At 53.9% G+C, this 91763-nt stretch carries 80 protein-coding genes, 2 tRNA genes and 1 pseudogene; 40 read left to right on the top strand and 43 right to left on the bottom strand.

Annotated features, from left to right (window positions below):
- Both ACFE7X_RS11315 and ACFE7X_RS11310 read left to right on the top strand, forming a co-directional pair.
- A pseudogene (locus ACFE7X_RS11315) lies at positions 1 to 281 on the top strand (TldD/PmbA family protein); the annotation flags it as partial.
- A gap of 158 nt (positions 282 to 439) precedes the next feature.
- On the top strand, positions 440 to 1765 hold the full coding sequence (locus tag ACFE7X_RS11310; RefSeq protein WP_375435772.1) for a TldD/PmbA family protein: 1326 nt from the start codon (positions 440 to 442) through the stop codon (positions 1763 to 1765).
- A 74-nt stretch (positions 1766 to 1839) separates the two neighbouring features.
- Here the strand turns inward: ACFE7X_RS11310 and ACFE7X_RS11305 are convergent, their stop codons facing one another.
- Together ACFE7X_RS11305 and ACFE7X_RS11300 are read right to left on the bottom strand one after the other, a co-directional pair.
- Positions 1840 to 2502 carry a porin family protein gene (locus tag ACFE7X_RS11305; RefSeq protein WP_375435771.1) on the bottom strand — a complete coding sequence of 221 codons (663 nt, stop codon included), beginning with the start codon at positions 2500 to 2502 and terminating at the stop codon, positions 1840 to 1842.
- A 79-nt stretch (positions 2503 to 2581) separates the two neighbouring features.
- Entirely contained in the window at positions 2582 to 3199 is a 618-nt protein-coding gene (locus ACFE7X_RS11300) for a porin family protein (protein WP_375435770.1), read from the bottom strand.
- A gap of 225 nt (positions 3200 to 3424) precedes the next feature.
- On the opposite strand from ACFE7X_RS11300, the gene ACFE7X_RS11295 reads away from it, so the two are divergent.
- Entirely contained in the window at positions 3425 to 4048 is a 624-nt protein-coding gene (locus tag ACFE7X_RS11295; RefSeq protein WP_375435769.1) for a DUF4159 domain-containing protein, read from the top strand.
- A gap of 178 nt (positions 4049 to 4226) precedes the next feature.
- On the opposite strand, the gene ACFE7X_RS11290 is transcribed toward ACFE7X_RS11295, so the two are convergent.
- Together ACFE7X_RS11290 and eat are read right to left on the bottom strand one after the other, a co-directional pair.
- Positions 4227 to 5615, bottom strand: a complete 1389-nt coding sequence (locus tag ACFE7X_RS11290; protein ID WP_375435768.1) for an ethanolamine ammonia-lyase subunit EutB — start codon at positions 5613 to 5615, stop codon at positions 4227 to 4229.
- 142 nt (positions 5616 to 5757) lie between these two features.
- Entirely contained in the window at positions 5758 to 7086 is a 1329-nt protein-coding gene (gene eat / locus ACFE7X_RS11285; RefSeq protein WP_375435767.1) for an ethanolamine permease, read from the bottom strand.
- A 429-nt stretch (positions 7087 to 7515) separates the two neighbouring features.
- On the opposite strand from eat, the gene ACFE7X_RS11280 reads away from it, so the two are divergent.
- Positions 7516 to 7977, top strand: a complete 462-nt coding sequence (locus tag ACFE7X_RS11280; protein WP_375435766.1) for a cold-shock protein — start codon at positions 7516 to 7518, stop codon at positions 7975 to 7977.
- A 174-nt stretch (positions 7978 to 8151) separates the two neighbouring features.
- On the opposite strand, the gene ACFE7X_RS11275 is transcribed toward ACFE7X_RS11280, so the two are convergent.
- Positions 8152 to 9282, bottom strand: a complete 1131-nt coding sequence (locus ACFE7X_RS11275; RefSeq protein WP_375435765.1) for a putative sensor domain DACNV-containing protein — start codon at positions 9280 to 9282, stop codon at positions 8152 to 8154.
- A 293-nt stretch (positions 9283 to 9575) separates the two neighbouring features.
- Between ACFE7X_RS11275 and ACFE7X_RS11270 the strand changes: the two genes are divergently transcribed.
- The gene (locus ACFE7X_RS11270; protein ID WP_375435764.1) at positions 9576 to 10430 is read left to right on the top strand and encodes a DUF5694 domain-containing protein; all 855 of its coding nucleotides are present in this window, start codon (positions 9576 to 9578) and stop codon (positions 10428 to 10430) included.
- A 127-nt stretch (positions 10431 to 10557) separates the two neighbouring features.
- On the opposite strand, the gene ACFE7X_RS11265 is transcribed toward ACFE7X_RS11270, so the two are convergent.
- From ACFE7X_RS11265 to ACFE7X_RS11250, 4 genes are all read right to left on the bottom strand, one after another.
- Positions 10558 to 10631 (bottom strand) — tRNA-Asp (locus tag ACFE7X_RS11265).
- Between the two features lie 291 nt (positions 10632 to 10922).
- A complete protein-coding gene (locus ACFE7X_RS11260) occupies positions 10923 to 11258 on the bottom strand; it encodes a hypothetical protein (protein ID WP_375435763.1) in 336 nt (111 codons plus the stop codon).
- 280 nt (positions 11259 to 11538) lie between these two features.
- A complete protein-coding gene (locus tag ACFE7X_RS11255; protein ID WP_375435762.1) occupies positions 11539 to 11976 on the bottom strand; it encodes a hypothetical protein in 438 nt (145 codons plus the stop codon).
- A 114-nt stretch (positions 11977 to 12090) separates the two neighbouring features.
- The gene (locus ACFE7X_RS11250; RefSeq protein ID WP_375435761.1) at positions 12091 to 12633 is read right to left on the bottom strand and encodes a DUF1697 domain-containing protein; all 543 of its coding nucleotides are present in this window, start codon (positions 12631 to 12633) and stop codon (positions 12091 to 12093) included.
- A gap of 49 nt (positions 12634 to 12682) precedes the next feature.
- Here ACFE7X_RS11250 and ACFE7X_RS11245 point away from each other — a divergent pair, with 49 nt between their 5' ends.
- Complete coding sequence (locus ACFE7X_RS11245) at positions 12683 to 12841, top strand: hypothetical protein (protein WP_375435760.1); 159 nt, start codon at positions 12683 to 12685, stop codon at positions 12839 to 12841.
- Positions 12842 to 13179: 338 nt separating this feature from the next.
- On the top strand, positions 13180 to 13722 hold the full coding sequence (locus ACFE7X_RS11240) for a hypothetical protein (protein ID WP_375435759.1): 543 nt from the start codon (positions 13180 to 13182) through the stop codon (positions 13720 to 13722).
- Positions 13723 to 13838: 116 nt separating this feature from the next.
- Here the strand turns inward: ACFE7X_RS11240 and lpdA are convergent, their stop codons facing one another.
- Positions 13839 to 15245 (bottom strand): dihydrolipoyl dehydrogenase, encoded by a 1407-nt coding sequence (gene lpdA / locus ACFE7X_RS11235; RefSeq protein WP_375435758.1) that lies wholly within the window; start codon positions 15243 to 15245, stop codon positions 13839 to 13841.
- 178 nt (positions 15246 to 15423) lie between these two features.
- Positions 15424 to 17079, bottom strand: coding sequence for a M1 family metallopeptidase (locus ACFE7X_RS11230; RefSeq protein WP_375435757.1), 1656 nt, complete (start codon positions 17077 to 17079; stop codon positions 15424 to 15426).
- 152 nt (positions 17080 to 17231) lie between these two features.
- Between ACFE7X_RS11230 and ACFE7X_RS11225 the strand changes: the two genes are divergently transcribed.
- From ACFE7X_RS11225 to ACFE7X_RS11215, 3 genes are all read left to right on the top strand, one after another.
- Complete coding sequence (locus ACFE7X_RS11225) at positions 17232 to 18152, top strand: EamA family transporter (RefSeq protein WP_375435756.1); 921 nt, start codon at positions 17232 to 17234, stop codon at positions 18150 to 18152.
- A gap of 89 nt (positions 18153 to 18241) precedes the next feature.
- Positions 18242 to 20920, top strand: coding sequence for a glycogen debranching protein (locus tag ACFE7X_RS11220; RefSeq protein WP_375435755.1), 2679 nt, complete (start codon positions 18242 to 18244; stop codon positions 20918 to 20920).
- 164 nt (positions 20921 to 21084) lie between these two features.
- Positions 21085 to 21474 (top strand): group III truncated hemoglobin, encoded by a 390-nt coding sequence (locus ACFE7X_RS11215; RefSeq protein ID WP_375435754.1) that lies wholly within the window; start codon positions 21085 to 21087, stop codon positions 21472 to 21474.
- 165 nt (positions 21475 to 21639) lie between these two features.
- Here ACFE7X_RS11215 and odhB read toward each other — a convergent pair whose 3' ends face one another.
- The 3 genes from odhB to ACFE7X_RS11200 all read right to left on the bottom strand — a co-directional run bounded on the left by odhB (position 21640) and on the right by ACFE7X_RS11200 (position 27761).
- A complete protein-coding gene (gene odhB, locus ACFE7X_RS11210; protein WP_375435753.1) occupies positions 21640 to 23370 on the bottom strand; it encodes a 2-oxoglutarate dehydrogenase complex dihydrolipoyllysine-residue succinyltransferase in 1731 nt (576 codons plus the stop codon).
- 107 nt (positions 23371 to 23477) lie between these two features.
- Entirely contained in the window at positions 23478 to 26324 is a 2847-nt protein-coding gene (locus tag ACFE7X_RS11205) for a 2-oxoglutarate dehydrogenase E1 component (protein WP_375435752.1), read from the bottom strand.
- A 267-nt stretch (positions 26325 to 26591) separates the two neighbouring features.
- The gene (locus ACFE7X_RS11200) at positions 26592 to 27761 is read right to left on the bottom strand and encodes an SMP-30/gluconolactonase/LRE family protein (protein ID WP_375435751.1); all 1170 of its coding nucleotides are present in this window, start codon (positions 27759 to 27761) and stop codon (positions 26592 to 26594) included.
- Positions 27762 to 28244: 483 nt separating this feature from the next.
- On the opposite strand from ACFE7X_RS11200, the gene ACFE7X_RS11195 reads away from it, so the two are divergent.
- A complete protein-coding gene (locus tag ACFE7X_RS11195) occupies positions 28245 to 28766 on the top strand; it encodes a hypothetical protein (protein ID WP_375435750.1) in 522 nt (173 codons plus the stop codon).
- Here the strand turns inward: ACFE7X_RS11195 and ACFE7X_RS11190 are convergent.
- Complete coding sequence (locus ACFE7X_RS11190; RefSeq protein ID WP_375435749.1) at positions 28763 to 29806, bottom strand: hypothetical protein; 1044 nt, start codon at positions 29804 to 29806, stop codon at positions 28763 to 28765. The genes ACFE7X_RS11195 and ACFE7X_RS11190 overlap by 4 nt on opposite strands.
- A 184-nt stretch (positions 29807 to 29990) precedes the next feature.
- On the bottom strand, positions 29991 to 30392 hold the full coding sequence (locus tag ACFE7X_RS11185) for a hypothetical protein (protein WP_375435748.1): 402 nt from the start codon (positions 30390 to 30392) through the stop codon (positions 29991 to 29993).
- A gap of 312 nt (positions 30393 to 30704) precedes the next feature.
- Between ACFE7X_RS11185 and ACFE7X_RS11180 the strand changes: the two genes are divergently transcribed.
- Positions 30705 to 31100, top strand: a complete 396-nt coding sequence (locus tag ACFE7X_RS11180) for a hypothetical protein (RefSeq protein ID WP_375435747.1) — start codon at positions 30705 to 30707, stop codon at positions 31098 to 31100.
- Positions 31101 to 31213: 113 nt separating this feature from the next.
- Here ACFE7X_RS11180 and ACFE7X_RS11175 read toward each other — a convergent pair whose 3' ends face one another.
- On the bottom strand, positions 31214 to 32767 hold the full coding sequence (locus ACFE7X_RS11175) for a hypothetical protein (RefSeq protein WP_375435746.1): 1554 nt from the start codon (positions 32765 to 32767) through the stop codon (positions 31214 to 31216).
- Between the two features lie 266 nt (positions 32768 to 33033).
- Here ACFE7X_RS11175 and ACFE7X_RS11170 point away from each other — a divergent pair, with 266 nt between their 5' ends.
- The 3 genes from ACFE7X_RS11170 to ACFE7X_RS11160 all read left to right on the top strand — a co-directional run bounded on the left by ACFE7X_RS11170 (position 33034) and on the right by ACFE7X_RS11160 (position 34933).
- The gene (locus ACFE7X_RS11170) at positions 33034 to 33252 is read left to right on the top strand and encodes a CsbD family protein (protein ID WP_375435745.1); all 219 of its coding nucleotides are present in this window, start codon (positions 33034 to 33036) and stop codon (positions 33250 to 33252) included.
- Positions 33253 to 33451: 199 nt separating this feature from the next.
- Positions 33452 to 34048, top strand: a complete 597-nt coding sequence (locus tag ACFE7X_RS11165; protein ID WP_375435744.1) for a DNA-binding protein — start codon at positions 33452 to 33454, stop codon at positions 34046 to 34048.
- A gap of 54 nt (positions 34049 to 34102) precedes the next feature.
- Positions 34103 to 34933 (top strand): DUF1206 domain-containing protein, encoded by an 831-nt coding sequence (locus ACFE7X_RS11160; protein WP_375435743.1) that lies wholly within the window; start codon positions 34103 to 34105, stop codon positions 34931 to 34933.
- Between the two features lie 123 nt (positions 34934 to 35056).
- Here ACFE7X_RS11160 and ACFE7X_RS11155 read toward each other — a convergent pair whose 3' ends face one another.
- On the bottom strand, positions 35057 to 36280 hold the full coding sequence (locus tag ACFE7X_RS11155) for an NAD(P)-dependent oxidoreductase (protein WP_375435742.1): 1224 nt from the start codon (positions 36278 to 36280) through the stop codon (positions 35057 to 35059).
- 251 nt (positions 36281 to 36531) lie between these two features.
- On the opposite strand from ACFE7X_RS11155, the gene ACFE7X_RS11150 reads away from it, so the two are divergent.
- Both ACFE7X_RS11150 and gcvP read left to right on the top strand, forming a co-directional pair.
- Positions 36532 to 38736 (top strand): T9SS type A sorting domain-containing protein, encoded by a 2205-nt coding sequence (locus ACFE7X_RS11150; RefSeq protein ID WP_375435741.1) that lies wholly within the window; start codon positions 36532 to 36534, stop codon positions 38734 to 38736.
- 184 nt (positions 38737 to 38920) lie between these two features.
- Complete coding sequence (gene gcvP / locus ACFE7X_RS11145; protein ID WP_375435740.1) at positions 38921 to 41845, top strand: aminomethyl-transferring glycine dehydrogenase; 2925 nt, start codon at positions 38921 to 38923, stop codon at positions 41843 to 41845.
- Positions 41846 to 41946: 101 nt separating this feature from the next.
- Here the strand turns inward: gcvP and ACFE7X_RS11140 are convergent, their stop codons facing one another.
- Positions 41947 to 42243, bottom strand: coding sequence for a hypothetical protein (locus ACFE7X_RS11140; RefSeq protein ID WP_375435739.1), 297 nt, complete (start codon positions 42241 to 42243; stop codon positions 41947 to 41949).
- Positions 42244 to 42456: 213 nt separating this feature from the next.
- Here ACFE7X_RS11140 and ACFE7X_RS11135 point away from each other — a divergent pair, with 213 nt between their 5' ends.
- Both ACFE7X_RS11135 and ACFE7X_RS11130 read left to right on the top strand, forming a co-directional pair.
- Entirely contained in the window at positions 42457 to 43056 is a 600-nt protein-coding gene (locus ACFE7X_RS11135) for a DUF4136 domain-containing protein (protein ID WP_375435738.1), read from the top strand.
- 75 nt (positions 43057 to 43131) lie between these two features.
- Entirely contained in the window at positions 43132 to 43782 is a 651-nt protein-coding gene (locus ACFE7X_RS11130; protein ID WP_375435737.1) for a hypothetical protein, read from the top strand.
- A 189-nt stretch (positions 43783 to 43971) separates the two neighbouring features.
- Here the strand turns inward: ACFE7X_RS11130 and lipA are convergent, their stop codons facing one another.
- Together lipA and ACFE7X_RS11120 are read right to left on the bottom strand one after the other, a co-directional pair.
- The gene (lipA, locus tag ACFE7X_RS11125) at positions 43972 to 44829 is read right to left on the bottom strand and encodes a lipoyl synthase (RefSeq protein WP_375435775.1); all 858 of its coding nucleotides are present in this window, start codon (positions 44827 to 44829) and stop codon (positions 43972 to 43974) included.
- 245 nt (positions 44830 to 45074) lie between these two features.
- Positions 45075 to 45860: a hypothetical protein gene (locus tag ACFE7X_RS11120; protein WP_375435736.1), complete on the bottom strand. Its 786-nt coding sequence runs from the start codon at positions 45858 to 45860 to the stop codon at positions 45075 to 45077.
- 120 nt (positions 45861 to 45980) lie between these two features.
- Here ACFE7X_RS11120 and ACFE7X_RS11115 point away from each other — a divergent pair, with 120 nt between their 5' ends.
- Positions 45981 to 46388 (top strand): OsmC family protein, encoded by a 408-nt coding sequence (locus tag ACFE7X_RS11115; RefSeq protein WP_375435735.1) that lies wholly within the window; start codon positions 45981 to 45983, stop codon positions 46386 to 46388.
- A gap of 116 nt (positions 46389 to 46504) precedes the next feature.
- Here ACFE7X_RS11115 and ytxJ read toward each other — a convergent pair whose 3' ends face one another.
- The 4 genes from ytxJ to ACFE7X_RS11095 all read right to left on the bottom strand — a co-directional run bounded on the left by ytxJ (position 46505) and on the right by ACFE7X_RS11095 (position 49782).
- The gene (ytxJ, locus tag ACFE7X_RS11110) at positions 46505 to 46846 is read right to left on the bottom strand and encodes a bacillithiol system redox-active protein YtxJ (RefSeq protein WP_375435734.1); all 342 of its coding nucleotides are present in this window, start codon (positions 46844 to 46846) and stop codon (positions 46505 to 46507) included.
- A gap of 14 nt (positions 46847 to 46860) precedes the next feature.
- Positions 46861 to 47169, bottom strand: coding sequence for a hypothetical protein (locus tag ACFE7X_RS11105; RefSeq protein WP_375435733.1), 309 nt, complete (start codon positions 47167 to 47169; stop codon positions 46861 to 46863).
- 268 nt (positions 47170 to 47437) lie between these two features.
- A complete protein-coding gene (locus ACFE7X_RS11100; protein WP_375435732.1) occupies positions 47438 to 47743 on the bottom strand; it encodes a hypothetical protein in 306 nt (101 codons plus the stop codon).
- Positions 47744 to 47802: 59 nt separating this feature from the next.
- Positions 47803 to 49782 carry a thiamine pyrophosphate-dependent enzyme gene (locus tag ACFE7X_RS11095; protein ID WP_375435731.1) on the bottom strand — a complete coding sequence of 660 codons (1980 nt, stop codon included), beginning with the start codon at positions 49780 to 49782 and terminating at the stop codon, positions 47803 to 47805.
- A 792-nt stretch (positions 49783 to 50574) separates the two neighbouring features.
- Here ACFE7X_RS11095 and ACFE7X_RS11090 point away from each other — a divergent pair.
- Positions 50575 to 52023 carry a hypothetical protein gene (locus tag ACFE7X_RS11090; RefSeq protein WP_375435730.1) on the top strand — a complete coding sequence of 483 codons (1449 nt, stop codon included), beginning with the start codon at positions 50575 to 50577 and terminating at the stop codon, positions 52021 to 52023.
- Positions 52024 to 52155: 132 nt separating this feature from the next.
- The gene (locus ACFE7X_RS11085) at positions 52156 to 53442 is read left to right on the top strand and encodes a M16 family metallopeptidase (RefSeq protein ID WP_375435729.1); all 1287 of its coding nucleotides are present in this window, start codon (positions 52156 to 52158) and stop codon (positions 53440 to 53442) included.
- A gap of 123 nt (positions 53443 to 53565) precedes the next feature.
- On the opposite strand, the gene ACFE7X_RS11080 is transcribed toward ACFE7X_RS11085, so the two are convergent.
- The 3 genes from ACFE7X_RS11080 to ACFE7X_RS11070 all read right to left on the bottom strand — a co-directional run bounded on the left by ACFE7X_RS11080 (position 53566) and on the right by ACFE7X_RS11070 (position 55495).
- Positions 53566 to 54210, bottom strand: a complete 645-nt coding sequence (locus ACFE7X_RS11080) for a hypothetical protein (protein WP_375435728.1) — start codon at positions 54208 to 54210, stop codon at positions 53566 to 53568.
- Positions 54211 to 54547: 337 nt separating this feature from the next.
- Positions 54548 to 54931 (bottom strand): hypothetical protein, encoded by a 384-nt coding sequence (locus ACFE7X_RS11075; protein ID WP_375435727.1) that lies wholly within the window; start codon positions 54929 to 54931, stop codon positions 54548 to 54550.
- Between the two features lie 66 nt (positions 54932 to 54997).
- Positions 54998 to 55495, bottom strand: a complete 498-nt coding sequence (locus ACFE7X_RS11070) for a hypothetical protein (RefSeq protein ID WP_375435726.1) — start codon at positions 55493 to 55495, stop codon at positions 54998 to 55000.
- A 245-nt stretch (positions 55496 to 55740) separates the two neighbouring features.
- Between ACFE7X_RS11070 and pheS the strand changes: the two genes are divergently transcribed.
- The 3 genes from pheS (at position 55741) to ACFE7X_RS11055 (ending at position 57458) form a co-directional block, all read left to right on the top strand.
- Positions 55741 to 56778, top strand: coding sequence for a phenylalanine--tRNA ligase subunit alpha (gene pheS, locus ACFE7X_RS11065; protein ID WP_375435725.1), 1038 nt, complete (start codon positions 55741 to 55743; stop codon positions 56776 to 56778).
- A 54-nt stretch (positions 56779 to 56832) separates the two neighbouring features.
- A complete protein-coding gene (locus ACFE7X_RS11060; RefSeq protein WP_375435724.1) occupies positions 56833 to 57285 on the top strand; it encodes a hypothetical protein in 453 nt (150 codons plus the stop codon).
- A 96-nt stretch (positions 57286 to 57381) separates the two neighbouring features.
- Positions 57382 to 57458, top strand: a tRNA-Asn gene (locus tag ACFE7X_RS11055).
- Between the two features lie 582 nt (positions 57459 to 58040).
- Here ACFE7X_RS11055 and opgC read toward each other — a convergent pair.
- From opgC to ACFE7X_RS11040, 3 genes are all read right to left on the bottom strand, one after another.
- Positions 58041 to 59153, bottom strand: coding sequence for an OpgC domain-containing protein (opgC, locus tag ACFE7X_RS11050; protein WP_375435723.1), 1113 nt, complete (start codon positions 59151 to 59153; stop codon positions 58041 to 58043).
- Between the two features lie 754 nt (positions 59154 to 59907).
- Positions 59908 to 61371 carry a hypothetical protein gene (locus tag ACFE7X_RS11045; protein WP_375435722.1) on the bottom strand — a complete coding sequence of 488 codons (1464 nt, stop codon included), beginning with the start codon at positions 61369 to 61371 and terminating at the stop codon, positions 59908 to 59910.
- Between the two features lie 418 nt (positions 61372 to 61789).
- Positions 61790 to 63481, bottom strand: coding sequence for an alpha-N-arabinofuranosidase (locus tag ACFE7X_RS11040; RefSeq protein ID WP_375435721.1), 1692 nt, complete (start codon positions 63479 to 63481; stop codon positions 61790 to 61792).
- An 817-nt stretch (positions 63482 to 64298) separates the two neighbouring features.
- On the opposite strand from ACFE7X_RS11040, the gene ACFE7X_RS11035 reads away from it, so the two are divergent.
- From ACFE7X_RS11035 to ACFE7X_RS11025, 3 genes are all read left to right on the top strand, one after another.
- Positions 64299 to 64664, top strand: coding sequence for a hypothetical protein (locus tag ACFE7X_RS11035; protein ID WP_375435720.1), 366 nt, complete (start codon positions 64299 to 64301; stop codon positions 64662 to 64664).
- A gap of 600 nt (positions 64665 to 65264) precedes the next feature.
- Positions 65265 to 66533, top strand: coding sequence for a cation:proton antiporter (locus ACFE7X_RS11030; protein WP_375435719.1), 1269 nt, complete (start codon positions 65265 to 65267; stop codon positions 66531 to 66533).
- 209 nt (positions 66534 to 66742) lie between these two features.
- A complete protein-coding gene (locus ACFE7X_RS11025; RefSeq protein WP_375435718.1) occupies positions 66743 to 66916 on the top strand; it encodes a hypothetical protein in 174 nt (57 codons plus the stop codon).
- 81 nt (positions 66917 to 66997) lie between these two features.
- Here the strand turns inward: ACFE7X_RS11025 and ACFE7X_RS11020 are convergent, their stop codons facing one another.
- The 6 genes from ACFE7X_RS11020 to ACFE7X_RS10995 all read right to left on the bottom strand — a co-directional run bounded on the left by ACFE7X_RS11020 (position 66998) and on the right by ACFE7X_RS10995 (position 73895).
- The gene (locus tag ACFE7X_RS11020) at positions 66998 to 69406 is read right to left on the bottom strand and encodes a T9SS type A sorting domain-containing protein (protein WP_375435717.1); all 2409 of its coding nucleotides are present in this window, start codon (positions 69404 to 69406) and stop codon (positions 66998 to 67000) included.
- 261 nt (positions 69407 to 69667) lie between these two features.
- The gene (locus ACFE7X_RS11015; protein ID WP_375435716.1) at positions 69668 to 70336 is read right to left on the bottom strand and encodes a sterol desaturase family protein; all 669 of its coding nucleotides are present in this window, start codon (positions 70334 to 70336) and stop codon (positions 69668 to 69670) included.
- 70 nt (positions 70337 to 70406) lie between these two features.
- Positions 70407 to 70928: a shikimate kinase gene (locus ACFE7X_RS11010; protein ID WP_375435715.1), complete on the bottom strand. Its 522-nt coding sequence runs from the start codon at positions 70926 to 70928 to the stop codon at positions 70407 to 70409.
- Between the two features lie 118 nt (positions 70929 to 71046).
- Positions 71047 to 72102 carry an ABC transporter permease gene (locus ACFE7X_RS11005; protein ID WP_375435714.1) on the bottom strand — a complete coding sequence of 352 codons (1056 nt, stop codon included), beginning with the start codon at positions 72100 to 72102 and terminating at the stop codon, positions 71047 to 71049.
- An 8-nt stretch (positions 72103 to 72110) separates the two neighbouring features.
- Positions 72111 to 73211, bottom strand: coding sequence for a BT_3928 family protein (locus ACFE7X_RS11000; RefSeq protein WP_375435713.1), 1101 nt, complete (start codon positions 73209 to 73211; stop codon positions 72111 to 72113).
- 162 nt (positions 73212 to 73373) lie between these two features.
- Entirely contained in the window at positions 73374 to 73895 is a 522-nt protein-coding gene (locus ACFE7X_RS10995; protein WP_375435774.1) for a DUF1599 domain-containing protein, read from the bottom strand.
- Between the two features lie 198 nt (positions 73896 to 74093).
- Between ACFE7X_RS10995 and folP the strand changes: the two genes are divergently transcribed.
- The 3 genes from folP to ACFE7X_RS10980 all read left to right on the top strand — a co-directional run bounded on the left by folP (position 74094) and on the right by ACFE7X_RS10980 (position 77883).
- Positions 74094 to 74975, top strand: a complete 882-nt coding sequence (gene folP, locus ACFE7X_RS10990) for a dihydropteroate synthase (protein ID WP_375435712.1) — start codon at positions 74094 to 74096, stop codon at positions 74973 to 74975.
- Entirely contained in the window at positions 74972 to 75814 is an 843-nt protein-coding gene (gene cdaA, locus ACFE7X_RS10985) for a diadenylate cyclase CdaA (RefSeq protein ID WP_375435711.1), read from the top strand. The genes folP and cdaA overlap by 4 nt, the downstream gene beginning before the upstream one ends.
- A 572-nt stretch (positions 75815 to 76386) precedes the next feature.
- Complete coding sequence (locus ACFE7X_RS10980) at positions 76387 to 77883, top strand: patatin-like phospholipase family protein (RefSeq protein WP_375435710.1); 1497 nt, start codon at positions 76387 to 76389, stop codon at positions 77881 to 77883.
- 113 nt (positions 77884 to 77996) lie between these two features.
- Here the strand turns inward: ACFE7X_RS10980 and kbl are convergent, their stop codons facing one another.
- A complete protein-coding gene (gene kbl, locus ACFE7X_RS10975) occupies positions 77997 to 79244 on the bottom strand; it encodes a glycine C-acetyltransferase (RefSeq protein WP_375435709.1) in 1248 nt (415 codons plus the stop codon).
- Positions 79245 to 79369: 125 nt separating this feature from the next.
- The gene (locus tag ACFE7X_RS10970) at positions 79370 to 80488 is read right to left on the bottom strand and encodes a patatin-like phospholipase family protein (protein ID WP_375435708.1); all 1119 of its coding nucleotides are present in this window, start codon (positions 80486 to 80488) and stop codon (positions 79370 to 79372) included.
- 293 nt (positions 80489 to 80781) lie between these two features.
- On the opposite strand from ACFE7X_RS10970, the gene ACFE7X_RS10965 reads away from it, so the two are divergent.
- The 3 genes from ACFE7X_RS10965 (at position 80782) to ACFE7X_RS10955 (ending at position 83139) form a co-directional block, all read left to right on the top strand.
- A complete protein-coding gene (locus ACFE7X_RS10965; protein ID WP_375435707.1) occupies positions 80782 to 81771 on the top strand; it encodes an NAD-dependent epimerase/dehydratase family protein in 990 nt (329 codons plus the stop codon).
- 4 nt (positions 81772 to 81775) lie between these two features.
- Positions 81776 to 82270, top strand: a complete 495-nt coding sequence (locus ACFE7X_RS10960; protein ID WP_375435706.1) for a hypothetical protein — start codon at positions 81776 to 81778, stop codon at positions 82268 to 82270.
- A 140-nt stretch (positions 82271 to 82410) separates the two neighbouring features.
- Positions 82411 to 83139, top strand: a complete 729-nt coding sequence (locus ACFE7X_RS10955; RefSeq protein ID WP_375435705.1) for a DUF3891 family protein — start codon at positions 82411 to 82413, stop codon at positions 83137 to 83139.
- Between the two features lie 82 nt (positions 83140 to 83221).
- Here ACFE7X_RS10955 and ACFE7X_RS10950 read toward each other — a convergent pair whose 3' ends face one another.
- Positions 83222 to 84070, bottom strand: coding sequence for a hypothetical protein (locus tag ACFE7X_RS10950; RefSeq protein ID WP_375435704.1), 849 nt, complete (start codon positions 84068 to 84070; stop codon positions 83222 to 83224).
- 146 nt (positions 84071 to 84216) lie between these two features.
- On the opposite strand from ACFE7X_RS10950, the gene ACFE7X_RS10945 reads away from it, so the two are divergent.
- Positions 84217 to 85185 carry a YihY/virulence factor BrkB family protein gene (locus ACFE7X_RS10945; RefSeq protein WP_375435703.1) on the top strand — a complete coding sequence of 323 codons (969 nt, stop codon included), beginning with the start codon at positions 84217 to 84219 and terminating at the stop codon, positions 85183 to 85185.
- 204 nt (positions 85186 to 85389) lie between these two features.
- Positions 85390 to 86613: a hypothetical protein gene (locus ACFE7X_RS10940; protein WP_375435702.1), complete on the top strand. Its 1224-nt coding sequence runs from the start codon at positions 85390 to 85392 to the stop codon at positions 86611 to 86613.
- A gap of 73 nt (positions 86614 to 86686) precedes the next feature.
- Here the strand turns inward: ACFE7X_RS10940 and rlmN are convergent, their stop codons facing one another.
- The 3 genes from rlmN to ACFE7X_RS10925 are packed head-to-tail and all read right to left on the bottom strand — an operon-like array spanning position 86687 to position 88776.
- Positions 86687 to 87754: a 23S rRNA (adenine(2503)-C(2))-methyltransferase RlmN gene (gene rlmN, locus ACFE7X_RS10935; RefSeq protein WP_375435773.1), complete on the bottom strand. Its 1068-nt coding sequence runs from the start codon at positions 87752 to 87754 to the stop codon at positions 86687 to 86689.
- A gap of 56 nt (positions 87755 to 87810) precedes the next feature.
- On the bottom strand, positions 87811 to 88296 hold the full coding sequence (locus ACFE7X_RS10930; protein ID WP_375435701.1) for a hypothetical protein: 486 nt from the start codon (positions 88294 to 88296) through the stop codon (positions 87811 to 87813).
- A 54-nt stretch (positions 88297 to 88350) separates the two neighbouring features.
- Positions 88351 to 88776 carry a thioesterase family protein gene (locus ACFE7X_RS10925; protein ID WP_375435700.1) on the bottom strand — a complete coding sequence of 142 codons (426 nt, stop codon included), beginning with the start codon at positions 88774 to 88776 and terminating at the stop codon, positions 88351 to 88353.
- A 138-nt stretch (positions 88777 to 88914) separates the two neighbouring features.
- Between ACFE7X_RS10925 and mnmD the strand changes: the two genes are divergently transcribed.
- The 4 genes from mnmD to ACFE7X_RS10905 all read left to right on the top strand — a co-directional run.
- Positions 88915 to 89601 carry a tRNA (5-methylaminomethyl-2-thiouridine)(34)-methyltransferase MnmD gene (gene mnmD, locus ACFE7X_RS10920; protein ID WP_375435699.1) on the top strand — a complete coding sequence of 229 codons (687 nt, stop codon included), beginning with the start codon at positions 88915 to 88917 and terminating at the stop codon, positions 89599 to 89601.
- A gap of 89 nt (positions 89602 to 89690) precedes the next feature.
- Positions 89691 to 90173 carry a hypothetical protein gene (locus tag ACFE7X_RS10915; RefSeq protein WP_375435698.1) on the top strand — a complete coding sequence of 161 codons (483 nt, stop codon included), beginning with the start codon at positions 89691 to 89693 and terminating at the stop codon, positions 90171 to 90173.
- A gap of 155 nt (positions 90174 to 90328) precedes the next feature.
- The gene (locus ACFE7X_RS10910) at positions 90329 to 91543 is read left to right on the top strand and encodes a DUF2157 domain-containing protein (protein WP_375435697.1); all 1215 of its coding nucleotides are present in this window, start codon (positions 90329 to 90331) and stop codon (positions 91541 to 91543) included.
- 3 nt (positions 91544 to 91546) lie between these two features.
- The coding region (locus ACFE7X_RS10905) for a hypothetical protein (RefSeq protein WP_375435696.1) at positions 91547 to 91763 on the top strand (217 nt) is incomplete at its 3' end.

Genomic DNA, 91763 nt, shown 5'->3' with positions numbered 1-91763 from the left:
TCGATCAGCAGCGCTACAACTTTCAGTTCGGCGGGCAGGTGTTCTACGCCATCGACAAAGGCAAGATTACGGGCATGCTCGAAGACGTGGCCTACCAAGCCAACACGCAAGAGTTTTGGAACTCGTGCGCCGGCTCCTGCGACCAGTCCGACTATCGGCTCATGGGTACTTTCTTCGACGGCAAAGGTCAGCCGGAGCAGATTTCCGCCGTGAGCCACGGCTCGGCTACCACCCGCTTCAATGGCGTCAACGTCATCAACACAGCACGGAAAATCGGCTAGTTGCCTATCTAGGCTGTCATTTTGAGCGGAGCGAGGAATCTGGAATAGCTGATCAATGGGTTTAACCAGATTCCTTCTGCGTCGGAATGACAGGCAAGAGCAGCTTACTCCGCATCAACTAGCAACAAGCCAGCAATACATAATCAGCACATCACCTCATGGCAATACTTTCCCAAAACGAAGCGCAGGCCATCCTCAAGAAGGTTTTGAGCTTCAGCACGGCTGATGAGTGCGCGGGCCAGCTCAATGGCCGCACCACCGGCAACATTCGCTACGCCCGCAACAACGTGAGTACCGCCGGCTCGTCCGACAACGTGAGCTTGGCGGTGGAAGCGCGGTTCGGCAAACGCTCGGGCGTGGCCACCTGCAACCAGTTCGACGATGCCACCCTGCGCCGCTGCGTGCAGCGGGCCGAAGAAATTGCCAAACTGGCGCCCGAGGACCCCGAATACATGCCCATGCTCGGGCCGCAGCAGTTCCTCACGCCCGTTACCTACACTGCTGCCACGGCCGGCATCACCGCCGACTTCCGCGCCCAGGTGGCCGCCGACAGCATTGCTCTGTGCGAAGCCCGCAAGCTCACGGCGGCTGGCTACCTCGAAGACGGTCCGAACTTCGTGGCCATCCGCAACAACAAAGGCTTGGAAGGCTACCAGCAGTTCACGCAACTGAATTATTCGGTAACCGTGCGCACCGCCGACGGTACTGGCTCGGGCTACGCCGTGGCCGACTACACCGACGTAGCTAAGTTCAACGCCAAGACGCTTACCAGCATTGCCGCCACCAAAGCCGCCGGCTCGGTAGCGGCCAAGGCCATCGAGCCCGGCAAGTACACCGTTATTTTGGAGCCCGCCGCCCTCGTTTCCGACGAAGGCGTTCTGAACCGCCTGATGTACGCCCTCGATGCCCGCGAAGCCGACGAAGGCCGCAGCTTCCTCAGCAAAAAAGGTGGCGGCAACAAGCTCGGCGAAAAGCTCTTCGACCCGCGCATTACCATCTATTCCGATCCGCTCAACGCCACGGCTCCCGGCCGCGTGTTCGACGGCGACGGACTGCCCGTGAAGCGCATGACCTGGGTGGAGAAAGGCGTGATGAAGAACCTCTACTATTCCCGTTATTGGGCCGAGAAAAGCAAGAAGCCAGCTACGGCTTTCCCGAGTGGCTGGATTATGGAAGGCGGCACCCAAAGCGTCGATGACCTTGTCAAAGGCACGGCAAAAGGCATCCTCGTTACGCGCCTCTGGTACATCCGCGACGTCGATCCGCAGACGCTCCTCGTCACCGGCCTCACCCGCGACGGAACGTTCTATATCGAGAACGGCAAGATCAAACACCCCATCAAAAACATGCGCTTCAACGAAAGCCCAGTCATCATGCTCAACAACATCGAGGCCATGGGCAAACCGGTGCGACTGGGCGGCAACATGGTCCCGCCCTTGAAGATTCGGGATTTCACGTTCACCAGCTTATCGGATGCGGTGTAGCGGAAGTTGACGAGCAGCAAAAAGCCCTGTCTGGTTTGCAGACAGGGCTTTTTGTTGCTCGTTAATAGCAAACTCTACTTACCTCCGAAAACGTAGCCTAGCGAAAATTCTAGCACCCGGTTATGCAGGCCACCGAAACCATAGGCTTCGCGCGCCGCCTTTTCTTGTTCGTTGTTGTTGATATCGGTAAGGCCATAGTTCAGACGAGCAGCTACAAGCAGGCCGTTCTTTAGATCTGCGCCAAGCCCGCCACACAAGCCGATGTCTCCTTTATAGTCTTCCTTGACATCTAAGTTTTCGGTTTTGAAGCCGCTCCCGTTGGAACCAGAGGAATATCCTACTTGGCCATCCTGCCGGGCTGCCAGCAACAAGCCAAATTGTGGCCCTAGCTGAATATTAAAAACGTCGCCCAAGTAGATCTTCACCAGGATGGGAAGATTCAAGTAAGAAAGCTTGGTTTTGTTTTCGAGCGTTATACCTCCCCCGACCGGAATTTTATTGTCGGAGCCCTGCTGCGAGTACACTAGTTCGGGTTGAATGGCAATATGCTTGGAAGGCCGCAACCGCAGCACTCCTCCTATATGTATTCCCGGTTTGAAATTTGCTCCCTGATTGACGGTGCCATCGAGAACGGCCAAGCTCAACCCTGTTTTCACCCCAACTTGAACGCCCGTTTGCGCCCAACCAGTTGCCGCACAGCCCAACAAAACACCTAGTAATAGAATAGTTTTTTTCATGAATGATAGAAGAGAAAAAGAAATGCCGTGCAAGCAAATAAATCGCAACAGCAGTCCCAAAACTCCTCTGTATCATCCACTATTTACCAAATTTAATACCCACAAAGGCTTGAATAACACGGTTTTTCAGGCGTGGGTCGTTGGCGCCGTTCAGGTCGTCTACGTCGTTGATGTTGTTGATACCAGCCGTGTAGCGGGCGCCGATGATGACGCTCCCAAGTTCGAGGCCGGCGCCGGCAGCCAGGGCAAAATCGTTCTTTTTGTAGTTGTTGTCGGCGGTGCGGTCGACGGGGCCGTAGCCATCGGCTGCGCTGATGCGGAGCGTACCGTTTTCGCGGGCACCCAGCAACACGCCGAATTGTGGGCCGGCTTCGGCGTACACGGGGCCTACTTTCACATGGGCCAGCACCGGAATGTTGAGGTAGTGCAGCTTGGAATCGTAGTTGGCAACGGCTGATTTGAACTGTGAGCCTTGCAGGGAGTACAGCACTTCGGGTTGGATAGACAACGGGCCTACTATGGGCAGCCGCAGGAAGGCGCCGACGTGGTAGGTGGTTTTATAGTCGGTGTCCATGTTGATGTTTTGGCCGTCGAGCACGGCGTTGTTGACGCCAGCTTTGATACCAAATTGAGCTTGAGTTTGGCTGGCACCAGCCAACAGCAAGAAAAGTAGGGCAAGAATTCGCAGAGGTTTCATGGTAGGGAAGCAAGATTAGTTATACATAAAACCAGTAAACGCAAATTCATTGCCAGACCCATATGCTGGCGGCAACAAGTTTTCAACTTGAGTGTCAGACTCATGCGTTTCACGGCTTTTTTACGGCCAGCAATTCACTTTCTCCTCTTCAAGCCACCTACCTCATTTATTTTTGTCTGTTATTGGCTACGGCTAGTAGTCCTGTCCTCCACCTTATCGCCTTGCATGCCTGTTCCTTTCACTTTCGTGCGTCTGCAATACCGCTCCGGCGACTGGGATGGCGTAGACGAGCGGATGCCGACCAACCTGCTACACTCGCTGATTCAGTACACCAAAATACCCGTCAACCAGAAAGAGCAAGTGGTGGCGCTGGACTCGCCGGAGTTGTTTCGGCACCCCTTCTGCTACCTATCGGGGCATCGCCTGGTGCAGTTTTCGGCGCAGGAAAAGACGAACTTCACGCAGTACGTGCGCAACGGCGGTTTCGTATTCGTTGATGACTGCAACCATGACATCGACGGCCTGTTTGCCCGCTCGTTCGAGGAGCAGATGCGGCAGTGCTTTGGCGCTGGTGCCCTGAAGAAAATTCCCAAGACCCACGTCATCTACTCTCAGTTTTTCAAGTTCCCCGACGGCCCACCACCCACCTCCTTCGAACTCAATGGCTGGGGCGACGACCTGGTGCACGACTACTCGAAAGGCATCGAAATCAATGGCCGCCTCGGCGTGCTCTACTCCAACAAAGACTACGGCTGCGAGTGGGACTACGACTTCCGCAACAAGCGCTTCCTAGCCGAAGACAACACCAAATTTGGCGTCAACATCTTGCTATACGCACTGACGGCATAGCATGTCAACCCGTGGACCGATGTAGAGACGCCATACTTGGCGTCTCGTCGTTGAACGGCCGAAACTGCACCTAGCTAAACAACCTCAGCCACGACGGGACGCCAAGTGTGGCGTCTCTACATCGGTCGCGCACAAGAATTTATTGGCAATTAGTGTAGTTTCTGGACTGCTGTACATATTACCGAAATGCCTGGGGCAGCTTCTCTAGTAGTAACGGTTGCAGCGGCGCAGGCAACAGCTTGCCTTGCGCATCGAATACGCCGAGTTGTTGCAGCCATGCCTCAAACTCCGGGGCGGGGCGCAAACCGAGCACGCTTCGGAGGTAGATGGCATCGTGGAAGGACGTGGACTGGTAGTTGAGCATAATATCATCGGCGCCGGGCACGCCCATGATGAAATTGCAGCCGGCCACGCCGAGCAGCGTGAGCAGGGTGTCCATGTCGTCCTGGTCGGCTTCGGCGTGGTTGGTGTAGCAGATGTCCATGCCCATGGGGAGACCCAGGAGCTTGCCGCAGAAATGGTCTTCCAGCGCCGCCCGGATGATTTGCTTACCGTCGTAGAGGTATTCGGGACCGATAAAACCGACTACGGAATTAACTAACAGCGGCCGGAAACGGCGGGCTACGGCGTAGGCGCGGGCTTCGCAGGTTTGCTGGTCGAGGCCGTGGTGCGCGTTGGCGCTGAGGGCGCTGCCCTGGCCGGTTTCAAAGTACATAACGTGCTGGCCCACCGTGCCCCGGTTCAAACTGAGCGTGGCTTGCCAAGCTTCATCGAGCAGGGCCAAGTTGATACCGAAGCTGGCATTGGCCGCCTCAGTACCGGCAACACTCTGAAACGTCAGGTCTACCGGGGCTTGCTGCCGCACCAGTTCCAGCGTAGTTGTGATGTGGCAAAGCACGCAGGACTGCGTAGGAATGGCATATTGCTGCCGAATGGCGTCGAGCATTTCCAGCAGATTACGGACTGCGGCGGGGCTATCGGTGGCGGGGTTAATGCCGATAACGGCGTCGCCGCTGCCGTAGAGCAAGCCGTCGAGCAGGCTGGCGGCAATGCCGCGGGCGTCGTCGGTGGGGTGGTTGGGCTGAAGGCGAGTAGCTAAGTGGCCGCGCAAGCCCAGCGTGTTGCGGAACTGCGTTATCACTTCGCACTTGCGGGCTACGGCAATCAACTCCTGGTTGCGCATCAGCTTGCTAACGGCGGCTACCATTTCGGGCGTCAGACCGGGGGCGAGTTGCTGGAGCGTACGCGTATCGGTGGTATCGGTCAGCAGCCAGTCGCGCAGCTGCCCCACCGTGAAGTGGCTGACGGGTGCAAACGCGGCGGCATCGTGCGTGTCGATGATCAGGCGCGTTACTTCGTCCTGCTCGTAAGGAATAAGCACCTCGTGGAGAAAATTGCGTAAAGGCACATCAGCCAGCGTAAGCTGAGCGGCTACTCGCTCCTCGTAGGTATCGGCCGCTACCCCCGCCAGCCCGTCGCCCGACCGGAGCGGCGAGGCCCTGGCCAGGAGCGTCTTCAGGTCGGCGAACTGATAAACCCGATTGCGGATGGTGTGGTGGTAAGCCATAAGGAGCAGAGCCTAATAACTGCAAATTGTAAAAACGACTAGAACGTCATACTGCGCTTGCGCAGCATCTCACTAGTCCGATAATTACTTTTCCGGCATCACAGCATGCAGGATGCTTCACAAGCGCAGCATAACGTTCTATCTAACTGCTCTCTTGTGTTGATACTATCGCACTAGGCTTCGCAAAACCTAGCCCTACATAGAGACCTAGTAACAACGCTAAGCCTGCGAAGAATATCAAGCTTAGCAGCCAATTATAATACACAATAGCTCCCAAGCTCACCATCGATAAGATGGTGGCAATCAAAGGAAACCAGGGATAAAACGGGGTAACAAACGGCCGAACTAAATTCGGCTCTTTCCGCCGCAGCACAAACAGGCTAAGCAAACTCGTTAGGTACATCAGCACTGCCCCCAATACCGACAGGATGATGAGCTTGTCGGTGGTACCCGTCAGCAGCGAAACGCACCCCACTACCCCACCGGCCACCAAAGCCCAATGCGGCGTTTGGAACTGCGGGTTGACGCGGGCCAAAAAGCTCGGTAGGTAGCCGCTGCGCGCCAGCGCAAATACTTGCCGTGAATACCCGATGATGGTGCCGTGAAACGAGGCCACTAAGCCAAACAAACCGATGCTAGCAAACACCTTGGTCCAGGGGCTTCCTTTGCCCAGCGCATAGCTCAAGGCTTCGGGCAGTGGGTAGTCGATGCCACTGAGCCGGTGCCAATTGGTGACCCCGCCGGTCAGCACCATCACGCCCAGGGCCAGGAAAACCAGCGTGACCAGCCCGTAGGTGTAGCCAATCGGAATAGTGCGCTGAGGGTCCTGCACTTCTTCGGCTACCATCGCTACGCCCTCGATGGCCAAGTAAAACCAGATGGCAAAGGGCAAGGCCGCAAATACCCCCGCCGCCCCAAACGGCAGGGGGTCGGCGAGAAAGTTGCTGGCCTTGAAATGCGGCGCTACCAGGCCCATAAACAGCAATAGCTCGGCCACGGCCAGCAAAGTCACCACCAACGAAAACAGCGCCGACTCTTTGATACCCAGCAGATTGATACCGATAAACAGCACGTAGCTACCCAGCGCCGTTGCCAGCACGGGCACGCTCGGATACAGGAAATGCACGTAGCTACCCAGGGCAAAGGCAATGGCGGGCGGCGCAAACAGAAACTCCACCAGCGTCGCATAGCCTGCCACAAACCCTCCCACTGGTCCCAAGGCACGGTGCGCGTACGCAAACGGTCCGCCAGCCTGCGGAATGGCCGTCGTCAGTTCGGTGAAACTGAAAATGAACGTGACGTAGAGCACCGTAATCAGGAGGGTGGCTATCAGAAACCCAACCGTACCCGACACGGCCCAGCCGTAGTTCCAGCCGAAGTATTCACCGGAAATAACCAGTCCCACCGCAATAGCCCACAGGTGCAACGGCTTCAACACTTTCTTTAAGGCAGGCGGCGGAGCATCGTTCATACAGTAGGCTAAGTGAAAAGCTAAACCCTTAACATAGCGCTAATTGCGCGAAATCATTTGTTTCTGCCAGCTTGCGAGCTGTTTCCATCGGATTCGTACTGCGACAACAGAATCGCCTGCTCGAAACCGACAATAACAGGTACCAGGGCGCTTCCGAAAACGGCTAGCAAATGGCCGCTCTGTGCGCTAAAGAATGTAAAAGCTCGCTCACTGATGGCAGGCAGTAACTTGAACATCAAGGTGGTAGTGTCGATGGCGTTAGCCAAGGCACAGGCCAGGCACTGGAGGCTGCCTCTCTTCTTGGTTTTCAGGTGGTGCACTTCTTATTGGCACTGAACTTTAGCCCATCCTTGACTGTAATACTCTATACTATATTCCAAATGCTTAACTTTATCAGTGAAAGCACTCAGACCAAACAACTAAACACACATGGGGAAATCCCAAGCAAGCTTCGGCAAGAAGGAGAACGAGAAAAAGCGCCAGAAGAAAAAGATGGACAAGGAGGAGCGCAAAGAAGAGCGCCAGGCTACTGCCAAGAAAGGGCAGAACCTGGACGAGATGCTCGCCTATGTAGACGAAAATGGCAACATCTCAACCACTCCCCCCGATCCGACCAAGAAAAAGGAAATCAAGGTCGAAGATGTCCGCATCGGGGCACTAAAGCAGGAAGACCAGGAGCAGGACGATCCGATCCGCAAGGGTACGGTTACGTTCTTCAACGACTCCAAGGGCTACGGCTTCATCAAAGACCAGCAAACGCAGGAAAGCGTTTTTGTGCATGCCAACAGTCTTGGGGGCATTACGATAAAGGAAAACGACAAAGTAACTTTCGAAGTGGAAATGGGCCAGAAAGGTCCTAGCGCTGTCGGGGTGAAAAAGGCAACCGAGTAAATCGGGGCACCAACAAAAAGCGGCGACAACTCTTCGGAGCTGCCGCCGCTTTGCATTTGTACTCGTCAGTATAAACGCCGCCGTGCGTCCGCTCAGCAGAAGGGCCTGCAGGCAATTTCCCTTCTCTACTTGATCTGGATGAGGCAGCGCGCAAAATTTGCTGCGCAGGTAAGGCTACAACAGCAGCACGTCGATGCGGTGGGCGTGCACCATTTCAAGCGTAGTGGACCAGGCAAACACCGTGAAGTAGCCGTCTTGGGAAGCGACAAGTGCCAGCGCATCGCGCTGGTCGTACACGAACTGGGCAGCGGCCAAGTGGCGGGTACCGCCGTTTTGGGCCGGGTGCAGATACCGAGCTACACTATCAACTACGGGCTCCGTTATGACCATTTTATCGACAGGCACGCTGGTTTCGGCGCGGGCCACTTTCACCCCGAAGGCCAACAAGTGATAATCGCGGGTGATGACGGTGGCGCCATCCACAGCCGTAAAGCCGCCCACAATCCCGATGGCGCGTTGAATATCCTCGCGCCACTTCCACTTGGCCTGCTCCTGCTGCCGCCCCTCCGCAATACCCATGTAGGCGGGTAGCACAGGGTAGGTAATAGGCTTCACTATAGACTCCTGCCACTGCGTGGAATTGGGTGGCACCACCAGCACCAAGCCACCCCGGCCGTGGGCCCGCATTGCGGTTGCCAGCTCGCCCAGCACGTTGTCGGTTTCGCCGGCGGTGGTAGGCAGGCTGCGGCCCGGCAAAAAAGCCTGTAGCGCCGGGCAGTCGTCCATGGCGGCGCTTTCCCCATCAACGAGTTGGAGCTGGTCGCCGCGCAGGATAGCCACGTTCACGAACTTCCCGAAACCATCGGCACGGCGATGCTTTACCACGAGCAGGCCGGGCTCTATTACTTCTATTACCAAGCACAGCGGTGGAATACCAGTGGCGGTGCCCCATACATAAAGGCCTTGCTCATCGTGCCACACCCCCAAATGAATACCGGGTAGCTCTACAGCAGGCGCCAGCTTAAGCAGGTTGTACGGGATAAGGCGGCGCTTACTAAACACCACTGGCTGCGTGGCTTGCTCCGGCTCGAGCAGTGCCAGCGAAATCTTAGGTGGGTGCCCCTCTTCACGGCGCAAACTCGCCCAGAAGGCGGCATCAATCATTACTTCCACTAGGTGCACCGACGGTGGCGAGGCCAACAGGCTGGTATTGTGCGCGGTGGCCGCTTCGTGGTGGCGGGCAAAGTGGGTTTCAATCATGGGAGCGACTACACGGGCCGCCAGGTAGGTTGGTTCAGAAAGCATAACCGGCAAGTACGGAGCTTTTGCGGTTGGATGCTACTTCTTTGTACCCGCGTGGATCGGTGGGTGCTACTGCCACAACGCAGTGCTTCATTGCTGCACTGCGTCCGGTTGCCACAGTATGCGCCGCTTTACTTTACACGGGCAACGGTAGTAAGCTAGATGGTATCATGCGTAGGGAAGTAGGCCGTACCGCTGCTTTGGTGTAGCTTCCGGCGCCTGGCCCGCCTGTCGTTGCCCGCACTAGGCTAGCAGTTTACATCCGCATTCTTGCTTAATTCTCCACCACTTCCCACATGAAAAAAGTTTTTCTCGTTCTACTGTTCTTGTATTCCGCCACAGCAAGCTTTGCCCAAACCAAACAAGCCGAGCTGCTATTGATTGGCACCTTCCACTTTCATAATCCGGGGGCAGACTTGGCGAAAATCAAAACCTTCGACGTACTGACGCCAAAAGTGCAGAGCGAGCTGGAAACCATCACCAACAAGATCAACCAGTTTGCGCCCGACAAAATATTCGTAGAGTGGGCCTGGGACGACCAAACCGGCCTCGATGAGCTCTACACGCAGTACCTCAGTGGCAAGTACGAGGAATACGTCATGGTCAAGTACACAAATCCGAAAGGGAGAGACTTTTATCTGAAAAACGAAATTATTCAGCTAGGCTTCAGGGCAGGCAAAAAAGCTAAGCTGACCAAGATTTACGCCCTCGACTACAACAAAACGGCTTTCCCCTACGACAGCGTGATGAAGGCAATGAAGGAAGCTCACCAAGAAGCGTTGATTAAGGGCATAGAAGGCAATTTGAAAGCGCTGGAAACCAACCTAAACAGGAAAATAGAAACCTACACCCTAACCCAACTCCTGCTCGACCTCAACACCAAGGAAGATCTTGCTTCCAATAAAGCCTTCTATATCGATAGATTGAACAGAGCCGGAACTACCAGCAATTTCGCCGGACCGTATCTGGTGTCGGAATGGTATCGGCGCAACCTGTACATGTATTCGCTGGTGCAGAAAACGGTAGAGCCCTCCGATGACAAGGTGATGGTGCTGGCCGGCTCCGGTCATGCCGCTATGATGAAAGAGTTCATCGAGCTAGATAACCGATTCAGGGTGCAAGAGCTGAAAAACGTCTTGAAAAGCAAATAGCTAGGATTGCGAAGCTCGTACGGCTAACAAAGTAACCCCAACCAATCTGCCGGTGATGCCATAAAAAAGCCCCTTAGTTTGTGCTAAGGGGCTTTTTAAGCTTTCAAGCAATTTCTTGCTTTTGAAGCGGTCCGGACGGGACTCGAACCCGCGACCTCCGCCGTGACAGGGCGGCATTCTAACCGACTGAACTACCGAACCAGTTGCTCGAGCGGAGCACAAGTGCTTTTCGCTAAAGTGCTGCAAAGGTAAGGGGGATTTTGATACTCACAAGAAAAACAGCTCCTGCAAGGCAGAAAAGCTTCTTTTACCTCTTGACGACCAAGCCATACGCCTGGCATCTACTTTCATTGTGCTAACTAGCAAGGCATTATAAACGTATGGTGCAGGGCCCTCGCCGGGAAAGGTACAGGCTGTGCCAAGCAACTGCCCGCCAAACTCACGATAATCAACACTAGCGGCAGACACCGAAGCTGCTACTAGTTTTGCGCGTTAATCTGGAATGTGCTTGCTCTTTTTGCTCCGGTGTGAAGCTTTTCTTGGCGCAGGCACTTGAGGCTCCTCCTCATCCGTGAGCTTGGCCAGCGTAGCCTCGGCTGCTGTAGCATCGGGGGAGGCGTCGGTTGCGGGACCTGCGGCGGCTTGCTTTTTCGCCAAATACGTGAGCCCAGCCGCCAGCAGGGCCACCCCGCCTACTACTTTTTGACCCGTGCTCAGCTTGGTAAGTTGCTTGGTGACTTTGCGAAATTTCTTGAGCGATACTGCCGCTTCATCAAGCAAGTCGTTCGACTGATTGCCTTTCTTTGAGTGCTTCTTGTCCTTAGCCATGATAGTGTAGAGAAACATGAAAAAATAGGTCTGCTCCAAGAGCAATGCCTTTCAACACCTTTGCCCCTGCGGGTTCGTTATTCGCAAGCTTTGCCGTTAAGGTTTCCTTTTCCACATACTGCTTTTTTATCGTTGCTGCGCGACTCAGGTATTACACTTGAGCTTATTAGCAACATATATATGCTCCACTTGCGGCAAATTCAAGCGCAAATGAAGTGGACTTTCGCTGCTCCACTTCCCCAAGGGCTTGCGGCAGAACTCAAGCTTCCTTGGTCACTGCTCATTGGGTAAAGCAGTCTGTCTGGTGGCTTTGATTCCGGTTTATCCACATCCGTAGCGCAACACCAAGCACCACCAACCCCCAGGCTCCAATACAAGTCAGGGCCCCAATCAATAAGCTAGTTAGCTCCCCAAACTCATACCTCATCTGGCGGGTACGCATAAAATGCAATGCAATAGCCAAAAAGTATAATGACCAGTATTGTATGTAGATATAAAAGGTAACGGACAGCGTGAAAAGCGTTGCTACCGTAGTTTTCTTCTTGAACAACACTGCCGATAGCATCATAAAGCAGGCATAAAGTCCGGCGCCAATCAGTATTCCTCCTATCCCTCCTTGCAATAAGAATACCGCCTTCACCTCCTTCTCGCCAGCCTGTGCAAGCACCGGCCAAAAGAGGCAACTACCGGTTACGATACCTCCGAGCAGATTTTTCATTCGCTATCTGTGAGTAAAGACCCAAGACCATATCTAAATGATATTGAAGCTTTTACGTTAGTAAGGCGCGATTATTCTATGCAGATTGCTCTACGCTCGATGGCGTTGGGCAAATCAAGATTTCTTGGCAGCTTCTAGGATTTTGGCGGCTGTATGGAAGAAACGGGTGGTGGTCTGGCGGCCGAGTGTCTTGTCTAAGAAGGTCATAGAAGCTGGCGGCCGGCCTTCTATGATGTACCACACCACAAAGGCTTCCTGGTCGGTGAGGGAAACAATTTCCATATCTGCTTTGGGCGAAAACAGTGGCAATTCTAGCCCAACCGGCGCGGGCTCAGCCAGAAACATCACACACAGCCGCATATCATTGGTGACGGCTAGGTGACCAAAGGGATTGAGGGTCAGCAGTTGTTCTAATTCCGCTACACTGCGCAGAAACACCGATACGCGGTATCCTAACGTCTGCTGCAAGTGCTGCTCGATCCGGGCGGTGAGTTGGGCGCGGTTTTGCTCTTCAGTTTCGAAAAACACATTGCCACTCTGAATGTAGGTGCGCACATTGCTCAAGCCCAACTCTGTGAAAAGACGGCGCAATACGTCCATCGTTACGCGGTGGCCACCCACGTTGATACCACGCAGGAAGGCAATATAGGTCGTCATGCAAAAGCAGCTTGGAAGGTGAAGGTTCTGACAGCCAAGCTACGAAACCATGACTCACGTTCGCATTATCCTGTGCGGAGTGCGCGACTACATCAACCCGCGCTACCTCGCGCGCAAGCACACCTTCTCCCTGTATACCATCGAGGGCGACATGGAGGACCCAAGCAAGCTACTGGAAGACGAAAGCATCACCATCCAAGGTCAGTAGTACCAAGTGCTGAAGGATAGATTTAAGCTAGTACAGAAGACGCAGGGTTGCTTTAATCATTATTGCCGTGCGCTGCTAGACTAACCCATCCGTTTTCTATTAGCTCTGAGAACCTGTCAGTTCAGCATCAGTACTAGCAAAAGAAATAATGTAAACTCAGTGCTAATACTGATGCAATAATTCCATATTAAAAATAATATTGCATATCGCTCCTACACTCTCACAAGAATTGTTAATACACAGGCAAGCTTGACAATTAATACAATCATTAATTCCTCACCTTACTTTTAAATCAAATTACCTATTACAAAGCTATATAAGTCACAATAACAGAAATCATGTGCAACTTTAACACACCCGAAGAGTTTGACAAGCGTCAATTATTTTCAGAAGAATTACGCTTTGTATATGATAAACATTTAGATCTATTTAATGTAAGACGAGAACATGAATGGAGGGTTTTTTTTGGCATGATAACGCTAATCGGACTTTCCAGTGCCGCTTTACTCAACTACTATGTCGTTTTAACTACTTTCCAGAAGGCTCTATGGTCAGCAGGCTTGACCGTATTGTTCATTGTCCACGGTCTCTATCAGTCGGGGATACAGCGTCGTAACAGAATAGACCGTATAGTAATGGATGAGGTTACTAGGCATATATGTTCCTTAATGAACTTGGATAAAACTTGCTATTTAAGGTTAGCCGTAGATGCTAATGCAGAAGGTGATTCAGTTCAATCAGGAACAGCAATACCGGGTCCCTGGTATAGTTCCCGATACATATGGGCATTTGTTCTACAAAATGTTACAGTGTTAATTATTTGTATTTTCTCCCTTTTAGTTGCTTGGGATGGAATAAAAAATCAAACACCTATAAAGTAATCTACGGTAGTTAGCACTAACTATCCGCAATAATTAAGATAAAACTATTAGCCATATAAAAGCGGCTGAAGATATTAATCTTCAGCCGCTTTACGCTTATGCCTTTAGGCGCGCTATTACATATGAATTGCGCGGTTCTCGGTGGCAGCTAGGCAGGCTTCCTTCATAGCTTCGGCGTAGGTGGGGTGGGCGTGGCTCATGCGAGCTACATCCTCGGCGGAGGCGCGGAATTCCATGGCCGTTACGGCTTCGGCAATGAGGTCGGCGATGCGCGGACCGATCATGTGCACACCCAGGATTTCGTCGGTTTCCTTGTCGGCCAGCACTTTCACGAAACCGTCGAGGTCCATGGAGGCGCGGGCGCGGCCGGAGGCCCGGAAGGGGAAGTTGCCGGTTTTGTAGGCCTTGCCTTGCTCTTTTAGCTGCTCTTCGGTGTAGCCCACGCCAGCCACTTCGGGCCAGGTGTACACCACGCCAGGAATGAGCAGGTAGTTGATGTGCGGCTTCTGACCCACAATGGTTTCGGCCACATATACGCCTTCTTCCTCGGCCTTGTGGGCCAGCATAGCGCCCCGAATCACGTCGCCGATGGCGTAGATGCCGGGCACGTTGGTTTGCAGGTGTTCATCGACCTTGATGCGACCCCGCTCTTCCATGGCCACGCCGGCCACTTCTAGGTTCAGGCCCGCGGTGTAGGGCACGCGGCCCACAGCCACCAGGCAGTAGTCGCCTTCAAATTTCACTTCCTCGCCTTTGGGGTTGGTAGCGGTTACGGTCACGGCGTCGCCCTCGCGGGTAGCGCCGGTTACTTTATGACTCAGAAAAAACTCGATGCCGATTTTACCCAGGATGCGCTTCAACTCTTTGCCAAGGGCGCGATCCATGGTCGGAATCAGCGAATCCATGAATTCGATGACGCTCACTTTGGCGCCGAGACGAGCATAGACCGACGCCATTTCCAGCCCGATTACGCCGCCGCCAATCACCATCATGTGCTTGGGCACTTCCCGGATGTTCAGGGCCTCGGTGCTGGTGATGATGCGCTGCTTGTCCTGCTGAATGAAGGGCAGCACGGTGGGCTTGGAGCCAGTGGCAATGATGACGTTTTTGGTTTCGATTTGCTGCTCCTCACCGCCCGCCGTAGGCTGAATCTTGAGGTGATTTTTATCGACAAACGAACCGACGCCCTTCAAAACGTCGATCTTATTTTTCTTCATCAGGAACGCAATACCGTCAACATTAGCCTTCACGACGCCGTTTTTGCGGTCTATCATCTGGTTCATGTTCACCTGCAAGTCGCTCAGCTCGATGCCATGCTCCTTGAAGGTGGAGTGGGCATTGTGGTAGTGCTCGGTTGAGTCGAGGAGAGCTTTGCTGGGAATGCAGCCCACATTCAGGCAAGTGCCGCCTAGCGTGTCGTATTTCTCGATGAGGGCCGTTTTGAGGCCAAGCTGGGCGCAGCGGATAGCCGCTACATAACCGCCGGGCCCGGAGCCGATAACGGTAACGTCGTATTGGTTCATACTCAGAAGGTGAGTTCGGTGGAAATCAACGGCCACGAAGGTACGAACGGCAAGGTTGTGAACTTGCGAAATTGTGAGATAGGCGTTTCTGAGTCAGTGGAGCGTCTAAAACCAGCTTTTAACGTCTTAAACGAGCTTGCGAATTCGCCTCTCTTAATGGACTACGTCTGCCGAAACGCTACTCCACTAACACGCCGACGAAGTAGTTGAACGTATCTACCTCGATATTTTCCTTGGTCAAGCCTGGCACGTCTATGACTTGAAAGCTGGTAGTAGGCGCAATAAAGCGGTACTCGCCGCCTTTGGTACGTACGCGAACCGGCATATCGAAACCAGGCACGTCGGCTATCCAACGGGCCAGCACTTTGCCATCCTCGAACCGCAGTTCCAGGGTTGGCACGCCCGGATGGCGCAGGTATTGGTCGAAGATGCGGGTTAGGTCGCGGCCGCTTTGCCGGTTGATATACCCAACTATTTGCTCGGTAGTGACGGTTTGGTGGTAGAAGGTTTGGGAGAGGCCGCGCAGAATCTGCCGCCACTTGGCGTCGTCGTTGATAACCGTGCGAACCATGTTGAGCAGGTTGCTGCCCTTGTCGTACATGTCGCCGGAGCCTTCCTTGTTCACGTTGTAGGGCCCGATGATGGGGCCGTCGTTGCGGGTGTTGCGCCGCTGGCCGTGGATGTACTCCTGGCCCGCCTGCTTGCCGAACTGGCCTTCCACAAACAACGCTTCCGAGTAGGTGGTGAAACTCTCGTGCACCCACATATCGGCAATGTCCCGGGAAGTGATGTTGTTGCCAAACCACTCGTGGCCGCTTTCGTGGATGATGATGAAGTCCCACTTCAAGCCCCAGCCGCTATTCGAGCGGTCCTTGCCCAGGTAGCCGTTCAGGTACTTGTTGCCGTAGGCTACGGCGCTCTGGTGCTCCATGCCCAGGTGCGGAGCATCGACCAGCTTGTAGCCATCTTCGTAGAAGGGGTACGGACCAAACCAAGACTCCATACTCTTCAGCATGGGCTTCACATTGGCCGCGAACTGCTTTTTAGCCTTCTCCAAATTTTCGGGAAGCACCCAGTAGTCCAAAGTCAGCTTGCCTTTCTCCCCGCCGTAGGTGTCGCTGAAGTGGGTGTAGTCGCCCACGTTGAGGGCCACGTCGTAGTTGTTGATGGGGTTGCCAACAAACCAGTCGAAACGGGTGTAGCCGTCCTTTAGCGCGGTGGTTTTGCGCAAGCGGCCGTTTGACACGTCTTTCAGGCCCTTCGGCACCGAAACACTGATTTGCATGCTATCCACTTCGTCGGCTTGGTGGTCTTTGGTGGGCCACCAGATGCTGGCGCCCACTCCCTGGCAGGCCGTAGCTACCCAGGGCTTGCCTTTGGCGTCCTGGGTGAAAACCAAGCCCCCGTCCCAGGGCGCGTGTTGGGCCACGGTGGGCTGGCCGGAGTAGTACACCGTAAACTCGCCGCGGCTCCCCTTGCGAACAGGCGCCGGAAACGTCAGAAACACCGCATTAGCTTCGCGGGTGTACGGCACCGTTTGGCCCTGGCACTCCACCTTTTCCACGGTTAGGTTGCTAAATAAATCGAACTGGAGGCGGGTGAAGTCCTGGGTGGCCGTGAAGCGAAACAGGTTGGACCCGCGGATGGATTTGCGCGCCACGTCCAGCTTTACATCGAGGTGGTAGTAGTTGATATCGTAGCAAGTGCGCAGCGGCGTGAGAGCTCCGCGCAAGGAGTCGGCGCGGGTGAAGGCGGCCTTGGGCTGCATAAGTTGGGCCGATGTGAAATGGGCTAGGCCCATCAGGCCGGCCAGAAGAAAGTGGAAGTAGCGCACAAGCAAACAGCTGGGGTGTAAAGTAAAGAACGGTATTGCAAGCAAAACGCTGCGTCGCGGCTATCAGGCAGCTACAGCGCCGGCTGTTTCCGCACGATTCAGGTGGTAGAAGCCCCGGTAGGCGGTAAGTTTGCGTGTCTACTCCTTAGTCTATGAATTCCACTTCCGCACCTTCCCGTGCTTCGGTGCTGCTGGCTTTTGCGGCCGTGTACCTCATCTGGGGCTCCACTTACCTAGGTATCCGATTCGCTATCGACTCTATTCCGCCGTTGCTGATGGCGGGCACCCGTTACGCGCTGGCGGGGGCTTTGCTCTACGGGTTTATGCGCTGGCGCGGCGAGCCTGCCCCTACTCTAAATGGCTGGTGGAAGGCCCTCGTTATTGGCATCTGCCTGCTCGGGTTCGGCAACGGTGGCGTAACGCTCGGCGAGCAGTACATTCCCTCGGGGCTGGCGGCGCTGCTAGTAGCTACGGTGCCCATGTTTCTGGCGCTGCTAGGCTGGTGGAGCGGCACCGCGGCGCGGCCCACATGGTGGGTAGCGGTAGGCTTAGCGTGCGGACTAGGGGGCGTGTACTTGCTGGCCCGCACACCCGGCGCCAGCCACGTGGCCCTGCCAGGGCATGAGACGCTGGGCATCAGTCTGGTGCTGATAGCCGCTTTTTTGTGGGCTATTGGCTCGCTGTACTCGAAAAAAAATCAGCCGAGTTCCTCGCCTTTTCTGTCGGGCGGTATGCAAATGCTGTGCGGCGGCTTGCTGATGCTCGCGGTTGGGCTTTTGCGCGGGGAGGCCACGGGCTTCGAGCTGGCGCAAGTCACGCCGAAGTCGTGGTTGGCGTATGGGTACTTGGTTTCCGTTGGGTCGATTGTGGCTTTCACGGCTTACATCTGGCTGCTGCGGGTGGTGGAGCCAGCGCTGGCAGGCACGTACGCCTTTGTGAATCCGGTGGTAGCGGTGTTGCTGGGGTGGGCCTTTGCCGGCGAAGCACTGAACCCCCAAATGCTACTTGGCGCTGCCTTGATTGTGGTGGCCGTGGCGCTGGTGGTGCTTGGCGGCCGAAAAGCCAAGGTCTAGCCTTAAACGAAACTGTCCCTTGACGTACGTGCCTCTCTTGTTTTCCGCCCGTTTTCAACTTACGCCTGGCCTGCTAGGCGCTTATTATCATGGCGAAATCACCCTCCCCTCCTTCCGCATCAACTAAGCTACCAACGTCGGCCCCCGTGTGGCAGTCGGCCGCTTACACGCTTTATCGGGACTGTTTGGTACAGGGCCAGTACACGGCGCGGGCTTTGTCGCGCACCGAGTTGACGTCTGATTACCAGAGCCCGATTAACAAGTTTCAGAGCCCGCAGGTGATTTTCAAGTTCAGCTTGAACGGCGAGGACAACGAAATGCCGCCGGGCCAGGACCATTTGTTTGTGGTGGTGCCCAACGCCGACGGCGCTTTACTTGAGACGCCCCTTCTTGTGTTTGGGCAGCCGTACAAGAATGAAACGGCCGTACCCCACGATACTTACCTCACCTCTGCTACATACCTAAAAATCAGGCTGGACATGCGGCCGGTGCTGGCGGCCTTCAATAGTCAAGGTTTCTACACCTTATATAATGGGCAAAGACTTTATAAGGACGATTTCAAACAGGTATTTGTAGCGGGCAATACGCCGCCACTGAGCTGGAACTTCAGTACCCTTATCGACACGCCGCAACTGGAGCTACATGACCCCGACGGCAACGGAATCTTCGAAACCACTGTGCAATTATTTGCAGCTGCCAACACGAAAACCACCGTTGCTCAGTGGAAGCAAAACCTCGACGTATCCGGATTTCCGCAGTACACTTCCGACTATCCGTTGCTTGATGCTCTTTACAACCTAGCCTTGGAAGAAGCCAAGCGCGCCGTAGAGCCCGACGGCACGTTCCGCACCGGCCAGGAGTGGGCCGGCGTCTGGACCCGCGACATCAGCTACAGCATCATTCTGGCCCAGGCAGCACTGCAACCCGAAGTAGCCAAAACCAGCTTACTGCGCAAGGTTACCGCGCAGGGTCGCATCATTCAAGACACCGGTACTGGCGGCGCCTATCCCTGCTCCACCGACCGAGTTATCTGGGCCACGGCCGCCTGGGAAATCTACCTGACCACCGGTGACGAACACTGGCTGAAGCAGGTGTATCCCCTTGTCAAGCAGTCGGTGGAAGACGATCAGTGGAATGCCTACAACCCCGCAACGGGCCTCGTGCGCGGCGAATCTTCGTTTCTGGATTGGCGCGAGCAGACTTACCCGAAGTGGATGCAGCCCGCCGACATCTACCAGTCGGAAAGCTTAGGCACCAACGCTGTTCATTTTCAAGCGAATATAGTGCTAGCGCTGATGGCTGAAAAGCTGGGTGATACCGAGGCCGCTATCCGACATCGGGCGCAGGCAGAAACTATCAAAGCAGGCATCAACCAAAACCTGTGGCTGCCCGAGAAAGGCTACTATGGGCAGTACCACTACGGCCGCACCTACCCTGTACTGTCGCCACGAGCTGAAGCTTTGGGGGAAGCGCTGACGGTGCTGTTCGGAATAGCCGATACAGAGCGCAACCAATCAGTGGTGGCTTGCACGCCGGTGATGGAGTACGGCATACCGTGCATTTACCCCCAGATTGCGGGGGTTCCGCCGTACCATAATAACGCGGTGTGGCCTTTTGTGCAGAGCTATTGGGGCTTGGCCGCGGCCAAAGCGGGCAACGAAACCGCGTTTCTGGAAAGCATAGCCGCCGTGGCCCGGCCTGCGGCGTTGTTTCAAACCAACAAGGAAAACTTCGTGGCCAGCAACGGAGACTTTGCCGGTACGCAAGTGAACAGCAACGTGATGCTGTGGAGTATTTCGGGGGCGCTAGGGCTGGTCTACAAAGGCTTGTTTGGCATGGATTTTCAAGCGGATGGTGTAGCGTTCCGGCCGTTTGTACCGCAGGCGCTGCAAGGCCAACGGCGCCTGACGGGCTTCCACTACCGGCAAGCAACGCTGGATATCGAGTTGCAAGGCTTTGGCAACGTGGTCCGCACTATCATGCTCGATGGCCACCCGCTACCCAATGCCACCGTACCTGCTAGCCTCACGGGCCAGCACACCGTTTCCATAGTGTTAAACTGCGAAGTGCCGCCGGTTGCTGGTCAAAACAAGGTTGCTTGCCACGCTTCACCCCTGACGCCGGTCGTAACCTATGCCGCTGGCCGCTTGGTTTGGGATGCGGTGGAAGGCGCCCACGTGTATCAGGTGCTGCGCAATGGGCAGGTGGCAGGCCGCACCACCGAAATTAGTTTTCCGATTCCCACTCCTGCTGTTTACACCGAGTACCAAGTACTAGCGGTAGATGCGCAAGGCTTCGAGAGTTTTGCCAGTGAGCCTCTGCCTATAGCACCAGATGAAATCCGGTACACCTTTAAGCTTGAAGCAAGCAATCTAAACTCAAACAAGACCTCCTATGGCTATTCAGATGACGGGTTCGTGGAAACCAGTACCACCATGAATCAGAGTGTAGTAGCCCGTGTGACGGTGCCTGCTACCGACCTGTACGCCGTGGATTTTCGCTATGCCAATGGTAACGGCCCCGTTAGTACCAGTAACAAATGCGCCATCCGCACACTGCGCAATGGTCCTCAATTCCTCGGTACTATAGTGCTACCGCAACGCGGAGACAACGAGTGGGCGGATTGGGGCTTCACTAATTCAATTTTGGTACACTTGGCGCAGGGCACGCATTCACTATTCCTCAGCTTAGAATCAGCCAACGAAAACATGAACTGCGAAGTGAATGGAGCACTGTTGGATTATATAAGGCTAACTAAAATAAACTAAGAGTAGTCACTAATTTTTTAATATATCAATAAGCTGATGCATTTAAACGAAAATAAGGCGTATCTAATTGGATTGTAAAATTTCAATAAAATATATTAGCGAAATCACAGCAACCTGCGTAAATTCGCTACGTATCTGGTATCCCAATTTATCCTTACCTGCCCATGAAGCACTCTGCTACTTTACACGACATTCAGACGGAAGGCGATATTAAAACGCTCGTGGATACGCTATGCTTTAAAGCCACCAACGATACGCTGCTTGGTGCTAGCTTCGGAGCCGCAGCGCGTATTCATTGGCCGCATTATCTTACCACCCAATATCATTACTGGAGCAGCACGCTACTTGGAAAAGGCCAGTCGGGCGGCGAGCCGCTGCCTGAGCAGGTGGTGCTACCGCGCAGTGGTGCCCACGTCGAGCACTGGCTGCAACTGTTTTCCACCACTGTAGAAGAACATTTTGCTGGCACCAAAGCAGAAGAAGCAAAGCAGGTAGCCCGCCAAATGGCCACTCGTTTAGGCATCCTCCGCTCACGAGAGCTACCAGTCGATTAGCTGGATTGCTAATCAGCTAGCTAGTTATAATGTATATATTCAGCACAGTACTGGCTGACAACGAATAACACAGTTTCCACAAAGTCCTTCCCTTCCAACTTCCTACCAACAGAAAGGCTCCTTGCGCTATGCAAGGAGCCTTTTTTGTGTTCTTGAAGCAGCAACCTAAACGCCCAGTAGCAGGCGGGTTGGGTCTTCGAGTAATTCTTTCACGCGCACCAAGAACGATACCGACTCGCGCCCGTCGATAATGCGGTGGTCGTAGCTCAAAGCCAAGTACATCATCGGACGAATCACCACTTGGCCGTTTTCCGCCACGGGACGCTGCACGATGTTGTGCATGCCCAGGATAGCCGATTGAGGAGCATTAATGATGGGTGTGCTCATCATCGAGCCGAACACCCCACCATTCGTGATGGTGAAAGTTCCTCCCGTCATTTGCTCGATGGTTAGCTTGTTGTCACGAGCCAGCGTAGCAAGACGTACCACCTCCTTCTCGATACCCTCAAAGGACAGTTCTTCCGCGTTGCGAATAATTGGCACCACCAACCCTTTCGGGGCTGATACGGCAATGCTGATGTCGCAGAAGTCGTTGAACACGATGTCGGTGCCATCAATCTGCGCATTCACAGAAGGCCACTCCTTCAGAGCCACGCACACAGCCTTGGTGAAAAATGACATAAAGCCTAAGCCCACGCCGTTTTTCTCCTTGAACTTGTCTTTGAACTTGGTACGCAAGTCCATGATGGGCTGCATGTTCACCTCGTTGAACGTGGTGAGCATAGCCGTTTCGTTTTTTACCGATACCAAGCGGCGGGCCACCGTTTTGCGTAGGTTGCTCATCCGCTCGCGGCGCTGGTTGCGGTTGCCGGAGGCCGGCTGAGTTGCTGCTACTGGCTTGGCAGCAGGAGCAGAACTGGAAGCTACTGGAGCAGCAATTGGGGCCGGAGCGGCCGGACGAGCCTGTGCATTTTGCGCATCCTCTTTGGTGATGCGGCCATCGCGCCCCGTACCTTGCACGTCAGTGGCATTGATGCCTTTCTCGCCAAGGATTTTGCCAGCCGCCGGCGAAGGCGTGCCCGTGGCGTAGCTTGTAGTGGAAGCCGAAGTAGCTGGGGCCGCCGGAGCAGCCTGTGTAGCAACTGGGGCCGGCGCAGGAGTTGCCGCTGGGGCACCACTGCCGCCCTCAATGCGGGCAATAGTAGCCCCGATACCAATTGTTTCGCCTTCTTTGGCGGCATGGCGCAAAGTGCCGGTGCCTTCCGCTGGCAACTCAAATGTGGCTTTGTCTGATTCTAGCTCGGCAATTATTTCGTCGCGTTGCACTTGGGCTCCGTCTTCTTTCAGCCACTTAGCCACAGTTACCTCCGTAATCGATTCGCCTACGGCCGGAATCTTCATTTCCACTGTGGCGCTACTGCTACTCGCAGTTGGAGCCGAGGCAGTTGCAGCAACTGGCGCAGCACTCGGAGCTGAAGTCACTGTTGGCGTATCCGCCGAGCCCGACTGCGAGCCGCCGTAGCCGCTTTGGTTGCTGGCCGCCGGGTTTTCCTCGCCTTGGCTTACCGGGTCAGCTGAAGGCTGGGGTGGAGCTGCCGGGGCTGCTTGTGCGGTTGAAGGGGCCGGAGCCGCAGACGCTGCTGCGCCGTTGGATGCTGCACCATCCCCGCCAATATCCGCAATAACGGTTCCTATGCCAATGGTTTCTCCTTCCGCCACGCGGATTTTGAGAATACCATCCGTTTCAGCAGGTAGCTCAAACGTGGCTTTGTCGGACTCTAGCTCGGCAATGACTTCATCGCGCTTCACTGAGTCACCGTCCTGCTTCAGCCATTTGGCAATAGTTACTTCGGTGATGGACTCGCCGACAGCGGGGATTTTGATTTCCAGACCCATGAGTGGGATATTGAGAGTTTCGGTGGGTACGTTACGCGGATACTACCACCCGCATTTTCTGAACAACTTTTGTTTCTCTGGCGCGACGGCCAACTAGTTAACTTCTACTAGTCCGCCTTCTTGGCGATGGCCACTGCTTCCTTGATAGTTGAGTCGGCTACGGCTTCCCGAGGCTTATCGAAGGCACGCGCAACCAGTTCTTTCTGCTCTTTGATATGCACTTTGTTGTAACCTGTAGCTGGTGAGGCCGAGGGTTTACGCGCAATAACATCTTCCAACTCGCGGCGCATAAAGCGCAGCAGGTAGTTCCAGTAGCCCATGTTTTCAGGCTCTTCCTGTACCCAATACACCTTGGCCTTCGGATACTTCACCAATTCAGCATCCAGTTGCTTTTTCGGGAACGGATGCAACTGCTCCATCCGCACAATAGCCACGTCCGTACGCCCTGTGTTGTGTTGCTCCTCTAGCAAGTCGAAGTATACTTTGCCGGAGCACAGCAGCACCCGCTTCACTTTCTTCGCATCGGCAAACGTGTCGCCGAGCACTTCGCGGAAGCCGCCGCTCGTAAACTCCTCTATCGGCGATACGCACAGCGGATGGCGCAGCATAGACTTCGGCGACATTACTACCAGCGGCTTGCGGAATTCCCAAGTCAACTGACGACGCAACGCGTGGAAGAAGTTGGCCGGCGTGGTCATGTTTGCCACAACGATGTTGTTCTCGGCAGCCAGTTGCAAGAACCGCTCAGGGCGGGCATTGGAGTGCTCGGGGCCTTGGCCTTCGTAGCCGTGGGGCAACAACATTACCACCCCGTTCATACGTTGCCACTTACTTTCCGACGACACAATGAACTGGTCAATCATGGTTTGCGCACCGTTGGCAAAATCCCCAAACTGCGCTTCCCACACCACCAAGGCCGTGGGGTTGGCCATAGCATAGCCAAACTCGAAGCCCAACACGCCGTACTCGCTCAGCAGTGAGTTATAGATATTTAGCTTCTCCTGGCCCTCCCCAATGTGATTGAGCGAGTTGTAAGGCGCCGACGTTTCGGCGTCGTGCAGCACGGCGTGGCGGTGCGAAAACGTACCCCGCTGCACATCCTGGCCGCTCACCCGCACAATATGCTTTTCGGTTAGCAACGAACCATACGCCAGCAATTCGCCCGCGGCCCAGTTCAATATTCGCGTATCGAAGAACATCTTCTTGCGCTCTTCAATTAGCTTTTCGATCTGCTTCAAAGGCCGAAAACCTTCGGGCAGCGTCGTGAGAGCCTTGCCCACCTTTGCCACTACTTCTTCGCTTATCCCCGTTTCCGGCGACTTATCAAAATCCTCGGTCTTACTGCGGCGCAAACTGCGCCACTCGTTTTCAAGGGATTGATAGTTGTAGGGCAGCGGCTTCTGCTTCACCAGATCCAAGCGGGCCTGTAGCGTGTCGCGGAATTCCTTGTCCATTTGAGCAGCCAACTCCGCGTCCACGTCGCCGCGCTGCACGAGCGTGGTATTGTACACCTCGCGCGGATTCTGGTGCTTGCTGATGATGTTATACAGCGTGGGCTGCGTAAACTTGGGCTCGTCCGATTCATTATGACCATGGCGGCGGTAACACACCATATCAATAAAGATATCGGCGTGGAACTGCTGCCGGTACTCGGTGGCTAGGCGCACTGCGAACACCACGGCCTCCGGGTCGTCGCCGTTAACGTGCAGCACTGGCGCGTCAATGATTTTAGCCAGATCAGTGCTGTAAATCGACGAACGAGCGTCCTCGAAATCAGTGGTAAAACCTACTTGGTTGTTGATAACGAAGTGGATAGTACCGCCCGTTTTGTAGCCTTCCAACTGCGACATCTGCGTCACTTCGAAGCCGATGCCCTGACCGGCCAACGCGGCGTCGCCGTGGATGAGGATGGGCAGCATCTTATCGTAGTCGTTGCCGTAGCCGTGGTCGAGCTTGGCGCGCACAAACCCTTCCACCACCGGGTTCACAGCTTCGAGGTGCGAAGGGTTAGGAGCCAGCTTAAGATTGACGGTACGGCCGGCGGCATCTACCTGGCTGCTATAGCCCATGTGGTACTTCACGTCGCCGTCACCCATGGTAAGGTCCGGTACGGCAGTGCCCTCAAATTCCGAGAAAATCTGCTCGTACGTCTTGCCCATGATGTTGGCCAGCACGTTCAGGCGGCCACGGTGGGCCATCCCAATCACCACTTCCTCCACCCCAAGCTCAGCGCCCCGCTGAATGATGGCATCGAGAGCCGGAATCGTGGTTTCGCCGCCTTCCAGCGAGAAACGCTTCTGCCCCAAAAACTTGGTGTGCAAGAAGTTTTCGAATACCACCGCCTCGTTCAGCTTGCTTAGAATGCGCTTTTTGTACTCGGTGCTCGGGTTGAAGCTCAACGAATCCTTCTCTACTTTTTCCCGAAACCAGTCGAGCACCTGCGGGTCGCGGATGTACATGTACTCGAAGCCAATGGTGCCCGTGTACACCTTATCTAGCGCCGCTACAATGTCGCGCAGCTTGGTGTTTGTTCCCAGGCCCAGCACTTCGCCGTTTTTGAAAACTGTATCCAAATCTGCCTCGCTCAGCCCGAAATCGGTTAGGTCGAGGCGAGCTTTACGGTCCTTGCGCTTACGCACCGGATTGGTATCGGCACGCAAGTGGCCACGGCTCCGATAGGCATGAATCAAGTTGCGTACTTGCGTTTCCTTGTCCGCCGATACGGTATCAACCGACCGAATCTGCTCGGTACCGTTGGTGGAAGCAGGTTGCGTAAGTACCCCTTCGCCTACGGCCTGTGGCACGTCGCCATCGGGATATTGCTGCGAAAAATCAAAGCCCTCAAAAAACTTCCGCCAGCCAAAGTCAACCGCTTCCGGGTCCTTCTTGTACGTCTGGTAGAGTTGGTCGATGTAGTCGCCGTGGGCGTTGGCGATATAAGAATATGCGTCCATGCGGTGGGAGCTGTTGGGTCGGGAGTAAAGATAACAAGTCTGGCAGTGAGGTAAAAACCTGTATTCGGGTACACGAATTTCCCTCTTTATCAACCCCTTACTTTCAGAGTAGACTTGCTGGCTCAACAAAAAAGCAAACCAATCTATTCAAAATAAAATAGAAAGCTCTCCCCTGAACGCGGGAAAGAGCTTTCTGTTACCAATAAACATTGCAAAGGTTTACTACTAAGCTCAGCCTTTACGTTAGGTAAGAGCGTGTATCTCTGGCTATTGCGCCATTCTCATTTTGAATATGTGATACGGCTGATCCTGTCGGCCGATTCCTTTGTTCCAAGTTGCGGTTTTGTGAATTGCAGAGTTGGTAATGTATAGCATCCCATTGGGCCCAAAGGCGAAGGTATCGGGCCATTCGAGACGGGGATCTTGTACCACCGGCTCGATTTTGCCGGCGGGCGTGCGGCGCACTATCGAGTGATTCTCGAAAGCCGTCATGTAGAGGTTGTTTTGTGCATCAATCTCCATCCCATCGCAAGCGGGCACTTTACCTAAGTCCTCTATTTGCTGACCGAGTTGGGCATCAGTTAATGTGGCATTGCGTAGCGCTTCGGTCTTGATGCGGTACAGTTTGTAACTGGTTAGCGGCTTCCAATAGAGATACTGAAAGTCTTGACTCAAGGCAATACCATCGGCGTTGAAGCGCGCTTTCTTGCCCGTAGGGTCTATCATCTCATGACCATCTGCTTTAATGTTCAGCGTGGTGTCGCCCAGCATGGAAGGGTGCTTCTCCAGCAGTTTGCGGGCCTTACTGGATTTCAAATCCACCACTACCAAGGCTCCAATACCCGACTCGGTGATGTAGGCGTAATTGTGCTCCGTATCAACCCGAACGTCGTTGAGGTAGGATTTACGAGCCGCTACACTTTCTGAGAAGCTGATATTCCGAGTTACCTTGTTGGTCTTCGGATCAATTTCAACCAGCTTCGGGCCCCCAACCACAGTGCCTTTTATATTGGGTGAAGCCGGGTCGAGCACCCATAGCATGCCGGTTTTGTCGGCGTACACGCTCTGCGGACAAATCCAGTGCTTCTGCGGCTCGTTGCGCACAGTTTCATTCCAGGTGCACCAGTTAGCATCTGAATAGGGCTTTACGGAACCATTTGCCCCTATCTCAGCAACCGGATTAATTGGGTTGTTGTCCCAACGCGGAAAATCCCCAAACACTCGCCCATCAGGCAACACGGCAACCCCCACAATCTGCGGCTCCCGAAACGCCGCTACTATCTGCAACGGTGAATTGGCTGGCGCTTGCGGCGCAGTTGCAACAGTGGAATCGGCAGAGATAGTAGCACCAACTTCATTGGCGGTGCTGGAGGGAGATGAACAACTGCTTGCCACTACCAAAGCAAGTAGACTGGCCGGCAAAATAGCTGGTCTCAAAGAAGAAATATTGAGAAGGCAAGGCATGAATTTATGCATGAAAAATTTGGAATAATTGGATGTTGCAGGTTGTCTTACGGCTCAGGTTGAGGTGACTGCCGCTACCGTCCTTTTAGGCCCATAGTTTGGTTGATAACCAATCTTCGGGGGCTACTACTTTACTGCTGCGCCCCGTAAAAGTTGGGTGCGCAACGCACTATTTGGCAGGCTGCGCCGCAACTGGTTGCCAGTTCGTCATGATAATTCTCGTATCTTTGGCGCCTCTTATCATATATACTATCGTTAAGTCCTATATATTATCGTTTTCGTCTGATTTTCACCCCTATTTCTTGCTTAACATGCTTGTTTCGGTCTTTTGGCTGTTGACATAAAAAACCAGGGCAACCTTTTCTATTTGAAAAGGGTTATGCCCGTCCCTGAAGCCGAGTCGGGCCGGCTGTCTACCCTCTCCAGACTAAGTGAGAGTACACGAACCCAAACGCCATGTCCATTGCGTTATTCCTTTTAACCTTCCTCTTTCCTCCCCGCACTATTTCGTCCCCCGCGCTAGCTCTGCCCTCCACTGTAGCTAGCCTCAGCCCCCGTTCGGTGGCCGTTGCGGTACCCATACCGCCAATCAAAAAGCTTCCCAAAACGTTGTCGTACACGGTTACGGCAACTACTTACTGGCCCGAGCCGGGCCAGACCGATAGTGATCCGATGGAAACCGCTGATGGGTCCATCATCCCAACTCGCCATTCGAGCCGCACGCGCTGGCTGGCTGTTTCTCGCGACTTACTCAGGGACGGCGGCGGCCCCTTCCGCTATGGCGAGAAAGTACGGGTTCGTGGCATCTCCACCGCTCTCGACGGTGACTACATAATTCATGACACGATGAACCGCCGCCACCGCCGCAGTGTGGATGTGCTGGTGAACGAACGGGAATGCAAATCGGGCCTCGAAGGCCGTTGGAGCAAAATCAAGCTTAGCAAGCTTACTCCCAAACCGATATGGCAGGCTAGCTAGCCGCCATTTACTTTCTGCTTATTGTTTTCTGTTTCCTCGGGATAGTGCGTCAGGTGCCGAGGTTCCCCATCTGCTTGGTAGAGAAGAGAAAGCGGCTGTTCGGGGTCCCGCATAATTTCTGCGAGTGGAATATTCCACCGCTTCCACATTTCCAGCAACGATTGTCCGTACGCTGCATTTTCCCACGGATTGAAAATGTCGCCCGTGATGTCGTCAATAAGGGTGTCCATTTCGATGTGCATAGCATCGGGCCGACGGCTACGCGGGAAGTAGTCGGGCACCACATTTAAAATGTAAGCAGCGTAGTAGACACGGGCCTTAAATTCAGCCACTTGCACTGGATGCAAGGACCGGCTGGCGTCCTGATACACGCGGCGCATAGCTTGCCCGATAATGCCGTTATCGACGAGGCAAGCGGTTATAACTGCGCTGTCGAGCTTGATGCTGAAGGTGAGGGTGCTCAGGTCGTCGTCGTACTCGAAGGGCATATCGTCCTGAGTGGAATCAACTTCGAGCACAAACAAGGAAGCCGGCGTGAAATCCTCGAACTCGACGGGTACGCGCAAGGCCTGGAAGCACTGAAAAAACGCTTGGAACCGGCGTAGCATCCGCGCGTTTTCGGCCAGCGGATATTGGGGTACCGCCAGTGGGTCCAGTTCGTTGAGTAGCTCCGTTACCAATACCCCGTAGAACATTTTGCCCAGCCACAGGTACAGGGTCTTGTCGTCTAGGCTTTTCAGCGCTTGAACGCCCTGGCTAGTAGCGCCTTCCACTTGTGCCTCCAGGGGCTCAACGTGTTGTGTACGGCAGCGCGGGCAGCAAGGAATGTGCAAATCCTGGTAGGCTACGATGCTAAGGTCGAGCAGCTTGATCTGCCGGCTATGCAAACCGTAGCGCGCCATCAGCCAATCGGCGAAGACGGGCACGAAGTCGGCGGGCGTAGTAGGCGTGCCACACAGGAAACACTGCTCCGGCCCGAAACGCATGCCGTCGAACGGGTCGTAGAAAGTGAAATCGTCGAGAGCAGAAGAATCAGGCATAAGCAGGCAGCCCTGGATAAGGGTCCGCAAAGGTAACCTGCTAAGTAAGTAGAGTGAAAGCCCAACGAGGCTTATTCTGGAGGTGCATTGTTCCACAGAACACGTAGCAAGCCTCTAAAACAACGTAAAACGAAAGCGCCCCGGCCTGACTGGCCGGGGCGCTTTCCTTGTGAAGCAACTTAGCTTAGCGCGAGAGCGAAGACCCCATCTTGATAAGTACTTTGCTTAGATGGCCGAGTGGAGCTGAATAGTCGGCATTGGGGTCGTCGGCTACTTTGGCCGTTTCGGCACCTAGCGTGGCTATAGTTTCCGCTAAATCGTGGGTTTCAGTGTCGGAAGCTGTTAACTGCTCGCGCAACGTAGCAAGCTCCTGGATGATTTTGGCCAAACCGGGCCGTTCGGAGGCTTGCAGCACCGCTTCCCACCGCTCTATTTCGGCCAGGCCGTGTTGGTCACGCTGATCGGGTACCCCAGCGTTGAGCAGGTTGAGAGTGTCTTCGAGCAAAGCAGTACTCTGCTGGTCGGTAACGTCGAGCGGCACATTGGGTGTAGCGGGCGTTTGGGGAGTGGAAGCAGTGGAGTCCATGATGATGTAAGTCAGTGAGCGGGAGAGCTTGCTTTCCTATACTTACTCGCGTCGGGAAAAGTTGAGTTAACTGCTATTATGTAGTAGCAGCGGCTTGTGTAGCCGGTGAGTAGCAAACCGAACTGTATAGCGGGCATCTGCTTGCACCGCTGGAGCTCGCAGCCTGCTTGAGAGAAGAATTAACAGGAACGATGCTGGCAACATTTTTCGAACGCCAGCTCTGCTAAAATGCTCTAATACTGTTGGGTTACTTTTCGAGAAGGGGATGATTAAAGGACGAGTTTCCAACCATCTTTTACTTTCTCCACACTCATGAAAATGTCCCTTAAATTTTTGTTTGTAGCTGCTACCATTGCCTTCGCTGCCACCTCTTGCACCGAAACCGGTAAAGAGAATGCCGAAGCTGCCGCCAACAATACTGAAGCCGCCGCCGAAAATGCCGGTGATGCCGCGTCGGCTGAAGCGAATAACGCCGCTAACGCCACCGAAAATGCAGTGGACAAGGCCGCGGCCAGCACCGAAGCTGCCGCCGAGAATGCAGGCGCGGCCATTGAAAACGCAGGTGAAAAAGCCGGTCAGAAAATAGAGGCAGGTGCCGACAAAGCTGCTGCCGAAACCAATGCCGCCGCCGAAAAAGCTGACGCTAAACTCGACAAAGCCGCCGCCGACGCTAAAGCCGATATCAACAAGGCTGCGCGCGAAGAATAGAATAACCTTAAAATTACAAGGAAGCCGCCCGGCGGAATCTGGCTAGTGCCCGATTTGGCCGGGCGGCTTTTCTGTTTTACTAGTTTAGTTGTTTGTAGTCGGTTACAGCAGCGCTATTTCCTTGCGTCTGCTTCCGCTGGAACATCGGCTAGCTCTAACAGCACCTCGTAGTAAGGTCGGCGCGTTATGCGGGCTTGTAGCCAGGCATAAAAACTGAGCGCCTGCAAATCTTCGCGCTGCAAGGGCAATGACTGCGGCATTTGCGCTACCTGACGGGCAAACTCAGGGAGCTGCATAGCCTCCGGATTGTCGATTATTTCACGCACTAGGCTTAAGTAGCCAAGCACGTAGGCGTACGGGCCGCCATCCTCGACGCCGCTCCGCTCCCGCAACAGCCGCTCGATGGACCGCAGCCGGTTCAGAGCCAAGTCGGGGTTGCCCAGTTCAAATTGAGCCAGCATTTCCCCGATGTTCTTGTTGATCAGCCATTCCAAACCCATTTCCTGCTCGCACCAATGATCGGAGCGGCCAATGTTGATGAGAGCTTGATTGGTTTTGGCGAATTTGCCTTCGGCGAAATAATGGAAAGCCAGCCCCAGACGAACCGTAAGCTGGTCGCGGGGCGAAAGAGTATGGGCAGACGAGTGTAAGGCGCACTCTAGCAATTGAATACTCTCCGCGTTGCGGCGCAGAAAAGCGTAGTTGGCGGCCAGCAGAAACGTGTAGCGCGGCAGCCACTCGGCCCGGTAGCTCGCACCGTCTTCCTCGGTTAGCGCCCCGCGTAGCAATGCCAAATACCGCACCGACTCCTCGAAGCGCCGCACTCGGTAGAGGGCGTGCGCAATCATGTACAGCAACCCCACTTGGTAGTAGCGGTGCGCGGGCTGGAAGCCGTGCCGCTTTTCCATGAGGTGGTAGCAGCGCAGCACAAACGGCGTAAACGAAGCAAAGTCACGGCGCACCAGCATGGCGTTGCGGGCAATGGACATTAGACGATAAAGCACGGCCGGGCGGCGCGCAAACGCTTCCTGCAAATCGTATTCGCGTAATACGTCCTGCAAGATTCCATCAAAGGCCTCGCCGGCCCGGCCTTTCACGCGGGCCTGGCGCAAGCGTTGCCGGATCAGGCTGTCGGCAATGCCAGCGCGTTCTTCTTCATCGGCGGCTTTCTTGTTGAGATGCCGGCAGCGAATAATTTCTTCTAGTGGATCAGCAAATTCACTGTTGGCATGGGCAATTTGCAGGTTGTATACGGTGTTGAGCAATTCATATTGCTCGTTGAGGCGGGCTAGCTTTTCGGCTTTACGCAATGTGGCCCAAGCCAAGCGCGGTACCCCCGCCTCGAATAGGTACTGCGCCAAGGTGAGCGAACCGCGAACCGAAGAGGCCGCCGTGGGGTCGTGCTGGCGCTGGCGCAGCAGAAGGTAGTCGGTGAGGTGGCGCAGCAGACGCTTGCGCAAGGCGTAGTAGGCCGTGGCGTTGGGCTCGTCGGGGTAGAGCCGAGCCAGCAGTTGAGGCGTGGTATATTCTTTGGGATGGAGCAGCAGTTCGTAGAGGCGCAAGTCCATTCGGCCTTTTTGTTTGCGTTTCTGGCGCTGAATAAACTGGGCGAAATCCTTGCGGTCCTCGGGCGAGAAAGTGGCCAGGGTAGTACGCAAATCATCCATATATATAGGTGAAATAAGGTGGGATAGAGTAAGGCACTAACTAATTGAAAATCGCAGGGTAAGGTCAAGAAAATAGCAACCTAAAGAAACCAGGTTGCGCGCAAAACTCAAGCTGCCAGCCGCGACTAAACCGAGGTTATTTTGGTGTAGTAAGGTTGGTATATGCCCCATGGGCAGGAATTAAACCTGAAATAATGTTCAGTTTTTTTGGTCGAGCTTGTAACTGGACCGTATACCTTTACGTCTTCCACCCTTACCCACCTACCATGGACGCTAACAACAACGGCATCGACGACAGCACCGAGTTGCGTACGCGCGGCAATTGGAACGAAATCAAGGGCCAGGCCAAACAGAAATGGGGCGGCCTCACCGACGACGACCTCACGTATGAAGAAGGCAAGCAGGATGAATGGTTCGGGAGCCTACAACATAAGACAGGTGAAGCTGTTGATGACATCAAGGCTTGGTTTAAACGTACTTTCTAAGTGCCAAACATGCTTTCAATGTTTGGATCAGATGCCTCGGACAGCAATGTCTGAGGCATTTGCTTTACAACAGCAGGCTTGTATTCAGAGATATGGATTACTATTTTCTGAAGAGCAGCTTACATAATTTTTCATATATGTATTATAAATATTGTTATCTGACTAACTTTACTAAACTCGCTTTTAGTGTCCCGACTTTATGAGCATTAATCCAGAGGAATTACGTACCCTGGGTGATCCGGCTCTACTACGGCAGCCGAAAACTGCTTTTTTCTGCTCACGTCAATATCCGGAAGCCATCGAACGGCCCACCTACATGTGGGCCCTTGAGCAGCGCTATGATCATACGTGCGTGTTGTCGGGCTTTCATTCCAAACTGGAGCAGGCCGTTTTTCGGTATTTGCTGCAAGGCCCCCAACAGCCTATTATCTACGCGCTAGGACGCGGTATTCAGCCCAATTTGCGTTTTGAATACGGAGCCGAGATAGCAGCAGGCCGCTTGCTTTTCCTTACTCCTTTCGAAAGCACGTTGCGCACCATCACCGACGAGACGGCCGAAATCCGTAATCTGCTAGTAGCTGACTTGGCTGACCAGTTTTTCGTGCCATATATGACGGTCGATGGCAATATCGACCGGCTGTTGGCTCACCCCGTAGCGCAGGGCAAACCCATTCTCACCCTCGACCTCCCCGTGAATTTGCCTTTACTGCAACGGGGCGCGACCATCTACCGGCCAATGGGCGCGCTAGGTCGGTGCGGCGGACTGCCTACTCAGCCGCGTCCACCTCTTGCTTAATCTTAACAGCAACGTTCTGCGTACGGATGGTACCTACCATCCTAACTCCGCACTATGTCTGTCGCTAACACTCTTTCCTCTGCTGTTCCTTCTTCCCCTTCCGCAGGCATTCGGACGCTCGCACGCTTCGGCTTTGCGGCCAAAGGCGTGGTGTATTTGCTGATGGGCATCTTGGCACTGCTGGCGGCCACCGGCCAACGCGGCGGCCAAACCGCCGACAAAGAACAAGCAGTCCAGACGTTGCAGGATGTGCCAGGCGGTCCAGTAATACTCGGCTTTATTGCGTTTGGGTTGCTCGGCTATATTGTCTGGCGCTTTGTGCAGGCGGTCCGCGATACAGAAAATAAAGGTTCGGGGGCCAAAGGAATTGGCCGGCGGCTAGGCTACGTGGGCAGCGGACTACTCTACGCCAGCTTGGCTTGGTTTGCCGCGCAGCTAGCTTGGAGCGGCAGCGCCAAGGCTGGCGGTAATAGCCAGCAAACGCTTACTGCCAAAGTGCTTGGCTGGCCCGGTGGCGACTGGATAATTATAGTGGTGGGGTTAGCCATTATCGGCGCTGGCATCTACCAGCTTGTTAATGCTTACTCTGGCAAGTTTCATAAGCACGTAAACGCCAGCGACTTGCCCGCCAATCAGCAGAGCATTGTGTACCGCACGGGCCAGGTTGGGTACACCGCGCGGGGCATTGTCATGGCTATTATCGGGTACTTCTTTGTGCAGGCCGGCCAACAGTCCCGCGCCTCGGCAACTGGCACCACCGAGGAAGCTTTTGACTTGCTGGCTACTATGGGGCCGGCCGTACTGGGCATTGTGGCGCTAGGCCTTATGGCTTACGGCCTCTACATGTTGGTGCAAGCCCGCTACCCTGTGTTGCGCGGCGTGTAGATAAGCTCATCGAAAAAGTAGTTGAAGTTGTCTGCGCGTTGAAATGTAGCCGCAGCCTTACAACTCAACTCGGCAGCATAAAGCTTGCCTACAGCAAGCGAAGGGCGCTGCTCCACACTACGTCTATTGCTGGGCTACATAGTCGCTTAAGTATTGGTAACGCGGCAGCAGTTGGCCGTTGCGCGCAATGGTTGCCCGCTCCACTACTTCGTCTTGGCCGGACTCGCCTAGCAAGTGGGGCAGTACGTTGTCGATGAGTTGGCGGCTGAAGTCACGGCTGGCGTTGCGCGGCAGTTCGCAGGGCAGGTTATCAACGGCCATAATGGTGATGTTGGCCGGGTTGGAATAGGCGGGTTCCAGTTCGCCAGTGCGGCAATTGTAGTCGAAGGCCGGCTCCGAAATGGTCGTGCTGCGTTTGGTGGTGGGTACCGAGCCGTTCACGTCGCAGGTAACGTCGGCAATGGTGTTGATGCGGAAGTCGGTGCGTTGTGTGTCTTGCTCCGTGAACAGTTGGGGGGCGGCCGGGTGCCAATAGGCGCAGGCAATTAGCAGGTCGGTAACCGGCAGGAAGGTGCCGAAGGTGGATTCGTACTCGTGCGGATTGCGGTGAAAGTCGGGCGTATCCCAGATGCGGCCGTCGCGGCGGCGGTTGTAGTCGGAGCTACGCAGTTGCGTGTATACCGGCTCGTTGAAGTCGAGGTACAGGTAATCGTAGACGCTCACCCGTTTCAGGCCCATCAAATCCAGAACTTCCAGCGCGCCCTGCGCTACTCGCCCCGAACCCGTCACCACTATTTTGATGGGCGGCAGCCGTTTCACCTTGAAAAATTCTTCCTGCATATCCTCCATATCAACGCACTGATACGCTGGCTTGAGAGCATATAGGTTGTGCTTGCGGCCGTAGGTTAGCAGTCCGTTGTAGGCGCCCACAATACCGGCCCAGCGGCCAAACGCCACAATACGCTCGCCTCCCTCCTGATTGGTCATCAACTCATAGTCGATCAGGGTGATGTTGTGCTTGAGTATCGCTCGCAGCAGTTCTCGGTTAGCGGGCTGCTTTTTTACCGTATGTGAAAAAAACAAGTAGGTTTTGTTGGGAATTAGCTGATTTACGGGCACCTCTTTTACGCCCATCAGAATGTCGCAGCCTGCTACATCGGCCCGTACTTCCAGGCCCAGGTCACGGTACTCCTGGTCAGCGAAGCACCGGTGTGGACTTTCCTGCACAATTATGCGCAAACCAGGGTAGTGCGCTTCCGCTTCCACGCATTTCTTGGGTGTGAGGGGCACCCGCTTGTCAGGTGGGGTTTTGCCTTCGCAGATCAGGCCGATGGTTATGGAACTCATATGCTTTACTTGGGTGGGAATCCAACTCAAATCTATTGGTTTTCGCCGGGCTGCTGCCGGGCTCCACCAGTCCGGCAGGGTTGTATGTGCTGCTAAGCTTTAGGCGCTGCCAGCAACTATGGGCAATAGCGCCACCTTGACGTACATGATTATGGTATAGCCCCTTAGCCAGTAGAGCACAGGATGGTTGCAGCACCAGCGCTTGTTTACTTGATAGCACTGAAGTCCCATCCATCCTTCCCCCTACCCCTATGAATCAAACGGTTTACTTACCCCCCATTTCCAAACCAAAGCCCCGCACTCAGCTGCGCCGAATGTTTGCTCTTGCCGGCAGATTTGCCCTTTTGCTTGTTTTGTTGGTGAGTACCGGAGTAGCGCAGGCCCAGCGGCGCATGGAGAAACTTAACCGGAGTGTCGTGGCCATCCGCACTTCTCCCAACACGGTGTATGTAGGATGGCGCCTGTTCGGTACCGATCCGGCCACCATTGCCTTCAACGTGTACCGCGGCACCACCAAAATCAACGCCACTCCTATTACGGGTGCTACCAACCTCATCGACGACACCGATGCCACCGCTACCTACACCGTACGGCCGGTACTGAACGGGGTAGAGCAGGCCGCCTCCGCAGCCGCTAATGTGTGGCAGCAACTTTATCAGCGCATCCCGATTCAGTTGCCCGCCGGGGGCACCACGCCCGACGGCGTGGCATACACGTACTCGGCCAACGACTGTAGTGTGGGCGATGTGGACGGCGACGGCGAGTATGAAATCATTTTGAAGTGGGACCCTTCCAACGCCAAAGACAACTCGCAATCTGGCTACACGGGCAACGTGTACCTAGATGCGTACAAGCTCAACGGCACCCGGTTGTGGCGCATCGACTTGGGCCGCAACATCCGGGCTGGGGCGCACTACACGCAGCTGATGGTGTACGACCTCGATAGTGATGGCAAAGCGGAAGTGGCCTGCAAAACTGCCGACGGTACCATCGACGGCCGTGGCGTTGTCATTGGAGATGCCAACGCCGACTATCGTAACACCGCCGGCTACGTTCTCACCGGCCCGGAGTTCCTAACTGTTTTCAACGGCCGGACCGGTGCCGCCATGGCTACTACGCCTTACTTGCCCGCGCGCGGTGCGGTTACTTCGTGGGGTGACAACTATGGCAACCGCGTAGACCGTTTTGTCTCGACGGTAGCTTATCTAGACGGCGTACGGCCGAGCCTGATTATGGGTCGTGGTTATTACACCCGTTTGGTGCGCGTGGCCTGGGACTGGCGCAACGGCCAACTCACGCAACGCTGGATTTTCGATAGCGACACGCCCGGCAACGGTGCCTATGCCGGCCAGGGCAACCACCAGCTCACCGTGGGCGATGTGGATGGCAATGGCCGCGACGAAGTAGTGAACGGACCTAGCGCCATCCGCGACAACGGCACTGGGCTATATGTGAATGGCCTCGGCCACGGCGACGCGCTGCACATGAGCGACATGAACCCCGACCGGCCCGGCCAGGAAGTATGGCAGCCCCATGAAACTCCGTCTCAATATGGTGTCTATGGCCTCGAATGCCGCGATGCCCTCACCGGCCAGCCCCTGTGGGGCGTACCCGCCACCGGCGACATCGGCCGCGGATTGGCCGCCGATGTAGACCCCAACCACCGCGGCTACGAAATGTGGGGTTCCACTGGCGGGTTGTACACCTGCACGGGCGTACAGATTGGTACCGCCAAGCCTACTATCAATTTTGCGGTATGGTGGGACGGGGACTTGTCGCGCGAGTTGCTGGATGCGGGGTATAATGCGACTACCAACGTTGCCACGGTGCGACTGGAAAAATGGGTTCCGACTACCAACAGCCTGACTCGGCTGCTCACGCCAAGCACCGTCGCCGACGGTGACGCGCAAACCAGCAACGGCACCAAAGCCAACCCGGGCCTAACGGCCGACATCCTCGGCGACTGGCGAGAGGAAATCCTGCTACGGGCCCGCGACAACCAAAGCCTGCTGCTCTACTCGACCGCTACGCCTACCACCGAGCGCATTTACACGCTCATGCACGACTCGCAGTATCGGCTGGCCGTAGCGCACGAAAACTCGGCCTACAACCAGCCGCCGCATACCAGCTACTATTTGGGCACGGGCATGGCCCCGGCGCCTACACCCAACATTGTGTTGGCCGACAGCACCAACAACGGCCCGTTGGGCACTCGCACGGGTAGCCTCAACCGGATTGGGGTGGACGTGTACCCGAACCCAACCACCAGCGCCATCCACATTAAAACAGCCGGACAATTCACTTACCTGATCTACAACTCGGCAGGACAAGTAGTAGAGCAAGGTGAGCGGCGCGACGACCTCACTGGTGGTCTCCACCTGAAACCAGGCCTGTACCTAGTGCGCATACGCACCGCCGACGGACAGCAAACTACGGTGAAGGTGCTCAAACAGTGAGGCCTTCCCTAATACCAATTAGGTAAATGAGCTTGGGGCGGCAGCACGAAACAACATTCGTGCTGCCGCCCTAAACTTTTAAGGGGTTGATGGATTTAGGAAGCAAGCAATTCAGGTTACTTTTTTCAAGTTACCTTTGTTGGGGTCTGTCCTGATACCTTCTTCCTACTACTCAATACTCTATATGTTGCTCCAACCCAAGGCCGCCGACGTATTCATTGACCGTCATAACGGACCTGATTCCGCTGCCGTGGCTGACATGCTGCGCACCATTGGTGTCGATTCGCTTGACCAGCTCATCGATGAAACTGTGCCGGCCGCCATTCGCCTGAAGCAGCCGCTAAACTTACCCGCGGCCCTTACGGAGCGAGCTTTTTTGGCGAAGTTCAAAGGCATTGCCAGCCAGAACCGGCTCTTCAAGAACTACATCGGTTTGGGCTACCACGACACGCAGTTGCCGCCCGTTATTCAACGCAACATTCTAGAAAATCCGGGTTGGTACACGGCCTACACGCCTTACCAAGCCGAAATTGCGCAGGGCCGGCTCGAAGCTCTCATCAATTATCAGACAATGGTGATTGACTTGACAGGCCTCGAAATTGCCAACGCCAGCTTGCTCGACGAAGGCACCGCCGCCGCCGAGACGCTGCACATGTTCCACTCGCTGAGCAAGAAGAAGAACGCTACCCGTTACTTCGTCTCGGAGCAAGTGCTGCCCCAAACCATTGACGTACTGCGCACCCGCGCTACGCCGCTCGGCATCGAGCTGGTAGTAGGCGACCACCGCACGGCCGACCTTACCGATGAGAGTCTGTTCGGCGCCATTCTGCAATACCCCGCCGCCGACGGCGCGGTGTATGACTACACCGATTTTATCTCCAAGGCCCACGACAGTAACCTGTTCGTGACCGTGGCCACCGACTTGTTATCCCTCACACTCCTCACGCCTCCCGGCGAGATGGGTGCCGATGCTTGCGTGGGTAACTCGCAGCGCTTTGGCGTACCTATGGGCTACGGCGGGCCGCATGCCGGTTTCCTGTCCACCAAAGACCAATTTAAGCGCGTCATTCCCGGCCGCATTATCGGTCAGAGCATCGACTCGGCTGGCAACAAGGCCTACCGCATGGCGCTGCAAACCCGGGAGCAGCACATCCGCCGCGAAAAGGCCACCAGCAACATTTGCACTGCGCAAGTGCTGCTGTCGGTGCTGGCCGGTATGTACGCCGTATACCACGGGCCGCAGCGCATCAAGCAGTTTGCCACCAACGTGCACGCCCTGACGCAAGTACTGGAGCAAGAACTGAAAGCCTTAGGCCTCGACCAGCGCAACGAGTTCTACTTCGACACACTCGACATCAAGCTGGAAAGCCAGGAATTACAAGCTGCCATCCGGAAAGAAGCCGAAGCAACGGGCATCAACTTCCGCTACTTCGAGGAGCACGGCACGCCGCGCGTAGGCATCTCGCTGCACCAGAACACTGAGATAGAGGACGTAGCCGATATTGTGGCCGTGTTTGCCAAGGTGCTCGGTAAGGAAGTGAAGCGAGTAGCGCTGCCCACCGAAATTTCGGTAAACTGGCCCGATGCCCTGTTGCGTACCAGCCAATACCTAACGCATTCGGTCTTCAACACGCACCACTCCGAGCACGAGATGCTGCGCTACATGAAGCACCTCGAAAACAAAGATTTAAGTTTGGCGCACTCCATGATTCCGCTGGGCTCGTGCACTATGAAGCTGAACGCCACCGCCGAAATGATTCCGGTAACCTGGCCGGAAATCGGGGGCTTGCACCCATTCGCCCCGCGCGAGCAAGCGCAGGGTTACACCCAGATCTTCCAGGACCTGGAATTGTGGCTGTGCGAAGTAACTGGCTTCGCGGCCGTGAGCTTACAGCCTAACTCCGGTGCGCAAGGTGAATACGCTGGCCTGCTGGCCATCAAAGGCTACCACGATGCCCGCGGCGACCAACACCGCAACATTGCTCTGATTCCGGCTTCGGCCCACGGCACCAACCCCGCTTCAGCCGTTATGGCCGGCATGCAGGTAGTGGTGGTAAAGAGCAGTGAGGCTGGTGAAATTGACGTGGAGGACCTGAAAGCCAAAGCCGCGCAATATGCCGACAAGTTGAGCTGCCTGATGGTGACGTACCCTAGCACGCACGGTGTGTACGAGGAAACCATCATCGACATCTGCGAGACAATTCACCAGCACGGCGGCCGCGTGTACATGGACGGCGCCAACATGAACGCCCAGGTGGGCCTCACGTCCCCCGCTACCATCGGGGCCGATGTGTGCCACCTGAATCTGCACAAAACGTTCTGTATCCCGCACGGCGGCGGCGGACCCGGCGTCGGCCCGATCGGTGTAGTTGCCGACTTGGCTCCCTATTTGCCTGGTCACGTGGTAGTGGATGCCGATGGCCGCACGACAGGCGCGGTATCATCGGCGCCGTGGGGTTCGGCCAGCATTCTGCCTATCTCGTACGCCTACATCAGCATGATGGGCGGCGAAGGCCTCACGGAAGCTACTCGCGTGGCTATCCTGAATGCCAACTACATCAAGGCCAAGCTGGAAGGGCATTACCCGGTGCTGTACACCGGCACTAACGGCCGTTGCGCTCACGAAATGATTCTGGATTGCCGGCAGTTCAAAAAAGCCGGCATCGAGGTAGAAGACATTGCCAAGCGCCTAATGGACTATGGTTTCCACGCCCCTACCGTTTCGTTCCCAGTGGCGGGCACGCTAATGGTAGAGCCCACGGAGTCGGAAAGCAAGGAGGAGCTGGACCGCTTCATCGAAGCCATGATTTCTATCCGCAAGGAAATAGCCGAGGTAGAAGCGGGCCGCGCCGATGCCAAAGACAACTTGCTCAAGCACGCCCCCCACACGGCGGCCGTCGTCCTCACGGAAGAGTGGACCCGTCCTTATAGCCGCGAGCAGGCCGTGTACCCTACCGACTACGTGCGCGCCGCCAAGTTTTGGCCCAGCGTTTCGCGTATCGACTCTGCTTATGGCGACCGAAACCTCATCTGTTCTTGCACCTCGGTGGAAGAATATGCCGACGCCGAAGAAAAGCTGGTTGAAACCGACAAAGGTCCTTCGTACTAACTAGCACGTTGTGTTTTACTTGAAAAAGGCCTGGAACTACAGTTCCAGGCCTTTTTCTATGCGTTTCTACGTCCGGGCTCAAGCAATAAGCCACCAACCAATTACCGTTGTGGGAAGCAAGTGCGGTACATGTACCCGTTGAGCGTTTTGCCATCCTTTGTCACGCGAGCTTTCACAAAGTAGACATCAACTGTGTCCGTTACCTGCACCTCGGAGCCGGGAGTAAGGTTGGCCAACTGGGCTGATTCTTTGGTCATGCCATCGTAGAGCACACAATCAACGATTGTGCTATGCGCCACGGGGGTTTTGTTGGTGTTGGTACTGCTGGTGTTTTCTTTAGCTGCTGTGCAGGCAGCAAAACCCAGTAAACTGAGAAAAAGGAGCAGAGTTCGGTTCATCGTTGAGTTTTAAGGTCGGGGAAGGTAATTAGATTCTTAAATAAGAAGATAATTTTCCTGGAATAATTTTAATAGATTTCCCCTGCTATATCTGGTATTGGGGAACATTGGCTCCCTCGAAAACGTTGAAGTAACAAGCAACGGAAAGTGTAAAACAAGCCTTGTAAAGCCGTTTTCGAGTCGTTGTTGTTTCTTTCATACTGATCTATATCCATGAACTCCATCACCCGCTTATTTGCCCGTCCAGCCGCTTTCATGGCTATCGGTTTTTCGCTGCTACTGGGTGTTTCCGGTTGCGCTACCTCTTCCCGAGTTGGTGTTACCTCTGATTTCGACCACTCGGTTAATTTCCGTAATTACAAAACCTGGTCTTGGTATCCCCAGCAAACCGTTGATGCTGAAGGTGGCCCCGCCAAAGGCTATGAGTCGTTTCTGGACCAGCGCCTGCAAGCTGCCGTGGAGCGCGAGTTGGCCGCCAAAGGCTTGACTCGGGTCGACAAAGATGCCGACCTGTTTGTTGCCTACAGCGCCAAAGTGGAAGATAAGCAGCAAGTTTCGCCTTACTACAACGGCCTCGGCTACCCATATTATGGCTACGGCTTGTATAACCGCGGTCTTTATTCGCCTGTGACCCAGTACAAAGCTGGTACGGTCATTATCGACTTGGTAGATGCTCGTCGCAAAGAGTTGGCATGGCGCGGTTCCGGCCAAGCACAGGTCGACAACCAAAGCATTTCGGAAGAGGAAGTGCACCGCATCGTCAACGGCATTCTAGGCACCTACCCACCCAACGACGCCAACGCTCGTCGCTAACAAGCAACCTTACTGACAACCTTTTATAGGTAAAAAGCCTCTTAGTTTTAAGAGGCTTTTTTTGTATCTTATGCTATGACTTCTTCCGCTCAAACTCGTTGGTCAGCTGCCGTATTGCTCTTGCTTGCCGGCTTAGGGCTTGTAAGCTGCACCACCGTAGCGGAGGGAGTGTATGGAATGCGTCGTACGGACATAGTCGATTTTCCGCAGCTGCAAGCGTACGCGCAAGATTACGGTGTAGGCGTAACACCCGGCAAAAGCTTCGTGCTGGACATCAGTTACTTTGAATTCCTGAAACGCCAGCCGTTGCGAATGCAGGATGTAGCCAAGAACCACGCGCAGCCGTTGCAACTGCTTTACTATAATCGTGCTGGCCAGCTGGTATCGTACTACGTAAATTGCTATGCCGGCGGCTTCCCCAACCTAGATTGGAACCACGACCGGCAACTGGAGGTGTTCCCCCCCGTTACCCAGGCCCCACCCGACAGTTTGCTTTCCTTTGCGGAGCTAGCGCCTTTCCTGCGCACCATAGATGGTAGCCGCGTGCAGGCGATGCAGTCATTTGCCGACTACACGGTAGTGGTATTTTGGAGCCACCGAATGGGTCGGCAGAGCCGCCGTCTGCTGGCCGCGGCGCAACAAAATCTGCAATTAGCTCCCACCACACAGAAAGCCTATATCCTGTACGTCAACAACGACGCCTACTTGAGGCATATTGGCCTCTAGCGCAGCCCGATGGCGATGCTCAAACATTGGGGCTGTAGTAGTAGCCGTGTAGCAGCCAAAGATTAGTATGGTTAAGTATCGGTTGCTGACCCAGTATACCTGCTCCTCTTGCAAAAAAGGAGCAGTTGGAAGCAACTAGTCCTTGAAGCGTCATGAGGGGACTGATTGCGTGAGTCCCGTCTTGCTTTTCTAAATCGGCACGTTTACGTGGCGTTCGGCGTGGTAGCTGCTGCGCACCAAAGGGCCGCTTTCCACATACTTAAGGCCCCGGGCTAGACCTTCCTCGCGGTAATGCGCAAACAAATCAGGATGGATAAATTCGGCTACTTCCAGGTGGCGCTTGGTCGGCTGTAGATACTGGCCCAACGTCAGAATGTCGAGGCCATAAGCCACCAAATCATCCATAGCGCGATACATCTCGTCTTTGGTTTCACCCAAGCCCAGCATAATGCCCGACTTGGTGCGCTTGCCAGCGTCTTTGGTACGCCGAATCTGTTCCAAGCTCCGGTCGTACTTGGCCTGCGGACGAACCAGGCGGTATAGGCTGCCCACCGTTTCGATGTTGTGCGATACCACTTCCTGTCCGCCGGCAATCATCAGCTCCAATGCTTCCCAATTCGCCTTCACGTCCGGAATCAAGGTTTCGATAGTGGTTTCGGGCGACAATTGTTTGATGCGCACTACAGTTTCGTGCCAGATGCTGGCCCCACGGTCTTTTAATTCGTCGCGGTTGACGCTGGTGATAACGGCATGCTTCACGCCCATCAGCTGGATGGCTTCGGCTACCCGGCGGGGCTCATCGGTATCGTATTCGGTAGGGCGGCCGGTGGCTACGGCGCAAAACGAGCAAGAGCGGGTGCATACATTGCCCAAGATCATGAATGTTGCAGTGCCAGCACCCCAGCACTCGCCCATATTGGGGCAATTTCCACTTTCGCAGATAGTATGGAGCTTGTGCTCGTCCACCAAACGGCGCACGGCGGCGTACTCGGGGCCTACGGGCAGCTTCACGCGCAGCCAGTCGGGCTTGCGCGGCTTAGCGGGCATTGGCACTTGGGGTTGCACTATGGGCAAGGTTAACAGCAAATCATCCATGTAGCAAAGGTAACTGGTCTGGCAGTTAGTAGGAAGCGGTAAATACTAAGTAGTAGGTGCGAAGGAGCCGTAGTTGACAAGCAGTGTCATGTACCAACAAATAAAAGAGACTTTGTTTGGGTCTAGCTTTCGCCAACCCAACAAAGTCTCCTAGAAAAAAGGCTTGCCACCTACCAGCAACCAATTACGGTTGAAAATTAGCTTCTCGACCCCAAATAAACGGTGAGGTACACCGACGGGTAGAAGCGGTTGTTGATTTTGCTGTCAGGCACGTCGCGGGAGCGCAGGATTACGGGCCGCTTGCCGTACACCTCCAACAATACGCCCGTCTCTATGCCAGCTACCGCGTCGCGGTAGCGGCCATACTCGAAGCTAAGCGCACCGCGCCAGTGCGCTCCGATGTACGGCTTGGTTTCGTTGGCGCCCGTAAAGAGCGGAGCCCGGTCACGGATCAACGATTGATCGTTGTGAATGTATGGATCGTACTGCTGAGCGAGTATCTTTTCTCCGCCAGTGGGTCGCCCGTTTATGTCTCGTTCCGTGTAGTCGTAGTTGATGTAGTAAGGCATCAGCAGGCCGATAGACGGACCAGCCGACATCAGTGCATTCACTTGTACGCCTGATTCGGCAGCTTTGCGGAAAATAACCCGTTGCGCCCCTACTGAGGGACGCAAAACAAGGAAGTAATTGGCTTTATCGAGCACGAAGGAACTGCCGTTGAAACTTGCCACCCGCCGCTCTTTGCGGTGTTTGATTTCCACGGCTTCGATGCTCCAAAAGCGTGACCAGTTTTCGGTGAGTACCCGGGTCGAACGCACCGAAACGCCGCCAATCAAGCCGCCTCTCGTATTGAAGTTGACACCATATACAAACTCTTTCCGGTAGGAAGGATCATCATTAGGCGAGGCTGAAGCGCTTTGCGCCTGGGCTGCGGAACCCGTGAAAATAGTCAGCAGGCCAGCTAGTGAGAGTAGACGTCGCAAGGGAAACGGAGAAGATAGGGTGAGCGAAGGAACGGAACAGCTGGAGAGCACAGAAGCTACCCTATCGAAAGTACGTAAATTTGCTGGCATCATCTTGTTTACTAGCTTACTTCCTTGAATATGAACACTGCCACCGCCCGCTATGCCGGCCATTTGCGCACCGAAGCCACACATACTGCCTCCGGCAACACTATTCTCACCGACGCGCCCGTCGATAATCATGGACGAGGCGAGGCCTTTTCGCCCACCGACCTGGTTAGTGCAGCCTTAGGGAGCTGCATGATGACCATCATGGGCATTGTGGCCGAACGCCTCACTTTGGACCTGACAGGAGTTACCTACAACGTCACCAAGCACATGGCAGCGGACCCACGTCGTATCCGGCAGATTGACGTGCAGTTTTATCTGCCCGCCAGCCTTGGTGCAAAAGAGCGAACCATGCTGGAAAACGCGGCCCGCACCTGCCCAGTGGCCCTCAGTCTCAACCCAGAAATCCGGCAAGAGGTTCAGTTCGAATACGCAGGATAAGTAAATGAGTTCGAGAACAGTAGCCCGCCTTCAAGCAGATACACTGCCCTAGCAGAATGTTTGCTTGAAGGCGGGCTACTGCGGCTGCAAAAAGGCTTTATCAGCTAGCCGATTAGTTAGCCGACCATGCTTTTCACTTCGCTTAGCCGGATGCCCATATGCGAAGCATTGTAGTGGCACTCGCCGTCTTTGATGAGCAGTAGCTGGGGCGACTCGTGCTGCACACCAAACTGCTTTGCTATTTCGGCGGAAATGGGACGGAAGCGCAGCAAATCGAGGTAATAGAATTTGGTGTCATCAAGACCTGCCTCGGCCCACTGGCGCTCCAGCTTGCCTTTGGCAGCGGCGCTAATCGAGCAGGAGGTGCTGTGCTTGAAGATGAGGACGGGCTGCTCGTGCGATTCGCGCACAATGTCTTGCAGTTGCTCAGCTTGCGTAAGGGGTTGCCAAGGTATCATAAGGAAGAAGAGATTTAGTTGTTGGTCTTTGCCTTCTTACGCAGACGCAGACTAACAGTACTAGGTTCACTTACGCGGGCCGTTCCTGTCTTGTCGAACTTATACTTCTGCCGGCCGTCATTGGGCTTTGCCTGCCGCCCCCCATCGCCGCGCTTGAGCGATGTTTTGTCTACGGCCAAATGCGAGTCTTTGTAGGGCGCTGGGTACTTGCGTGCGTCGCGCAACGCATGGCGGTTGGCAACCCGGTGGTTGGACTCAGTGATTTGAGCAGAGGCGTTGAAACCAATCAGCGACAAAACCACAATTAAAGCAAAAACTCGCATAGAAGTAGAGAAAAAGGATAAGGGTAAACAGAACCTAACGAGTTTATTTGCGCGCAAAGACCTGTAAGAAGCAGGTGACGCCACCTGGTATAAACGCAGTGGCAGCTTAGCCAACATTTATTTTTTAATAAGCTATTCGAGCAGGACGGTTGTCATTCCGACTGGAAGGAGAAATCCGGGTTAGCTTGCTTACTGGCTTAACTCAGATTCCTCCTGCGTCGGAATGACAAGCGCCTGTTGGCTTAGCTTATGTCTTGCTATTTATCACTCAAAAAGGCAGCACGAACCCAAGAAACTTGCGCTGACCAACCTTGTGGGCAAGTCGGCGGCGCTCATACTTTGGTTTCTTAAGCAGTCCGTTTTTATCGTAGCTGTTTTTCTGTGGTTTCACTTCCACCGGCTCTGCACTTACATCACTGCCATCAGCGTTTTGGTCGGCGGATTTCTTGGCGGATTTCTTGACTTTCGGCTGCGGTGGGCCCTTGGGGCTAGGCAGCGCATAGCGGTGACTCTGGCAGGCTGCCAAAAGCAGTAACCCGCTCAGCATGAACACAAACAAATTTCTTAGCTTCATAACACACTTTATTTCTAATAACCAGCCCTAATAGTAACATCCTGACTACCCGAAATTATCTAATAATTCAACAACTTCTCTACTGCCTCGCGCAAACGCTGCTGCGGGAGGAACTGCTTTTCCAGATTCGGCGAGAAAGGAACAGCTGTATCCAGCGACGCGACGCGCTGAACTGGAGCATCGAGATACTGGAAGCAATGCTCGGCTATCCAGGCACCAAGCTCGCCACCAAGGCCGCCGGTTAGGGTGTCTTCGTGCAGGAGCAGTACCCGGCCGTTCTTCTTAACCGTTTGGCGTACGGCGTCTTCGTCCCAAGGCAGCAGGGTGCGCAGGTCCAGAATGTCGGCGTCCAGGTTGATTTCCTTGGCTAGCGCCAAGGCCCAGTGCACGCCCGCGCCATACGTGATAATGCTGAGCGTATCGCCTTCGCGCACCAAGGCAGCTTTACCGATGGGCGTGGTATAGTAGGCATCGGGCACAGGACCAGAGATGCTGCGGTAGAGCATCTTGTGCTCGAAGTACATCACCGGGTTGGGGTCTTCAATAGCGGCGCAGAGCAGGCCTTTGGCGTCGTGCGGGTTACTCGGGTATACCACCTTTAAACCCGGGGTGTGCGTAAACCACGCTTCGTTGCTTTGCGAGTGAAACGGGCCCGCCGCCGTGCCAGCTCCGGTGGGCATGCGTACCACCACGTCGGCGTTCTGGCCCCAGCGGTAGTGACTTTTGGCGAGGTTGTTTACAATCTGATTGAAGCCGCAGGTCACGAAATCGGCGAACTGCATTTCCACCATCACTTTCTTGCCTTTTACGCTCAAGCCCAAGCCAGCTCCCACAACCGCTGACTCGCAGAGTGGCGTATTGCGTACCCGGGCTTTGCCGAACTGCGCTACAAAGCCCTCGGTGATTTTGAACACGCCACCGTAGTCGGCAATGTCTTGGCCCATAAGTACCAGTTCGGGGTATTTTTCCATGCTCTGCCGCAGGCCATCCGAAATGGCATCTACGTAGCGTTTTTCGGTGGCCAGGGCATCAGCGGCGGGGCTTTGGCTAGGGGCCTGAAAGGCGCGGTACATATCTCCAACTTCTTCGCTTTCATTGGCCGTGGGTAGGGGCACTTCATCGGCTACGCGCAAGCCTTCTTCTATTTCGCGCTTGATGGTGTGGCGATACCGCAGCCGGGCTTCTTCATCGAGGATGTTTTCGGCGAGTAGCCACTTCTCGTAGTTCTCGACCGGGTCTTTCTGCGCCCACTCCTCGAATAGCTCCTGCGGCACGTACTTGGTGCCGCTGGCTTCTTCGTGCCCGCGCATCCGAAACGTGAGAGCCTCCAGGAGCACCGGCCGCGGATTGCGGCGCATATCGTCGGCTAGTCGATGCACCGTGTCGTAAACTTCCAGCACATTGTTGCCATCAATTTGCAGAGTCTCCATGCCGTAGGCCGGGCCTTTATCCACGAAGTAGTTGAAGCGAAACTGCTCCCGGCTCGGCGTGCTGAGGCCATAGCCGTTGTTTTCGATGATGAAAATAACGGGCAGTTGCCACACGGCAGCCACGTTCAGGGCTTCGTGGAAGTCGCCTTCACTGGCGCCCCCGTCGCCGCTATACGTCACGGTTACTTTCTGACGCCGGTCCAGCACATCGGCCAGCGCAATGCCATCGGCCACGGCCAACTGAGGCCCCAGGTGCGAAATCATGCCCACGATATGGTGCTCATTGGAGCCGAAGTGGAAGCTTCGGTCGCGGCCCTTGGTGAAGCCGGTGGTTTTGCCCTGCCACTGCGCAAACAGCCGGTCGAGGGGCACGTTGCGGCCCGTAAACACGCCTAAGTTGCGGTGCAGTGGCAGAATGTACTCGTCGGGCTGGAGGGCCAGCGTGCTGCCTACTGATATGGCTTCCTGACCGATACCCGAAAACCACTTGCTCACTTTGCCCTGCCGGAGCAGAATCAACATTTTCTCTTCTATCAGGCGCGGCTTGAGCAGGTGCTGATAGAGATGCAGAAGTGTGTCGTTGGAATAGTCCTTACGGTCGAAATGCATAGGGCGGGGCGGATGGGCTATGTGTCGGGGCCAAAAGTAACGGATTGGGTCGTAGGGAGAATAAATCATACCGTTCGATCCGACAGGCAGCAGCGAGGGTGGAAATAGAAATCAGTATCTTCAGAGGAACTACCGCTAGTTACATCATATGGCCAGACTTCTACTTATTTGCCTGTTGCTACCTAGCCCTCGTGTCATGCGGGTATCAGTGAAGCTGGCTGTTGCGCCTAGCTTAGGTCTTCGACCCCAACGTGAGCAATGGAACCACGTTTCAAGGGTTGGTCACTGCTCTGGTTTGCACTCACTGGCGCGGGTGTGACTAGTAGGCGTGCGGAACGATTTCAGGGGCCGAAAAGAATGCTATAATACGGTTGATCCACCTATTCAGGGAGTAGTAGCATAGTTGCAAAGCTCCTCCGCTTCTCTCTATCTTGCTTTGCGGAAGCACCTTTTCAGGGTGCTTCCGTTGTTTGAGAACCTACTGCTTGCTGTTTCACCGTCAGGCCGGCGTGGAACCATCGTGTCAACGAAAGGGTGAGTTCATGCTGCATAGTACAGCAATTCATGCACACTCCTGCCCGGCCATACCTCGTAGCAGACCCTTATTAGCCTGTGCGACGGTTGCCATCAACCGGTTAGCTTATGTAAACAGTAGAAGGCATGAAACCGATTTGCACACGGAATTATGCTAAGGTTCAGGAGCGACACCCTAACGCCATTGAAATTTTTCACTTGAGTCGCATAAAATCAGCACGACTCAGCTCTGTATCTGTAGCTGACGGCAATCACTAAATGAAGAAAAGCACTCTGTTTGTATTACTGGTCTTGTTTGTGTTGCTAGACCTAGGTTACACGTTCGTACAAGCCTATCAATTGCCCCTAGAAGGCGACTTGCCTTCTATTGTGTTACCCGCCCCCGATTGCCGCCAAGTACTCCGGGACCCTTTCGGATGGGGAGCCCTCACCCGGAATGAAGTATACGTAGCTCCCAACCGCTTTTTTGCGCATGCATCCATGGTGGGGTATTTCAAATCCGTACCCTTTGCCTTGCAGCGCCTCACCAATCCCATCAACAGCATATACGCAGCCTGCGCGCTGTTTGCGGTAGGCGTGCAAGCGCTATTGCTTTATGTACTAGGAGTCTACATCAGTGGCACGTATCGGCTCAGCCGCTTAAACATATGGCTGGCCATTGTACTGCTCGTGCCCCTGTTCCAGATATCGGGCTACAACGACCAAATGGGTATCATCGACCGGGCCATCACCTACACCTTCTTCTACGCCTTTCCGATGACGCTGCTGCTGTTGCTGCTGCTGCCCTTTTACCAAGCCGCTTACCGCGGGCAGCCGCTGCGCATCAGTTGGCCCGGCCGTATAGCTTTGGTGGGGCTCATGGTGGTGCTGGCTTTCAACGGGGCTATTATTACGGGAGTAGTAGCGGTTCTTTTTTTTGGAATTGCCTTGCACTGGCTTATCCGACAGTGGCAATCTGGGGTTGACCTGCCGCTGGGCCAGCGGCTATTCCGGCTTGTGCAGGTACCCATTTTGCCGGTTGTAATGCTTGGCTTGTTCACGCTGCTTTGTTTGTATTCGCTTTATATCGGCCTTAGCGAAAAGGAAAGCGGGGGCCATGTGTTGCCCCTGTGGGAACGGTACCAGCGCATTCCATCCGGTATTTTTTGGTTGTTTCGTAAGCCAGGACTGCCCCTTATTTTGGCGGCGGCGGTCATAAATGACCAACTCATCCGCCGTTTGATTGCTCCTAGTCCGGAGCGCCAGCGCGTGCTTCGCATCTTCGGCTGGCTCGGCTTGTTTGCGCTAATCTACCTGTTGCTGCTGCCACTTGGCGGCTACCGCCAATACCGGCCGCTTATCGTGCGGCGCGACTCTATCCTGCCTATTATTTTAGGGCTGATGTTTTTCTACGGCTTGTCGAGCTACTTCCTGCTGCATCAGCTTCCGGCGCTGTACCGCCGCCGGTACGTAATAGGTATAGTTGTATTCTCGTGTTTTTATCTGGTAACCGATACCTTGTTTCTAAGGGATGATAACAGTTGTGAGCGCCAAGGGATGGAACGGCTTGCGCAGGCAACCGAGCCAGTAGTACGGGTAAGTGCCGAGTGCCCAGTTATGTCGTGGTGGAAGATAAACAAGCCCGAGTATTCGGAAACCAATGCTGAACTCTTGCAGTATTGGGGCGTCACAAAGGAGAAGAAACTCTACTACCACGAGGGCTGGTAGGCATTCGGACGCAGTACTCTTTCTCATTTTTGCCTCCGTACCACCGCTAGGTAAGCTCCTAATTATAGATTGAAGGTAGGCAGAAACCAATCCGAGTGCTGGTAGTTAATTACCTGTTCACAACTTCGCTTTATGATCCATTTCGAAGAATTCACTTTAGCTAATGGCCTGCGTTGTATTGTACACGAAGACCACACCACTCCCATGGCTGTGCTCAACGTACTCTACAATGTTGGCTCACGCGACGAAGATCCCTCCCATACTGGCTTTGCACACTTGTTTGAACACCTGATGTTCTCGGGCTCCGTCAATATTCCGAACTATGACGAGCCGTTGCAGCGCGTAGGCGGCGAAAACAATGCTTTTACCTCCCCCGACGTCACCAACTACTACCTCACCGTATCGGCGGCAAACCTTGAAACTGGCTTTTGGCTGGAATCGGACCGAATGCTAAATCTGGCTTTTTCGGAAACCGGGCTGGCGGTGCAGCGCAAGGTGGTAGTGGAGGAGTTCAAACAAAATTACCTGAATCAGCCCTATGGCGACGTCTGGTTGAAATTACGGCCTTTGGCTTATCGGCATCACCCCTACCAGTGGGCAACCATTGGCAAGGAAATCAGCCACATCGAAAACGCGGTAATGGATGATGTACGGGCTTTTTTCAAAAAGCACTACGCCCCCCAAAACGCTATTCTGGTAATAGCCGGCGCCGTGACGGTAGCAGAGGCGCAGCGGTTGGCAGAAAAGTGGTTTCAGCCAATTCCGGGCGGTCCTCACTACGAGCGGCAGCTACCCGTTGAGCCGCGCCAGACGGAAGCCCGCTTGCTGGAAGTAACAGCCGATGTCCCGCTTGATGCGCTTTACAAGGTGTACCACATGCCCGCCCGTACGGCTCCCGACTATTACAGCGTGGATTTGCTGGGCGACTTGCTAGGCCGGGGCAAATCCAGCCGGCTGTACCAGCAACTCGTGAAAGAACAAACGCTTTTCAATTCTATTTCTGCTACTGCTGCGGGCTCAATGGAGCCAGGCCTATTGGTAATAAGCGGCAAGCTCAATGCGGGCGTTATGCTTGAAGCCGCCGATGCTGCGGTTGAGGCCGTGGTAGCGGCGCTACGCGACGAGGAAGTGCCAACTGCCGAGTTGGAAAAGGTGAAGAATCAAGCCGAGGCTAGCATCGTGTTCGGTGAAATCGAGCTGCTACATCGCGCCATGAACCTAGCCTACAGCAAGCTGATGGGCAATGCCAATATGGTGAACGAGGAAAGTGCCCGGTTGCAAGCCGTAACGCCCGCTGACTTGCAAGCGGCTGCCCGGGAAGTACTTCGCCCCGACAATTGCAGTACGCTTTACTACCGCGCACAGGGCAAGGCAGTAGTACCCGAGCCAGCAGAAGCCGCCGTATCGGCCGAGGAGTAAGTTGAAAAGCAAACGCGCTAAAGCAACAGATTACTTCTTAGCGCGTTTGCTTTTCATCAACAAGAAGGCCCACCCAATAGCTATTGGGTGGGCCTTCTTGTTGGCATTCTGTTAAATAGCAGCTTACCAGCCGCTACCGCCCGAACCCCAGCCATCATCTTTCTTTTTGGCGGGAGCTGCTTTTTTAGGTGCGGGAGCAGTTTTCTTGGGAGCGGCTGTAGCACCACCCGAAGCTTTGGTTGCGGTGGCCGCTGCTGCTGTCGGAGCGGGAGCTGGCGCCGGAGTTTCCACTATCGGAGCAGGCTCGGGCTCGGGAACTGGCGCTGGTGCTACCACCGGGTCAGGGCGACGTACGTTGCGACGAATGTAGGGGGCAATAGGCCGGCCGCGGTAGTCAGTGGTTACGCGGTGCGAAGGCGCAGCAGTGAAGCCTGGCGCTACTACCGATCCGCCCGGCTGCATTTCAACAGGCGCCGCGCTAGCCGCGCCAGCACCACCAAACCCTCCTTTGCCGGAAGTCATTTCGCTGGCCGGAGCAACTGCTTCCGCGGGCGCGTCAGCCGGAGTCGGGGCAGGCGCTACGCTAGCTGCTGGAGCAACGGCCGCTTTCTTCGTGGTAGTTGCCTTCTTAGAGGCAGGAGCTGGAGTGCCCCAACCATCAGAAGAACCCCAGCCATCCGATGACTTGGTTTGTTTGGTTTGAGCCTGCGAAGGAGCAGCTATAAGAACGGCACCAACCAGCAGCAACGGGAGGAAGATTCGATTCATTTGAAAAGACTTTAAAATAGTTTGTGCAAGTTACAGACCTTCCTACAGCCAAGAAAGCTCTTGTGCGCTTTCCCTTCAAACGCGTTAGAAAAGGAGAAGTTCCTAGCCAGAAAAGTATCGATTGAGAAAAGCGAGTGGAATCCTGTTTTTTCTCTTAACGATCAGAGTATCAACTATGATATATATCCTCGCTCACATCACCGAAAATTTACGCTGCCTTACAGGCAAACACCACTACTAACAGAAGCCTCGCTCTGGAGGGAACGAGGCTTTCTTTGATTTGTAGCAAAGCAATAATGGAATAACGCTAAAGCGCTGATAACAGCGAAAAGCTTTTTCAACGCTTGCGGGCCTTGGTGGTGGTTGGAACAGCTTTGGTAGGCGCTACTCTTTCCGATGATATTGAAGTGGCGCTGGTAGCCGCCACCTTGGGTGCTTTCTTTTTTAGGGGCCGTCCCATGTAGTCGGTGGTGGGCGGGCTCGGCATGTTTAAGCGTAACCCAGGCGCCAGCTTCATATCGTCTTCGTTGCGCCGACCTGAACGGTCGTAGCGGGCGTAGGCGCCCGCACGAGCCTTGGCTTTGGTGTTGCTCGTGCGGTGGTAGCCGTTAGCCGACTTCTTGGTACCAGAGGAACGAGTAGTTTGCTGTGCTTTGGAGGAAGAAGCACCTAGCAGGCTAACAAAAGCCAGGAACACACTCAGAAGTAGGGACAAACGCATGATAGGCAGATTAAGTGAAAGCTGGATATTACTTACCTACGACAAATCCACCTACCTCGGCTGTACTTACCAGCCCGTTGTGGAATGAGACACCATTGGAACATCTGTTTGCCCTGTTTTCACTGCTACAGAAGAGCTCTTCCCTTTCTTTTTCAGGGGCCGGCCCCAGTAATCGGTGCTTACTCCACGGTAAGGCGAAGAGCTCATGCCGGGCGCCACCATTACACCCGATGACTGCATCATCGGGTCGGCACTTTCTTCTTCAGCGTAAGCCGCTTCTTTAGCAGCTATAGTAGTCAGGTTCTTGGCTTTTTTCTTGAGCGGACGGCCCCAATAATCGGTGGTAGGCTTGCCGTGCAAACTTAGGCTGTGTCCGGGAGCCGTGTTCCAACCCGTGTTGTATTGCACGGCTTCCTCTACTTCGGTAGCGCTGGCCACCGGCTCTGTGGTAGTAGAAGCCGGCGTGTCTTGCCAAGAATCGGTGGCAGCAGGCGTTTGAGTTTGAGCAAAAGAAGCGCTGACCGAGGCAGCCACAAGGCAAGCTGTGAAAAGGAAAGTTTTCATGGCGAAGAAAAGCAGTAGATAAAAATGAATGCTGGCTTGGTATCGAAAACCGTTCAGCTGAACGGGTGGCGCCTCACGTTCTGGCTGCAAGCCGCTGGTGTGAATGCCTTTTGCAGCAACCGTACCAAGTTTTATTATTTAATGACGAGTTTTTGTTTTTGCGTGATTCATTGTCCAGAATCCTATCACCTAGCTGCCACCAGCCACAAGAAACCAGCCGCCAGAAACTTATCTTTGCCCTTACTATGCAGGAGAACATCACGCGGCTACGTGCCGAAATCGAAGCCTATGACCTAAGCACGCCCGAGCTGCTCGATCAGTTCCGCATTGCTTATACCGGTCGTAAGGGCCAGTTAGCTGATCTATTCGATCAGCTTAAAACCGTACCACAGGAGCAGCGCCGGGCTGTAGGCCAGGAGCTCAACCAGCTCAAACAGCAGGCCCTATCCCGTTTCGAGGAGCGCCAGCAGGAGTTGGAAGCCGCCACCCATAATGCCCCCGCCGACCCTACTTTCGACTACACGCTGCCTGCCATCCCCAACCAGCTGGGCACCCGCCACCCCCTCAACTTGGTGCGCGAGGAGATTGTGCGCGTTCTGTCCCGCATTGGTTTCAACGTGGCGGAGGGTCCCGAAATAGAAGACGACTGGCACAATTTTACGGCTCTTAACTTTCCCGAGAACCATCCTGCCCGAGATATGCAGGACACTTTTTTTGTGCATCGCACGCCCGGTGAGCAAGAGTGGTTGTTGCGCACCCATACCAGTCCCGTGCAGGTACGAGTAATGCAAACGCAGAAGCCCCCAATTCGTAGCATCATGCCGGGCCGCGTGTACCGCAACGAAGCCATTTCGGCTCGCGCCCACATGATGTTTCATCAGGTAGAGGCCCTTTTTGTGGATGAAAATGTCAGCTTTGCCGACTTAAAACAAACGGTGTACTACTTCGTGCAGGAGTTGTTCGGCAACGATGTGCAGGTGCGTTTCCGCCCCTCCTTCTTCCCTTTCACCGAGCCAAGCGCCGAAATTGACATCACCTGCCTGATTTGCAAAGGCAAAGGCTGCAATATCTGCAAACAAACCGGCTGGGTTGAGATAGGCGGCAGTGGCATGGTAGATCCGGCCGTACTAGAGCAATCTGGCATCGACCCGGAGCGTTACTCTGGCTACGCCTGGGGCATGGGCATCGAGCGGATCACGATGCTTAAGTATCAGATCAAAGACTTGCGCCTGTTCACGGAAAACGACCTACGGTTCCTGCGGCAGTTCGAGGCAGTACAGTAGCCTACTGTCAATCCTATCTCATCAAAGCGAATGAAGGACTTGCCAATTACCCATGTGCCCTTACGCTCTGCGCTTAGCAATTGGCTTACTTTTGCGGTGGTAGCATTGCTTGGCAGTCAGCTAGTGGTTTCCTGCGGCTCTGACACGAGTAATGTCGAGCCGCAGATTCCTTTGGCTAGCTTCAGCGAGAGCCTCAACATTACCAACCAGCAATACACTGCTTTACGCACCGATAAGGGAGCTATCTATTTCACAGGAGGAGTGCGCGGTTTAATCATCGTGCGTCAAAATGCTAGCACGTACCTTGCTTTCGAGCGAAATTGCCCCTACCGCGTCAACGATACTTGTGCCCGCGTTAGCATCGACGCTTCGCGGTTGTTCCTGAAAGATGCTTGTTGCGGCTCACAGTTTGATTTGCAAGGCCGCGTACAGGGCGGTCCAGCTAATCGGCCACTCCGGCAATATAGCACTTCGCTTTCCGGAAACTTGCTGAATATCACCAACTAGGCATCTTTCTGAAATATTTTCAAAGATAATGCTTGCACAACCTTTTGCTTTGCCCTAATATTGCACCCGCAACGGCAATGAAATGCCGCCATAACCGCTTCCTTAGCTCAGCCGGTTAGAGCATCTGACTGTTAATCAGAGGGTCCCTGGTTCGAGCCCAGGAGGGAGCGCCAAAAAGACCAGCAACAAACTGTGTTACAGTTTGTTGCTGGTCTTTTTCTTTGTACAAAGCTAGCAGCTCATCCTATAGCATACGCCCCGCGAAGAGCACACGCAACAGTGCTAACGCCTTGAAGGAAAGCGCAATTAGATTACCTAAGCTTCACTAAGCAACTACGTAGGACTCACTATTACCTGGTAATTATCAGAAATCGCACATAAGATGCTCTGAAGCGCATGTAATGCTTATAGAGCTAAGTAAGTACGCTCCACGGGGCCCCTTTGGGAAGGCGAGCTATAGCTCTAGTTATGAAATTGTTGGATATTACAAAGAAGACCAGAACGCAGCCTCAATTATAATAAGCGGCAACTACTCACTCATAAGGCAGCTTTTAGCCTTTACGCTCACCTAAAAAGTAAGCGATGATTGCACTTTTAGCACCATACGGCCATTATACATAAAGTCTTCTGTTAATCAACTGTATAACAGAGGCTTTACAAGTGCTATTGCCTTAGAATTAACATGCAGCTCTGCCGTTAAAACTCATTTTTTATGATGAACGCAGAGTACTCTTTCGGAGGCATTAGACTACGGCCTACTTCGTAATAGGCACTATTCTTTTATTAACTAAAGTTGGGGCTAAGTACAGAGCGGGCACTATCAAGAAAAGAATCAACAAGCTACTCAAAGGATACAGATAGAAGTTATCGGTTAATTTTATTGTATAGATACTGTTAAGATACACTTTCAAAGGCATAAATATGAGAATTAGTATAATATGAAATGAGAAAACTTCCAAAGAGTACTTGCCTAGATAACATATATACTTATTAGTAAACCAACTCCTGTTACGAGCAGCAATATAGATAATCAAGAAACATAAAACCACAAAGTTTAATAGCCGCAGAAATCCTAAGCCCGGTTTATTAGTTAAATATTCTATATCCATATTAGCTATGCCAAAATGAAAATTCTTTTCAACAAAGAAAAACAACGCAAAAAATGCACAAACAATAATTATACTGGGATTATTGATTATTTTGTTGGTCTTATTGTTATAAAATAAAAATCCTGAAACAATGCCTAAAACAAAAAGCAATTGCCAACATAATAGATTATAGAAGCCAGTTTGTATGTTTTTATTTCCAAGCAAAGTATCGACAACATGATAAGGATGTATAATAGTGCCAATAATATACAAAACTATTGAAGCAACGAGAACTTGCCAAATCAAACCTTTATTCAAAGATTTGACTAGGATAGGAATAAAAGCCACAAATATAGTATACATAGGCAAAATATCCATAAAGACTGGCTGATAAAGCAGCACGCTGCCAAGAATAACCGATAGCAGAGTCTTATCAAACAAGAAGCTATAATATTGAGCCCAATACTCTGTTATATAAAAATTAGATAGTATGATCAAGAAGGTAAAAAACAACAAAATGATATGATATTTATAGATAGTTACAACTCTATTCTTAGCAGCTTCCAAAATATGCTGCCCTCCTTTCTCAACATACTTATGATAATAAACCAAACCAGCTGTTAGGCCAGATATATACACAAAGCCTTCTGCTGCTGAAACCCAGCCAAAAAACTCATATGTAAATCTCTTTATTATATTATTATAGGTTAATGAATGGTCTATCGTAATGATTATTAGCAACAATCCCCTAAAGAAATCTAGTTGGGCACTTCTTTTCATTACGCAAGTATTTAAGTTTATGCAGCCATGAATTCTCTTGAATTCATGTGTATTAGGCCATAACTCCCGATCTACCTTCAGATAAGTGGAAGCAGGTTGTGGATGCTTCAGGCCACACTGCTAGCAGCTACTGATGGTGATCAAACGGAAGAAGCCTGATAAGGTGCTTTTGTCTTTAGCGGGTAAATATCTGAATTATTTTTAGAAATGAAGCTTAATCCTAAAAGCAGGCGTCCATTAAATTTACATTAATCCTGTAATATTTATAACTAAGATGTTCTCTTGCGCACTTATGCCCGAAACAGTAACCGCAGATGCACAATGACTTCGATTAGGAAATGATGCAATAATGGTGACAAGTTGGGCTGTCAAATAAATTAGAATCAAAACTTTTTCTTGAAAAGCATTTTTTCTTTGTTGACGGAAATTTCAACTTAATTTCCACCAGAATGCCTTTGCGGTCCTCGATATTTCCACATCTCAAACCGTATAGCTATGACACTACTGGTTTCCTGCAGCCGTTCTACAAATGGTTAGTAGTGCGCACCTAAGATGGTGCCCATTTACACCACAACACTCCGAACTAAGAAAGAGATAATTTAGCAACAGCAACTATTGTCGAGCTTATGTCTATACAACACAACAAACTATATGAATCATATCAAAAAAGACCCTATTACTCACAGTTTTTCACATTCCTAAGGATAACTTATCTTGGAGCACTACTATTTACATCAGTAATATTCTACTCTCTTTAGTGCTTACACAAACAAGGTCCCTTATCCACTGGACGGAAACGTATGAATTTCGCAGCTAATCTATTGTGCGCAATTAGCAACTCAGGTTGGCTACTAATTCCATTCACTACATGGACAGTCTGCTGCTGATAGGCACGGATATACGTAACGTAGAAATTAGTGTGGGCGTTACTCGTGATTCGCCGAAATTCGAAGTAAGGAATCAGTTGTTTGTTATCAACTAGAATTTGAAGATCCTTGAGGTTAGTACTGACGACTTCTACAAGATCTTTTTCTTTATCGCCGATATGCAGTGAGGAAGAGATAAACATATGATTGGTTATGTTCCCCTCGGTTCTTAGATTACTAAACATTGAAAAACTAGTCTGAGTCTTTATTCCTAAGTATGGGGTCATACCGTTGAATAGTAGCAGCAATGGTACTAGCCAGAGTGCTTTATGCGACATGTAGAATAAGGTTGTGTATTGTTCTCTCTTATAATTGTTATTCACGGCGTTATAGCTATAAATAACAATTAATATAAAACCCCATATAAGCCAGATAACCAATCCAAGTATATTTAACTTGTGTGTAATATTATCGATATAAACACTTGCAACTAAATTTAGCGCAACTACCACTATTATGCCGGCAGCAATAAAAAGTCGAAGTAACAACAGTACACCTTGCCCCGCCTTAGGCCACAACGTATTCATTGGTGTTGGAATACTTGCAACAAATGTATTGGGAAGGAATAACGTGTAAATTGCGAACAACATAGCCGAGAAGCTATACAATCCTTGATGTGGGTGGAGCGATAAAAAATAGTGAAATCCACACGCAAGTAGGAGACCAGTTGAACGAGTTTTTCGGAAATATAGTAGCAGGGGTATAGCAGCTTCAAGTATAATAGTACCCCATACTGCCAACCACCTAACCAGAGGATTATCCGGCATAAAGGGAATTCTGTCTTTATAGCCAGCTAGCAGAAACGTACTGCAACTAATATTAACATTGAAATAATCCCAGTTAAGCTTGTGCAAGACGGCATAGAAATAAAGTACGAACAAACTAATTCGTACCAAGGGGGCGAAAGAGTTAAATAAAGTAGTTCTAGTGGCAAGTGCTTTTATAGCTATCATGGTCTTGTCTTTCCGGTAAAGACGAACCATTGACCACGTGAGAGTAACTAGTATGCCACTGTTTATAATGAATTCGAATGTGATATGATTGGGTGCATAAGGCATCCACTCGAAAGTGTTGGCAACACTGCAACATAGCATCAGCAAAAAGGGCCAGATAGACCACGGAATCAGCAGGACTAGGGCAGCCGCTAATACAACAGCCACCGCAAAAGGGTGCTGCAATGTGATTCGATCAGCAAACGACAAGGCATGCAGAACATTAGCAACCGCCCAAGCAAAACTAAATAGCGCAAGTCTATCGAATCTGGTGGTAGACAAGGGTGAAAAATTATCCATTAAGCATACTGGCTTTGTATAAAACAAAACAATATTGTACAATTACAATTTAATTTCCAAATACCGTGATAATGCACTAGATAGATGATTGTATATCAGCACTAAAGTTGCTGTGCGCAACCTTATCCCGAATCTTGTTTTGGGCCGATATTCACTACTACAAGCATAAAGTTTGTGCCTGCCTGATCCAGACGACAGTCGTCATCAGCTTGAGCCAGATGTTCCCTCCTACCTGAATATCTGCTGTTCTAGTCGCGCAGGCACTACGATGCCAGCCGACGTTTAACTAGAATCAGTACTAGAGATGCGCCAACAAACCGCCCCTGCTAGTTCTCTCTCGGCTGAGGAAAAACTAGCAGTGGCGGCTACTGTTAATCTGGCACTTGTAAGTGCGCTCTGAACGATTAGAACCGGTTGTTTACTTCACTTCTAGTACCACTACCGATTGAGGAGGAAGCTCTACTGCGAGGTTGCTACCGCGCTTTTTGGCCCCTGTGAAGTTGGCTAGCTTCACTTTATTGGGGTTATCGAAAGAGTTGTGGTCGTTGGTTTTTGCCGAAGTTAGAACCCGGCCGGATACCGTTTTCCAGGTTACGCCGGGCAAAGCAGTTTCCAGCTTCAGCATCTTTTTAGTGTCCAGGTTTACCAAGGAAATATGTACGATGCCGTTCTTGTCTTTGGAAGCGGAGGCATTCAGGGCCGGAATCCTCTCGTTGCCGAATACATAGTCGGGGCTGGCGAATTGTAGGGGCAGGAGTTGCGCGTCTTGGTGTACTTGGTAGAGGTCGAAAACGTGGTAGGTGGGCGTGAGCAGCATTTTTTCTTTATCGGTGAGGATTAGGGCTTGCAGCACGTTCACGGCCTGGGCCAGGTTGGCGCCGCGCACCCGGTCACAATGGTTGTTGAAGATGTTGAGCGTAGTGCCGGCTACTAGCGCATCGCGCAGAGAATTTTGCTGGTACAGAAAGCCCGGTTTAGTGCCCGGCTCTACGTCGGTCCATACACCCCACTCATCGACGAGCAGCGCTACTTTTTTCGTGGGATCATACTTGTCCATGATGGCCGCGTGCTTGGTCACAATAGCATCCATCTTCAGACAGTTGCGCAGGGTGCTGAAGTACTGCGTCTCGTCGAAACCCGTAGCTGCGCCTTTACTGCCCGTCCAACTGCCAGTAGGCAGTGTGTATTGGTGTAAGGTCAGCCCCCACATCATATTGAGCGGAATCTTCTTCATGCACACTTCCGTCCAGTTGGCATCGTCGCCGTTGGCTCCACTCACAATTTTTTTCAGGGGTGGTGATGCCGGATAATTGTGGGCGAAGGTGGCGTAGCGTTTATACACATCAGCATAGTAGTCGGGAGTCATGTTGCCGCCGCAGCCCCAACTTTCGTTGCCGATGCCCCACCAGCTTACTTTGTAAGGTTCGGGGTGCCCGTTCTTACGCCGCTCCAGCACGAGCGGCGTATCGTCGTTGGCGTTCAGGTACTCCATCCAGCCGGCCATTTCCTGCACCGTACCGCTACCTACGTTGGCTGCTAGGTAGGGCTCGGTGCCCAGCAGCTGGCAGAGCTCCAGAAACTCGTGGGTGCCGAAGCTATTGTCCTCCACCGAGTTACCCCACCACATGTTCAGCATTTTGGGCCGCTGCGCCGTGGGGCCTACCCCGTCGCGCCAGTGATACGTATCGGCGAAGCAGCCACCGGGCCAGCGCAGGTTGGGCACCTTGATTTTGCGCAGCGCTTCCACAATATCCATCCGAATACGACCTTGCTTAGGCACGTTCAGTTTCTCGTCCACCCAGAATCCGTCGTAGATGCAGCGGCCCAGGTGCTCGGCAAAATGCCCGTAGATGTGTTTGCTGATTTGCAATTTCGGGTCGCCGGCCTGCACCGTTACAGGTATTGTTTGGGCCGTGGCAGTGCTAGCGAGGGCCAATGCCAGCCCGGCAACCAGCCCCACCCGACGCGCCCCATTGCCGCGCAGCACTGGTCGCCACGCAGCACTTCTAATGCTCCGCGCATTGCGACTCGCTAGAGAGTTAATGATTAAGACCAAAAAGCTACCAAGCAAGATGGCGCAGAAAGCGAAAAAATCAGGAACAGGATTCACGGGTGGTAGGGTGGAGAGGTAGTTGATGGAAGTTTATTTGATGGTGATTTAAGCTGCGGTAGCTTGGTTAGCTAGCACCTAGATTGGCTGCGCTTGAAGCATGGCAACACGCCACTTACCGCATCAATAAGGAGGTTGGTGGCTGTTATTGTGGCTTTGCCTTGCTCGTTAATATAAAAGTTGCTGCTTTGCCATCAGCGCGAATTCACGCGTTGTGCTGGCGCCCGGCTGCAACAATACGCACCGAAAATTTTCAATGAACACCGGGGTATTGGGCTGTTCTTGCAGGCTGCATGAATTACGCGAGACTGCGCTACTGCCTCACCAGCCACTTTTCCGGTGCTCGGCCACTGAGCAGGATTAAAACAGAGGGCCACTTGTTGTGCATGAACCTTGAGTTCGGCCAGCAGCAATAGCAGAGAGTAACTTCTTTTCATAAGCGGCAGGCAGGGGCAAGTCGGAAGGCAAGGTCGGCTTCGGGCAGCAAGTAAAGCTAATCCCGAAATACTACCAACCCTCCACTAGCCTTCTTACCACTACTTGCTTAAACTTTCGTTTTCATTCTCAATAATCGAAACCTCGTTGGCAGGCACACAGCAAGTCGCAAATGCCATAAGCACGGTGGGGTTGTAAGGGCACGTAAAACCCGATTGCTGCACAAGGCTTTGCTTGCTGCCGCGCACCTCTCTCCCACTCCAAGAATTCACTGCGGGACCTTTTCACTACGGCTGCACCCACAAATCAAGTGAAAAGCGTTGCTCTTTTCTAGCGTATGCATCAGGTCGGAAGCAGTTGTTGATATCTATCTGTAAGCTGTTTGCGTATTTCCATCCTTACCCCCAACTATGCAACAGTATTCTTTGCTTATTTTCAAGCTCACCCCACCCTGACAATTGGTGCCATGCAGCCTGCCGCCGCTTCCTGCCAGAAGTGTGCAGCTATTTCTTTGCCCTTTTTCAGCGTGTTTTTTATGCAACAACCCCCTCAGTACTTCAGACAGTACAAAGCCACTTACAAAAACGATAGTCGTGGAAGCCTGCTCGCAGGGCTAGCTTTAATTTTGGTGACAGCCCTCGACCACTTTGGTGCAGATATTTTGCCACTGTTAGTCTTGTGCACCACTGTCCTGCTGCAAACGACAAGTACCACTAACCAAGTAGTTAGGGCGAATGCGTCGTGCTAGCCAGAGATTCGTCATGATACCGGTGCCAGACCTCCCGCGCTGGCAGCAATACCTGTTGTTGGTGGGGTCGTTGCTGGCGGTTATTGCCTGTGTGTGCTTGCGACTAACCCATCATTCACAGGGCATTAGTTTGCTCCCTATGGTGCTTCCTTTTCTGCTCTGGTGGCCCCGCCCGGCTACCCCCAAAGAGCTTCTAAACTGGTGGCTAGCAGTGGTCTGTGTGTTTATCCTCGTCTTAGGACTTCTGCTAACTACACTGCCACATATGGCAGGATAAGCTGTTTCGTTGCTGATGACGCAGGGGAGGCCCAAAGCACTAGGATACACTTCTGAAAGCATCTACAGCCCGAACGCGCCCCGTTCGGGCTGTAGCTGATGCTGGACTCTAGCGCATGCCACTGAGCAGGTTGTGCATACGCCCGTGGTAGTGTTGGCGGGGTGAGATGACGCTTGCTATTTATGTGTTTGCAACGTCAGCACCCGTAGGCTACTCGCTCGGCTCGAGGACCTATGCTTCACACTACCGCGCAGCATCCCGAACGGCGATGCAACGTAGATTAGAGCCCGGCCAGGTTCTTCTCATCTACTTCCCTTGCAACAATGGAGCTATACACCACCTTCTCTATCCTCTTGGTGGTAGCAGCAGCTTTTTCATACCTCAATTTTCGGTTTCTGCATTTGCCGGGTACTATTGGGCTAATGGCACTGGCACTGCTTTCCTCGCTGGCACTAGTGGCGCTGGGGTGGATGGGCGTGCCGGCCGTGCTACAGGTAGCCAACGTAGTGCGCACCATTGATTTTCATACGGTGCTCATGCAGGTGATGCTAAGCTTCATGCTTTTCGCGGGCGGGTTGCACCTCGATGCCGGCAGTTTGGGCCGACAGCGCCTGCCCGTCCTGATCCTGTCCACACTGGGCACCTTGCTCTCAACAACGTTGGTAGCGACTAGCCTGTACGTCACGTTACCCCTGTTCGATCTGCCGCTGGATTTCATTTACTGCTTGCTGTTTGGGGCCCTCATTTCCCCCACCGACCCGATTGCCGTGCTTGGTATCCTTACGCGGGCGGGCATTGAGAAGCCGTTGGAAATCAAGATCGTGGGGGAGTCGCTGTTCAACGACGGCGTGGGCGTGGTAATTTTTGCCACGGTGCTGTCGGTGGCGCAGGGTGGCGCGGAAGCGGTGAGCGGCTGGTCGGTACTGGGGCTGTTCCTGCGCGAAGCCCTGGGCGGAGTTGGTTTAGGCCTTGGACTTGGGTACGGTGGCGCTTTGCTGCTGCGCTCCATCGACAATTACAAGGTGGAGGTGCTACTCACGCTGGCCCTCGTGATGGGCGGCACCACCTTGGCTACCTCGCTGCATACTTCCGGACCACTGGCTATGGTGATGGCGGGCATCATTGTTGGGCATCAAGGCCGGCGCGACATGTCGGACGTGACCCAGGAATACATCGACAAGTTTTGGGAAATTCTCGACGAGATTTTCAATGCCCTGCTCTTCGTGCTGATGGGCCTGCAAATACTGGTGCTCGATATCACGCCGCTTTATCTTCTGGTGGGCTTGCTGGCCGTAGGACTAGTGCTGTTTGCGCGGCTGGTATCGGTAGGGCTACCGCTGGCCGTGCTAAGCCTGCACCGTCAGTTCACCGAAAACAGCCTTACCATCTTAACCTGGGGTGGCCTCCGAGGAGGTATCTCGGTGGCCCTGGCCCTGTCGTTGCCCCCCACCATGCCCCGCGACTTACTGGTGGGGATAACCTACGTGGTGGTCGTCTTTTCTATTCTGGTGCAAGGCCTTACTATCGGGCCATTAGCTACTTACTTGCAGCATAAGCAGCCGAAACGTCCCGACTCTCCAAAAGCGCAATAAACCCGGTGGGGCACTCCCCAAACGCGGCGTCAGCTTGCTGATGCCCGGGATTGGTGCTGTCTGGCGTTGCAGCTGTAGCGTTGCGCTCTTATTGCTGTTTAGGTCGGAGGTCGGAATTGAGTTTGAACTCAACTTTTTCCGGCGGACGTAGTATCTACAGTATTGCTTCGTTCGGGGCAAGTTCCTCTCCCTTTCTCAACCACACGTCCATGACTACCTATCGTCCCTTACTCGCTTTTTGCCTCGTTGCGTTGTCACTCACAGTTAGCAGTTGCGACGCCATTGGCAGCATTTTCAAAGCTGGAGCCTGGACGGGCCTTATTGCGGTTTTCCTGGTAGTCTTGCTGCTTTGGTTTATCGTTACCAAAATGCGCAGCCGCTAACCCTGGCTTGGCTGGCAGCTATATAAAAAGGCGGCTCCTGTGCAGGAGCCGCCTTTTGTATTTACAATCTGGCTAGCTGCTTTAGTTTTTCACTACCCGTAATGCTATCGGACCTTGGGCCGTAACTAACCGTAGCACATAGCTGCCGGCTGGCTGACTACGCAGATCCAAAGCCGTCTGGCCCTGTAAGCGCAATTGAACCGAGCCAAGCAGCGTGTATAAGGTACCGTGCAATGGAATAGCAGTTCCGCTCGGATCCACAACACGTATATCATCGGCGCTAGGATTGGGCACTACGGCTAGTGCAAACCGAGCGGAAGCAGTTTCCCGACGACCATTCACTATCACCACCGGCGAGTAGGTGGTGGTACCATCCAAGTCGATCTGCTGTAATCGGTAGTAGGCGGCGTCGGCTAAGGGCTTGGCATCGAGGAACGTGTAGCTGCGGCTAGTGCTTGTGTTGCCGCTGCCTGCCACAGTACCGATAGCCTCAAATTTTTGCCCATCGCTGCTGCGCTCCACCACGTAATGGCTGTTATTTCTCTCAGAAGCAGTTTTCCAGCTACACTGTACGGCCTCACCGTTCCACGCGGCCCCGAAAGCTACTAGCTCCACTGGCAGTGGTGCCGCCGCATTAGACGATACGGCATAAGGCGAAAACGAATTCAGGCCAGCGCGGGTAAGCTTGTAGCTGCCAGCTACGGTTCCGGTGGTGGCCGCTGCCGCTGCAACTTTGTCGAAGTATGGCTTCGCGCCTGTATTGATGTAATGGGTAATATAGGCCTTGGTGGGGTCAAAGGTCGTGCCGGCCGCTCCGCCCGACATCTGCTCGGCGGGATTCCCCTGTAGGGTCATAGTTACGTCGGCATTGCCGGCCACTTCCTCGGCCACAAACCACGTTTTCTTTACGTTCTGGTTCAGCACTTCCACCACCCCGTTTTCTTTGGCGTCGTAGTTGGTGTACATCTTATCAAGCACCCGAACGGCAAACACATCCTCGTTGCGCGCAGTGGTGCTGCTCGGCTGCCGCAAGCTTATGGGCGTGTAGCTAGTAGCACTAGAACCGATCGGGAAAACCACATCCGCACCGGTGTTAGCAACCGTCTGCTTCAAGACACCTTTGCCGTTGGTTACTACAAAGGCCGTATTCGAAGTCCCTTGAATTTGCCCACCGCGCTGGAGCGTCAAGTTGTAGTCGCCAAGCAGCAAATCAGGTGCTGCATTGCTGGCCGTAGCAAATACCAGATTACCATTGACAAGAGTATTGCCCGTTAGAATCTTATTGCCGCCGCCCGTAACTTTCAAGTTTCCGTACGCCACGGGCGCGATATTCAAGGCAGTGCTGGTTGTTAAGTACTCCACTGTGCTGGTTGGGTCCAGTTCGCCGAGCGTGAACGAATAACTCGGCTGCTGAATGGCTATTGCCGCCCTAGCTTCCACATCAATACGGCCTACAATATCATCGTTGTTGTCGATGTAGAGGCGGGTATCGGTGGTAGCACCCGGCAGACCAATTACAATCTTAGAATTGCTACCATTCACCGTCCAGGCAGCGCTTCCATTTATACGACTGGCACTAGCACTATTATCCGTTGTATTGCCTTGTACGTAATACGTAGCGTTGGGCAACGCGAAGCTAAAGTTGCTAGGCAGAGCACCGGTGCCGTTTACCGTTGAGCTCCAAACGTTATCATTATTTAGATTACCGGATACTTTCGAGTAAAAGATATTGGTAAAGGCCGAAATAGTGACGTCATCAATGGAGAGGCCGTTGCCGTTGGTCTGCGTGTTGAGCACGTAGCTCCACCGGATCATGATTTCTTGGTTGGGGGCAAGCTCAATATTGCTAAGTGTAGTTTGCCGTACACGCCGGTTAGTAGGCGAATTACCATCGCGGCTGGCAACAACGGTGGCAGTAGAGGGAGCGTCAACGCTCAGATCGGCGTTGGATACCCAAGCACCAGCGCTATTGAGCAAGCTGCTTATGGGCACGTTTGCCGCAGTTTTCAAATAGGATACGTCGACTTTGGCTTTGTCTTTCTGACCGGAGTTGTACCAGTGCTCCATGGCGTACACAATTTCCAAATTGTGGATAGTAGTGGTAGTGCCGTTTTTCAGTCGAATTCCTACGTGCCCGGTGCCATCACCAAGGGTACCATTCAGAGTAGTAGAAGCAATGCCTCCAAAAGACCGGTCGGAAACATTAGAGCCTGTAGCTTCGCCAAAATGGTAATAGTTAGCGTCAATAGTTGACCCATCATTGGCCGCAAACGTGGTAGGCGTAAACTTAAAGCCACTAGTAAACTCTGCCTGGGCGTATACTCCTGGCAAGGTGGTGTTGTCGGTAAATGACGCAGCTCCCGACAACGAATTGAAGTTTTGAGTGTAAGGAACTAGGTTGTTAGCATTAGTCCATGTGTACTGCGCTGAGGCAGGCACAGCACTGAAACCTGCCAGCAAAGTGATAAGCGCACAATAAATATTTCTCATAATGAAAAGGAAGGGGGAACTGTAAAAGCCTCAATGGCACAGCCCTATAATTAATTTACCGATTTGAGAATCAAAATTACAGATTCTAGAACTCAACAGCAACATTTATTATAATAATATTGTTGTTGTATGACTTTATCGTCATCTCTTAATTGATCGATAGGATTAATACAAAAAAGAAGACCGCATACTGCATATAATGCAAAACGACCTGTCAGCTAGCTGACAGGTCGTTCGTTTCCAGAAATTGGAATGCAGAAACTACTTCTTTGCTCTTTCGGGCATAGTCCCAATGATGTGGTCCCACAAGGTACTACTTACTCCAAAGGCAATTTCGTCTTGCCGGTAGTGGTGCTGAGCGTGGTGGGTCCACCATACTTTCAGGAAGTTTTTTGGCGGCGCATATACGTGGATGGCATAATGCACAAACAGGTAAAGCGCATAACCGAACACAAAGCCTGCTAGCACTCCGAACGCCGCGCTACCAAAAACAAACCGAAAAATAAAGAACAGCAACGACGCTACGAACACTGTGATGATAGGCGGCATTGCCAGCCGGGTCTTGTCTTTAGGAAACTCGTGGTGGACGCCGTGCATGGTGTACTGAAACTTGATGCGCCCCGGCGTAGTGGCCGGAATGTGGTACAAGTAGCGGTGCATGGCATACTCCGCAAACGTAAACAAGAACCAGCCACCCAAAAACTGCCCGAAAGCAGCTAGGCCCGTAGCAAAACCCTGCGTGACACCATAGTACAAGCTAACGGCCGCAGTAACGATAAAAATAGATACTGGTAGCGCAATGTGCGTGTGCGAAAGCCGCTCCAGTACCGGGTTCTGGAATAATTGAGCCGAACCTTTGTGCTTGGGCTTCACATTCTCAGGAGCTTTAGCGGGAGTTGGCAGTGGGGAAGCCGCAGTTTCTGTTGACATCGTCGATAAATAGGCTTATTTCAGGGAGCAAAGGTACGCATCCTAGCGCAAAGGGGTTGCCTTCTTTGCATCAGGCGGAAGTTTGGTACCGAGCCAAAAGTTGGCGCACCGCTGGTACTGTGCAGGCTGGTGCTTCACAGCGCAACGGGGCTTGGTCGTAAAACTGCTTACGTATCTGTAAGGTTTCGCGCAATCGGGCTTCCAATGCGGCGGCATCAGGCAACGCAGCCAATAGCGGTCGGCTTTTGGCTACGGCCAGCACCCGGCCCACCAACGTAGCAACGGGCACATCGAGGAACAGCGTAAGCCCCGTTTCAAGTAGCACGTCTAGGTTGTGGTGAAAGCAGGGCGTGCCCCCGCCGGTAGCCAGCACCATCTGCGGATACCGGGCTACCACGTCGCGCAGCACTGCCGCCTCTCGCTCCCGGAAGTAGACTTCCCCTTCCGCCTCGAAAATGACGGGGATACTGCGTCCTTCCTGCCGAACCAGTTCCTCGTCCAGATCCAGAAACGGCAACTCATAGGCCGCAGCCAGCCCCCGCCCCAAGGTAGTTTTACCGGACCCCGGCATGCCAATCAGGTATAGGCGCATGGTGTTGAGGAACTGATTTCGGATAAGCTGATTATTGCTTGATGGCGCGCTGTTCTTATTGCCGCTGATGCCAAGATTATGAATCCATGAATTAGCACCTCGATAACTAGTACTGCCATTATCCTAGCCGCACCCGCGGGTCGAGCAAAGCATAGAGCACATCGACGGCAATATTCACGAGCACGAATAAGGCCGCAATAAAGATGGTGGAGCCCATAACAACCGGGAAATCCAGGTTTTCGACGGCGCGGAGCGTCACTGTACCTAAGCCTTTCCAGTTGAAAATATACTCGATGAAGAAAGCACCCGCCATCAGTGAAGCCAGCCAACCCGACACGGCCGTTACCACCGGGTTCAGCGCATTTTTGAGGGCATGCCCCATCACCGTCCGGTATCCAGACAAACCCTTGGCGCGGGCCGTCCGGATGTAGTCTTGGCTGAGCACATCGAGCATCGACGAGCGGGTGAGCTGCGTGATGACGGCCAGTGGCCGGATACCAAGCGCGAAAGCCGGCAGCACGAGGTTGCGCAATACCAGATGCCGGCCCGTGAACGGGTCCGTTTCGTAGAGCTGCCCGGTTAGGTTGAGGCCCGTCCAGTGGCTCCAGTAGAAACCGAAGGTGATGGCAATGAGAATGCCCGCCACAAACGACGGCACCGAAATACCTAGTACAGAAGTAGTAATCAACGTGCGGTCGAGCCAGGAGTGCGGCTTAAGGGCCGCGGCTATCCCAAAGGCAATACCCAACACGGCCGCCAGCAGCATCGCCGCCAGCGCCAACCACAAGGTACCCGTAAAGTGGTCGAGCAAGATACTGAGCACCGCTTTGTTGCTTTGAAACGAACGGCGCAGATAGGGCTTTTTCAGCACCAGGGCTTTTGTGCCGAAGGGCAACAGCGTCAGGCCGCCGTACTTAGCTACGCCCGCCGAGTCGCGCGGGTGCACGCCCAGGGGGGAAATGTCGTTGAGGTACCCCCCGAGTTGAATGGGCAGGGATTCGTTGAGGCCAAGGTCAGCGGCAATAGCGGCGCGAGTGGCAAGGTCGGAACGCTGACCAGCCAGTAAGGCCACCGGGTCGCCGGGCAACACCTGAAACAGGAAAAACACGGTGCACGCCACGCCCGCCAATATGAGCAGGCCATGTCCCAAACGACGGAAAACGAAGGAAAGCATAAGGGAAATTAGAGCAACTTCTCCACATCCCCGATGGCGGGAATATCGTGGTAGTGGTACTTGCCCTTCACCGTACCGTTTTGCAGCAGCATCAACCCGGGATTAGAACGGATCATGGACTTCAGCACTGTAGCATCGGCGTAGTAGAACGGCGCGCTCAGGTTCACGTCGTGACGAAAGGCGTCGAAGGCAGCAGGGCTGCTGCTGGTGAGTACGAGCACGGAAATCTTCCGGCGCGACTTCTGAGCGGCAGTAAACAAGTCGTTGATAAGCTTGAACCGGTCCCGGTCCGCCTTTTCGGTGCCTTGCACGATAAGAAGTAGGCGGTTGCCTTGCAAGAGTTCCTGCGTGAAGTCTCCTTCGTCGTTCCACACGCGAAAATCAGTGATTTTGGGACCAGCCTCCGGATTTAGGGCCACCATCTGCTTGAACTTCCAAGTGGAATCAGTAGGATAATCGGTGAAGTCTTTGCTTTCGCCGTTGCGCTCCATCACGTACTTGTAGCGCAACGGCGACGAGGCCTTCATTAACTGCCCAATATTGTTGCCAACCTTATAAGGCAGGAAGTCGAAATAAGGCAAGTGCCCCAGCGCCCGCACCCCAATACCAATAGCCACGGCCGAGGCAATGGTGATGTACATCACGCCCAGTTGCCCCTTAGCAAACACCCGGCGTAGGTAGCGCTGATTGCGGAACACCACCACCCATAAGCCCAACAAGAACAGATCCTTAAAGAACGAGGTCCAAGGCGTGAGCTTGATGAAGTCGCCGAAGCAGCCGCAGTCCGTGACTTTGTTGAACGCCGCCGAGTAGAAGGTCAGAAAACCAAAGAACACCAGCAGCGCCAGCAGCACCCAAAGGGTTTTGCGCAGCATCCAGCGCAGCAGCAACGCAACGCCTAGCACCACCTCCAACGAGCTGAGCACGATGCTCAAGGTGCGAGAATACGGCCTGAAAAACAGAAAGAAGCGGCCGAAATCTTCGGCAAACACCTCGAAATACTCTTCTAGTTTGAGGGCCGTACCCACCGGGTCGTTCAGCTTCACCAAACCCGAGAAGATGAATAGCACGCCCAGCAACAGCCAGCAGATTCGGGTGATTTGTTTCATGAACTGCGTTAAGTAACTGAGTAGCAAGGCAACTGCCAGAACATTGGGCTAGCCTAGCTCTACAGTCAACTGCTACGATTAAATTTATTTCAGCGAATTATGCCAAAGCAGATACGCAAATGTAGGACGGATAGCCGAGTGGTACCACTCTCTGTTTCCCCGTTATTCAGCAGCGCCGTTGCGCACGGAAGTCCCCGCGAATCCCTTCTTAATCAACACGAATACAGCATAGTTCAGCATGTCGCGGTAATTGGCTTCCACCCCTTCCGATACCTGCGTACGGCCCGCTAAGTCTTCAATCTGCTTGGTGCGGTGCAGCTTCATTAAGATGATGTCGGTGATGCTCTCGATACGCATCTGCCGCCAAGCCTCGCCATAATCATGGTTTTTGGCGAAGAGCAAGCGGCGGTTTTCGGCCGTTTCTTGGTCGTAGGCGGCGGCTACATCGGTGGGGTCCAGGTCGAGCGGCGCATGGGGCAGCAGGCGTAGCTGCATGAGGGCAATCACGCAGTAGTTGATGATGGCCACAAACTCGTCGTCCACATTGTCGGCCACTAGCTGGGTGCCTTTCTCCTGGATGCTGCGGATGCGCTGGGCTTTGATGTAAATCTGGTCGGTGATGCTGGGCAGACGCATGATGCGCCACGCCGTGCCGTAGTCGTGCGTTTTGGCCAGAAACAGCATCCGGCACCGCTCTATTATCTGATCGTATTCATGTTGGGTTTGATTCTCCAAGTTTTTACGCCTATTTTGTTGGGTGACGTCAAACACGTCAGTAGCAAGAACGTTATTCTCCTTCAACGTCCCGCGGGAAGGAACTGCTGAGAATTATCGAAGTCGTTGGAGCGGTTCAGATTTGTTTATCCTCACCACCCGAAAACCATGCTCCAGGCCCCGCAAGATACGTGTTTTCCGGCCGCGCAAACCCTGCGTTGCCCCGGCGGGCGGGTGCTGGACATTAGTTGGCCGCGGGTGATGGGCATCCTTAACCTCACCCCCGACTCGTTCTTTGCCGGCAGCCGCATTCCGGCCCACGACGACCTGCTGCGCCGCGCCGAAGGTATGCTGCACGCTGGCGCGGCCGTCCTCGATTTGGGCGGCTATTCGTCGCGGCCCGGCGCCGAACATATCAGCGAAGACGAGGAAAAGCGTCGCCTGTTGCCCGCTGTAGCCGCAATACGCCAAGCCTTCCCCGACGCGTTTCTGTCCGTCGATACGTTCCGGGCCTCGGTAGCCACCGAGGCGGTAGCTACCGGCGCCGACCTCATCAACGACATCAGCGGCGGCACCCTCGACCCCGACATGCTGCCTACTGCTGGCCGCCTGGGCGTGCCCTACATTCTGATGCACTTACGCGGCACGCCCCAAACCATGACCCAGCACACGCACTACGACGGTGATATTGTGCTGGAGCTGGTGCGCTACTTTCGCGACAAGCTGGCGGAGCTGCGCCAGCACGGCGTAACGGATGTAGTATTGGACCCCGGCTTCGGCTTCGCCAAAACGCCGGCCCAAAGCCATGAGCTACTACGGCGCTTGCCCGAGTTGGCGGTGCTCGGTTTGCCTATTTTGGCGGGGCTTTCCCGAAAAAGCATGGTGTATAAGCCACTTGGCCTCACGCCCGATGCAGCCCTTACCGGTACAGTTGCCGTCAATGCCCTGGCTGTGCTCAACGGAGCCCGGCTGCTCCGCGTACACGATGTAGCCGAAGCCGTGCAAACTATCCAGCTCGTTTCTCCCACCTTCCCGCCCACTTCCCCGTGATTGGTTCTTTCAGCATTGGCTTCCTGCGCATTGGCTGGATAGACGTCATCGACGTGCTGCTGGTCACGGTGCTGTTCTATCAGCTCTACAAGCTGTTAACGGGAAGCGTCGCGCTGAAAATTTTCCTGGGCTTCATGTCCATCTACCTGTTCTATTTGGTAGTGAAAGCCGCTGGCATGGAGCTACTGACCAGCATCTTAGGTCAGTTTATGAGTGTGGGCGTACTAGCAGGCATTATTTTATTTCAGCAGGAAATCAGGCGGTTTCTGCTGAACGTGGGCAAGGTGACGGCCTTCGAGCGGATGCGCAATTTCCCGTGGCGCCGCGATAGTTCGGCCTCCGAGCGCATGAACATCACGCCCTTCGTGGAAGCCGCCAAGAGTCTGGCCGGCAAGAATACGGGCGCGCTTATCGCCTTCAACCTTGCTTCCGACCTCACCCCTTTCGCCAACTCCGGCGACCTGATTGATGCCACCGTAAGCAAGCGCCTGCTTATGAGCATCTTCAACAAAACCAGTCCCCTCCACGACGGCGCGGTTATTATCAGCCGCGGCCGTATTCAGGCAGCACGCTGCATTTTGCCTGTCAGCGAAAATCCCGATGTGCCCGCTGCGCTGGGATTGCGCCACCGTGCCGCTATCGGCCTCTCCGAAGTAACGGATGCGGTGGTGCTGGTAGTAAGCGAAGAAACCGGCCAGATGTCGCTGGTGCGGGGGGGTGAAGTGTTCCGCAACCTGGCCCCCGCCGACTTACGAACGCGCCTCAACGAGTTCCTGTTTGGTACGGCTCCAAAGTCCACTACTGCGTCGGCATCATCGGCGGCGGAAGTGGCTGCGTAACGTTCCGCCCTTAGCCTTTCAGCTACAAAGCCTGCTCTAGCTGTGCTCTTCCAGAAGAGGTGGGCTACCATGCGCAGCGCTTAAGAATACATGCTGGTTGTGTGGTAAGAGCAGACAGAACCTTCTGAAAAGCAGGCAACTGCCTTCAAGCAGGAGCCGGAACCAGTGAGTGAAAAAACCAGAGCTATTGTAGTTGGTTATTTGACTATTGCTATATATTCAATAAATTTAATACATCAGTCAGTTATTGTCGGCTGCTGACGTGTCTTACCGTTCCTCAGCGCTACGCACCGGGCGCTGGATTGTCGCCGCTCTGTGGAGCGGTGTAGTGAAGTTGATTCTATGTAGCTCAAGCAAATAGCTCCGCCCGCAAGGCCGATGCTCCACCATTTCTTACAACATCACCATCCGGCTATTACTTGGCTCGAACGCCGTAGCTATTGTTTCTTGGGGCAACGTGCGCTTCGACTAGGCAAGTTGACTATGAGCTACTTGCCATCCAGTTCTAGTGATTTTCAGGCAGAGTTATGTAAGCCACTACTCCCTATATCTTTCCATTTACTTTTCTCCCGATGTCCACACAACCCACTCTCATTACAGAACAGGAGGTGTTAACTTCCCCAAACCCGTTCGTCAGCCAGCGGACCGTACAAGATGCACTTAAGGAGCTGACGGCCATGCGCATGGATCCTGACTGGCACATTTCCGACATAATAGATGACGCCGGCAACCAGTATGTGGATTTCGTACTGGAAGGTGGTGGCATGCTCGGCATTGCGCTGGCGGGCTACGTATACGGACTCGAAACAGCTGGCATCCGGTTTTTGCGCTTGGGTGGCACGTCGGCGGGAGCTATTGTGACGATGTTGCTGGCGGGTTTGAAACCACGGCATGAAGCTGCCGGCGAGCAGTTGCTCGACATCTTGGCGCACCAAGACTTCTACCAGTTTGTTGATGGCGACGAAGATGCTCAGGACTTCACCAAAACTCTGCTCAACCGCGCCGAAACGCACAAAGGAGTTGGGGCATGGCTGCGCAACAAGCTCGACATTGCGGCTGTGATAAATGATGGCTTACAGGTGATTGACAATTTCCGCGACCGGCAAGGACTACACCCTGGCCTTGAATTTCAGCAGTGGCTGCACAACCTACTGGTAGAAGCCGAAACGCCCACCATCGAAACCCTGATCCAGCGCCGACGCGAGGTGCCCGCCGGTGGCCTCAAACGGCGCATACAGCAGCCCGATGGCAGCGTGGCAACGGAACCCTACGCCCCCGACGACTTATGCCGCTTGGCCATCGTGGCCGCCGATATTACCACCCAAACCAAAGCCATATTTCCGGAAATGGCTCCGCTTTACTGGGCCGACTGGAAACAGGTGTCGCCATCGGAGTTGGTGCGGGCTTCGATGTCGGTGCCGTTCTTCTTCGAGCCTTACCGCATTCATAACCTGCCGGGCTCAGAACCCGGCGCCTCCGATAAATACCTGGCCACGTGGCACGGCTTCGGTTACGCAGGTACCAAGGTGCCCGAAACTGCGGTTTTCATGGACGGTGGCATCATGTCGAACTTCCCCATCGACTTGTTTCACAACAGCGAGAGGGTGCCGGAAGCCCCTACATTTGGAGTTAAGCTGGGCATCGACCGCAACAAGCCACAAGATACCGGCACCTTCCTCGAAACGCTGGGCGCCATGTTCGATGCCACGCGCACCCAATACGATTTCGACTTCATCCAGCGTAATCCCGACTATAGCCACCTCGTTCATTGCCTCGATGTGGAAAAATACAACTGGCTGGACTTCAACATGCCAGAAGTTAAAAAGCAAGAGCTGTTTGCTATTGGAATACGGGGCTCGGTTAATTTTCTGCGCAAGTTCAAGTGGGAACCCTACAAGCAGCTACGCTCCACCAAAGCCGAACTAATGAAACAGTCGCAGCAGATGGACGAGATGGAGCTGCAAGCCAGCCCACAGAAGCACACAGCTTTAACAAAAAAGGCTACGGGTGTGGAATTAGACTGGCCCTGCGGCCGGCCAAAGTACTTGCACGATTCACCAGCTACATAGGTTAACCTACCTACTAATACAGAAGCCAGGCCCGAGCTACAACGGTTTGTCTGCTGCAGTTCAGGTCTGGCTTCTGTATGGTATAAGGCTGCTTTGCTAAGCGACTAGAAACCTTACGGCGTGTTGGTTACCACCTGGCCGGCTTCCGATTTGGCAGCTGAGCGGTCCTTGAGCGTGCCGAGTTCCTGGCCGACTTCAATGAAAGCGTTGATGGCCTTGTCGAGATGCTCGCGGGTGTGGGCGGCGCTGAGTTGCACCCGAATACGGGCCTGACCCTGCGGCACGACGGGATAGTAGAAGCCGACCACGTAGATTCCCTTTTCCAGCATCTTCGCCGCGAAATCCTGGCTTAGCTTGGCGTCATAGAGCATGACGGGCACAATAGGATGCTCGCCGGGCTTGATGTCGAAGCCGGCTTCCGTCATTTTCTGGCGGAAGTACTTCGTGTTTTCTTCCAGTTGGTCGCGTAGCTCGGTGCTTTCCGTCAGGAGTTCCAGCACCCGGAGCGAAGCACCCACAATGGCCGGAGCCAGCGTGTTAGAGAACAGGTAGGGCCGACTGCGCTGCCGTAGCATCTCAATCACTTCCTTACGGCCCGACGTGAAGCCGCCCATAGCACCACCTAAGGCCTTGCCGAGCGTACCCGTGATGATATCGACTCGGCCGAGCACGTTGCGGTACTCGTGGGTGCCACGGCCGGTTTTGCCGAGGAAGCCCATCGAGTGACACTCATCTATCATTACCAAGGCCTCGTACTTGTCGGCTAGGTCACAGATCTTGTCGAGCTGCGCGATGGTGCCGTCCATGCTAAACGAGCCGTCGGTGACGATGATGCGGTGGCGGGTGCCTTTGGCCTGGGCATCTTGGAGTTGCTTTTCCAAGTCGACCATATCGTTGTGGGCATAGCGGTAGCGCTGGGCTTTGCAAAGGCGCACCCCGTCGATAATGCTGGCGTGGTTGAGCGAATCGGAAATAATGGCGTCTTGCTCGTTGAAGAGCGGCTCGAACACGCCGCCGTTGGCGTCGAAAGCGGCAGCGTAAAGGATAGTGTCCTCGGTGCCCAGGAACTCGGCCAGCTTCTGTTCTAGCTGCTTATGAATATCCTGGGTGCCGCAAATGAAGCGCACCGACGACATGCCATAGCCGTGCGTATCGATGGCCTCTTTGGCGGCTTTGATTACTTCGGGATGCGAGGAAAGACCGAGGTAGTTGTTGGCGCAGAAGTTCAGCACTTCCCCCCCCTCCTGGGTTGTAATTTCCGCACCCTGCGGGGAGGTAATAATGCGCTCCTTCTTGTAAAGACCGGCGTCTTTGATATCCTGGAGCTGCTTTTCGAGGTCGGGTTGAAGGGTGGTATACATGGGGTGGCGTAGTGAGGTGGTACTTGGCAACAAAGATATAGCGCTAGGGTTGCCTAGCCTTCACCCCAGCTTTTTAAGCGCTAGTATCTAACCAGAAAAATAGCCTGCCTAATCCCGGCAGGCCACTATCGCCCGAAGAACACCTGCACGCCTGCTCGGCCGCTGTCCATAAGTTGCCGCTTCTGCGCATCGGAAATGCGCTTGATTTTGGGGTTGAAGCCGAGCGTGCTGATGCTGACCGTGCGGGCCCAATCCTCGGAGCGGGCGGGGTTCAGGTTTTCGATGGCAACAGTATAGAGGGCGCCCATGTAAGAGCCGAAGTCGTGGATGGCGTAGGGGGCGAGTTGCTGCCGGCCGCCGGGCTGCGCGTCGTAGGATAATTGCTCGGCCCGGTCGAGGCGCAGACCCAAGGTTTCGGGATTGAAGCTACGCGTTTCGCCGGTAGCCGATGATGGCGCTGCGGTCGTGAGAGCAGTGGCGGGCACAGTACCAGGCGAAAAATAGCGCGGATAATCGAAGAGATGAATGGGGTAATTGGCCAGTAGGCCCCCATCCACCAATACTTCCACTTCCTGGCCTTTAGCAGGTTGGCGCACTATGTGGCCCTGCGTATCGAGGAGCACGGCGCGGAAGTACAGTGGAATACTCATGCTGATCCGGACGGCGTCGGCCACGCGCATAGTGGGGTGCGTCTCGTGGCTGAACACCTGTATGCGCTGCATGGTGAGATTGGTGCCGGTGGTGTACAGGTCGCGGTAGAGAGTAGGCTGTTGCTGGGCTAGTACGTGGAGCTGGCCGAGGGTGAGGTCGGGGTTTGCAGTTTTGCGGGCTACTAGCTCGCTCAGGTACTTCGTGAACTGGTCGCCGCGGTACCAGCCGTACTGCTTGATGAGCCGCGTGCTGCCCCCGAAGAAGACAAGCCGGCCGTCGTTGAGGCGTTGTACCGGCGTATTGTTCACCACTTCTATGATTTCGGCGGGTGAGTAGCCTACGGCCAGCAAGGTCGCCTGGATAGCCCCGGCCGACGTGCCCCCAACCCGCTGGATGCTCGCCAGCACCCCTTGCTTTTCCAGCTCGGCCAGTGCGCCGCCGTAGGCAATGCCCCGGATGCCGCCCCCTTCCATCACTAAATTTCGATACACGGGCTTGGTTGATTGCGCCCGCGCCATTGGCAACTCACCAATCAACAGCAGCAACGATGCAACAACACGCATAGGCCACCCCATCCATTGAAACCTACTCATATGTTGAAAACGAAGACATTCAATAAATCAACTAAATAACCACTTGAAGACAGGATGCCCACAATGTCATGAAAGTTGCGTTATGCATGTTCCTAGGCTTCAACTTAACAGACTGCCGCGAATTTTACGAGCAGCAAACCCTCAACCGAAGCTAGGACTTGGACAGGCTGCTTTCGGCTGTGTATGCAACCAAGATTCAACTGTTCAGTTCCGTGAAGTAGGCGGCAGCTCAACGGCCAAACCATGCCATCCCGTTATCTTTGCTACCCCATCCCACCCTCATTACTATTTGCATGGATACCACGTCTCGCACCGCCGCTACCGCTGCTGATACCATTCTCGTCATTGGAGCCGGCGGCCAACTTGGGCTGGAGCTGACTCATGAGCTACGCCAGCTGTACGGCGCTTCCAACGTAGTGGCTGCCGATGTACGAGCCCCTAAAAACGAGGAAATACAGCAAGCCGGCCCGTTCGAGCTGCTCGATGTACTCGACAAACCGCGGCTGGAAGATGTAATGCGGCAGTACAAGCCCAAGCAGGTGTATCACCTGGCGGCGCTGCTGTCGGCCACCGCCGAGAAGAACCCGAAATTTGGTTGGCAGCTGAACATGGACGGCCTATTCAATGTACTAGATGCTGCCGTAGACCTTGGCGTGAAGCAAGTGTATTGGCCGTCCTCCATTGCCGTATTCGGCCCCGATACACCCCGCCACAACACGCCCCAACTGACGGTGATGAACCCAAACACGGTGTACGGCATCAGTAAGCTGGCCGGCGAGCAGTGGTGTGAGTGGTACTTCCGCAAGTATAACCTTGATGTGCGCAGCTTGCGCTACCCCGGCCTCATTGGTTACAAAAGCCTGCCCGGCGGCGGTACCACCGACTACGCCGTCGATATCTACCACAAGGCAGTGGCCGGCCAGCCCTACGAGTGCTTTCTGAAGAAGGACACGTACCTGCCGATGATGTACATGCCCGACGCGCTGCACGCCACCCTGGATTTGATGCACGCCCCCGCCGACCGCCTCACGGTGCGCTCCAGCTACAACCTCGGCGCCATGAGCTTTTCGCCCGAAGAAGTAGCCGCCAGCATCCGCCGCCACTACCCCGATTTCCGCATCAGCTACCAGCCCGATTCGCGCCAGCAGATTGCCGACTCCTGGCCCGCCAGCATCAACGACGCGCAAGCCTGCCACGACTGGAACTGGCAACCGCAGTTTGATTTAAATAAAATGACCGATGATATGCTGCTGCACTTGACGGAAGCTACAGTGCTGCAGTAAATCTATGATCTTAAGTATAAGCAATGTGCTACTGCGTATAGGCATTCTGGCTTTGCAAGCTGGTTTGTTTTACGTGTTTTTTCTAGTTGTAAGAATACTAATGCGCCGTGGCGAGTTTCGCATACAAAATCCATTTAAGCCGGTTTGGCGGCGACTCCATCAACAATACGGTAGTATGGAGAACATCCATTCTATGGAATTGATATCTGGTTGGATAGGAGGATTGAACTATGCACAGCTGCTAAAAATCAAATTTGACACCCAGGATTTACTAATTCGCAACACTGGAAGTCCGTATGTATTAGTGCGAATTCCATACGCTGATATAGAAGTGTCGCAGATTCCAGTCTCTTCGCAGCTTACCCGCTTTAGCGAACAAGAATACACGGCTGGCAAGTTTCGGGCGGGAGATGTCACTATCGAACTACCTGCTTATTGGGCCGATCAATTGCTAAAATGTATGGCTGCGGTTGATACCGCTGCTCAAGCCACTTCCTAACCCTAAGACTTTATACTTATCCAACGCCCCACCTCACCTTGTGGGGCGTTGTAGTTTTCGGACCTCCCAAAAACCTCTACGCTTCCTCTGCGTTCCTCTGCGGGAATCCGGCCCCGCACACTCCGGCCCTGCAAAACGCTATGATTGTAAACTACACCGCCGAAGGCTGGGAAATCATCTACCAGCAAGCCCACGCCCAACTGGCGGCCCAATTAGCCTGGCACTGGCAGCCCTTCGGCCCTTCCGACCGCTGGGTAGGCACCCTTTCCGCCATCGCCCAGCACGACGACGAGCAACGCAACTGGGACGGCCACTACGGCCTCACGCCCGCTGGTGCGCCGGCTAATTTCACGATGAAGGAGTTTGCGCTAGAGCAGGCCCAAGGGGTGCTAAACGCCGCCCGCTTCCAGGGTCGGTGGCGCAGCCTGCTCACCAGCATGCACCTCAGCACACTCTACGAAACCCTGCGTGGCCAAAACAAATCCATCGACACCTTCCTCGACGAACAACAAGCCAGCCAAAAACGCTGGATAAAGGAGCTGCACCTCCGGAAAGCAGACGCCCAGCAAGCCTACGACCTCATGCACTGGTGCGACCGACTCAGCTTGATTCTGTGCCGCCGCGAGCTACCCGAAATGAGCCGTGCCCTCGAAATCTACACCGGCATGGACGGCCAGCGCTACGACGTGCTGCGCCCCGAGAAAGGCGGTCCGCTTACCGTGCATCCTTGGCCTTTCCACGACGAGCAATTCTCGGTAAGCGTAGAAGCCAACCTAGTGCGCCAACTTCAGTTCAAAGACGACGCCGAGCTGGCCGCGGCCCTGCGCGATGCTCCTATCGAAACCCTCACCTGGGAATTCAAGAAGTAGCTCTCATTCCGAACGGAGCGAGGAATCTGGATTGTGCTGCTAAAATCTTCATTCAGATTCCTCGCTCCGCTCGGAATGAGAGCTACAGCTTCTGCACCGGCATTTTGCTGTCCATGAGGCCAGCGGGCACGTCGGGGCTGGCGTATACATGGTCGAGGCGACGGCCGTCTTTGCCATCGGTGCGGTCGGAGGCGAGCTTAAGCAGGCCGTATTGCTTGTACTCCGTCCAGCGGCGGCGGAAGGCAGGTTGCGCGTCAGTGGCTTTGGGGTAGTAGGCCCATTCTTCCACTAAGTTGGTTTGCGGGTTAACGAGGACCTCGTACTTGTTGTCGGGCGTGACACCTACGTTCTTGAAGGTCATGTTCAGCACTTCGGCCGGCGTGGTGCCGTCCATCATCTTGCTGGGACCTTTGTAGGTGAGCGTAACCCCCGAATCTTTGAGCTTGAACGGCATCAGCAGCCACCACGAGTTGTTCACCCAAATTGGGTACATTTTGTCGAGCAGCTTCTTGCCTTCTTCAGTGTCGGAAATGTCCTTGCCGCCGCGGTAGGCGTGGCCCTGCTTGGTTGTCAGATTGTAGTTGGCGACGAGACTGTCTTTCTGCCAGTGAAAGTCACCGGTTTTCTTGTCCCACAGCTGGTAGGAGCCGTCGAGGAAATCCCAGCCCAACAGGCGGGTTTGCTGCCAGGCCGGATAACCGCCCATTTCACGCATCACTTGGTCGGCCAAGGCTTGGGCGCGAGCATCCGAACCCGTTTTGTCGAAGCCCTCAGCTACCGGATACGAAGCCATGCTAGCACTGTCGGCGCGAGGCGTTTCCGCCGTGCCCACAGCGGGTTTCTCGGTGGTGGAGTTGCAAGCCATCAGGCTGCCGAGCAACAAAGCCGGCCACAGAGCAGCGAACCGACGAGTGAAAAGGAGAATGTTCATAGGCTAAAACAAAGAAAAAATATGCTCTGGTCCTACTAGTTAATTGAGTTGCGCTGCGCAAGGAGGTGCCTTTTGCCTTATTGCAGTGAACGTCGAAGCCGTAAGGCCGTACTAGTCGAAGCGACTTTCCTTGAATCATCTGCTTTATGGCCACGCACTACCGCTTCTCCGACATCATAAGTACGCTCAAGGCCACGGGCAGTGAGTTTATATCAAACAACTCGTTTCGCCACGCCGCTGCCCTTTCCTACTACACCATTTTCTCGCTGCCTCCGCTGCTGCTTATCGTCATCACGGTGGCCAGTTCGGTGTTTGGGGGCGAGGCCCTAACCGGGCAAATCTACGGGCAGATGAAAGGCTTAGTCGGGGCCGATTCCGCTAAGTTTCTGCAAGACTCTATTGCCGAGTTCACGAAGCAGCAGAAAAGTGGAGTTGCTTCTATCATTGGAATAGGTACGCTTATTTTTGCGGCCACCACCTTTTTCGTTACGCTCCAAGAAAGCATCAACGACATCTGGAACTTGAAAGTGAAGCCCCGAAGCGGAATTTGGCAGTTCATTCGTGACCGGCTCCTCTCCTTTGGCCTTATCCTGAGTGTGGCCTTGCTGCTGCTGATTTCCTTCGTTATTAGCGCCATCCTCAGTTCCTTCACCGACTATCTGCAACGGCTCCTACCCGAAGTCACCATTATCATCATCCACCTCATCGATTTCGGCCTTTCGCTCTTTATCACATCGTTGCTGTTTGCCCTTATCTACCGTTTCTTGCCCGACGCTATTATTCGTTGGCGCGACGTGGGTGTTGGTGCCTTTATTACGGCCTTGTTGTTTTTGGTGGGTAAGTATTTGATTGCCTTTTACATTGCGCAGTCCAACCCTGGTTCAGCTTTCGGAGCGGCAGGCTCGGCTATTGTGTTGCTGCTGTGGGTGAACTATTCGTCGCTCATCATTTTCTTTGGTGCAGAATTCACTCAAGAATTTGCCGACGCCTTTGGCCAGAAAGTACAACCGAAAGCGCACGCCGTGCGCATCGAAACGCGTGAAATACCAGAGGGCGAATCGAACGAGGAAATCTCGACGGGTCGGCCCCGTGCCGTAGGTCGTTGGAAAAACTGAAAAGTCAGATATCCGCTGGCTTACCCCAATCAAATCAACTTATTTTCACCTTTCAATCATAAAGAAGGGGGTTTGTTGCTTTCAGTGAATTCCTAGGGGGTGGAACTTGAAAGTCTAATACAGACAACGATTTCTTGCAAAGCACATGGTGCAATAGCGGCGAAATATTAGGTTTAACTAATCTTTTATTTCTCTTCTATTCCCATGAATCGGACCCTACTTTTTGGCTGGTTGGCACTGCTAACCTGCCTGGTTTCGCGCTCAACTCAGGCGCAACCATCCACTGCGCCGGCCACGCGCCCGCTTATAGTGAGTGCCGTGGTCGGGGAACTCATCGACGCCCAAGAGAAAGCCACTTATGGCTTGTTTCCTTACTATGCGGCCGACAACTTTGTCGAGGCGCGTTTCGAGCAAGGTGTGGCGCCCGACAGCAGCGTGCTACTGCGCACCCAATTGCGCGACGGCCGCATTGTGCTGCGTCCCTTCTCTGCCGCGGAGCTAGCCGCCGTGCGGACCACCATCAATACCCGGCAGAAGGAAATAAGTCAATTACCTTCTAACCTGGCGAGCACCTCCACCCTAACCGACTCCATAGGCCGTCGTTTCCGTGTGATCCTGCGCACTGGCACAGCATTCGATGGTGAGCTCACGGCCCGGCGCCCGACTCAGTTGGAATTCCTGACGCTCGACTTAGGGGTGGTGCAAGTAGAGCGGGCCAACATTGCGCGCCTAGAGGAACTAACTTCTAGCGTAGCTCGCCATCCGGCCAACTGGATGGATATTGGCAACGGCAACCGGCTGTTTTTCCAGCCAACAGCCCGCAACCTTCGCCGCGACGAAGGCTCATTGCAGTTTATCAGCATTTTTCTGGTAGGAGCCAATTATGGCATCACCAACAATATTTCCGTAGGAACAATCGTGTCGCTTGTTCCAGGCCTTGCCCTCGATGAGCAGCTTTTTGCGCTTACCCCCAAGTTGTCAGGACGAATTTCCGATAAGTTCTACGCGGGCGGTGGCGTTTTGTATCTGCGTGGAGGTGGCGATAATGCCGGCATTTTTTACGGCAATACCACGTATGGCTCGGCCGACAACAACCTCACGTTCGGTTTGGGCTACGGCTTTCTAAGTGGCGATGTTGAGAACTCGCCGGTTGTTCAGCTGGGTGGGCAGACGCGAATTTCTCGCCGCATTTCGCTGATCAGTGAGAACTACATCCTCACAAGTAGGAACTCTGGGATGGCTGGGCTTTACGGCGCAAAAATCAACTGGACCCGCTCCTCCTTGGGTCTTGGCGCCTTTTACGTGTACGAATACGGGCAGGACGAGTATAGCAATGGCTACTACAACAGTAGGCCCCGCTTGACTAGTTCTTATATCTTTCCCGTATACATCGACTTCACTTTCCGCTTCGGTAAGGGTAGCCGCTAAACTTGTAACAGCATAACGCAAAAAGCCCTTCCAAAAGTTACTGGAAGGGCTTTTTGCGTTGTGCTACTTTTCTTTACGCGGCCTCTGATTTCTCTTTCACAGCTAGCTGACCACAGGCCGCGTCGATGTCTTTGCCACGGCTGCGGCGCAGGTTGGTTTGCACGCCCCGATCGGCTAGGTATTTCAGGAACGCCATCAGCTTCGCTTCGCCGGTGTTGCGGTAGTCGGCGTTTTCGATGGGATTGTACTCGATTAGGTTCACCTTGCAAGGCAACCACTTCGAAATCTGAAGCAGCTCTTCGGCATCCTGCAACGTGTCGTTGAAATTCTCGAACACGATGTACTCGTAGGTTACCTTACGCCCCGTTTTCTGGTGGTAGTATTGCAAAGCTTCTTTCAACGCGGCCAACGAGTTGGCTTCGTTGATGGGCATAATTTCGTTGCGTTTGGCGTCGTTGGGCGCGTGCAGGCTTAAAGCTAAGTTGGCCTTCACGTCGTCGTCGGCTAGCTTCTTGATCATCTTGGCAATGCCAGCAGTACTTACCGTAATGCGGCGCGGGGCCATGTTCAAGCCGTCGGGGGCCGTGATACGCTCGATGCTTTTCACCACGTTGGCGTAGTTGAGCAGCGGCTCGCCCATACCCATGTACACGATATTGGTGAGCGGTGTGTTGTATTCGCTCTCACACTGCTCTTTGATGCGCACTACTTGGTCGTAGATTTCGGCGGCGTCGAGGTTGCGCTTGCGGTCCATGTAGCCGGTGGCGCAGAACTTGCACGTGAGCGAGCAGCCCACCTGCGAGCTGATGCAGGCCGTCATGCGCGTGTCGTGCGGGATGAGCACACCTTCCACAATATTGCCATCGTAGAGCTTGAACGCCGACTTGATGGTGCCGTCGTTGGAAAGCTGCTTGTTTTGCACCGTCACGCCGTTAATCACGAAGTGCTGGGCCAGCAGCTGGCGGGTAGCCAGGGAAATATTGTTCATCTCCTCGAACGAGGCGGCCGTGTTTTTCCACAGCCACTCGCTCACCTGCTTGGCACGAAACGGCTTTTCGCCGTGCTCTACCATAAAAGTTTTGAGCTCGTCGGGGCTGATTTTGCGAATGTCGCGTTTGGAAACTACAGGCAGGTCAATCATCATAGCGGCAAAGATACAACGCGTGAGGCAGTTGGGTTCCGGAAAACCCACTTCTCTTAGCGTGTTCCTTCGCCTAGTTTTACAGTGAGAGTTACGGCCACCCGGCGGCGGTTTTGCGCGCCCGGCGTGAAGCGGGGCAGTTTGCTAGCCGCCGCAACCAAGGCCGCTTCGCACGCCGCAGACAACTTCGGCAAGTTTGGTTGGGTAGCTTGGTTATTGAGGCTTTTCACATGGTAGATAGTGCCGCTGGGGCCAACAATGAAGCTTACCAAAACCGGGGCAGGAGGAGAACAGCCAGTTGCCGCACTTGCGCTTCGAAATTCGCGCATGAAATCAGCCACAAAGGCTTCTGTGCCACCGCCTGGGTACACCGGCATACGCTCCACGAATGTGTAGACCTTAGAGGAATCGAGGGCAACGGAAGGCTTTACTCGGGCGCCCGTCGGGGGAATTCGACCTTGCGCAACTGCTTGCCCTACTGTCAAGAAAAGTAGGCCGGCCAGCAAGAACAGAGGACCGAGAGGCCGGAAGGATAAAGGCATACAAACAGGGAAAACGGTACCAGGGAAAGATAACGGTCTGCCAGGAATAACAGCTCAACTACCCAACCGCGCCGTCACTTCCTCAGATAAACGCAGCAGCTTCCGCGTGTTGTAGTCGAAGCGGAGCATGCCGGTTTTGGCTCGGGCCACTTCGCCGCCATCTTGGTTTTTAACGCTGTACACTACATCAAAGCCATACGAGTGTAAGTCATCGGTGGCCATTTGAATATGCAGCACGTCGCCGTAAAACGCTTCGCCCTTGTACTCGATGGCCACATCGGCCATGATGTAGCCGTGCCCGGTGGTACGGTCCACTTCCGATTGGCCCACGTGTTGCAGAAACTGTACCCGGGCTTCGTGCAACACCCCGAGTAGGGAGTCGTTGCCGAGGTGAGCGCCGTAGTTGAGGTCGGTGATGCGGACGGGAATGGCAACCGAGACCAGGAAACTTTCGGGTAGATTTACTTTAACGCGGGGCATGAGGGAAGCTTAAATGAAAACCGGTGGTGCTATGCTGCTGTCAGCCAGCGTACGGACCAGCCAGCAAACAGGCTACCCCGAGTTCAGCCAAGTTTTATTTTCACCGCTTTTTTACTTTCTCATTCTGTTTTCGTGTTCATGACCCCTCCGAAAGTAGAAGTCCGCGTCACGGCTGATGGCTCCAGTACGCTGTACGTGCCCGAGCTGGACGAGCACTACCACAGCACCCATGGAGCAGTGCAGGAAGCGCAACATGTGTATTTAGCGGCCGGCTTGGAGCACGTGCTAGCAAGTGCCCCCGGCATGGTGCGCGTACTGGAAATCGGGTTTGGTACGGGACTGAACGCGCTACTCACCTTGCAGCGCAGCTTGGCCAGTCCCCAAGCTATTCGCTACGATACTATTGAGAAGTACCCGCTGCCGCCCACCGTCATCGAGGCACTTGGCGTGGAGCGGTATGTGCTGAACCCGGAGTTGCTCGACTACCATCAGCAACTGCACAGTGCCGCTTGGGATACTTTAGTGACGCTCACGCCGCGGTTTATGCTCCATAAAATTACCGGTGCCCTGCAAGACACTCCGCTTCCTAACGACACTTACCATGTAATTTATTTCGACGCCTTCGCGCCGGAAAAGCAGCCGGATATGTGGACCGACGAAGTATTCGCGCAACTCTGCGCGGCTACGACACCGGGCGGCGTGCTAGTGAGCTACTGCGCCAAAGGCAGCTTCCGCCGTAGCCTGCGGGCCGCGGGCTGGTTGGTGGAAAAGATTCCGGGTCCACCCGGCAAGCGGGAGATGACGCGAGCAAGAAATGGGAGCTGAGACAGGCCATTTTTAATAATTCGATAACTAATTTGTTAATTTCATACTTTACAGACAAAATCAATACTACTCAAATCATTTATCTATAAATGACGCTCAAAGAATTTGACTTAGGAGAAGAGAACCATTTTGTTGCAATGGAATATTATAATCTAATTCTAAACAGAACTTATTTAATACTACTTACCAAACAATATCTAATTGGCATAAAAGCAAATGGAATGATTAGCATAGAAGGCGGTGGAGACATTTTCACAAAACAAATTACAAGAACGTCAGCAGTAAGAGGTGACTTAAATAATCCTTACTCTTACTTAAAAGAAAACTATATTAGAAATATCGAAAACGATAATTTACTTGACAAAACAGTTTTATTAGTGAATAAGTCAAATTTTATGATCGACAGATCTGATATAAAGACAGTATATTATAATCCAAGGAAGAAATGGGGAATGGGCTATTATCCACATGATGGAAAAGTTTACGTTAAAACGAACGACAATAAGGAAAGGGAATTTATTATATTAGGGAATCAATCAGGCAAAAAAATAGCATCGCTAATTATGCAGTAATAAATCCTTACTATTAATTTAATATCTAATATCCGAGTATTCATGTATTATGTATTGCATCAAAAAGAATTGAATTATAACCCGTCATTAAGTCCCAAACTATTGAGTACCCTCTTCTTCTCCATCCTGCCTATCCTGCGTAAGTTGCAGTATCTATGAGTCGCAAATTATTAGAAACGGACGGGACGGATTGGGTGCGAAAAGGCATTATTAGCCCGGAGCAGCACACGCAATTGCTGGCCCTCTACCCGGCCGAACAGCGCGCTATTGGCCTGCTGCCGCTACTGGGCAGCCTGCTTATTGGCTTGAGCGCACTGAGCGTAGTAGCGGCCAATTGGCAGGAGATGCCGGAGCTAATGCGCCTTGGGCTGCTCCTGGGCTCTCTGACGGGGGCTTACGCTGCCGCCGAGTACTTTCTGCGCCGGCAGTACGAAGCTTTAGGTATGGGGCTAGTAGGATTAGGCCTGATTCTGTTTGGGGCCAGCATCGTACTCACCAGCCAGATGTACCAGCTTATCGGCTACGACCTGACCGGGCTGCTGGCCTGGGCCGTAGCAGGCATCTTGCTGACGTGGCTGTACCGCAGCCAGTTTGTGTTTCTGCTCACCGTAGTTATTGGGGGCATAGTGCAAGGGTACAACACGGGGCAGTTGGGCGTGTTCAGCTATTTCACGGCGGTGCTCACGGCGGGCGGACTCGGCTACTACTGGTGGCGTCGCCCCGATTCGTTGCTGGGCGGCGTGCTGGCTACGGGCTTACTCTGGCAAACTGCGTTGTTGGTGAATCACTTGCACGTTAAAATCACCTGGTTCTTTGTGCCGGCCATGCTGATCTACGCAGCGGGCGACTGGCAAACCGACCGACCGGCTGGCCGCGCCTTGCAAGGACCGCCGCTGGTGGCCGCGTTTTTGTTTACGCTCGGGCTGGCTTTGTTTGGTGAGACGGACACCTACGCGGGGGAGCTACGCCCACCGCTGCTGGCGTATCTGGCAGCGCTCGGGGCAGTGCTGGCGTTGTCGCTCTGGGGCAAGCGCGCTCGGGGCCGGTTGAACAGTGCCACTGATTGGCTTCTGCTGGTGCCGGGCTTCTACCTGCCGGGCGGGCTGCCGCTGGCCGTGGCTACGTTGGTAGTGCTGTACGCCTATTCGGGGTCGGTGCTGGCCCGCGCCCACTACGAGCAGAACCCAGACCGGGTCACGCTGGGCACGGCCCTCTTCATTCTGACGACGGCCGTTGCCTACTTCAAGCTCACCTGGGGCTTCATGGACAAGTCGCTGTTTTTCTTGCTGGGTGGGCTGCTGCTGTTGGGCTTATGGTGGTTTTTGCGCCGCCGCGCCACCCAAACATTTTCAGCTAAAGCTCCCGATTAACTTATGCTGACTTCCCCTGAATCCACTCCTTCGGTTGCCGCTACGCCGGCTGCTACTGCCCTGCCCACGCCGGCTCCATTGCCACAAATGCAGGAGTCGCGCCGGCGGCAGGGCGTGCGGTGGCTGGTGGTAGCGCAGGTGCTGTTTGTGCTGGCGGTAGCAGCGGCTGGTTATGCCACGGCGGCGTTTGGGCGCACTATCACGCTGCGCACCACCCCCG

Origin of the sequence: uncultured Hymenobacter sp., assembly GCF_964242765.1 — a bacterium.
Classification (GTDB): domain Bacteria; phylum Bacteroidota; class Bacteroidia; order Cytophagales; family Hymenobacteraceae; genus Hymenobacter.
Note: the sequence above shows the minus strand (reverse complement) of the source record. Positions and strands in the feature narration are given on the sequence as shown.

Bases quoted from the DNA above. Each gene is read 5' to 3' on its own strand.
- ACFE7X_RS11310 (WP_375435772.1), top strand. From the start codon at position 440: ATGGCAATACTTTCCCAAAACGAAGCGCAGGCCATCCTCAAGAAGGTT.
- ACFE7X_RS11305 (WP_375435771.1), bottom strand. From the start codon at position 2,502: ATGAAAAAAACTATTCTATTACTAGGTGTTTTGTTGGGCTGTGCGGCA.
- ACFE7X_RS11300 (WP_375435770.1), bottom strand. From the start codon at position 3,199: ATGAAACCTCTGCGAATTCTTGCCCTACTTTTCTTGCTGTTGGCTGGT.
- ACFE7X_RS11295 (WP_375435769.1), top strand. From the start codon at position 3,425: ATGCCTGTTCCTTTCACTTTCGTGCGTCTGCAATACCGCTCCGGCGAC.
- ACFE7X_RS11290 (WP_375435768.1), bottom strand. From the start codon at position 5,615: ATGGCTTACCACCACACCATCCGCAATCGGGTTTATCAGTTCGCCGAC.
- eat (WP_375435767.1), bottom strand. From the start codon at position 7,086: ATGAACGATGCTCCGCCGCCTGCCTTAAAGAAAGTGTTGAAGCCGTTG.
- ACFE7X_RS11280 (WP_375435766.1), top strand. From the start codon at position 7,516: ATGGGGAAATCCCAAGCAAGCTTCGGCAAGAAGGAGAACGAGAAAAAG.
- ACFE7X_RS11275 (WP_375435765.1), bottom strand. From the start codon at position 9,282: ATGCTTTCTGAACCAACCTACCTGGCGGCCCGTGTAGTCGCTCCCATG.
- ACFE7X_RS11270 (WP_375435764.1), top strand. From the start codon at position 9,576: ATGAAAAAAGTTTTTCTCGTTCTACTGTTCTTGTATTCCGCCACAGCA.
- ACFE7X_RS11260 (WP_375435763.1), bottom strand. From the start codon at position 11,258: ATGGCTAAGGACAAGAAGCACTCAAAGAAAGGCAATCAGTCGAACGAC.
- ACFE7X_RS11255 (WP_375435762.1), bottom strand. From the start codon at position 11,976: ATGAAAAATCTGCTCGGAGGTATCGTAACCGGTAGTTGCCTCTTTTGG.
- ACFE7X_RS11250 (WP_375435761.1), bottom strand. From the start codon at position 12,633: ATGACGACCTATATTGCCTTCCTGCGTGGTATCAACGTGGGTGGCCAC.
- ACFE7X_RS11245 (WP_375435760.1), top strand. From the start codon at position 12,683: ATGACTCACGTTCGCATTATCCTGTGCGGAGTGCGCGACTACATCAAC.
- ACFE7X_RS11240 (WP_375435759.1), top strand. From the start codon at position 13,180: ATGTGCAACTTTAACACACCCGAAGAGTTTGACAAGCGTCAATTATTT.
- lpdA (WP_375435758.1), bottom strand. From the start codon at position 15,245: ATGAACCAATACGACGTTACCGTTATCGGCTCCGGGCCCGGCGGTTAT.
- ACFE7X_RS11225 (WP_375435756.1), top strand. From the start codon at position 17,232: ATGAATTCCACTTCCGCACCTTCCCGTGCTTCGGTGCTGCTGGCTTTT.
- ACFE7X_RS11220 (WP_375435755.1), top strand. From the start codon at position 18,242: ATGGCGAAATCACCCTCCCCTCCTTCCGCATCAACTAAGCTACCAACG.
- ACFE7X_RS11215 (WP_375435754.1), top strand. From the start codon at position 21,085: ATGAAGCACTCTGCTACTTTACACGACATTCAGACGGAAGGCGATATT.
- odhB (WP_375435753.1), bottom strand. From the start codon at position 23,370: ATGGGTCTGGAAATCAAAATCCCCGCTGTCGGCGAGTCCATCACCGAA.
- ACFE7X_RS11205 (WP_375435752.1), bottom strand. From the start codon at position 26,324: ATGGACGCATATTCTTATATCGCCAACGCCCACGGCGACTACATCGAC.
- ACFE7X_RS11195 (WP_375435750.1), top strand. From the start codon at position 28,245: ATGTCCATTGCGTTATTCCTTTTAACCTTCCTCTTTCCTCCCCGCACT.
- ACFE7X_RS11190 (WP_375435749.1), bottom strand. From the start codon at position 29,806: ATGCCTGATTCTTCTGCTCTCGACGATTTCACTTTCTACGACCCGTTC.
- ACFE7X_RS11185 (WP_375435748.1), bottom strand. From the start codon at position 30,392: ATGGACTCCACTGCTTCCACTCCCCAAACGCCCGCTACACCCAATGTG.
- ACFE7X_RS11180 (WP_375435747.1), top strand. From the start codon at position 30,705: ATGAAAATGTCCCTTAAATTTTTGTTTGTAGCTGCTACCATTGCCTTC.
- ACFE7X_RS11175 (WP_375435746.1), bottom strand. From the start codon at position 32,767: ATGGATGATTTGCGTACTACCCTGGCCACTTTCTCGCCCGAGGACCGC.
- ACFE7X_RS11170 (WP_375435745.1), top strand. From the start codon at position 33,034: ATGGACGCTAACAACAACGGCATCGACGACAGCACCGAGTTGCGTACG.
- ACFE7X_RS11165 (WP_375435744.1), top strand. From the start codon at position 33,452: ATGAGCATTAATCCAGAGGAATTACGTACCCTGGGTGATCCGGCTCTA.
- ACFE7X_RS11160 (WP_375435743.1), top strand. From the start codon at position 34,103: ATGTCTGTCGCTAACACTCTTTCCTCTGCTGTTCCTTCTTCCCCTTCC.
- ACFE7X_RS11155 (WP_375435742.1), bottom strand. From the start codon at position 36,280: ATGAGTTCCATAACCATCGGCCTGATCTGCGAAGGCAAAACCCCACCT.
- ACFE7X_RS11150 (WP_375435741.1), top strand. From the start codon at position 36,532: ATGAATCAAACGGTTTACTTACCCCCCATTTCCAAACCAAAGCCCCGC.
- gcvP (WP_375435740.1), top strand. From the start codon at position 38,921: ATGTTGCTCCAACCCAAGGCCGCCGACGTATTCATTGACCGTCATAAC.
- ACFE7X_RS11140 (WP_375435739.1), bottom strand. From the start codon at position 42,243: ATGAACCGAACTCTGCTCCTTTTTCTCAGTTTACTGGGTTTTGCTGCC.
- ACFE7X_RS11135 (WP_375435738.1), top strand. From the start codon at position 42,457: ATGAACTCCATCACCCGCTTATTTGCCCGTCCAGCCGCTTTCATGGCT.
- ACFE7X_RS11130 (WP_375435737.1), top strand. From the start codon at position 43,132: ATGACTTCTTCCGCTCAAACTCGTTGGTCAGCTGCCGTATTGCTCTTG.
- lipA (WP_375435775.1), bottom strand. From the start codon at position 44,829: ATGCCCGCTAAGCCGCGCAAGCCCGACTGGCTGCGCGTGAAGCTGCCC.
- ACFE7X_RS11115 (WP_375435735.1), top strand. From the start codon at position 45,981: ATGAACACTGCCACCGCCCGCTATGCCGGCCATTTGCGCACCGAAGCC.
- ytxJ (WP_375435734.1), bottom strand. From the start codon at position 46,846: ATGATACCTTGGCAACCCCTTACGCAAGCTGAGCAACTGCAAGACATT.
- ACFE7X_RS11105 (WP_375435733.1), bottom strand. From the start codon at position 47,169: ATGCGAGTTTTTGCTTTAATTGTGGTTTTGTCGCTGATTGGTTTCAAC.
- ACFE7X_RS11100 (WP_375435732.1), bottom strand. From the start codon at position 47,743: ATGAAGCTAAGAAATTTGTTTGTGTTCATGCTGAGCGGGTTACTGCTT.
- ACFE7X_RS11095 (WP_375435731.1), bottom strand. From the start codon at position 49,782: ATGCATTTCGACCGTAAGGACTATTCCAACGACACACTTCTGCATCTC.
- ACFE7X_RS11090 (WP_375435730.1), top strand. From the start codon at position 50,575: ATGAAGAAAAGCACTCTGTTTGTATTACTGGTCTTGTTTGTGTTGCTA.
- ACFE7X_RS11085 (WP_375435729.1), top strand. From the start codon at position 52,156: ATGATCCATTTCGAAGAATTCACTTTAGCTAATGGCCTGCGTTGTATT.
- ACFE7X_RS11080 (WP_375435728.1), bottom strand. From the start codon at position 54,210: ATGAATCGAATCTTCCTCCCGTTGCTGCTGGTTGGTGCCGTTCTTATA.
- ACFE7X_RS11075 (WP_375435727.1), bottom strand. From the start codon at position 54,931: ATGCGTTTGTCCCTACTTCTGAGTGTGTTCCTGGCTTTTGTTAGCCTG.
- ACFE7X_RS11070 (WP_375435726.1), bottom strand. From the start codon at position 55,495: ATGAAAACTTTCCTTTTCACAGCTTGCCTTGTGGCTGCCTCGGTCAGC.
- pheS (WP_375435725.1), top strand. From the start codon at position 55,741: ATGCAGGAGAACATCACGCGGCTACGTGCCGAAATCGAAGCCTATGAC.
- opgC (WP_375435723.1), bottom strand. From the start codon at position 59,153: ATGAAAAGAAGTGCCCAACTAGATTTCTTTAGGGGATTGTTGCTAATA.
- ACFE7X_RS11045 (WP_375435722.1), bottom strand. From the start codon at position 61,371: ATGGATAATTTTTCACCCTTGTCTACCACCAGATTCGATAGACTTGCG.
- ACFE7X_RS11030 (WP_375435719.1), top strand. From the start codon at position 65,265: ATGGAGCTATACACCACCTTCTCTATCCTCTTGGTGGTAGCAGCAGCT.
- ACFE7X_RS11025 (WP_375435718.1), top strand. From the start codon at position 66,743: ATGACTACCTATCGTCCCTTACTCGCTTTTTGCCTCGTTGCGTTGTCA.
- ACFE7X_RS11020 (WP_375435717.1), bottom strand. From the start codon at position 69,406: ATGAGAAATATTTATTGTGCGCTTATCACTTTGCTGGCAGGTTTCAGT.
- ACFE7X_RS11015 (WP_375435716.1), bottom strand. From the start codon at position 70,336: ATGTCAACAGAAACTGCGGCTTCCCCACTGCCAACTCCCGCTAAAGCT.
- ACFE7X_RS11010 (WP_375435715.1), bottom strand. From the start codon at position 70,928: ATGCGCCTATACCTGATTGGCATGCCGGGGTCCGGTAAAACTACCTTG.
- ACFE7X_RS11005 (WP_375435714.1), bottom strand. From the start codon at position 72,102: ATGCTTTCCTTCGTTTTCCGTCGTTTGGGACATGGCCTGCTCATATTG.
- ACFE7X_RS11000 (WP_375435713.1), bottom strand. From the start codon at position 73,211: ATGAAACAAATCACCCGAATCTGCTGGCTGTTGCTGGGCGTGCTATTC.
- ACFE7X_RS10995 (WP_375435774.1), bottom strand. From the start codon at position 73,895: ATGCTGTTTCTGGCCAAAACGCACGACTACGGCACGGCGTGGCGCATC.
- folP (WP_375435712.1), top strand. From the start codon at position 74,094: ATGCTCCAGGCCCCGCAAGATACGTGTTTTCCGGCCGCGCAAACCCTG.
- ACFE7X_RS10980 (WP_375435710.1), top strand. From the start codon at position 76,387: ATGTCCACACAACCCACTCTCATTACAGAACAGGAGGTGTTAACTTCC.
- kbl (WP_375435709.1), bottom strand. From the start codon at position 79,244: ATGTATACCACCCTTCAACCCGACCTCGAAAAGCAGCTCCAGGATATC.
- ACFE7X_RS10970 (WP_375435708.1), bottom strand. From the start codon at position 80,488: ATGAGTAGGTTTCAATGGATGGGGTGGCCTATGCGTGTTGTTGCATCG.
- ACFE7X_RS10965 (WP_375435707.1), top strand. From the start codon at position 80,782: ATGGATACCACGTCTCGCACCGCCGCTACCGCTGCTGATACCATTCTC.
- ACFE7X_RS10960 (WP_375435706.1), top strand. From the start codon at position 81,776: ATGATCTTAAGTATAAGCAATGTGCTACTGCGTATAGGCATTCTGGCT.
- ACFE7X_RS10955 (WP_375435705.1), top strand. From the start codon at position 82,411: ATGATTGTAAACTACACCGCCGAAGGCTGGGAAATCATCTACCAGCAA.
- ACFE7X_RS10950 (WP_375435704.1), bottom strand. From the start codon at position 84,070: ATGAACATTCTCCTTTTCACTCGTCGGTTCGCTGCTCTGTGGCCGGCT.
- ACFE7X_RS10945 (WP_375435703.1), top strand. From the start codon at position 84,217: ATGGCCACGCACTACCGCTTCTCCGACATCATAAGTACGCTCAAGGCC.
- ACFE7X_RS10940 (WP_375435702.1), top strand. From the start codon at position 85,390: ATGAATCGGACCCTACTTTTTGGCTGGTTGGCACTGCTAACCTGCCTG.
- rlmN (WP_375435773.1), bottom strand. From the start codon at position 87,754: ATGATTGACCTGCCTGTAGTTTCCAAACGCGACATTCGCAAAATCAGC.
- ACFE7X_RS10930 (WP_375435701.1), bottom strand. From the start codon at position 88,296: ATGCCTTTATCCTTCCGGCCTCTCGGTCCTCTGTTCTTGCTGGCCGGC.
- ACFE7X_RS10925 (WP_375435700.1), bottom strand. From the start codon at position 88,776: ATGCCCCGCGTTAAAGTAAATCTACCCGAAAGTTTCCTGGTCTCGGTT.
- mnmD (WP_375435699.1), top strand. From the start codon at position 88,915: ATGACCCCTCCGAAAGTAGAAGTCCGCGTCACGGCTGATGGCTCCAGT.
- ACFE7X_RS10915 (WP_375435698.1), top strand. From the start codon at position 89,691: ATGACGCTCAAAGAATTTGACTTAGGAGAAGAGAACCATTTTGTTGCA.
- ACFE7X_RS10910 (WP_375435697.1), top strand. From the start codon at position 90,329: ATGAGTCGCAAATTATTAGAAACGGACGGGACGGATTGGGTGCGAAAA.